General features: G+C 39.5%; 122 protein-coding genes, 1 pseudogene and 1 riboswitch (2 of these 124 cut by a window edge). Of the genes and pseudogenes, 81 read left to right on the top strand and 42 right to left on the bottom strand.

All coding sequences use genetic code 11. The features are described from left to right. Positions 1–59, bottom strand: the start of a protein-coding gene (locus HMPREF1210_RS09865; protein WP_016428522.1) for a fatty acid desaturase. 994 nt of this gene lie to the left of the window's left edge; only the first 59 of its 1,053 coding nucleotides appear in the window; its start codon is at positions 57–59; its stop codon lies beyond the left edge, outside the window. Between the two features lie 580 nt (positions 60–639). Between HMPREF1210_RS09865 and HMPREF1210_RS09860 the strand changes: the two genes are divergently transcribed. Together HMPREF1210_RS09860 and HMPREF1210_RS09855 are read left to right on the top strand one after the other, a co-directional pair. Then, positions 640–1,050, top strand: a complete 411-nt coding sequence (locus tag HMPREF1210_RS09860) for a hypothetical protein (protein WP_016428521.1) — start codon at positions 640–642, stop codon at positions 1,048–1,050. A gap of 50 nt (positions 1,051–1,100) precedes the next feature. Then, entirely contained in the window at positions 1,101–1,367 is a 267-nt protein-coding gene (locus HMPREF1210_RS09855) for a hypothetical protein (protein ID WP_016428520.1), read from the top strand. A gap of 51 nt (positions 1,368–1,418) precedes the next feature. Here the strand turns inward: HMPREF1210_RS09855 and HMPREF1210_RS09850 are convergent, their stop codons facing one another. The 4 genes from HMPREF1210_RS09850 to HMPREF1210_RS09835 all read right to left on the bottom strand — a co-directional run bounded on the left by HMPREF1210_RS09850 (position 1,419) and on the right by HMPREF1210_RS09835 (position 4,237). Continuing rightward, positions 1,419–2,798, bottom strand: a complete 1,380-nt coding sequence (locus tag HMPREF1210_RS09850) for a Glu/Leu/Phe/Val dehydrogenase (RefSeq protein ID WP_016428519.1) — start codon at positions 2,796–2,798, stop codon at positions 1,419–1,421. Positions 2,799–3,040: 242 nt separating this feature from the next. Continuing rightward, a complete protein-coding gene (locus HMPREF1210_RS09845; protein ID WP_016428518.1) occupies positions 3,041–3,301 on the bottom strand; it encodes a hypothetical protein in 261 nt (86 codons plus the stop codon). 144 nt (positions 3,302–3,445) lie between these two features. Then, positions 3,446–3,886, bottom strand: a complete 441-nt coding sequence (locus tag HMPREF1210_RS09840) for a DUF2269 family protein (RefSeq protein WP_036659520.1) — start codon at positions 3,884–3,886, stop codon at positions 3,446–3,448. Between the two features lie 3 nt (positions 3,887–3,889). Continuing rightward, the gene (locus HMPREF1210_RS09835) at positions 3,890–4,237 is read right to left on the bottom strand and encodes an ASCH domain-containing protein (protein ID WP_016428516.1); all 348 of its coding nucleotides are present in this window, start codon (positions 4,235–4,237) and stop codon (positions 3,890–3,892) included. Positions 4,238–4,371: 134 nt separating this feature from the next. On the opposite strand from HMPREF1210_RS09835, the gene HMPREF1210_RS09830 reads away from it, so the two are divergent. From HMPREF1210_RS09830 to HMPREF1210_RS09820, 3 genes are all read left to right on the top strand, one after another. After that, positions 4,372–4,641 (top strand): hypothetical protein, encoded by a 270-nt coding sequence (locus HMPREF1210_RS09830; protein WP_016428515.1) that lies wholly within the window; start codon positions 4,372–4,374, stop codon positions 4,639–4,641. Between the two features lie 396 nt (positions 4,642–5,037). Further along, on the top strand, positions 5,038–5,580 hold the full coding sequence (locus HMPREF1210_RS09825; RefSeq protein ID WP_016428514.1) for a flavodoxin family protein: 543 nt from the start codon (positions 5,038–5,040) through the stop codon (positions 5,578–5,580). A gap of 244 nt (positions 5,581–5,824) precedes the next feature. Next, positions 5,825–6,655: a squalene/phytoene synthase family protein gene (locus tag HMPREF1210_RS09820; protein WP_016428513.1), complete on the top strand. Its 831-nt coding sequence runs from the start codon at positions 5,825–5,827 to the stop codon at positions 6,653–6,655. A 175-nt stretch (positions 6,656–6,830) separates the two neighbouring features. On the opposite strand, the gene HMPREF1210_RS09815 is transcribed toward HMPREF1210_RS09820, so the two are convergent. Further along, the gene (locus tag HMPREF1210_RS09815; protein WP_016428512.1) at positions 6,831–8,003 is read right to left on the bottom strand and encodes a M20 family metallopeptidase; all 1,173 of its coding nucleotides are present in this window, start codon (positions 8,001–8,003) and stop codon (positions 6,831–6,833) included. A 276-nt stretch (positions 8,004–8,279) separates the two neighbouring features. Between HMPREF1210_RS09815 and HMPREF1210_RS09810 the strand changes: the two genes are divergently transcribed. Together HMPREF1210_RS09810 and cax are read left to right on the top strand one after the other, a co-directional pair. Beyond that, on the top strand, positions 8,280–8,999 hold the full coding sequence (locus HMPREF1210_RS09810; RefSeq protein ID WP_016428511.1) for a 3-ketoacyl-ACP reductase: 720 nt from the start codon (positions 8,280–8,282) through the stop codon (positions 8,997–8,999). 324 nt (positions 9,000–9,323) lie between these two features. Next, positions 9,324–10,382: a calcium/proton exchanger gene (gene cax / locus HMPREF1210_RS09805; RefSeq protein ID WP_016428510.1), complete on the top strand. Its 1,059-nt coding sequence runs from the start codon at positions 9,324–9,326 to the stop codon at positions 10,380–10,382. A 34-nt stretch (positions 10,383–10,416) separates the two neighbouring features. On the opposite strand, the gene HMPREF1210_RS09800 is transcribed toward cax, so the two are convergent. Continuing rightward, positions 10,417–10,692: a hypothetical protein gene (locus HMPREF1210_RS09800; protein ID WP_016428509.1), complete on the bottom strand. Its 276-nt coding sequence runs from the start codon at positions 10,690–10,692 to the stop codon at positions 10,417–10,419. A 69-nt stretch (positions 10,693–10,761) separates the two neighbouring features. Here HMPREF1210_RS09800 and HMPREF1210_RS09795 point away from each other — a divergent pair, with 69 nt between their 5' ends. The 6 genes from HMPREF1210_RS09795 (at position 10,762) to HMPREF1210_RS09765 (ending at position 18,614) form a co-directional block, all read left to right on the top strand. Beyond that, complete coding sequence (locus tag HMPREF1210_RS09795) at positions 10,762–11,991, top strand: alanine--tRNA ligase-related protein (protein ID WP_147640305.1); 1,230 nt, start codon at positions 10,762–10,764, stop codon at positions 11,989–11,991. A 493-nt stretch (positions 11,992–12,484) separates the two neighbouring features. Next, a complete protein-coding gene (gene topB / locus HMPREF1210_RS09790; protein ID WP_016428507.1) occupies positions 12,485–14,602 on the top strand; it encodes a type IA DNA topoisomerase in 2,118 nt (705 codons plus the stop codon). 12 nt (positions 14,603–14,614) lie between these two features. Further along, on the top strand, positions 14,615–15,037 hold the full coding sequence (locus HMPREF1210_RS09785) for a dual specificity protein phosphatase family protein (RefSeq protein WP_016428506.1): 423 nt from the start codon (positions 14,615–14,617) through the stop codon (positions 15,035–15,037). Positions 15,038–15,801: 764 nt separating this feature from the next. Continuing rightward, a complete protein-coding gene (locus tag HMPREF1210_RS09775) occupies positions 15,802–16,227 on the top strand; it encodes a hypothetical protein (RefSeq protein ID WP_016428505.1) in 426 nt (141 codons plus the stop codon). A gap of 154 nt (positions 16,228–16,381) precedes the next feature. Beyond that, positions 16,382–17,170 carry an alpha/beta fold hydrolase gene (locus HMPREF1210_RS09770; protein WP_016428504.1) on the top strand — a complete coding sequence of 263 codons (789 nt, stop codon included), beginning with the start codon at positions 16,382–16,384 and terminating at the stop codon, positions 17,168–17,170. 142 nt (positions 17,171–17,312) lie between these two features. Next, a complete protein-coding gene (locus HMPREF1210_RS09765; protein WP_016428503.1) occupies positions 17,313–18,614 on the top strand; it encodes a M48 family metallopeptidase in 1,302 nt (433 codons plus the stop codon). A 166-nt stretch (positions 18,615–18,780) separates the two neighbouring features. Here HMPREF1210_RS09765 and HMPREF1210_RS09760 read toward each other — a convergent pair whose 3' ends face one another. Continuing rightward, complete coding sequence (locus HMPREF1210_RS09760; RefSeq protein ID WP_016428502.1) at positions 18,781–19,221, bottom strand: hypothetical protein; 441 nt, start codon at positions 19,219–19,221, stop codon at positions 18,781–18,783. A gap of 147 nt (positions 19,222–19,368) precedes the next feature. Then, a complete protein-coding gene (locus HMPREF1210_RS09755; protein ID WP_016428501.1) occupies positions 19,369–20,016 on the bottom strand; it encodes a hemolysin III family protein in 648 nt (215 codons plus the stop codon). A gap of 142 nt (positions 20,017–20,158) precedes the next feature. Between HMPREF1210_RS09755 and HMPREF1210_RS09750 the strand changes: the two genes are divergently transcribed. Both HMPREF1210_RS09750 and recQ read left to right on the top strand, forming a co-directional pair. Continuing rightward, positions 20,159–20,764, top strand: a complete 606-nt coding sequence (locus HMPREF1210_RS09750) for a DUF1836 domain-containing protein (protein ID WP_016428500.1) — start codon at positions 20,159–20,161, stop codon at positions 20,762–20,764. 52 nt (positions 20,765–20,816) lie between these two features. Beyond that, positions 20,817–22,571 carry a DNA helicase RecQ gene (recQ, locus tag HMPREF1210_RS09745; protein ID WP_016428499.1) on the top strand — a complete coding sequence of 585 codons (1,755 nt, stop codon included), beginning with the start codon at positions 20,817–20,819 and terminating at the stop codon, positions 22,569–22,571. Positions 22,572–22,956: 385 nt separating this feature from the next. On the opposite strand, the gene HMPREF1210_RS09740 is transcribed toward recQ, so the two are convergent. Further along, positions 22,957–24,456, bottom strand: a complete 1,500-nt coding sequence (locus tag HMPREF1210_RS09740; RefSeq protein ID WP_016428498.1) for an MDR family MFS transporter — start codon at positions 24,454–24,456, stop codon at positions 22,957–22,959. A gap of 105 nt (positions 24,457–24,561) precedes the next feature. Between HMPREF1210_RS09740 and HMPREF1210_RS17685 the strand changes: the two are divergent. Next, a pseudogene (locus tag HMPREF1210_RS17685) lies at positions 24,562–24,930 on the top strand (class I tRNA ligase family protein); the annotation flags it as partial. A gap of 153 nt (positions 24,931–25,083) precedes the next feature. Here HMPREF1210_RS17685 and HMPREF1210_RS17680 read toward each other — a convergent pair. After that, complete coding sequence (locus HMPREF1210_RS17680) at positions 25,084–25,296, bottom strand: hypothetical protein (RefSeq protein WP_147640303.1); 213 nt, start codon at positions 25,294–25,296, stop codon at positions 25,084–25,086. A gap of 265 nt (positions 25,297–25,561) precedes the next feature. Next, positions 25,562–26,416, bottom strand: coding sequence for a VOC family protein (locus tag HMPREF1210_RS09730; protein ID WP_016428496.1), 855 nt, complete (start codon positions 26,414–26,416; stop codon positions 25,562–25,564). Positions 26,417–26,584: 168 nt separating this feature from the next. Between HMPREF1210_RS09730 and HMPREF1210_RS09725 the strand changes: the two genes are divergently transcribed. The 11 genes from HMPREF1210_RS09725 (at position 26,585) to HMPREF1210_RS09675 (ending at position 36,703) form a co-directional block, all read left to right on the top strand. Continuing rightward, positions 26,585–28,102, top strand: coding sequence for a spore germination protein (locus tag HMPREF1210_RS09725; RefSeq protein WP_016428495.1), 1,518 nt, complete (start codon positions 26,585–26,587; stop codon positions 28,100–28,102). Between the two features lie 14 nt (positions 28,103–28,116). Next, positions 28,117–29,202 (top strand): GerAB/ArcD/ProY family transporter, encoded by a 1,086-nt coding sequence (locus tag HMPREF1210_RS09720; protein WP_016428494.1) that lies wholly within the window; start codon positions 28,117–28,119, stop codon positions 29,200–29,202. Then, positions 29,199–30,302 carry a Ger(x)C family spore germination protein gene (locus HMPREF1210_RS09715; protein WP_016428493.1) on the top strand — a complete coding sequence of 368 codons (1,104 nt, stop codon included), beginning with the start codon at positions 29,199–29,201 and terminating at the stop codon, positions 30,300–30,302. Before HMPREF1210_RS09720 ends, HMPREF1210_RS09715 begins: the two co-directional genes overlap by 4 nt. A 120-nt stretch (positions 30,303–30,422) precedes the next feature. Then, complete coding sequence (locus tag HMPREF1210_RS09710; protein ID WP_016428492.1) at positions 30,423–30,833, top strand: MarR family winged helix-turn-helix transcriptional regulator; 411 nt, start codon at positions 30,423–30,425, stop codon at positions 30,831–30,833. Then, on the top strand, positions 30,826–31,992 hold the full coding sequence (locus tag HMPREF1210_RS09705; protein ID WP_016428491.1) for an MFS transporter: 1,167 nt from the start codon (positions 30,826–30,828) through the stop codon (positions 31,990–31,992). The genes HMPREF1210_RS09710 and HMPREF1210_RS09705 overlap by 8 nt, the downstream gene beginning before the upstream one ends. Before the next feature lie 216 nt (positions 31,993–32,208). Further along, complete coding sequence (locus HMPREF1210_RS09700) at positions 32,209–32,823, top strand: PH domain-containing protein (RefSeq protein ID WP_016428490.1); 615 nt, start codon at positions 32,209–32,211, stop codon at positions 32,821–32,823. Between the two features lie 121 nt (positions 32,824–32,944). Beyond that, positions 32,945–33,619, top strand: a complete 675-nt coding sequence (locus HMPREF1210_RS09695) for an SOS response-associated peptidase (RefSeq protein ID WP_016428489.1) — start codon at positions 32,945–32,947, stop codon at positions 33,617–33,619. A 19-nt stretch (positions 33,620–33,638) separates the two neighbouring features. Next, a complete protein-coding gene (locus tag HMPREF1210_RS09690; protein ID WP_016428488.1) occupies positions 33,639–34,379 on the top strand; it encodes an ABC transporter ATP-binding protein in 741 nt (246 codons plus the stop codon). Further along, positions 34,357–35,379 (top strand): ABC transporter permease, encoded by a 1,023-nt coding sequence (locus tag HMPREF1210_RS09685; protein WP_016428487.1) that lies wholly within the window; start codon positions 34,357–34,359, stop codon positions 35,377–35,379. Before HMPREF1210_RS09690 ends, HMPREF1210_RS09685 begins: the two co-directional genes overlap by 23 nt. Positions 35,380–35,390: 11 nt before the next feature. Next, entirely contained in the window at positions 35,391–35,903 is a 513-nt protein-coding gene (locus HMPREF1210_RS09680) for a GNAT family N-acetyltransferase (protein WP_016428486.1), read from the top strand. Positions 35,904–36,169: 266 nt separating this feature from the next. Further along, positions 36,170–36,703: a GNAT family N-acetyltransferase gene (locus HMPREF1210_RS09675; protein WP_016428485.1), complete on the top strand. Its 534-nt coding sequence runs from the start codon at positions 36,170–36,172 to the stop codon at positions 36,701–36,703. Here the strand turns inward: HMPREF1210_RS09675 and HMPREF1210_RS09670 are convergent. Next, entirely contained in the window at positions 36,696–37,334 is a 639-nt protein-coding gene (locus tag HMPREF1210_RS09670) for a phosphatase PAP2 family protein (protein WP_016428484.1), read from the bottom strand. The genes HMPREF1210_RS09675 and HMPREF1210_RS09670 overlap by 8 nt on opposite strands. A 104-nt stretch (positions 37,335–37,438) precedes the next feature. Between HMPREF1210_RS09670 and HMPREF1210_RS09665 the strand changes: the two genes are divergently transcribed. After that, positions 37,439–37,945, top strand: coding sequence for a hypothetical protein (locus HMPREF1210_RS09665; protein WP_016428483.1), 507 nt, complete (start codon positions 37,439–37,441; stop codon positions 37,943–37,945). 55 nt (positions 37,946–38,000) lie between these two features. On the opposite strand, the gene HMPREF1210_RS09660 is transcribed toward HMPREF1210_RS09665, so the two are convergent. Beyond that, positions 38,001–39,029: a potassium channel family protein gene (locus tag HMPREF1210_RS09660; RefSeq protein WP_016428482.1), complete on the bottom strand. Its 1,029-nt coding sequence runs from the start codon at positions 39,027–39,029 to the stop codon at positions 38,001–38,003. A gap of 152 nt (positions 39,030–39,181) precedes the next feature. On the opposite strand from HMPREF1210_RS09660, the gene HMPREF1210_RS09655 reads away from it, so the two are divergent. The 8 genes from HMPREF1210_RS09655 to HMPREF1210_RS09625 all read left to right on the top strand — a co-directional run bounded on the left by HMPREF1210_RS09655 (position 39,182) and on the right by HMPREF1210_RS09625 (position 47,218). Then, positions 39,182–39,631, top strand: a complete 450-nt coding sequence (locus tag HMPREF1210_RS09655; protein WP_016428481.1) for a YaiI/YqxD family protein — start codon at positions 39,182–39,184, stop codon at positions 39,629–39,631. A gap of 85 nt (positions 39,632–39,716) precedes the next feature. Then, positions 39,717–39,872, top strand: coding sequence for a YpzG family protein (locus tag HMPREF1210_RS17675; protein ID WP_016428480.1), 156 nt, complete (start codon positions 39,717–39,719; stop codon positions 39,870–39,872). Between the two features lie 249 nt (positions 39,873–40,121). Next, entirely contained in the window at positions 40,122–40,928 is an 807-nt protein-coding gene (locus tag HMPREF1210_RS09650) for an ABC transporter permease (protein WP_016428479.1), read from the top strand. A gap of 4 nt (positions 40,929–40,932) precedes the next feature. After that, positions 40,933–41,712, top strand: a complete 780-nt coding sequence (locus HMPREF1210_RS09645) for an ABC transporter ATP-binding protein (RefSeq protein WP_016428478.1) — start codon at positions 40,933–40,935, stop codon at positions 41,710–41,712. Positions 41,713–41,727: 15 nt separating this feature from the next. Continuing rightward, a complete protein-coding gene (locus tag HMPREF1210_RS09640) occupies positions 41,728–42,798 on the top strand; it encodes an ABC transporter substrate-binding protein (RefSeq protein WP_016428477.1) in 1,071 nt (356 codons plus the stop codon). 114 nt (positions 42,799–42,912) lie between these two features. After that, on the top strand, positions 42,913–43,608 hold the full coding sequence (locus tag HMPREF1210_RS09635; RefSeq protein WP_016428476.1) for a TerC family protein: 696 nt from the start codon (positions 42,913–42,915) through the stop codon (positions 43,606–43,608). 284 nt (positions 43,609–43,892) lie between these two features. Beyond that, the gene (locus HMPREF1210_RS09630) at positions 43,893–45,338 is read left to right on the top strand and encodes a circularly permuted type 2 ATP-grasp protein (protein ID WP_016428475.1); all 1,446 of its coding nucleotides are present in this window, start codon (positions 43,893–43,895) and stop codon (positions 45,336–45,338) included. Next, positions 45,338–47,218, top strand: coding sequence for an alpha-E domain-containing protein (locus HMPREF1210_RS09625; RefSeq protein WP_016428474.1), 1,881 nt, complete (start codon positions 45,338–45,340; stop codon positions 47,216–47,218). The genes HMPREF1210_RS09630 and HMPREF1210_RS09625 overlap by 1 nt, the downstream gene beginning before the upstream one ends. A gap of 370 nt (positions 47,219–47,588) precedes the next feature. On the opposite strand, the gene HMPREF1210_RS17360 is transcribed toward HMPREF1210_RS09625, so the two are convergent. Next, the gene (locus tag HMPREF1210_RS17360; RefSeq protein WP_016428473.1) at positions 47,589–48,026 is read right to left on the bottom strand and encodes a YusW family protein; all 438 of its coding nucleotides are present in this window, start codon (positions 48,024–48,026) and stop codon (positions 47,589–47,591) included. Between the two features lie 162 nt (positions 48,027–48,188). Here HMPREF1210_RS17360 and ytxJ point away from each other — a divergent pair, with 162 nt between their 5' ends. The 6 genes from ytxJ (at position 48,189) to HMPREF1210_RS09590 (ending at position 52,524) form a co-directional block, all read left to right on the top strand. Then, positions 48,189–48,527 carry a bacillithiol system redox-active protein YtxJ gene (ytxJ, locus tag HMPREF1210_RS09615; protein ID WP_016428472.1) on the top strand — a complete coding sequence of 113 codons (339 nt, stop codon included), beginning with the start codon at positions 48,189–48,191 and terminating at the stop codon, positions 48,525–48,527. A 146-nt stretch (positions 48,528–48,673) separates the two neighbouring features. Next, positions 48,674–49,489: an STAS domain-containing protein gene (locus tag HMPREF1210_RS09610; protein ID WP_016428471.1), complete on the top strand. Its 816-nt coding sequence runs from the start codon at positions 48,674–48,676 to the stop codon at positions 49,487–49,489. Between the two features lie 19 nt (positions 49,490–49,508). Continuing rightward, positions 49,509–50,021: a GNAT family N-acetyltransferase gene (locus tag HMPREF1210_RS09605; protein WP_016428470.1), complete on the top strand. Its 513-nt coding sequence runs from the start codon at positions 49,509–49,511 to the stop codon at positions 50,019–50,021. A 94-nt stretch (positions 50,022–50,115) separates the two neighbouring features. After that, positions 50,116–50,490, top strand: coding sequence for a nucleotide excision repair endonuclease (locus HMPREF1210_RS09600; protein WP_016428469.1), 375 nt, complete (start codon positions 50,116–50,118; stop codon positions 50,488–50,490). A gap of 283 nt (positions 50,491–50,773) precedes the next feature. Beyond that, positions 50,774–51,814, top strand: coding sequence for a hypothetical protein (locus tag HMPREF1210_RS09595; protein WP_016428468.1), 1,041 nt, complete (start codon positions 50,774–50,776; stop codon positions 51,812–51,814). A 260-nt stretch (positions 51,815–52,074) separates the two neighbouring features. Then, the gene (locus HMPREF1210_RS09590) at positions 52,075–52,524 is read left to right on the top strand and encodes a GNAT family N-acetyltransferase (RefSeq protein ID WP_016428467.1); all 450 of its coding nucleotides are present in this window, start codon (positions 52,075–52,077) and stop codon (positions 52,522–52,524) included. A gap of 78 nt (positions 52,525–52,602) precedes the next feature. On the opposite strand, the gene HMPREF1210_RS09585 is transcribed toward HMPREF1210_RS09590, so the two are convergent. Beyond that, a complete protein-coding gene (locus HMPREF1210_RS09585) occupies positions 52,603–53,211 on the bottom strand; it encodes a hypothetical protein (protein ID WP_016428466.1) in 609 nt (202 codons plus the stop codon). 270 nt (positions 53,212–53,481) lie between these two features. Between HMPREF1210_RS09585 and HMPREF1210_RS09580 the strand changes: the two genes are divergently transcribed. Continuing rightward, entirely contained in the window at positions 53,482–53,892 is a 411-nt protein-coding gene (locus HMPREF1210_RS09580; RefSeq protein ID WP_016428465.1) for a VOC family protein, read from the top strand. 116 nt (positions 53,893–54,008) lie between these two features. Here HMPREF1210_RS09580 and HMPREF1210_RS09575 read toward each other — a convergent pair whose 3' ends face one another. The 8 genes from HMPREF1210_RS09575 to HMPREF1210_RS09540 form a co-directional block, all read right to left on the bottom strand. Further along, a complete protein-coding gene (locus HMPREF1210_RS09575) occupies positions 54,009–54,308 on the bottom strand; it encodes a hypothetical protein (RefSeq protein ID WP_016428464.1) in 300 nt (99 codons plus the stop codon). Positions 54,309–54,430: 122 nt separating this feature from the next. Beyond that, positions 54,431–55,756 carry an aspartate aminotransferase family protein gene (locus HMPREF1210_RS09570; RefSeq protein WP_016428463.1) on the bottom strand — a complete coding sequence of 442 codons (1,326 nt, stop codon included), beginning with the start codon at positions 55,754–55,756 and terminating at the stop codon, positions 54,431–54,433. A gap of 54 nt (positions 55,757–55,810) precedes the next feature. Continuing rightward, positions 55,811–56,665: an ABC transporter ATP-binding protein gene (locus HMPREF1210_RS09565; RefSeq protein WP_016428462.1), complete on the bottom strand. Its 855-nt coding sequence runs from the start codon at positions 56,663–56,665 to the stop codon at positions 55,811–55,813. A 1-nt stretch (position 56,666) separates the two neighbouring features. Next, a complete protein-coding gene (locus tag HMPREF1210_RS09560) occupies positions 56,667–57,464 on the bottom strand; it encodes an ABC transporter permease (RefSeq protein ID WP_016428461.1) in 798 nt (265 codons plus the stop codon). 163 nt (positions 57,465–57,627) lie between these two features. Beyond that, positions 57,628–58,620 carry an ABC transporter substrate-binding protein gene (locus HMPREF1210_RS09555; RefSeq protein ID WP_016428460.1) on the bottom strand — a complete coding sequence of 331 codons (993 nt, stop codon included), beginning with the start codon at positions 58,618–58,620 and terminating at the stop codon, positions 57,628–57,630. A gap of 171 nt (positions 58,621–58,791) precedes the next feature. Continuing rightward, positions 58,792–60,141, bottom strand: a complete 1,350-nt coding sequence (locus tag HMPREF1210_RS09550; protein ID WP_016428459.1) for a sigma 54-interacting transcriptional regulator — start codon at positions 60,139–60,141, stop codon at positions 58,792–58,794. 124 nt (positions 60,142–60,265) lie between these two features. Further along, positions 60,266–61,138, bottom strand: coding sequence for a phosphotransferase family protein (locus HMPREF1210_RS09545; RefSeq protein WP_016428458.1), 873 nt, complete (start codon positions 61,136–61,138; stop codon positions 60,266–60,268). 31 nt (positions 61,139–61,169) lie between these two features. After that, positions 61,170–62,153: an aldo/keto reductase gene (locus HMPREF1210_RS09540; protein ID WP_016428457.1), complete on the bottom strand. Its 984-nt coding sequence runs from the start codon at positions 62,151–62,153 to the stop codon at positions 61,170–61,172. 201 nt (positions 62,154–62,354) lie between these two features. Here HMPREF1210_RS09540 and HMPREF1210_RS09535 point away from each other — a divergent pair, with 201 nt between their 5' ends. Beyond that, the gene (locus tag HMPREF1210_RS09535; protein ID WP_016428456.1) at positions 62,355–63,050 is read left to right on the top strand and encodes a class I SAM-dependent methyltransferase; all 696 of its coding nucleotides are present in this window, start codon (positions 62,355–62,357) and stop codon (positions 63,048–63,050) included. Positions 63,051–63,210: 160 nt separating this feature from the next. Here the strand turns inward: HMPREF1210_RS09535 and HMPREF1210_RS09530 are convergent, their stop codons facing one another. Continuing rightward, on the bottom strand, positions 63,211–63,738 hold the full coding sequence (locus HMPREF1210_RS09530; RefSeq protein ID WP_016428455.1) for a hypothetical protein: 528 nt from the start codon (positions 63,736–63,738) through the stop codon (positions 63,211–63,213). A 202-nt stretch (positions 63,739–63,940) separates the two neighbouring features. Here HMPREF1210_RS09530 and HMPREF1210_RS09525 point away from each other — a divergent pair, with 202 nt between their 5' ends. Then, positions 63,941–64,783: a DUF1206 domain-containing protein gene (locus HMPREF1210_RS09525; protein WP_016428454.1), complete on the top strand. Its 843-nt coding sequence runs from the start codon at positions 63,941–63,943 to the stop codon at positions 64,781–64,783. Positions 64,784–64,797: 14 nt separating this feature from the next. Here the strand turns inward: HMPREF1210_RS09525 and HMPREF1210_RS09520 are convergent, their stop codons facing one another. Continuing rightward, a complete protein-coding gene (locus HMPREF1210_RS09520) occupies positions 64,798–65,253 on the bottom strand; it encodes a methylated-DNA--[protein]-cysteine S-methyltransferase (RefSeq protein ID WP_016428453.1) in 456 nt (151 codons plus the stop codon). A gap of 201 nt (positions 65,254–65,454) precedes the next feature. On the opposite strand from HMPREF1210_RS09520, the gene HMPREF1210_RS09515 reads away from it, so the two are divergent. The 4 genes from HMPREF1210_RS09515 (at position 65,455) to HMPREF1210_RS09500 (ending at position 69,491) form a co-directional block, all read left to right on the top strand. Then, entirely contained in the window at positions 65,455–65,997 is a 543-nt protein-coding gene (locus HMPREF1210_RS09515; RefSeq protein ID WP_016428452.1) for a bifunctional transcriptional activator/DNA repair enzyme AdaA, read from the top strand. A 17-nt stretch (positions 65,998–66,014) separates the two neighbouring features. Further along, complete coding sequence (locus tag HMPREF1210_RS09510) at positions 66,015–66,899, top strand: DMT family transporter (protein WP_016428451.1); 885 nt, start codon at positions 66,015–66,017, stop codon at positions 66,897–66,899. A gap of 198 nt (positions 66,900–67,097) precedes the next feature. Then, entirely contained in the window at positions 67,098–68,588 is a 1,491-nt protein-coding gene (gene dacB / locus HMPREF1210_RS09505; protein ID WP_016428450.1) for a D-alanyl-D-alanine carboxypeptidase/D-alanyl-D-alanine-endopeptidase, read from the top strand. 72 nt (positions 68,589–68,660) lie between these two features. Then, on the top strand, positions 68,661–69,491 hold the full coding sequence (locus HMPREF1210_RS09500; RefSeq protein WP_016428449.1) for a GNAT family N-acetyltransferase: 831 nt from the start codon (positions 68,661–68,663) through the stop codon (positions 69,489–69,491). 63 nt (positions 69,492–69,554) lie between these two features. On the opposite strand, the gene HMPREF1210_RS09495 is transcribed toward HMPREF1210_RS09500, so the two are convergent. Continuing rightward, complete coding sequence (locus HMPREF1210_RS09495) at positions 69,555–70,127, bottom strand: N-acetyltransferase (RefSeq protein ID WP_016428448.1); 573 nt, start codon at positions 70,125–70,127, stop codon at positions 69,555–69,557. A gap of 398 nt (positions 70,128–70,525) precedes the next feature. On the opposite strand from HMPREF1210_RS09495, the gene HMPREF1210_RS09490 reads away from it, so the two are divergent. Beyond that, complete coding sequence (locus tag HMPREF1210_RS09490) at positions 70,526–71,614, top strand: AI-2E family transporter (protein WP_016428446.1); 1,089 nt, start codon at positions 70,526–70,528, stop codon at positions 71,612–71,614. Between the two features lie 51 nt (positions 71,615–71,665). On the opposite strand, the gene HMPREF1210_RS09485 is transcribed toward HMPREF1210_RS09490, so the two are convergent. The 3 genes from HMPREF1210_RS09485 to HMPREF1210_RS09475 all read right to left on the bottom strand — a co-directional run bounded on the left by HMPREF1210_RS09485 (position 71,666) and on the right by HMPREF1210_RS09475 (position 73,077). Beyond that, entirely contained in the window at positions 71,666–71,893 is a 228-nt protein-coding gene (locus tag HMPREF1210_RS09485) for a hypothetical protein (protein ID WP_016428445.1), read from the bottom strand. Positions 71,894–71,916: 23 nt separating this feature from the next. After that, positions 71,917–72,222: a DUF3243 domain-containing protein gene (locus tag HMPREF1210_RS09480; RefSeq protein ID WP_016428444.1), complete on the bottom strand. Its 306-nt coding sequence runs from the start codon at positions 72,220–72,222 to the stop codon at positions 71,917–71,919. A 93-nt stretch (positions 72,223–72,315) separates the two neighbouring features. Continuing rightward, positions 72,316–73,077, bottom strand: a complete 762-nt coding sequence (locus HMPREF1210_RS09475) for a hypothetical protein (protein ID WP_016428443.1) — start codon at positions 73,075–73,077, stop codon at positions 72,316–72,318. Positions 73,078–73,634: 557 nt separating this feature from the next. On the opposite strand from HMPREF1210_RS09475, the gene HMPREF1210_RS09470 reads away from it, so the two are divergent. After that, positions 73,635–74,861 carry an ATP-binding protein gene (locus tag HMPREF1210_RS09470; RefSeq protein ID WP_016428442.1) on the top strand — a complete coding sequence of 409 codons (1,227 nt, stop codon included), beginning with the start codon at positions 73,635–73,637 and terminating at the stop codon, positions 74,859–74,861. A gap of 310 nt (positions 74,862–75,171) precedes the next feature. Further along, entirely contained in the window at positions 75,172–76,728 is a 1,557-nt protein-coding gene (locus HMPREF1210_RS09465) for a sensor domain-containing diguanylate cyclase (RefSeq protein WP_016428441.1), read from the top strand. 130 nt (positions 76,729–76,858) lie between these two features. Here HMPREF1210_RS09465 and HMPREF1210_RS09460 read toward each other — a convergent pair whose 3' ends face one another. From HMPREF1210_RS09460 to HMPREF1210_RS09440, 5 genes are all read right to left on the bottom strand, one after another. After that, positions 76,859–77,446 (bottom strand): hypothetical protein, encoded by a 588-nt coding sequence (locus tag HMPREF1210_RS09460; RefSeq protein ID WP_016428440.1) that lies wholly within the window; start codon positions 77,444–77,446, stop codon positions 76,859–76,861. A 124-nt stretch (positions 77,447–77,570) separates the two neighbouring features. Further along, positions 77,571–78,239, bottom strand: coding sequence for an IucA/IucC family C-terminal-domain containing protein (locus HMPREF1210_RS09455; protein ID WP_016428439.1), 669 nt, complete (start codon positions 78,237–78,239; stop codon positions 77,571–77,573). Positions 78,240–78,241: 2 nt separating this feature from the next. Further along, the gene (locus HMPREF1210_RS09450) at positions 78,242–79,066 is read right to left on the bottom strand and encodes an ABC transporter ATP-binding protein (protein WP_016428438.1); all 825 of its coding nucleotides are present in this window, start codon (positions 79,064–79,066) and stop codon (positions 78,242–78,244) included. A gap of 300 nt (positions 79,067–79,366) precedes the next feature. Continuing rightward, positions 79,367–80,593: a peptidase T gene (gene pepT / locus HMPREF1210_RS09445; protein ID WP_016428437.1), complete on the bottom strand. Its 1,227-nt coding sequence runs from the start codon at positions 80,591–80,593 to the stop codon at positions 79,367–79,369. Between the two features lie 188 nt (positions 80,594–80,781). Then, the gene (locus HMPREF1210_RS09440; RefSeq protein WP_016428436.1) at positions 80,782–81,432 is read right to left on the bottom strand and encodes a glycerol-3-phosphate acyltransferase; all 651 of its coding nucleotides are present in this window, start codon (positions 81,430–81,432) and stop codon (positions 80,782–80,784) included. Positions 81,433–81,571: 139 nt separating this feature from the next. Next, a riboswitch (SAM riboswitch) is annotated at positions 81,572–81,689 on the top strand. 117 nt (positions 81,690–81,806) lie between these two features. Between HMPREF1210_RS09440 and HMPREF1210_RS09435 the strand changes: the two genes are divergently transcribed. The 20 genes from HMPREF1210_RS09435 (at position 81,807) to HMPREF1210_RS09340 (ending at position 98,981) form a co-directional block, all read left to right on the top strand. Continuing rightward, positions 81,807–83,096: an O-acetylhomoserine aminocarboxypropyltransferase/cysteine synthase family protein gene (locus tag HMPREF1210_RS09435; protein ID WP_016428435.1), complete on the top strand. Its 1,290-nt coding sequence runs from the start codon at positions 81,807–81,809 to the stop codon at positions 83,094–83,096. A gap of 16 nt (positions 83,097–83,112) precedes the next feature. Beyond that, positions 83,113–84,168, top strand: coding sequence for a homoserine O-acetyltransferase (locus tag HMPREF1210_RS09430; RefSeq protein ID WP_016428434.1), 1,056 nt, complete (start codon positions 83,113–83,115; stop codon positions 84,166–84,168). Beyond that, a complete protein-coding gene (locus HMPREF1210_RS09425; protein ID WP_016428433.1) occupies positions 84,141–85,127 on the top strand; it encodes a homoserine dehydrogenase in 987 nt (328 codons plus the stop codon). The genes HMPREF1210_RS09430 and HMPREF1210_RS09425 overlap by 28 nt, the downstream gene beginning before the upstream one ends. A 461-nt stretch (positions 85,128–85,588) precedes the next feature. Further along, positions 85,589–86,389 carry an SAF domain-containing protein gene (locus HMPREF1210_RS09420; RefSeq protein ID WP_016428432.1) on the top strand — a complete coding sequence of 267 codons (801 nt, stop codon included), beginning with the start codon at positions 85,589–85,591 and terminating at the stop codon, positions 86,387–86,389. A 21-nt stretch (positions 86,390–86,410) separates the two neighbouring features. Beyond that, positions 86,411–87,568, top strand: coding sequence for an AAA family ATPase (locus tag HMPREF1210_RS09415; protein ID WP_016428431.1), 1,158 nt, complete (start codon positions 86,411–86,413; stop codon positions 87,566–87,568). Positions 87,569–87,581: 13 nt separating this feature from the next. Continuing rightward, positions 87,582–88,928, top strand: a complete 1,347-nt coding sequence (locus HMPREF1210_RS09410) for a CpaF family protein (protein WP_016428430.1) — start codon at positions 87,582–87,584, stop codon at positions 88,926–88,928. Next, complete coding sequence (locus HMPREF1210_RS09405) at positions 88,925–89,851, top strand: type II secretion system F family protein (protein WP_016428429.1); 927 nt, start codon at positions 88,925–88,927, stop codon at positions 89,849–89,851. Before HMPREF1210_RS09410 ends, HMPREF1210_RS09405 begins: the two co-directional genes overlap by 4 nt. A gap of 4 nt (positions 89,852–89,855) precedes the next feature. Further along, the gene (locus HMPREF1210_RS09400; RefSeq protein WP_016428428.1) at positions 89,856–90,788 is read left to right on the top strand and encodes a type II secretion system F family protein; all 933 of its coding nucleotides are present in this window, start codon (positions 89,856–89,858) and stop codon (positions 90,786–90,788) included. Between the two features lie 29 nt (positions 90,789–90,817). Next, positions 90,818–91,024: a hypothetical protein gene (locus tag HMPREF1210_RS09395; RefSeq protein WP_016428427.1), complete on the top strand. Its 207-nt coding sequence runs from the start codon at positions 90,818–90,820 to the stop codon at positions 91,022–91,024. Positions 91,025–91,066: 42 nt separating this feature from the next. Then, complete coding sequence (locus HMPREF1210_RS09390) at positions 91,067–92,467, top strand: VWA domain-containing protein (RefSeq protein ID WP_016428426.1); 1,401 nt, start codon at positions 91,067–91,069, stop codon at positions 92,465–92,467. A gap of 15 nt (positions 92,468–92,482) precedes the next feature. Further along, positions 92,483–93,973: a hypothetical protein gene (locus HMPREF1210_RS09385; protein ID WP_016428425.1), complete on the top strand. Its 1,491-nt coding sequence runs from the start codon at positions 92,483–92,485 to the stop codon at positions 93,971–93,973. Between the two features lie 74 nt (positions 93,974–94,047). Beyond that, entirely contained in the window at positions 94,048–94,422 is a 375-nt protein-coding gene (locus HMPREF1210_RS09380; RefSeq protein WP_147640302.1) for a hypothetical protein, read from the top strand. Continuing rightward, positions 94,344–95,075 (top strand): hypothetical protein, encoded by a 732-nt coding sequence (locus HMPREF1210_RS09375; protein ID WP_196930506.1) that lies wholly within the window; start codon positions 94,344–94,346, stop codon positions 95,073–95,075. Before HMPREF1210_RS09380 ends, HMPREF1210_RS09375 begins: the two co-directional genes overlap by 79 nt. 24 nt (positions 95,076–95,099) lie before the next feature. Continuing rightward, positions 95,100–95,534: a DUF4234 domain-containing protein gene (locus HMPREF1210_RS09370; RefSeq protein ID WP_016428422.1), complete on the top strand. Its 435-nt coding sequence runs from the start codon at positions 95,100–95,102 to the stop codon at positions 95,532–95,534. Between the two features lie 28 nt (positions 95,535–95,562). Next, complete coding sequence (locus HMPREF1210_RS09365; RefSeq protein ID WP_016428421.1) at positions 95,563–96,174, top strand: hypothetical protein; 612 nt, start codon at positions 95,563–95,565, stop codon at positions 96,172–96,174. 89 nt (positions 96,175–96,263) lie between these two features. Further along, positions 96,264–96,467 (top strand): hypothetical protein, encoded by a 204-nt coding sequence (locus HMPREF1210_RS09360; protein WP_016428420.1) that lies wholly within the window; start codon positions 96,264–96,266, stop codon positions 96,465–96,467. An 83-nt stretch (positions 96,468–96,550) separates the two neighbouring features. Next, positions 96,551–97,183 (top strand): hypothetical protein, encoded by a 633-nt coding sequence (locus HMPREF1210_RS09355; protein ID WP_016428419.1) that lies wholly within the window; start codon positions 96,551–96,553, stop codon positions 97,181–97,183. Positions 97,184–97,260: 77 nt separating this feature from the next. Further along, positions 97,261–97,875, top strand: a complete 615-nt coding sequence (locus HMPREF1210_RS09350) for a hypothetical protein (protein WP_016428418.1) — start codon at positions 97,261–97,263, stop codon at positions 97,873–97,875. Positions 97,876–97,947: 72 nt separating this feature from the next. Beyond that, positions 97,948–98,340, top strand: coding sequence for a hypothetical protein (locus HMPREF1210_RS09345; RefSeq protein ID WP_016428417.1), 393 nt, complete (start codon positions 97,948–97,950; stop codon positions 98,338–98,340). Continuing rightward, on the top strand, positions 98,337–98,981 hold the full coding sequence (locus HMPREF1210_RS09340) for a hypothetical protein (protein ID WP_016428416.1): 645 nt from the start codon (positions 98,337–98,339) through the stop codon (positions 98,979–98,981). The genes HMPREF1210_RS09345 and HMPREF1210_RS09340 overlap by 4 nt, the downstream gene beginning before the upstream one ends. A 211-nt stretch (positions 98,982–99,192) precedes the next feature. On the opposite strand, the gene HMPREF1210_RS09335 is transcribed toward HMPREF1210_RS09340, so the two are convergent. Further along, complete coding sequence (locus tag HMPREF1210_RS09335) at positions 99,193–99,423, bottom strand: excisionase family DNA-binding protein (RefSeq protein ID WP_016428415.1); 231 nt, start codon at positions 99,421–99,423, stop codon at positions 99,193–99,195. 101 nt (positions 99,424–99,524) lie between these two features. On the opposite strand from HMPREF1210_RS09335, the gene HMPREF1210_RS09330 reads away from it, so the two are divergent. The 3 genes from HMPREF1210_RS09330 to HMPREF1210_RS09320 all read left to right on the top strand — a co-directional run bounded on the left by HMPREF1210_RS09330 (position 99,525) and on the right by HMPREF1210_RS09320 (position 103,743). Next, on the top strand, positions 99,525–100,403 hold the full coding sequence (locus HMPREF1210_RS09330; protein WP_016428414.1) for an EamA family transporter: 879 nt from the start codon (positions 99,525–99,527) through the stop codon (positions 100,401–100,403). Between the two features lie 297 nt (positions 100,404–100,700). Then, a complete protein-coding gene (locus HMPREF1210_RS09325; RefSeq protein WP_016428413.1) occupies positions 100,701–101,393 on the top strand; it encodes a response regulator transcription factor in 693 nt (230 codons plus the stop codon). Positions 101,394–101,547: 154 nt separating this feature from the next. Next, the gene (locus tag HMPREF1210_RS09320; RefSeq protein ID WP_016428412.1) at positions 101,548–103,743 is read left to right on the top strand and encodes an ATP-binding protein; all 2,196 of its coding nucleotides are present in this window, start codon (positions 101,548–101,550) and stop codon (positions 103,741–103,743) included. Between the two features lie 62 nt (positions 103,744–103,805). Here HMPREF1210_RS09320 and HMPREF1210_RS09315 read toward each other — a convergent pair whose 3' ends face one another. Further along, positions 103,806–104,456: a CPBP family intramembrane glutamic endopeptidase gene (locus HMPREF1210_RS09315; protein ID WP_016428411.1), complete on the bottom strand. Its 651-nt coding sequence runs from the start codon at positions 104,454–104,456 to the stop codon at positions 103,806–103,808. A 96-nt stretch (positions 104,457–104,552) separates the two neighbouring features. Between HMPREF1210_RS09315 and HMPREF1210_RS09310 the strand changes: the two genes are divergently transcribed. The 4 genes from HMPREF1210_RS09310 to HMPREF1210_RS09295 all read left to right on the top strand — a co-directional run bounded on the left by HMPREF1210_RS09310 (position 104,553) and on the right by HMPREF1210_RS09295 (position 108,277). Beyond that, positions 104,553–105,575, top strand: a complete 1,023-nt coding sequence (locus HMPREF1210_RS09310) for a TrkA family potassium uptake protein (protein WP_016428410.1) — start codon at positions 104,553–104,555, stop codon at positions 105,573–105,575. A gap of 54 nt (positions 105,576–105,629) precedes the next feature. Further along, positions 105,630–107,402 carry a mechanosensitive ion channel gene (locus HMPREF1210_RS09305; protein WP_147640299.1) on the top strand — a complete coding sequence of 591 codons (1,773 nt, stop codon included), beginning with the start codon at positions 105,630–105,632 and terminating at the stop codon, positions 107,400–107,402. A 92-nt stretch (positions 107,403–107,494) separates the two neighbouring features. After that, entirely contained in the window at positions 107,495–107,722 is a 228-nt protein-coding gene (locus HMPREF1210_RS09300; protein WP_016428408.1) for a hypothetical protein, read from the top strand. Between the two features lie 84 nt (positions 107,723–107,806). Next, positions 107,807–108,277, top strand: coding sequence for a DinB family protein (locus tag HMPREF1210_RS09295; RefSeq protein WP_016428407.1), 471 nt, complete (start codon positions 107,807–107,809; stop codon positions 108,275–108,277). A gap of 474 nt (positions 108,278–108,751) precedes the next feature. Here HMPREF1210_RS09295 and HMPREF1210_RS09290 read toward each other — a convergent pair whose 3' ends face one another. From HMPREF1210_RS09290 to HMPREF1210_RS09270, 5 genes are all read right to left on the bottom strand, one after another. After that, a complete protein-coding gene (locus tag HMPREF1210_RS09290) occupies positions 108,752–109,390 on the bottom strand; it encodes a response regulator transcription factor (protein WP_016428406.1) in 639 nt (212 codons plus the stop codon). Beyond that, positions 109,365–110,414, bottom strand: a complete 1,050-nt coding sequence (locus HMPREF1210_RS09285) for a sensor histidine kinase (RefSeq protein WP_016428405.1) — start codon at positions 110,412–110,414, stop codon at positions 109,365–109,367. The genes HMPREF1210_RS09290 and HMPREF1210_RS09285 overlap by 26 nt, the downstream gene beginning before the upstream one ends. Beyond that, positions 110,411–111,112: a cell wall-active antibiotics response protein LiaF gene (gene liaF / locus HMPREF1210_RS09280; protein WP_016428404.1), complete on the bottom strand. Its 702-nt coding sequence runs from the start codon at positions 111,110–111,112 to the stop codon at positions 110,411–110,413. The genes HMPREF1210_RS09285 and liaF overlap by 4 nt, the downstream gene beginning before the upstream one ends. A gap of 113 nt (positions 111,113–111,225) precedes the next feature. Further along, positions 111,226–111,873 (bottom strand): PspA/IM30 family protein, encoded by a 648-nt coding sequence (locus tag HMPREF1210_RS09275; RefSeq protein ID WP_016428403.1) that lies wholly within the window; start codon positions 111,871–111,873, stop codon positions 111,226–111,228. A gap of 12 nt (positions 111,874–111,885) precedes the next feature. Further along, on the bottom strand, positions 111,886–112,242 hold the full coding sequence (locus tag HMPREF1210_RS09270) for a hypothetical protein (RefSeq protein WP_016428402.1): 357 nt from the start codon (positions 112,240–112,242) through the stop codon (positions 111,886–111,888). Between the two features lie 193 nt (positions 112,243–112,435). Between HMPREF1210_RS09270 and HMPREF1210_RS09265 the strand changes: the two genes are divergently transcribed. Continuing rightward, complete coding sequence (locus tag HMPREF1210_RS09265) at positions 112,436–113,605, top strand: thiolase family protein (RefSeq protein WP_016428401.1); 1,170 nt, start codon at positions 112,436–112,438, stop codon at positions 113,603–113,605. Next, a protein-coding gene (locus HMPREF1210_RS09260; protein ID WP_016428400.1) for a 3-hydroxyacyl-CoA dehydrogenase crosses the window boundary here: on the top strand, positions 113,602–114,104 show its 5' portion. The gene runs 268 nt beyond the window's last position; 503 of the gene's 771 nt are visible here — the first part of the coding sequence; its start codon is at positions 113,602–113,604; the stop codon falls past the right edge of the window. Before HMPREF1210_RS09265 ends, HMPREF1210_RS09260 begins: the two co-directional genes overlap by 4 nt.

The following is a 114,104-nucleotide window of genomic DNA, read 5'->3' as shown; positions in this document are numbered from 1 at the left end:
TTAGATTTTTCAAATGGCGCCACTTGCTTACGCAACTGCATTGTTTTTTCCTTACTCATAGCGTCCTCCTGGAAAAAATGTATTTTAATTTTTCGTTAAAAACTTGTTACCTTAAGAATAGGGATTAGGAGCAGATAATAAAAGACATAAACGTCAAGTGGAAGGCATGACATCTATCATATAGGTCAGGATGATTAGAAGAGTTGTTTTTATTACTTACTATTTTTCTCAGACTAGAAGAAAAAATGGATTAAATTATAACTCTTGTATGAAAATCTAGCCTTTAAAGATACTTATTTTAGGCTGCCTAGCACTCTTCATAAAAGCAGCGAAAGTATTTTGTGCAAACGGGAATGATCTAAAAGCGTCAGGAAACATAGAGAGCATTTTGGAATTACACTTCCGTGAGCTCAATGTGCCTGGCGTTTTTTGATATTCTCGTTAGGTGGAGTGTCAATTTAATGGTTTAAACTCTAGAAAAATAATTGAAAACGGTGGTTGTTATGTGACATAAGAAGCAGGTTTCCTGAAATTTTTGTCGAAATCTATAATCAATGTAATTCAAAAGATGTGAAAACTACTTTTCGCTAATGTTAAAATATCTTTGTCGCAAATCATACAAATGGGAGATTTATCTTTATGAAAAATCAGCTCACACTTATTGTTGCTGCGAAATGGCAGCAATATTGGAATGAACGTAATATTGATGGATTGCTAAAGTTAACTGATGAACACGTTGAAGTTGTGGATGATAAAGAGTCGAATTTTGGGTTGCAATCTTTGGTGAAAAGGATTATACGAACGGGAATGACATTAAAAACCTTGAATAGTTATGTAAAAGAAGAAAAATTGGTTTTAAAACATCGAGGTATTTGGAAAAGTGATGATGGGTTGGTTATAAAAGAAGCGATGATTTATTCGTATATCATTATGAAGAACGGTAAGGTTGCTTACCTGAAGCAATTTGAGTGTCCTGAAGATGCAGAAGCTGAAAGTGGAATTTCTATTCCAATTGAAACCAAGTCTACCTTAAGCTCGTATAACACATAAAGCAAATGACTATATTAGAAATACACTACTTATAAAATTGAGGTGATTTCATGGAGAATTTAATAGGATTGATTGCAGTCGTCATGGTATTTTCAATTCCGCTCACAGCTATTATTTTGGGACATCTGCGAGGAAATCAGAAGTTGAGAGCTAAAATGCTAAAAGATGAGTTGGAACTTGAAAAGTTGAAGGGTGAAAATTTTATCGCGGAAACGGAAAAAATGCGCCTTGAATTAGAAAAGCTGAAATTGGATTTTACGAAAACAGAAGATCCGGTGCTATTAGAGCTTCAAAAAGAAAAAGTTACTATTATTTAATTAAATCAAAAAGTCGCATGGTAGAAGACTCTACCCGCGACTTTTTGGTTTTTAATATAGTTTCCCTTGTTTGTATAAGACAGTCGATAATCGCGTTACCGAGTGAATATAACAATTTTGACGAAGAGGGAAGGGATCGCCAAAATATTGCGGAAGAATAATATCCAACGTGTTCTTCATTTTTTCGAGTAACTGTGAGTGGACTTGCTCTTCTGTATAGAACTGGGTTTCGCGACCTTGAAGCCATTCCAGGTAAGAAACAATTACACCACCTGCATTTGCTAAAATGTCAGGAATGATAACGACTCCTTTTGCGCTTAAATAATCATCTGCTTCTTTAGTGGTGGGAGCGTTTGCGCCTTCGACAATAATACGGGCTTTAATTTCTGTCATATTTTGATCTGTCAACTGATTTTCCAAAGCTGCCAGGAACAACACATCAACGTTCATGGTTAAAATATCTTCGCGTGATTGAATTTCAGCACTTACATTTATTTCTTTCAACTGTTCTGGAGTTGTTGGTAAATCCCCGTGATTGTTTGCGGAAAAGTTCACGAGTGCAGGTATATCCAGCCCATCTGCATTGAATAGAGTTACATTCCGATCGCTTACCGCAACGACTTGGTTCTGGATATGCTCACATCCGAAGGCTTCCAATGCGGATACCGATCCTACGTTTCCGAATCCTTGAACAGCTACCCTTAAAGGTCGATCCACATACTCCACTGCTGTCTTGGCAAAGGGATTTGAAGATGTAGTTAATGTTTCTTGGTTTGTTTTTACGTAGTCGTTCAGTAAGTAACGGAAAGTGAAGTAGACGCCTTTACCGGTTGCTTCACGTCGACCTAAAGACCCTCCGTTGATTACACTTTTCCCTGTGAAACTGCCGAGGTAAGGTTGACCAGGATTGATTTTTTTGTATTCAGCCATCATCCAGTCCATTTCACGTTCGCCTGAGCCTACATCCGGTGCCGGAATGTCTTTGTCTGGACCTAAGACGTTATTGAAATAGCGTACATACTTAATGCAAATGCGTTGCAATTCCTGTTCAGAAAATGCTTTGGGATCAATAATGATTCCGCCTTTTCCTCCTCCAAAAGGAACATTATGTAGGGAGTTTTTTAATGTCATTAAAAACGCTAGATTCACGACTTCCTCTTCATTGACGGACTCATGAAAACGAATCCCACCCTTATATGGTCCCAGTGCATCATTATGATGGACACGATAGGAAGGAATGCGGATTACTTCCCCTGCTTCCAGGGGAATACGTAAAAATGATTTATGTATCTGGTTCGGTGTTGAAAGGATTGCGCTGAGAGAAGTGAACGCCGTTTTGCGCATGTCTCCTTTTAATTCAGGCAGAAATGATTCATTTTCCAATAATGCATTCAATGATTGCTGAACAATCGTTCTTGTTTGTTCTTCCATTTGTGAAGCACCTCCGAATTTATTCGTCTACTTCTATTGATACCCTTATGAAGTTTGTATAAAACGGTGAAGACCCATCAGCGAACTGATGGGTCTCTTTAATTGATTAAAGCATGAGCATCCAATTTGCGGGCATACTTAAATTGAAAATTTGGTTTGTTGTTTATCTTATATTTACGCTAACCGCAAAGACACTCTGACAGCATTCATAAATAGATAAAAATAAAGAATTTCTCTTTCGCCTAGTGAAGTCGATTCAATTTTTCTTTTTGTGCGCTTAACTGATCCTGAAGTAAACTAACCGGATCTGTTTGCCCTTGGTTTTTCAGTGCATTTTCGACCGCTCGATCAGCACGCTCAATCATTTCGTGGGCTTGGTGGATAAATTGCTCAGAGGGGTTCGTTAAAGCTTGTCCGACCGCCATCGTAGCATTGTCTACGGAATTGTGTAATTGCCCAATGATTGTATCTTCTTTCCAGCTCATTTGTGTATGGTCTTCCATAGAAAATCCTCCTTATATTTAACCAATAAATATATCCATCCGTCTTACTATGGCAATAATTGCCCAAATTATTCATTAAAAAGGAAGCATATCAAAGAACAAAAAAACGATGCAGGATGAAAGTTCATCCTGCATCGTTTCAATTCACCACAATGTTGGCTTTATAACCATTAAAGCAAGCATAAGTACCAATAATATAATATAAATCCATGTTGCTTTCCGAAGTTTGGAAATTAAAGAAAAACGATCAGCTTCAACGTCATCAAATTTCTTGAGAATGCTTGAAAATGCACGGGCAAGAAAGAAAATGGAAACCACCATAAGTGCAATTGTCATTACAATCCATGACGTATACCATGGCCAAGGTCCAATGATAATGAGTAAAACTCCTGAGCCGACGAGGACATGCCCGGCATGCTTTATGAGTCGAACAACTGAACGGAAAATGGAGATGTGTGATTGATCAAGCTGGCGATCACTTTCTTGCATTTTCCGCAGAACAACAAACAACACAAACAAGGGACCTACTGACAAAACTGCACTTAAAACATGGATGAAGACGATGTAGATGGAAAAATCATTCATAGCTTAAGCTTTTACCGGGGAAAATTCATGAACCCATACAGTCATTGTAGGCAACCAAGGCATGCCAGGGTGGTATGACAAAATCGATTGTTTGTAGTCTTCGACCGATTGAAAACCTTCTTGACGCGCGTGTTCTTCGTTTAAGTCACCAAGTGCTTGGATGTACACATTGTTGATGATGAATGACTGTCCGTTTAATTCCATAATCTCACCAATATCGGCATAACGACCGTTACGACGTGTTGCAGTTTTTACACCTTGCAGTACTTTTTCAATATCAGATTCCATCGTAATTAGACGTTCGATTGAACATGTTTTAGGTGGTAAATTCGTTTGCTCAGGATTTGTCATTTTAGATTCCGCCTTTTTTCATAATTTAGTTTAAATTCTTTATGGGGTATCTTGTCCAGTAAGTAACCCTTTTCTCAGTGTACACGTTAAACGGAGTTTGGACTACGAGTTACAGTAAATAAGGAGGTTTCGATATGATTGAAAACACATATGAAACAGTGTTGGCCATACGCACGGTGAATCAATTGCCTGAAGTAGACATTCATAGTTTAGTGAGTGTTGAGCGGTCTAGAATTGATGCAGGAGTATTGTGCGTCCATTCAAAAGCGAAAGAAGGCTATGATTCCTTAATTTTTGATTCGACCGTTTTACCCACAGGCATCGAATGTTCTGGGGATGAAATCCTGCCATTCCGCAAAGATGCCTATTCAGTTTCCTATGAAAAACGTAAAAAAGGCGAGTGAGGGAAAAGTTATGCACGGTTAAAAGGGTAGCTGTCCACACTTTGTGTATAGATTGGGATAATGAAGGGTTATCCACAAGTGGATAAAGAAGAACTTATCTGTTTCTGTTTCGGCATCGCTGCGCTAGCTTCGAAACTTGAAAGAGCTTTGCAACGCTGAGCTGCTTCGTCGGAATGAGGCAGATTCCTTCTTTTTGTAAAGGCTATGTCAAAACAGCGGAGACTCCAGCGGAAAGCGCAGCTGTTTTGCAAATATAACCAGCAAGATTTAATATAGCTTTTGTGAAAAATCAACAGTAACAGTTAACAGAGCTTGTTTCGTTATTTTTACAAGGATTGTGGCATACACTATTAATTGCCTTCATAATTTAATCAACATAAAGGAGAATAGACCGTTATGAGCATTGTTGTGATATACGGTAGTACCCGACAGAATGGAAATACAGAGTATTTAACCAAGTTTGCAATCGACGGACTTGAAGTTGAACAAATTTATTTGCGTGATTATAAAATTGAACCAATTGACGACCGCCGCCATTCTGAAAGTGGCTTTTCGGATGTGAATGATGATTACAACGGGTTAGTGGAGCGGATGATGAAACATGAGACCTTCATATTTGCGACACCGATTTATTGGTACAGTATGACTGGGACCATGAAAAACTTTATTGATAGATGGTCTCATACTATGCGGGATGAGAAGTTCCCTGGATTCAAAGACCAGTTAGGAGCGAAAAAAGCTTATGTCATTGCTGTAGGTGGCGACACCCCTCATGTAAAAGGCCTTCCTCTAATTCAACAATTCAATTATATATTTCAGTTTATGGGAATGTCTTTCGAAGGGTATGTTCTCGGAAAAGCAAGTCGTCCCGGTGATATTTCAGAAGATTTTCGTGCAATCTCCGCGGCCACAGAGCTCAATCGGAAATTAAAAAAATAATACGGAATGTATACAAAGAGAGAGTGCTGTGTATCAATGGATTACTGGGATTTTAAATGTCCTATTAAGCCAAAAGATATATGGCACTTTTTAGGTTGGCCATCGGTCTTTATTACTAGTTTCTTGAATTTTCTATCTTCGTTGCGTACGAAACCTAATTTTTATTGTATGATAAGAGGATTAAAACCTTTTGAAATGGTCATAACATAGAAATACATAAGGATCGGAACGGGAGGAATCGAGTATGAGTGAGGCAGTCTTACTGCAACGGGAAGCGATGGATGTGTTAAAACAAACAAGTCGTACATTTTTCATTCCCATTAACTTTTTGGAACCTACGTTAAGAAAAACGGTGGCGTCTGCGTATTTATGTATGCGAGCGATTGATGAAATCGAAGATCATCCATCCATGAAGGCCGAAACCAAACGTCAATTACTAACGTCGATCAGCGAAATTATGAAAACAACATTTGACCCTGAAAAATACCGAGCACTTATACGTCCTTATCAAAACTTGCTTCCTATTGTGACGCAACGCCTCGGTGACTGGATTTTATTGTGTCCGCCAGATGTGGTGGAAAAGGTAAAAGAGTCGACTGCTGTTATGGCGGAAGGTATGGCTAAATGGGTGGACAAGGACTGGCGTATCAAAACCAAAGAAGATCTTGATGATTACACGTATTATGTAGCAGGACTTGTGGGATGCATGCTGTCCGATTTGTGGAAATGGCATGATAATACAGAAACCGACCGGGAAAAAGCAATTGCTTTTGGACGAGGGTTGCAAGCTGTAAACATTCTGCGTAATCAAGATGAAGACTGGGAACGTGGAGTACGTTTCTTACCTGATGGGTGGGAGCGTGAGGATTTATTTTTATATGCAAAGCAAAACTTGGCAATGGGAAGCGATTATGTGAAAGATATTAACAATCGTGGCATTACGATGTTTTGTAAAGTGCCGCTGGCTTTGGCGAACAGTACGTTAAAAGCGATGAAAATCGGCCGAGAAAAAATTTCTCGAAAAGAAGTCGAATCGATTGTTACTGAACTGGAAAGCCAACATTACATCAAGTAAGAAGTGCCAGAAACCAATGGTGGGAAGATTTTAATGTCCCTTGTACCTATTGGAATCTGGCACTTTGTTTAGTTATCTCGCTTGTGCTGATTTACCGAGCTGAGTAAGACAAAGTTGTTTAGAATAGAAAAACGAGCGGTGCCTGGCCAAGGAGTTGGCTAGATACCGCTCGTATTTATTGTTGTGCTTTTAAATAGATGGCGGCGAATAGCTTGGCAGTCATCAACATGGCTTTTTCGTCAAAATCAAACTGTTCATGGTGGTGGGGAAATACGCACGATTCGTCTTGTAATTTTGCACCCACGAAGAAATAGGCTCCCGGCACAACTTGTGTGTAGTAACTGAAATCTTCTACAGGCATGACTGGCATTGTTTCAATGACTGCATCTGCTCCGTAAAGTTCATAACCTGCCTGTCGGACTGTATCCATCGCTTCGGCATGGTTCCATAATGCGTCGTAGCCATTTTCAATGGTGACAATTGCTTTTGCGCCAAGGCCCATTGCCACATTTTCAGCGATTTCGCGCACTCGACGGCTGGCCAATTTGCGCAACTCCGGATCGAATACCCGAATGGTCCCTTCGAGCACCGCTTCACTTGGAATGACATTGTCGGCATCGCCGGCATGAAATTTCCCTATCGAAACGACTAGTTCCTTTAAAGGATCTGTATTTCGACTGACGATGGTTTGCAAGGCCACCATGATATGGCTCGCTGCCAATATGGGATCGACGCCGTTATGCGGTTCAGCTCCATGTGTACCAAATCCACGCACCACTATTTTAATCGTATCTTCAGAGGCTTGAAGAAAACCATTCCGTACATATACAAAACCGCTTTCCATTTTGCTTTGCAAGTGGGCACCGTAAACGAGGTCAACCCCTTCAAGACAACCATCTTCAATCATGGCTCGCGCTCCGCCCGGGGATAATTCTTCTCCGAATTGGTGGATGAGCACGATATTGCCTGGCATATCCTCTTTCACTTCCATCATGGCCTTCGCAAATCCAAGCAAAGCTGAAGTATGTCCATCATGTCCACATGCATGCATCACTCCGGGAACGGTCGATTTATAAGGAACTTCTTTCATATCTTGAATGGGCAATGCATCAAAGTCCGCTCGGAAGGCAATGGTCTTTCCTGGCTTACCGCCTCTGATTGTACCGACGACACCTCGTCCGCCTACCCCGCGTTTCACTTCTACTCCCATTGATTCTAACTGAGCAGCGATGAATGCTGGAGTCTCCACTTCCTGGTGGGACAGTTCGGGATGCATATGTAAATGTCGACGAACAGCGACCATTTCATCAAAGGATTGTTCCAATTTATGTAGCAATAGTTTTTCCATTGTCATTCCTCCAAGCGTGTAATCTAGATTATAAATTATTGTAACAAATCGCCAGTTAATTTTGAATGTTTTATGCAATCAAGTGAAAAGGTGATCTACGGACGAGACAGTTTGCTTTTAACTCACGAATCGATTGGTTAAAATAATTTAGTGCGTTGAAAGTCAGGACAGTAGCTTTCGCGATTCCACCACACGTACATTTCTTGTCTAGAAGACAAATTACTTCTCATATGGGAAGTGGATTTTTATACACACGATGAATAGGAGGAAATCATATTGGCTACATCTCTACAAGGTAAGAACGCCATAATTACAGGTGCAGGACGCGGAATTGGCCGTGCCATTGCGGTAGCTTTAGCTAAAGAGGGAGTGAATGTTGGACTCCTTGCTAGATCTGAAGAACATTTGCTACAAGTTGTAAAAGAAGTGGAAGGAACAGGTGTGAAAGCAGTTTTCGCAACCGCTGACGTTTCTTCAAATGACGAAGTGACACGTTCAATTGAGTCGTTGACGAATCAACTGGGTACAGTCGATATATTGATTAATAATGCAGGCATTGCGAAATTCGGTAAATTTATGGACCTTGAAATTACTGAATGGGAAAAGATCATTCAAGTAAATTTGATGGGCGTTTATTATGTGACTCGTGCTGTTTTGCCGGGAATGATTGAACAACAAGCGGGAGACATTATCAATATTTCCTCTTCTGCAGGGCAAAAAGGCGCACCGATTACAAGTGCATATAGCGCTTCGAAGTTTGGGGTTCTTGGGATCACTGAATCACTCGCAATGGAAGTACGTAAGCACAATATCCGTGTCACCGCGTTGACGCCAAGTACAGTAGCTACAGATTTAGCAATCGACAATGATTTGACTGATGGCAATCCGGATAAAGTGATGCAACCAGAAGATATTGCAGAATTTATCGTTGCCCAATTAAAATTAAACAAGCGAATCTTTATAAAAGAAGCGGGACTGTGGTCAACCAATCCATAGAATCTCTAAAATGATGTCAAGGGATGGGCGAATTTCGCCATCCGCTCGGCATTTTTTATTGCAATTAACGTTTATAGCTCTTTTTACAAAAAGAGACCTCAATTTGATAATGATATTTGCTTAATTGGAAAAGTGAAAAATGGGTATCCTTTTATTACAGAATCTGAGAAATCATTTTTGATTCAGATTTAATCTATGAAATCACTTTAGCCCAAAGTTGCCCGCCCATTAAATTTTTTCAAAACGTGTAGAATCTCCTGTTGATTGGGTATGGATAAAGGAATATCATATAATTTAGAATTTCTTTTATTGGAGAGTGAATGTATGAATCGGATTTTTACTATTCTTGTACTGGTCGGGGTACCATTAACATTTGTGGCATCATTATTGCATTGGTCGAGTATTGCCATGTTTATTATTTGTTCGGTGACTGTTATCGCGATATCTAGCTTTATGGGACGAGCGACTGAAAGTTTGGCAGTGGTCAGTGGTCCTCGAATTGGTGGGTTACTGAATGCCACGTTTGGGAATGCGGTAGAGTTGATTATTTCTATCTTTGCCCTACAAGCTGGTTTAATTGGCGTCGTATTGGCTTCTTTGACTGGTTCGGTACTCGGGAACTTATTGTTAGTTGGAGGACTTTCCTTCTTCATGGGTGGACTGAAATTTAAACGCCAGAAATTTAGCATCCATGATGCCCGTCATAATTCTGGATTACTCGTTTTCGCAGTTATTGTGGCGTTCGTTATTCCGGAAATTTTTTCTATGTCCATGAATGAATCGAAAACGTTGCAGTTAAGCGTCGGGATTTCAATTATCATGATTGTTCTGTATTTAGCGGGACTGGTTTTCAAATTGGTCACACATCGAGGTGTATATGCACACACTGAGGGTGATGGAACAACTGAAGAACATGAAGAACCTGAATGGTCGAAGAAAAAAGCTTTGACCATCTTGCTGCTATCGACACTGGCTGTTGCTTATGTGTCTGAAAATCTAGTTCATACTTTTGAAGCGGTAGGAGAGCAATTTGGATGGTCCGAACTATTCATTGGGGTAATCATCGTTGCGATTGTTGGGAATGCAGCTGAGCACTCGTCTGCTATCTTAATGGCCCTGAAAAACAAAATGGACGTTGCCGTGGAAATTGCCATTGGTTCTACGTTGCAAATTGCTATGTTCGTAGCTCCTGTGCTCGTCATTATTTCTTTATTTATGCCTACAGCAATGCCGCTAGTTTTTACCATGCCGGAGCTCGTTGCCATGGCTACGGCAGTTCTCTTAACGATCAGCGTTTCCAACGACGGGGAGTCCAATTGGTTTGAAGGACTCACATTGCTTGCCGCTTATCTTATTATGGGCATTGGTTTTTATTTATTGTAATATCCAAATAACCGAACGAAAAAAGCTTTTGACTTTAATCAGTCAAAAGCTTTTTTTGCACCATCATTTCCACAGGGGTATTAATTTCACAAATCGATTTGAATTGCTGAACCGTATTGCGGGTAATGGATTGAAGAATATCCACTTCCAAATAGGATGTTCGTTTTGCATTTTTCCCCATCCACATTGTAGAATCAAAAAAACTAGCTACAATAATCCCTTGATACCTATTTAAACTATTCGCATGAGATAAAGGAAGTGGAAAATCAGTTTTATGTCCAGGTTCAGATTGGTATATATCTGTTTTCATTCCATGGCTCCTCTATGCTAATTGATGGTACATTATTTTATATACCCATTTTTCAAGGTGATAAGTCATATGAATCAAAATCTGCAACATAAAAGGAGAATATTAAAATTGAAACATAAATTATTTTACCAAGATGCTTACTGCCAAAAAGGAAAATCAATTGTAGTGAGTCAGATGAAAGACGAATCCGATAGATGGTACGTCAAGTTAGAAGAAACACTCTTTTATCCAACTGGTGGAGGACAGCCCCACGACACAGGTGCCATAAATGAAGTTGAAGTCATTGATGTGGAGGAAGTTGACGGTGAAATCCGACATTACATATCAGAACCATTGCTCGAAGTGGGGGACGCGGTTGAATTTGAAATTGATTGGAACCGTCGATTTGATTTCATGCAACAGCATACGGGACAACATATATTGACAGCTGCCTTTGTTGAATTGTTTGGCATACAAACGACCAGTTTTCATTTAGGGAAAGAACTGGTTACGATTGATTTGGATGTGAAGAATGTATCAGACGAGCAATTGCTGGAAGTGGAGAAACGCGCAAATCAAATCATATTAGATAACCGGCCAATCGAAACGAAGTGGGTCACAAAAGACGAATTGTCAGATTACCCACTTCGAAAGCAAGTAACAGTTGAAGAAGACATTCGTTTGGTGATTATTGCAGATTTCGATTACAACGGTTGCGGAGGAACACATCCATCATCCACTGCTCAAATCGGTTCGCTAAAGATTCTTGATACTGAAATGCAAAAAGGAAAAGTACGAGTGCATTTTGTTTGTGGAGGACGAGTGCTGAATCAACTTCACCGTAAGCAAAAGACTTTGCAAGAAGTGACACACCTGTTGAGCGCATCTGAAGAAGGGTTGTCACAGACAGTAAAAGTACTGCTCGAGAATGGGAAGAGGAATGAGAAACTGATCGATGAATCTCGTGAGCAATTACTGAGCTATGAAGTGAAGGAGTTACTTGCGGATAATGTCAGCAACGATTCCATTGAACGTATTTTTAAACAACGCCCGATTCAGGATTTGCAAAAACTGGCTCGTCTTCTTGTAGTTGAAGCACCTGCCTTTCGGGTCATCTTTATTGCGGAAAATGAAGGTTTGCTACAGGTCGTTCTTGCCCGCGGACTTGAGAACGATACAAATATGAAGCAATTGTCTGCACAGATTTTGCCGATTATCAACGGTAAGGGTGGCGGCTCAGAAAGCTTTGCTCAAGGTGGAGGGACGACCGAGCTTACTGGACAAGAATACTTGTCGCAAATTCATCAATACCTCATATAAGTGTTGCTCAAAAACCGGATCTAATAGGAGTGACACCACTTGAAACAGCTGCTGCTCACTTAAAAGGTGAAGAAGTTGAAGAATCCATTCCAGTTGAATTGAAACTGGTAAACAAATAAGCTTGCTGGCTAGTGCCAGGTGCCGACATGTGGAGAGGGACAGTGAATTTCCCGCGACATTAAGGTACCTGGCTTCTTTTGTTTGTGTTTCTCCAAGTTGACTTGCTGATGAGACGTGTTTGATTGATAAATGTGTTAGTTTGAGCGATAAAACTCGATTTTAAGCGATAAATCTCCAGTTTGATCGATAAATGGTCCAATCTGAGCGATAAATCTTTTCAACGATGTAACTACCATCTCAGTGTCGAGTTAACTTGTTTAATGAGACGATTAATGCAAGGCAAACAATGAGACTACTCATTGAAAAGTAGAATGTGCGTTCGGTAGATGCTATACTTTTTTTACATAAGGCTAAAAAGAAAGGTGGGGGTTTTGTGAAACCGGTTATTGTTGCAGAAAAGCCGAGTCAGGCGAAGGCATATGCAGATGCTTTCAAAGTGAAGAAGCAGGAAGGCTTTTTTGATGTACAACCATGCGAGGCTTTCCCGCAAGGCGCCTATATTACATGGGGAATCGGGCATCTGGTCGAACTGCGCGATCCAAAGTCCCATAATCCTAAATGGACGAAGTGGTCTCTTCAGACATTACCTATTTTGCCTGATGAATTTCAATTTCAAATTGCTAAAGGCAAGTCAAAACAGTTTGGAATCATTAAGAAATTGATTTATGAGACTGATACGGTAATCAATGCATGTGATGTTGATCGTGAGGGGTCCAATATTTTTTATAGTATCTTTGATTACACGCGTGCCCGCAACAAGACAATTAAACGCTTATGGATTAATTCTCTGGAAGTGGATGAAGTACGTAAAGGATTTATGCAGTTGCAGGACAACCGCAAGGATTTGCTTATGTATGAAGAAGCGAAGGCGCGTCAAATGAGTGATTGGCTTGTTGGGATGAATGGTTCTCGTCTTTACACGTTGCTCATTCAACAAAAAGGAATTCGTGAAGTGTTTTCTATAGGGCGAGTCCAATCACCTACAGTTTACCTGATTTACCAACGCGCCCTTGAAATTGAACGATTTGTTCCAGAATCCTTTTTTGAATTAGAAGGAACGTTCAAAGCGGAACATGGTTCATATAAAGGGAAAGCGAAAGGCAAAATGAAGCGCCTTGAAGAAGCTCAACAATTATTAAACAAACATCAAATAGACGGCTTGCTTCCAGGCACTGTGAAGCAACTGAAAACGGAAGATAAAAAGATTCTTCCCCCTAAACTTCATGCATTGTCCACCATTCAGGCAACAGCCAATCGCAAATGGAAATATAGTCCTGCAAGAGTGCTATCGACGATGCAGAGTCTGTACGAAAAGAAACTTGTCAGCTATCCGAGAACAGATACTCAGCACATTACACCAAATGAATTTTCGTATCTTGTTAATCAAGTTGAAGCTTACCAACAGCTTATTCAGCATCCTTTCCAAGTTGCTTCAAGGAATCCAAGTAAACGGTATGTCGACAGTTCAAAAGTGCAGGAACACTATGCAATCGTTCCAACGAAAAAAATTCCGAGCGACAAACAATTGGCTGGTTTGTCTCGTGAGGAACGAAATTTGTATGAAGAAGTGTTAAGTACCACACTCGCGATGTTCCATTCAGATTACTTATACAAAGAAACAACGGTGACAACGGATGTAAATGGCCTGGACTTTTTCTCGAGCGGCAAAACGGAAATCGATAAAGGTTGGAAAGCATTGTTTTCGAATGAAAAAGAACCGTCTTCAGCAAAAGAGCCCAATTTACCGAGGCTGTCACTGCACGAACAAGTGAAAAGTAAAGTGGCAATTAAAGAAGGTCAAACTACACCACCAAAGCCATACACGGAAGGCCAGCTCATTGCTATGATGAAAACCTGTGGGAAGTTTGTGGAAGATGCTGTGGATACTGAAATTCTTAAAGAAGTGGAAGGGCTCGGAACGGAAGCAACGCGGAGCGGAATAATTGAAACGATTAAACGACATGGGTATATTGAAGTTAAGCGAAATATCGTTTCCATTACTGAAAAAGGACGTGTCCTTTGCGAAGCGATTGAAGGAAATTTACTTGCAAGTCCCGTCATGACCGCAAAATGGGAAGCCTATTTAAAGAAAATCGGAACGGGTAATGGCTCATCCGAATTGTTTTTAGGCAGTATAGCTAAATACTTGAATCAATTGATTCATGATGTGCCGACGCAGCTGAGCGATAAGACTTTTCACATGACGACGGAAACGTTTGTCAGTAGAAAAGAAGTTGCGACTTGCCCGACCTGTAAAAAAGGAACCATTATTTCAAGGAAGAATTTTTATGGTTGCTCTGGCTATAAAGAGGGCTGTAAACAAACGTTTCCGGCCATGTTCCTAAAGAAACGGTTGTCCGTCAAACACATTGAAGATTTATGTGTGAAAGGGAAAACAGACCTAATTAAAGGGTTTGTTTCAAAAACGGGCAAAAACTTCAATGCCAAGCTGACATTCACTAATGGTCAATTAAAACTGGATTTTAACTAGGAGGATGACACAATGAACGAAAAAAATTATCAAGCGTTAATCGACGATCGTATATTTATTGGTGGGGTTAACGACGTACCACACGCGATTGAAGACGAAAAAATCGACGTGGTATACGATTTGCGTGCGGAAGTTGCGGCTTCATCAAGTGAAATCAGCAAACATCAGCCAATTGTGGATGATGGGGAATTCCAAGATGAATCGATTCGGACTGGTGTCAAACAAATTGTTCAGGATTACCAGGATGGCAAGAAAATCTTCTTCCATTGCAATACCGGTCGCGGTAGAGCAGGAACTATGGCTGTGGCTACGTTGATGGAACTCCGTTTAGCTGATTCAATTGAAGAAGCTGAAGCGAAAGTGAAAATGATTCGTTCTGAAGTGAACGTAAAACCTCAATTCAAAGAGGCTTTAACCCGTATTTATGGAAAATAAATAAAATTGTCATTCCAAAGCAACCTTGAGGAGGATCAAGGTTGCTTTTTTTATTTATATGAAGAAGGCAGTGGATACTGAAGAACAAACGAAAGGGTACAAGGAAATTGGTTTTCGTCCACTCATTGTGAGTAATTGTCCATTTAACTTTGGTTTTCTTCCATTCATTATGAGTTTTCGTCCGTTCAACTATGCTTTTTGTCCACTCACCTACCGTATTTGTTCATTCGCCTGGAGAAAGACACAATTCCTCTGGAGTAAGACATCAGATCCAATTAAAGAAAGCTGTTGATAATGAAAAAAACGAAAGGTTACATTTGCTCCTAGCATATCGCAGGAAAGAATAGGGTCAAAGGTAGTTTGACCCTATTCTTCGCGACGAGTAACCGCAGGAGCAACACTTTCGAAGCTTGAGACCTACAAGTATGTAGTTTTCATACTTGTTGGCTCATTCAGATAACGCTAATGACACGATAAGCAACAACTTCTTTTTTTGATGTAATGAAGAAAATTAATTGGAATAGTATGAGCCACTTTTAAGCAAACTAAGCAGGAGAAATCAAATAATCTCATTTGAAAACAGTTAAATCTAAAATTATTATTATTTGTCCAAGTAGTGGAGAAATATCATGAACAGCAACGATTAATGGGTGAGAAATGTTGTCGTGACATGCATTCTGTAGTGGTTTAAAGCCATGAAGAGGTGAAATTTCATCCATAAAGGTGTATACTTATAATAAGAGAACTTTTAGAAGAGGTGAAGAATGGATAATAATCAAATTCCAAGTGCTGTTAACAAGGACTTTTTGACTAATGAATTAGGGTTAGTACAACATTTAAATACAACCATTTTTAAGAAACGTGACTTTTTTGTATTGTCACCGTCTGTTCAAAATAAGTCTAATGGATTTGATTTAAGAGAAGTTAGTCTAAACAAATACAACCGTGTTGCCCATAATGGGTATTTGTTAATTCGCTACAAAGAACGTTTCTTGATTGCAAAGCTTGCCAATTTCAGAAAGAAAATGATGCGTGAAGAACTGAAAGCTACGAGTACTTCAAAAACGGCTCATTGGAAATTTATTGTAAAGGAAACGCCGACATTGCATGTGGTCTGCCAGACTGACAGTGATGAGACATTTCCTTTACAAGAACCGTCAAGCAACCAATTGATTAAATTCTTCCAATAAATAATCGAAAGCATGCGTACACTCAGTGCGCATGCTTTTTTTGTGTTTAAAATGTATCTTTTATCTTATTTTTGTATTTTAACCGATTTCCTCGCTTAAAAGTTTAAATAATGGGTATAAGTGTATGACAAACATGAAAACGGGAGTTGTTAAGATGGGGCATCATCAAATTGAATTATCAAATCTGACATTGGCATACCAAGACAGTGGTGAAGGGAAAGCAATTGTCCTCCTGCATGGTTTCTGTGGAAGTCATGAATACTGGGACAAAGTGATTCCGGCATTATCCGAAACGAATCGAGTGATTGTGCCCGATTTACCGGGTCATGGAGACTCCACTTTTCCTAAAGGGAACTACGGAATGGAATACATGGCGGATACGTTAGTAGAACTACTGGATCAATTGGAGTTGGAGAAAGTAACATTGTTTGGTCATTCTTTGGGTGGTTACATAACATTGGCATTCGCAGAAAAATATGAAGAACGACTGAATGGTTTCTCGTTGATTCATTCTACTGCGCATCCAGATTCTGAGGAAGCGAAAGAAGGTCGCGATGCATCCATTGAGAAAGTGAAATCGGAAGGAATCCCTGCTTTAATTGAGGGGTTAATTCCTAAATTATTTGCGCCTGAAAACTTGGAGACGCATGCAGAAGATGTAGAAAAAGCAAAAGAAATTGGGAAGGAAACAACTGAAGAAGGCGCAATCGGAATGTTAACAGCAATGAAAAATCGACCAGACCGAAATCATGTCATCAAAAACAGCAAGTTGCCTGCGCTACTGATTGCTGGGGAGAGGGATCAAGTCATCCCTCCCGAAAAAACTTTCTCTGTTCATCAAGAAACCATTTCCCAAGCTTTGATTAAAGGTGCCGGACACATGAGCATGATGGAAAAACCGGATTTATTACTATCCGAAATTCAAGATTTCTTAAAATCTTAAGTACCCAAAAACGCAATTGACCATCGGTTTGGTCTTTTGCGTTTTTTGTTTTTATTTTCTAAAAATTATTATATTGACCACTTCTGTATTATCCGTTAAATTCAGTACTGTATGTAAATTTTATACAAGAGGGGACAGCAAAATGAGAACACCAAATGTAACATCAGAGAGAGAAACGATATACTTCGTATTGAGTATTATATTCAGTATATTTATTTATATCATTGCGGCCATTTCAATTATCGGAATCGGCATAGCGCTGGGCTTATTAGCCATCGTAATTTATGCAAATATGATTATGCTTGGATCAATCCGAGGGAATGGAATTCGTATTAACCAAAACCAATTCCCGGATGTTTACGAACGGGTAGTGGTTTTATCGCAAGAAATGGGCCTGAAACGTGTACCCGATGTATTTATTGTTCAGTCTGAAGGGGCATTAAACGCATTTGCAACACGCTTTTTAGGTCGTGATATGGTAGTTGTTTATTCAGAAGTTTTCGAACTTGCAAGACAGGGTGGAGCAGCTGAACTTGATTTCATCATTGCCCATGAACTTGCTCATATTAAACGACGCCATGTTTGGAAGAACCTGCTACTGCTTCCTGCAACTTTCATCCCTTTCTTATCACAAGCTTACAGTCGTTCATGTGAATATACATGTGACCGCGAAGCGGCTTTCTATACTCAAAATGGAATTGCTGCAAAACGGGCATTAACGATTCTTGGAGCTGGCAAGGATTTGTATCAAGAAGTAAACGAATCAGCCTATTTAGAGCAAATCAAGAGTGAGTCCAATGTTGCTGTGTGGTTAAGTGAAGTCTTATCTAGTCATCCTCGCTTACCAAAACGCATCCAATCTGTCGGACAGTTTATGCGTGTAGAGGGAACACCCTCATATGAACCGAAACAAGGGAAAATAGTGTTGGGTGCCAGTTTATTATTTGGTGGGATGTTTGGAGTCTATCTGCTGATTGTGTTCTTTTTCTCAGCAGGGGGATTGGTCTATTCAAGCTTCATTCCATCTCTTCTTTCAGAGGATACATTCGATTTGTCAGAGGAAGACTATTATCCTACCGAAGGAGAAACTCCTCTTATGACTGCGGCATACGATGGGGATATTGAAGAAGTAAATGCCTTAATTGATGAAGGTGCCGACCTGGAAGAAACAGATGCTGAGGGATATACTGCTCTCGCATACGCAGGTTTTTTACAGAATAACGATGTCGCACAAGTTCTCTTGGAGGCTGGAGCAGATCCGAATGCTCTAAATGACTATTCGACTGTTTTGATGGATGCTTTATACAACGAGAATTATGAACTTGCATTAATGCTCTATGAGTACGGAGCAGATCCCGAACTTGAAGATCCTTCAGGGGAATCAGCCTTTTCATATCTTGAAGTCGATAATGAAGAAGATTTTTATAGAGTAATTACACAATAGATTTTAAATTAAAGGCTTTGGTAAACTATCCTGTTGTTTTTCGTCACTAGCCGCATTTACGCATGAGCCAACATTCTTTAATATAGCTAAATAAAAAAAGAGGACGCGACAAAGTCAAGGTTAATGACTTTATCGCGTCCTCTTCATTTTTGTACAGAAAAAAGTTCTAGAAACACTGGAAAGATGAGATTCTGTCTAAATCTGTTCCGTAATAAGTCCATCTACGGCCATTCCAACGCCAACCTGCAACGGATTGTCTGCCAACGAATGTTGGGAAAAACCAGAAAGAACGACCATTTCGTAGCCATATAAACGTAAACCGGAACAAACAGCCCCTAATCGCACCGGGATCTACTGCAAAAGCCGAAACTCCACCTCGAGCACCGGCAGCTTGCTGAGGAACGAAAGATGGTGGTGGACCAGACGGCGGGCCGCCTGAAGGTTGTTGGCCACCTCCTTGACCAGGGAATCCAGGACCTTGCCCGGGGAAACCACCTTGACCTGGAAATCCTCCTTGTCCAGGGAATCCTGGTGGAAATCCAGGACCACGTCCAGGGAAGTTTGGCGAGCCATCACCAGGTGGAAATGGGGGAAATTGATTAACCAAAATGAGTACCTCCTTTAAACTGTATTCGAGTTAGTATATGGCTTTGTCGAAGAAGGGTTTGGGTTCCATTCATACGCCAGTTGCAACAATACAAAAGTGCCAGGCAAAGGTTCTGAGAAAACCGGTGCCTGGCACTTCGTTACTTTTCTATAATACGTACATATATACACACAAAAAGTGACAAAGAGTTCCAAGTAAAATGAAGATGTGGAAAATTTCATGAAAACCGAGGTATTTGGATTTCATGAAACTGGGCTTGGCACCGTAAATGACACCTCCTATTGTGTACATGATTCCACCAACAACGAGCAACCAAAGTCCCTTCGCACTTAAAGTTGCCGTAAGTGGTGAGGCAAGAAAAACAATAATCCAACCCATTCCAATATAAAGAGCAGTGGAAAGCCATCGCGGACAGTTGAACCACACCATTTTAAACAGAATACCTGCGATCGCTAAACCAGTAACGACAGAAAATAAAACAAATCCATTCTTGCCGTTTAGAGCAATTAAGCAGAAAGGAGCGTACGATCCTGCAATCAACAAAAAAATCATGGAGTGATCAAGTCTTCTGAAAAAAGCAATGACATTGTCCTTCGCAATTACCATATGATAAGTGGCGGATGCTGTATACAATAAAACCATGCTGATGCCAAATATGATAACGGCGACAATATGAAGAACAGGCACATCACTTATAGATGCTTTGACAGTCATAGCAATTAACGCAATGACAGATAATACCGCACCGACTAAATGAGATAAACTATTAAAAGGTTCTCGAATATAAGCGTGCATTTAAATGCCCCCAATTCAATATGTAGTTATTAATACTATGTTTAACGATATAACTATATCACCATCTAGTCAATATTTACGCTTGGTCTTTTTTAAGTTACACTGAAACTACTAAATGCCAATGAAAACCGAGGGATACAAGATGGAAAACACACAAGAATTGTTGAGGAAACTTTCTTTAGAGAAGAACATTTCACTTCAGGAAATGCCCGATATCGATTTATATATGGATCAAGTCATTCAATTATTTGATCACACTTTTAAAAGTACAAAGCGCAATGAAGAAGAAAAAGTTTTGACCAAAACTATGATCAACAACTATGCGAAAGCGAAGCTGTTCATTCCTATAAAAAATAAAAAATATTCGAAGAAGCATCTCATCTTGATCAGTTTGGTCTATCAATTAAAAGGTGCTCTATCAATCAATGACATTAAGTCAACGCTGGACGGTCTTAATTCCAAACTGACAAATGAAGACTTTGAGTTAGAAAAATTCTATAATAGCTATCTTGCTATTCAGAGTGGGAATGCCTCGGATTTCGAGTCGGAATTCCAAAAAAGAGCAATAGATGTCCACAAAGAAGTGGCCCAAATGAAAGACAGCGAAGCGGAAAAATTGGAGAAAATTCTTCTGATCACCTCACTGGTTAACATCAGTAACTCGTACCGTAGAGCAGCGGAGCTGTTAATTGATGAATTAAAAGAGGAATCACAAAGGGTCACGGGCGATGTACTACCAAAAAAATGAAGAACTTGAATATCATTAACTTTCAATCTGTAACAGATAAGGAGTGACACATGTGTTAGAACAAGCAACAAAATACTTACAAACCTTTTTTGGATATGAGTCATTCCGAACCGGACAGGAACAAGTAATTACACAAGTACTAAATGGCGACAATTCAATATGCGTGATGCCGACTGGTGGCGGGAAATCTATCTGCTATCAAATACCGGCACTAGTTTTAGAAGGTACTACGATTGTTGTTTCTCCATTGATTTCATTAATGAAAGACCAGGTGGATACCTTACTGGAAGCGGGCATTCATGCGGCATATATCAATAGTTCATTGAGTCATGAAGAAGTGCGTGAAGTACTGTATGATGTGCAACGCGGAGCTGTCAAACTTTTATATATTGCCCCAGAAAGATTGGACTCCCAGTCCTTTTTGAATGAACTTCGGGATATTCCAGTACCATTGATAGCTGTTGACGAAGCACATTGTATTTCTCAATGGGGACATGATTTCCGTCCAAGTTACCGATTAATCAGTCGAATGACCGAGCTTTTCCCGAATAAACCGACAGTCCTTGCATTAACTGCCACTGCCACACCACAAGTGCGCGAAGACATTTGCCGAATTCTGAATATCACGGAAGAAAACACTGTAATGACCGGTTTTGAACGATCAAATTTAACATTCTCTGTTATTCGTGGACAAGACCGTGAAAAATTTGTCAAAGATTATTTAATGAAAAATGAAAACGAATCAGGCATTATTTATGCAGCTACTCGAAAAACAGTCAATCATATTCACGACATGCTGCAAAAACGAGGAATTAGCGTGGCAAAATATCACGGCGGTATGTACGATGAGGACCGCACCTATGAGCAGGAACGTTTCCTTAAAGATGAAGTTCAGGTGATGGTGGCGACAAATGCCTTTGGAATGGGTATCGACAAATCAAATATTCGCTATGTTATCCATTATCAACTGCCGAAAAATATGGAGAGTTATTACCAGGAGGCAGGACGTGCAGGTCGTGATGGATTGCCGAGTGCGTGTGTTGTACTCTATGCCTCACAGGATGTTCAGACCCAACGATTCCTGATTGATCAAGCACAAGACCCAAGTCGTATACCCGGCGAACTTATCAAGTTGCAGGGAATGGTTGACTACTGTCATACAGAAAATTGTCTGCAGCAATTCATCATTCACTATTTTGGTGACGCCGATGCAGACGTTTGCGGCCAATGTAGCAATTGCACCGACCAACGGGAAAGTCAGGACGTTACACAAGATGTCCAAATGGTCCTTTCATGCGTCATTCGAATGGGACAGAAATTCGGAAAAATGCTGACAGCCCAAGTACTGACGGGATCCAGAAATAAAAAGGTAATTGAATTTGGATTTGACAGACTGACAACGTACGGTATATTAAAGCATTACAGTGCGAAAGATGTAGCGAACTTGATGGAGTTCATGATTTCACAGGACTTACTCGCAGTCGAACATGGATCATTTCCAACAATATATGTTACCGAGAAAAGTAAAGAAGTACTGAAAGGAAATCAAAAAGTCCTTCGCAAAGGGGCGATTGTTACCCAACAAGTTACTGACAATGATCCGTTATTTGAAGAACTGCGCATCGTGAGAAAGCGATTGGCTGACGAATCAAATGTTCCGCCATTTGTCATCTTCTCGGATAAAACATTGAAAGACATGTGTGCCAAACGTCCGAAAACCGAGGAAGAGTTTCTTGAAGTCAGTGGTGTAGGTGCCAATAAACTTGAGAAATATGGAGTGGCATTTTTGAATGCCATCAATCAATGAGACCTAGGATTTTAGATCATTTCAGATTTTTCGTCTACTCTTTTTCATAACTGCACTAGCTTTTATGGGAATCCTCTTTGCTGATATGGATAATCTTCAGCGATATGTTCATTTCGATGACATGAAGATGGAAAGCGCCATCATTCGTACCATCATTAGTTGGATGCATTTGTGGTTTGCTTTCCGGTTATTTAACAGGTTCAAGGACACTCCCACGTGGTTGAAAATAGTACTGGCAGTACCGTCTTTTTTACTGGCAATATTTTGTGCTGGATTTCTCCTCAGTCTATTTGTCGATGTTGAGGGGTAATACACAAAAACAGGGCTTTTTCCGTCGTCATCATTCATGACGGAGGAAAAGCCCTTTAATTATTGTCGTCTTCAGTTACTTTTCTTTTGAAACTTCCAGCTTCTCATTCCCCATGAAATATACAGCAACGATTGCAATGGCAATCGGGATGAGTGACCAAAGGAAAGTAGCCGAGATGGAATTCGACATGGCATTGATAATGACATCCAAAATGTTTGATGGAATCATCTGTCGTTGTTCGGGTTGGAATACGGTCTGTAAATTGTCAATTGTCTGCGATGCATCTTGACCAGAACCCCCAAGCTTGTCTTGTATTTCATTAGTCATCAATTTCGTCTGCAATGACCCGAATATGGTAATACCCAGCGCCAAACCCAATGACCGGAAAAATGAATTTGTCGAGTTGGCAGAACCGCGATGGCGATAATCCATCTTATGCATACTCGCCGAAGGCAGTAATGAAAATGAAAACCCTACGCCCATCCCAACCAATACCATATACAAAGTAAGTAAAATACGGCTTGTTTCAGGAGAAATTGTCGACATGAATGCCATTCCAATTGCGTAGAAAACTACGGATATAGCCATTATTTTCTGATAGGAAATTTTGGTTTGTGCAATCCCTGCGAATGCACTTCCGGCAACAGATCCAAGTAACATCGGCATCAGAATAATACCGGCATTCGTCGCGGAACCCCCATACACGGCTTGAACAAAAATAGGTATGAAAATCGTCAATCCGACAAATGTCGCACCAAAAATAAATGCGAGTACTTGTGAAGAAGCGAACAGACGGTTTTTGAACATCCAAAACGAAATGATTGGTTCGGATGCTTTCGTTTCTGCCCATAAGAAGACAATCAAAAACACAATGAAAATCCCGAATAATGTGTAGCTTTGCCATGAACTCCAGGCAAATTCTTTGCCGGCGAGCTCTAGTCCAAACATTAGGCTAACAACAGCTGTTATCAAGGTGATCGCGCCAAGCCAATCAATCTTAAGTTTCGCATTTTGCTTCGTTTCTTTGTAGAATTTCAGAATTAGAAATAGAGATACAATTCCGATTGGCACATTCACATAAAACACCCAGTGCCAGCTGATTGTGTCGGTAATAAAGGCTCCAAGTAACGGACCGAGTACACTGGAAGCACCGAATACACCTCCCAATAATCCGGTCATTTTCCCACGTTTTTCAGGAGGGAAGATATCAAAGACAATCGTAAAAGCAATCGGCATCAATGCGCCTCCGCCGATTCCTTGAATAGCTCTGTATACAGCCAATTGAGGGACAGATTGTGCGATTCCACATAAAGCAGAACCAATCAGGAAAATTGCCAGTCCAAAGACGAAGAACCGTTTGCGTCCATACATATCGGATAATTTCCCGAAAATCGGCATCCCTGCCAAGACGGCTACAGCATATGCTGATGTAATCCACACGTAACTCTCGACTCCACCTAAGTCTGCCAATATCGACCCAAGTGCAGTGGCAACAATCGTATTGTCCATCGCAGCCATCAAAATCGCTAAAAGCAAGCCTGATACGACCAGGCGTAAATTTCTTTGTTCTATCATGTTAATTGCTCCTCTTATGTAAAAAATATGAAAAATCTGTGATGGGAAAAGTATAACAATAGTGTCACTAAAAAAGAAACTTTCACTAATAAAACGAAATACAATGAAGTCGAGCTACTCATTGAAAACGGACATTTTAAACAAGCGATTGAAGTCATCTTTGAAACAATCCGCTTTGGAAACAAATACTTTGACGCCCAGCAACCGTGGAAAACCATTCATGAAAAACGGGAAGCTTGTCGAAACGTACTGCTTACATGTGTGCATATCATTTCTAACTGCACCCAACTGTTAGCGCCATTTCTGCCGTTTTCCAGTGAAAAAGTTAATGAAATGTTACAATTGGCTCCATTTTCATGGCAGCCAATTGAAAAAGTAGCTTATCAAGTTTTCCAAGTAAGTCCTTTATTTGAACGAATTGATGTAAATCTGATCGAAGAAGAGTTAGAGAAGCTTAGATTAAACGCGAAATGAGTAAAAGAGATGGTGAATTCCACAATGGAATCACCATCTCTTTTAAATTGTACAATAATCCCACTGTAAATCATTCAATTACCTATTTGAGTACATACTTTGTGACATAGAGAGTAGAATTCTTCCAAAGTATCAAGTGTATTTCATGAACATTTAATAATTGTTAATAACCGTACCCTGGATATCCATATCCCGGGTAATAAGGATAATAAGGATAATACGGATAATACGGATAAAACGGATAAAACGGATAAAACGGAAACCTTGGGAATATTCGGGGTCTTGGGAAACTTGGGAAACGTTGTCGCGAACGTGATCTTTCATCAAATCTTCCGAATGGCATAACCATTTAACTACACTCCTCATTATAAAATCTTTCTAATTTATGCAAGTTTGAAATGAATGTTTAGGTAATGGAACTCTCAAATTTGATTGTTCAAGTAATTCATTGACTTTTAATATGGAATTAATTGTCTCATCCATATGAGACAATTGTGTGTATGATGATTTTTATGGATTTTGTGATATTAATTTGATCATAGACAAAAAGCCAAACATATTCGGAAGTTTTCCGTTTAGGTTTGGCTTTTTGTTGTATCTTATCGACTTGTTTCTCTATTTGGGACTTTAATTATGCGATAAACAATTTAACTTCAATACCGGATGGATCTATCGCACTTACATAATCACTTTGTACTGAAACGGTTGCACCAATTTCTTTTAATTGTGCAATAACTTTTTGTCTTGATTCTTCACTTGGATAAACGATTGAAAAACTTTTCATTCCAAGTGTTTGTTCCGTGCGTTTAATCGAACTAGGGTGTCCCCATGTATTAAGAGCAATATGATGATGGTAGCCGTTTGAAGATATGAACAATGCTTGTGTTCCATAACGATTCACGACATCGAATCCTAATCCTTTTACATAAAACGTTTCTGCTTCATCGAGATCTGCGACACGGAGGTGAACGTGACCCATAAGGGTTCCTTCAGGCATGCCATTGAATGGTGTCTGCTCTGCACTTGCCACAAGACTCTGAATATCAAGTGGATCGATGGTCATTTCAACCATGTCACGTTGCCATTTCCACACATCTGGGCTACGGTCGTAATAGAGCTCAATGCCGTTTCCATCTATATCATTCAAGTAAAGCGCTTCGCTCACCATGTGATCGGACGCTCCGCTAAACGGATAACCGGTGCTGCGAATATGATTGAAAACGATTCCTAGGTCTTTCTTGGAAGGCAGTAGCAAGGCCATATGGTACAGTCCTACAGCGTTTGCGGGGTGGTTGCTGACTTCTATAGGTTGTTCAATTGTTAAGATAGCATCTTGTCCGTTAGTGGTAAAACTGACAATTGATTTTGTTTGATCCAAAATACGAAGTCCCAATATGTTTTCATAAAAAATGATAGAGCGAGATAAGTCCGCTACTTGTAAATGGACATGCTTGGTATAAGTGGTTGGATGTTGATGGAATGTCATATTCATTCTCCTTTTTGGTTACATTTAAAAAGTTGGTTACTTTATGTAAGTTAGTTTAAGGGAGTTAGCGGCATATGTCAACACTTACATATTTTCGAATAAACTTTCCTTCAGTAGTCAAGACTTAAATCAAATAGAAATGCCTCCAATATTAAGGGAAGTGATCGGATGAAAATATGGAAACGTGCACGGCAAGTGGTTGTAGAGAGCAAAAACAAGTTATCATCTCAACCTCAATCACAATCACAATCACAATCACAATCACCAACACCGACACAACCTGAATTGAAACCTGTTTCCCTAGCATCTATTAAAGACGAGCTCAAAGATATTGATGATGCAGTTTTCAAAGATTATCAAACAAAAGAAGGTCTTGTTACAGTTGTCTATTTGAGCACGCTGATTGATCCGTTGATTTTACATAAAGCCATCATCCTGCCGCTAGTTAATGATCAGGGAGAAGTCTTGAAGTCTTTTGATGCAATGGAAGGTTGGAATAAGCAAAAGATACTTATGTCCATTGTCAATGGCAATACGGTTATCTATCATCATGACAAACTACAATATTTAAAAGCTCAAACATTCAGTCCTCCAGTACGAGCCATTTCCAGCTCGGAAATGGAGTCCAGCGTAATTGGACCACAAGATGCATTTACAGAATCCTTGAACACAAACTTATCTTTAATAAAAAGAAGAATTCAGCAAACGGGATTGAAAAGTAAAGAATATACAATCGGGACGGAAACGAATACAAAAATATCGGTTATGTATATTGAACATCTTGTGAATGATGAAAACCTTCAGCGAATTCAGGACCGCATCGAAAAGCTGGATTACACGGGTTTTCTGGATATCACCATGCTTAAACAATTGGTAGAAGACAATCCCTTTTCCCCATTTCCCCAATATGGTGCAACGTCCAGACCGGATGTTGCTGTCGGCTCACTACTTGATGGGCGAATTGTTATTGCAATGGAAAATAGTCAAACTGTAATGGTTTGTCCTTCATCATTTATCGAAATGTTCAATTCATCTGAAGACTTTTATAACCGGTGGACCACAGCTACTCTTTTGCGTATATTACGATTCACAGGATTCTTTATTACCATTATGCTTACACCTATGTATATCTCGGCTCTTTCCTATCATCCAGGCATTCTTCCATTTGAACTATTAATCATGATCCAGGAATCTAGAAGCAGAGTGCCATTTCCTCCTGTGATTGAAGTGTTGTTCATTGAATTGGTAATTGAGATTCTGAGAGAAGCCGGATCGCGGATGCCTACAAAAATTGGTCAAACAATTGGTATTGTAGGCGGTATCGTTATAGGGACGGCAGCAGTTGAAGCAGGACTTGTCAGTAATACACTCATTGTGCTTGTAGCGGTTTCCGCTTTATTGTCATTCCTGATGCCAAATTTCCTCATGAGCAATGCCAGTCGATTTGTTCGATACATTTTCATTTTGGCAGCAGGATTATTTGGTTTGCTTGGTCAAATGCTGGCTCTTGCCTGGTTATTCAACCACTTACTGAATTTAACATCACTCGGCACACCATATATGACGCCAGTGATACCGCGCTCATGGTCTGACCTGAGAGACAGCATTGTTCGTTTTCCATTGGCGTTTCTCCAAAAGAGAACAGGCATGTCTAGAGCTAAGAAAGTGAATAAGCCTACAAAATAGAAGGGTGATTGAATGTGGATGTAACTAAAAAGAAGGTGTTGAATGGGTACCACGTAGTTTTCCTAGTGCAAAATATCATGGTAGGCATGGGTTTGTTGTCCCTGAATAACTCTTTGAGTCCCGTTGGCTATGGTCAATGGTGGTTGCCTGTTCTTTTTGGACTAGTTGCAAATGCAACACTCATCCCCATAATTTGGTTGGCCTTGCAGTACAAAGATGATGACTTGTTTGACATTCATGAAAAATTGTTCGGAAAATGGATTGGGAAGACATTAAATAGTTTGTTGATTTTGTATGCCACTGTGCTTTTTGCTGCGGTCATTCAAAATTACCTGGATCTCATCCAAAGCACTGCTTTGCCCGGGCGGTTGATGACAGGACATTTGATTTTGTTCATCTTGTTGACAGTGTTCATCATTAAAGGGGGCATCAAGTCACTTGCCAGGTTTTGTATACTGACGTTCTTTTTAACGGGATGGATGATCTATTTTTTGCGATGGGGCATTGCAGAGGGAGAAATCCGTCATCTATTGCCTCTTTTTAATTTCACGGCATCGGAATTCTGGGATGCAACCAAAAAAGGCTACAACACATTGGTAGGGTATGAATTGATCATGTTTTATTTTCCTTATATACGTAAACCAGAAAAAGCTTTCAAACATGCTTCCATTGGCATTTGGCTGACGACCTCTTTTTATTTGGCGGTCACCATTGTAGGCGTTATGTATTTTTCGGAATGGCAGCTTGAACATGTGCTCTTTCCTGTACTTAAACTGTTCCAGGCTGTGGACTTAGCGTTTGTCGAGCGAATCGATACGTTTGGTATTACCATTTGGGTATTTTTAATCTTAACGACGGCTGGCGCTTATTTATGGACAGCAAAGAAAGGGATGGACTCTGTCCGCAATAAAAACAGTCAATATCATATTTATGTCATGGCTGTGATGACGTATATCATAATCAATCTCCCGATTTCACAGCTGATGAGGAAAGCATTATATGAAAAAATATTCTATGTGAGTTACGGCCTGATATTATGGCCCATCCTGTTATGCCTGTTGCATTTGGTCAGAAGGAAGAAGAAAGAGGCGAAGAAATGAAAAATTACCTGATGCTATTTGTGGTTTCTCTCCTTCTCTTGCTGAGTGGCTGTTCTACTGAGCAAGGTTCTCAACCCTCCCTGGAGAGATTGGGGATGATCAGTGTCATAGCTTTCGATTATATTGATGAGGATAAAATGAAAATAACCGTTATCATGCCCCAGCCTGCCACAGAAGCCATGAAGCATACACAAGCAATTACAGTAGAAACAGACATGCTCCATAAAGGGCTGGTTGAAATCGCATCCAAAGCAGATAAAGCCGTTACTTTGGAACAACTTCGTGTCGCCTTATTCAGTGAAGAATTTGCTGAAAAAGGTCAAATGAAAGAAATGGTAGAGTTTTTATATAAGGATACGGAAGTGCGATCGAACACTTTTGTGGCTGTAGTTAAAGATTCGGCCGAAGAATTATTGAGGAAAGATTATCCCGATAAACAGAATACAAGTGTCTATCTCAACAATTTATTCCAACCAAGACAATATACGTACTTTAGTCCGTTCACAACGATTCATGACTTTGTCTATGACGAAACGAATCCACTGCTGGATTCAATTGCCCCTTACGTCGAATATAAAGAAGGCATCATCCATATTAAAGGAATTGCTGTATTTGCTGATGGAGAGATGGTAACCATGTTTACACAACAAGAAGGGAAGGCCATACAAATACTGCGTGGACAGAAGAAGCTCTCTGTACTTACCACCACTCTCGATAATGATGAAAAAGAGAAAGTTGCTTTGGAATTTATTAAATCGAAAGCTAAAATTAAGACCAATCAAAACTTTAATTCACCGAAGGTCTTTATTACCATGGAATTTGAAGGGAATTTAAGTGAATACGAAGGCGGGAAAAATCTGGCGAACGATCATGAATTGGCAAATCTCGAAAAAGAGGTAAGTAAAAGTATTGAGAAAGATGTGCGAATTCTGTTGGAAAAATGTCGGCAATTATCGATTGAGCCTACTGGGTTGTTTGAGACTATGCGTATGCGTTATAAGGGAGATTGGCCCAGTGATTTGACCCAACAATTAATGGCCAAAGCTGAATTTGAAATTAAAGCCGAAACAACAATTCTGAGTGCTGGTGCATTGAAATAAATGAAGCCATTAAAGCTGAAACCTGCGAACTGCAGGTTTTTTCTTTACTCTTTTTATTTAAAATTATATACTAGAATAGTAAAATATTTACCTAGGTAAATAATCAGAAAAGAGATGACGATGAAGAATTTAGTGTTTCACGAAATGCATCAGAAAGCACGATTGTCAAATAAGGAAGTAAACGAAGCGTTAAAAGATTTTGGATTATATAGCGCACAGTGGTCCATTCTGTTTTGCCTGAAGCGATTCGGTATCATGACACAGACCGAAATTTGGCAGTATTTAAATGTCGAAGCTCCAACTGTAACGAGAACTTTGGTGAAGTTGGAACAACGGAACTTCATCATCCGTAAGGAAGGCAAAGACAAAAGGGAGAGAATTGTCGAGTTGACAGAAGAAGCGATGTATTTGATTCCAAAAATTGAAGGGAAAATTGCGGAAGTTGAAGGTAGATTGTTGCAGTCATTGTCAGACAATGAAGTAAATGAACTGACCCGACTGTTAAAGAAATTAGGTAAGGATTATGAATAAGCAATCAAATAAATCATCCATTTGGACAAAAAGTTTCATCAACATTGCCGTCAGTAATTTTTTCATATTTGTGGTGTTTTATGCATTGTTAACGTTAATGCCCATGTATGCTCTCGGTCTGCCAGGAGGAACCGTTTCCCAAGCGGGGCTTGTCACGACCATCTTCCTGTTGTCTGTCATTCTCGTCCGGCCTTTTTCTGGACTGATTCTCGAGAAGTTCGGTAGAAAACGCATGTTGGGATTAAGTATGCTTGCATTTGCAGTTTCTACCTTTTCCTATATATTGACGGAAGACATCAGTTTACTACTTATTTTACGATTTATACATGGCGTTTCATTCAGCATAGCCACAACAGTGACGTTGTCGATTGCAGCGGATATTGTTCCTCCTGAGCGAAGAGGAGAAGGACTGGGCTACTTTGGCATGTCGATGAACTTGGCAGTGGTCGTTGGCCCGTTTATTGCCTTGACCCTTCAACCGCTTATTTCGTATCATTCCATATTTTTGATATTTGGTGTGATTATGATTATTGGTTGGCTTTGTGGGGTTTTTGTTAAAGATACAGTTCAAGAAGTTCAGCCTAGTGCTAAGCGTAAACTGAGTTGGACTGATCTATTTGAACGCAAGGCACTTGCAATTTCGTCTGTAGGGATATTCGTTTCGTTTGCATATGCGAGTATCATGTCATTCATCTCGTTATATGCACAGTCAATCGGGTTAATTGAAACAGCCAGTTACTTCTTTCTAGTCTTTGCAGCAGCAATGCTCATTTCACGACCTATCACAGGAAGACTGTTTGATACAATGGGACCGAATATCATCATCATTCCCTCGATCCTGATTTTTGCAGCAGGCTTGTTTGTCCTCAGTTTGGCTTCGTCTGCCTGGATGTTACTACTGGCAGGCGCGTTGATCGGTTTGGGTTACGGTACGTTATTGCCGAGTTTCCAAACGCTTGCCATTCAGGCATCGCCGAACCGAAGAAGTGCTTATGCAACTGCCACATTCTTTACACTTTTTGATACAGGCATTGCAGTAGGGTCCTTTGTGCTTGGCATTGCCGTAGCGTATATGGGATATGCAAACTTGTATATGGCACTTGGTGGTTTCGTCGTACTGATTGTCTTTTACTATAAGTGGATTATGAAAGAAAAGTAATCCAACACCATTTTCGAATATCCACGAAGTTATCCACATTTTCTTTGGTTCACTCTGTTAAATAATGTTGTTGGTGGGAAACTACGAAGGACCTTTGCTCCTGCGGTTACTCGTCGCAAAGATAAGGACCAAATTACCTTTGGTCCTTATCTTTGAAACCTTCAGCGAATTATTTCGTATGTATAAGAGAAGTCTAGATTGTCGGGAGGAATACACTTGTTTAAAAAATTAGCAGCAGATGCACTTGGTTTATCTGATATTGGAATTGTCGTACCGAAAGCGGATTTTGATAAAACGGAGTCTGATGATTTTCTTATGCATGAATCGGGTGAAGAAATCTTCTTCCTGATTAAGACAAAAGCAGACGAGTATTGTTTTACAAACAAAGCGCTGATTCATGTGGATGGAGCAAATGCTATCAGCAAGAAACGCACACTCAAACGTTATGACTATGCGTACCATCCGATTACAAATGTTACCTTGGAAACAGCCGGAACAATTGATTTGGACGTGGAAATTAAATTTACCATCGGTAGCATCCCTATGACAGTGGATATCCATAAACGCTTTTTGGCGGAAATTAAAGATTTGTATAAAGTGTTGTTTGCGATTTCCATTGAAGTAAAAGAAAACGAGAAAAAGTACGCCATTGCAGAAAACAGTTTATCTTATGCATCCCAGTCGATGGGGCGTATTGGAAATGATGAAGTAACGCCTGCTCAATCGTTTGAAGAAATCACTCGTTTCTCACATGACTGGATGCAGGAAAATCGCTCCAAATACGCAAAAAAAGACTTTACAGATACATTTGAGCTGTATATCAATCAATAAATCTTTATCAATACAAACCGTCCATCTCTCGGCTGAGAAAGGGCGGTTTTTGTTTGTGTGAATAAAGGAAATCAATTAATTGTAGCGAATTGATTCTAAAAGAAAGGGCGTGGAAGTAAATATGTGTGGACGTTACAGTTTGTTTGCGGAATTTCGAATCATTGAAGAACGTTTTGGTGAAGCCACTTTTGATGAAGAAGATTATGAAGAAAGCTACAATATTGCACCCTCCCAAATGGTTCTTTCTGTGATAAATGATGGTAAGAAAAACCACTTGGGCTTTTTAAAGTGGGGGCTCGTTCCGCCATGGGCAAATGACCCGAAAATCGGTTTCAAAATGATTAATGCCAGAGCGGAAACTGTACATGAAAAACCGAGTTTTCGTGAAGCTTTCAAGAAGAGAAGATGCCTAATTGTCGCAGACTCATTTTATGAATGGAAACGTACGGAAGAACGCAAAATTCCGATACGCATTAAAATGAAAAACGATGATCTCTTTGCGATGGCAGGATTATGGGAGTCGTGGAAAGACGCGAAAGGCAACCTTGTTCACACATGCACCATTCTTACAACCGAAGCGAATGAATTAATGTCATCCTTTCATGATCGGATGCCAGTCATTCTTAAACAAGAAGATGAACAAAAGTGGTTAAATCCAAATTTGAATCATGTGGATGAGTTGAGACCGTTTTTAATTCCATTGGAAAATGGCTTGCTCGAAGCATATGAAGTGTCTGACAAAGTGAACTCTCCCAAAAATAATGCACCAGAGTTGATTGAAAAAGTAACGGGTTAAAAAGGAGATGTGGTAAAGGATGCCGATTTTACATGTTGCCAATGTAAGCAAGTCTTACGGAAAGCATCAAATCCTGTCGAACGTGAATTTTTCTGCGGATACGGGTCAAATCCTTGGCCTTATTGGTCCTTCAGGTTCTGGCAAAACAACATTAATAAAACTCATCATGGGAATGGAGGTACCATCAACTGGCACCGTAGAAGTGCTTTCAAAAAAAGTTCCGAATTTGGAACTGCTACAGAAAATTGGATACATGGCACAATCGGATGCGCTTTATCAAGATTTGACTGGCTTAGAAAATTTGTCATTTTTTGCGTCCATGTTTTTGATGAATAAGAACGAACAAAAAGACCGGATTGCTTATGTGACACACATTGTTCAACTCGAAAATGCCATTCAAAAGAAAGTTTTAACTTATTCTGGTGGCATGAAACGTCGACTCTCCCTAGCAATCGCACTTATTCAAAACCCTGAGATTTTGATACTTGATGAGCCTACAGTAGGTATTGATCCAGAGTTAAGAAAATCCATTTGGCAGGAACTTGACCGGTTGAAGAATGATGAACAAAAGACGATTGTTGTAACGACTCATGTCATGGATGAAGCAGAGAAGTGTGACGAGCTCACCATGATAAGAGAAGGGAAAGTCATTACAACAGGATCACCTCAAGCATTAAAAGAGGCTTATCAAGTCAGTAATTTGGAAGATGTCTTTTTAAAAGCGGGAGGGGTATCAGATGCGCATCAGGGCCCTCGTTAACCGAATTGTATTACAGCTAGCTCGTGATAAACGGACACTGGCTCTCCTGTTTATGGCACCATTACTAATTTTAACGCTTATGCATTTTTTGTTTACTAGCAATGATGTACCTTCCAGGCTAGGTGTAGAAGGTGTATCCAGCGAAATGATAGAGCAATGGAAGAGTAATGAGATAGAGTTGATCTCTTTTCCAAAGACAAATGATATAAAGAAAACAATCATAGATAATGAATTGGATGGGTACCTTGTTGTTAATGGGGATACAATGACATTGACAGTTGAAAATACAGATCCTTCCCGTTCGAAAATGTTGAGAGCAAAAATTCAACAAGTTTTGTTAGGCAATTTAGCTGGAACGTCAGAAATAGAAACGAAATATGTATATGGAAGTGAAAACACTTCTTTCTTTGACGTATTAAGCCCTATTTTAGTTGGGTTTTTTGTGTTTTTCTTCGTATTTTTAATTTCGGGAATAGGTCTGCTACGCGAAAGAATGACAGGAACACTCGAACGGTTATTATCTACCCCGATTCAAAGGTGGGAAATTGTCTTTGGCTATTTGATAGGGTATGGATTATTTGCCATCATACAAACGATTATCGTCGTTACGTATGCCGTAAATGTTTTGGACATGGTTTTGGTCGGTTCAATTTGGCATGTACTTGTGATAAATGGATTAATTGCGCTCGTTGCACTAAGTTTGGGGATTCTACTTTCATCATTTGCATCTTCTGAATTCCAAATGATTCAATTTATCCCTCTAGTGATTGTGCCTCAAGTGTTTTTTACGGGAATTATTCCGGTCGATGAAATGCCTGAATGGCTACAAGGTTTATCTAAAGTGATGCCGATTTCGTATGGTGCAGACGCGTTAAAGAGTATAATGTATAAAGGGTATGGTTTAAGTGACGTGAAATTGGACGTATTGGTACTTCTTGGTTTTGCAATTGTATTTATACTGCTTAATATTGTGGCTCTTAAAAAGTACCGTAAAAATTAGAGGTGAATTGCGTGAAAATAGTAGAAACAGAAAGACTCATACTTCGTCATTTAAATGAAGATGATGCGGAGTTTATAGTAGAACTCATGAATGAACCAGACTGGATAAAATATATCGGTGATAGAGGTATTCGCACGGCAGAAGGGGCGAAGGAATACATCGTGGAGGGACCGATGACCATGTATAAAGAGCATGGAATCGGTTTGTACTTAATTGAAATGAAAGAAAATGCAATACCAATCGGGATTTGTGGACTCCTTCATCGTGACTTCTTGAGAGATGTGGATCTTGGATTTGCGGTACTCTCAAAATATTGGGGTAAAGGCTATGCATACGAAGCGGCAGAAGCTACCTTAACTTATGGTGCAGAAGATTTAGGGTATCGCCGAATTGTTGGATTTACATCACTCGATAATGAAAAATCTGCGAACCTTCTACAAAAGCTGGGAATGAAAGATGAAGGCACGATAAAATACGCATCTACTTCAGAAGATGTCCGGTTATTTGCAAAAGAATATCAATAATAATGATGGCTTTAATAAACGGTATGGTTGGTTATCATTCATTTGCGCTTGCCACACTTTCCGAGTGAGCCAACAGGCGCAGATTACTTCTTTTAAATAAAATCATCCGTGAAACTTAACACAAAAAAGCTTGAAACGAGCCATCACAGCCCGTTTCAAGCTTTTTTAGTTATACTCTTGGAAACAAGATGTTTGAGAAAAAGGGATTGTGGTGTTAGAGGTAGAAGTTAGTACTGAGTGAAGTTTAAAGAAAATAGGTGAATAGAATGCAAATTCGAACTGAAACGAAAAATGACTATAAACATGTATTCAATCTGAATTACACGGCTTTTGGAAATAGAGACGATGAAGCAAAACTTGTGGAACGCATTCGTTTTTCAGATGGCTTCATTCCGGAATTATCGATAGTGGCAGATGATCAAGGTGAAATAGTTGGTCATCTACTATTAAGTAAGGCGAAAATTATCAATGAAAATGGCGAAAAAGAGGTAGTCGTCCTAGCACCTGTTGCTGTTTTGCCAGAATTTCAGAAAAAAGGCATTGGCATCAAATTGATTGAAGAAGGTTTGAAAAGAGCGAAAGACTTGGGCTATGGACTGGTCTTACTCATTGGACACCCAACCTATTATCCGAAGTTTGGTTTTCAACCGGCTAGAGCTCATGGATTGGAATTGACACAATATCAAGTGCCTGATGACGTTTTCATGGTTTGCGAACTGAAAGATAGAGAACTTGAAAACACCGTTGGAGAATTACATTATCCAAAAGCGTTTTTTGGAGCGACATCTCAAATTAATTAAGCTTAACGAGCGCAACATGATAACTCCATATGGCAATTGTTAGCCAACAGCCACCTGCAAAATAGCCAGCTAGAACATCACTTGGATAATGGACGCCTAAATAGATTCGGCTTATCCCAATCATAAGAATCATGAAAGTACTGAAAGATAACAGAAGAAATCGACCGATACGAGATGGAATATGACACCACAAAATAAACGTTAGAATTCCATATATACATATTGCATTTGTTGCATGTCCGCTTGGAAAACTGTACCCACCAATTTCAATAAGGCGATGTAAATCTGGTCGTTCTCTTTTGAAAAGTAGTTTTATTACGCGAAAAAGATAGTGGGAACCGAGCAGGACGACAATGAATAGAAGGAGTTCTGCCCGAAATTTTAAAAAGAAATAAAAGATAATGAAAATGATAAAAGCAATAATGTTAATGGAAGTTCCTGATCCAATATTTGTGAAAAAAAGCATCATATTCGTCGAGAAAGGAGTTTCGAAACTTTGAATGAAAGTGGCAATGGGGCTGTCAAATTGTTCAATTTGTTTTTGTTCGACCATGAATGCAATTAGGATAAAACCAAGCGCAGTGAAGCAACTTAACAATAAAAATAGCTTATTATTAGGCTTTTTAACCAATGTTTCAACAACTCCATGCTTGTAGTTATATATGGTAATAATTTATTTACATTACCTCCAAAATTTAGCAGAAACTTGTATACTTTAAAGTAGGGGGAATAAATATGAAAAAATTCTTATTGGCAGGCAGCTTACTAATGTTAGCTGGATGCTCGAATAGCTTAGATACATCACAATTAACTGAATCAAAAGAAAGTGAAGACGGATTCATCAAGTTTTACAGCGCACCTTCAGTGGACGTGGCCATTGATGCTTTACCCTATGAAGTCAACTTGCCCGAGAAATTGCCATTCAAAACTGTGGGATTCAAATCTTTAGGAATTACGGATATCGGTGGAAAGGGTCAAAATCCGGATGCACAATTTATGGCTTTAGATAAGAAAGATAATAACCTACTGCTTTCTACTACAACGGGTAACATAGATTATTCAGATAGCAATCCGGAAGAAATCACTTTGAATAATGGCTATCAAGCTCAATATACCTTACCCAATCAACTTGACGTAATTGTCAAAGATGTTACGTATTCATATACTTTAAATATGTCAGAGCTGAATGAGAATGAGTTGAAGGATGAGTTGTTGAAATTAGCGGAACAACTAGCTGAATAAGCAAAATAGAAAAAGCCATTCTGCGATAGAATGGCTTTACTTGTTTATTTAATTCTCACTGCCCACTTTTCGAAATAATAGATTGATAGGTTGATTCATCACAAATGACCGTAAGAACTGCATCAGATGGAATGTGTTCCTGTAAACGACGATTAATGTCCATTTTCTGACGGTCGGCAATCAATGTTGCGCCATGTACTAATAATGCATGAAATGCGTCCCCATATGTCTTCCATTCAGAGCGTGTCGGGACTTCAAACAAATCCTCGCCCACAGTGCGACTAATCAGTTGTGTCACGATATTGCCAACATTTTGATGTAAAGCAGAGCGAACGGCTAGTAGAGAAATGGTTTCCTGGGACAAAATAAACTCATCCACTTTGACATGTGAGAAGTTGGCGAGTTGTTTCTCCGTCATCACTTCAACTGTCGTATGCACATTTGAAGCTAGACGTTCACAAGTAATAGCAATCGTCAATGTCTTGGCATCTCGCAAAGACGCGACTTGGATGTTTTCATCAGCAAAAATGATGACAGACTTGGCTTTCGTGATATTCGCCTGAACAAATGGTCCTTCTTCAGATGGATCACCTTGTACATAATGGACACGATTCATGGTGACATCTGTAGGAGATGTAGGAAGAGTATCAATTATGACAATTTCCACCGAAGGATCAGATGAAAGAATTTCCTTAAGGGCCATTTCAGTTTTCTTTCCCCACCCGACAATGATGATGTGATGTTCATGTGTATAAGACAACTTACCTTCCTCCTTGCGTCTTCTGAATATGGAAAACGCATCTACTATTTTCCCGATAACAACACCGAGTAATCCAATTCCCAATAAGTACATAATGACTGTAAATAATTTACCTACTCCCGTAACTGGTGAATAATCACCGTAGCCTACAGTAGCAAAGGTGGTCATTACAAAGTAAAATGATGTTAACAATCCTTCAAACGTATCAGGTTCCAACAAGTAAATCGTCACCGTACAAAATACAATAAAGAGTAGTGCTGCAAATAATAAAGTTAAGTTCTTCATGCGGACTAGACTTAGTCCAACTTTCAAAAAAAAATGCATGTAACTATCTCCAATCGCCAGAATCTGTAAGCTTAAGTTTACACGTTTTTATTTGCATGTGCTAGATAACGAACATGATTCGGTTGATTAATGGAAAGCTGAGCAAAGGACATTGACGGAAATTTGTTTTGAAGTGGAGGGAAATGTGAAAAATGATCAACATATTAGTTGATGCAGATGGATGTCCAGTAGTAGATAGCACGATTCAAATCGCTAAACGTTATGAAATGCCTGTCACTTTATTCTGCGATACAGCACACAATATGCAACGTGAAGGTGCCAAAACAGTGATGGTATCAAAAGGCATGGATGCTGTGGATTTTGTGCTTGTCAATCGCGTTAAACCTGGAGATATTGTTATTACACAGGATTACGGTTTGGCTGCAATGGTATTAGCCAAACGAGGATTAGTGATGGATCAAAATGGTCGCGAGTATACGAATGAAAATATAGATCAACTATTGGATAGTCGTCATATTGCCAAGAAAATTCGCCAGGCAGGTGGTCGAATGAAAGGGCCAAAAAAGAGAAGGAAAGAAGATAATGAGAGTTTTGAACGTAGGTTTAATGAATTAATTCTTCAGCAATTAAATAGAAATTAATTTTTCGCAACTCATAGATTAACGAGTATTACGCATACTGAACAAGATTTCTTCTTTTCATTCTTAAAAAAAGAGGTGAAAGGCAATGAGTAAAAAACAACCACTGGATTCAAAATCAGCGGAATTACATCATAACTGGACAAGGCCAAAGAGGACCAAATCACAAGTCAACGGTAACACAGAAGAATCACAATCGACTGAGAGATTAAAAACCAGCGCCAAAATTTACCGAAACGGATAAGTTGAATAAGAAGAAATTGGGACCCGGAAATTTTTCGGGTCTTTTTTGTTTGGAGAAGAGTTTTTGGAATGCAGTTGGCTCAGTCCGTCTTTTTAAGAATGAAGTCTGAAAAATAGTTTGTGACGTGTGAATAAAATGACACCACGTCTGAAATTACATAATCGACGTCTGAAAACGATATGGGACGCTATTTAGTGAGAACACATTTCCTCTTATCTTCATATTATTTGGATGAAGAGGTGGTGGAAAATGAGGGATATAAAAAATCCAATAGAAACGGAACAACAAGAATGGCGAAAGCAGCAAAGACAGAATCGACTGAAGACGTGGCTAACCATTTTTTCTCCAGTATGTCTCTTGCTCATCTGGCAATTTCTATCTCAAACCGGACTGATTGATGCGAGGTTTTTCCCTCCGCCAACTGCAATTGTTACCACGTTTTTCGAATTGCTCACGACTGGTGAATTGTTTCATCACATTAACATATCACTATTCCGAATAGGGTTTGGTTTCTTACTAGGTGTTATTCCTGGAATTATCATCGGTTTGTGTATGGGGTTATATGCGCCAATCCGCCATTTTATTTCTCCAATTATTATGGCATTGATGCCTATTCCCACACTTGCATTATTACCGATTATTTTAATCATTTTTGGTATTGGTGAAGTATCGAAAGTTGTTACCATTGCGGGTAGTGTCTTCTTTCCAGTTGTGATCAATACCGTAGCTGGTGTTATTTCGATAGACTCCATTTATTTGGATGTGGCGAAGAATTATGGAGCAAGCAGTAAGGATTTCTTTTTGAAAATCGCTTTACCTGGTTCGCTTCCCGTCATGCTGGAAGGCATTCAAATGGGGCAGGCAATTGCGTTGCTTACCATTGTTGCAGCAGAAATGATGGGCGCAACTTCAGGAATTGGTTATTTGATTTGGACGTCCTACAGTGCGTTTTTATTAAAAGAGATGTTTGTCGGATTAATCCTGATTTCGTTCTTTGGATATATCTTTTCATTGTTATTACGTGGCTTACAACGAAAATTAGTTCCGTGGAGGTGACGACGTGAGCTCAAAATCCAAAATATCAATCCATGAATTAACGAAAGTATTTTACAAGAAAGAAAATAGTGTCACTGCACTTGAAAATATCTCGCTCGATATTGAAGACGGGGAATTTGTGTGTCTCGTTGGTCCGAGCGGCTGTGGAAAAACAACGTTACTTCGCATTCTGGCGGGTCTTGAAAATCAAAGTTCAGGAGATTTTACCATTGAACCCGGAGATGAAGATCGACCGAGTCAATCGATGGTGTTTCAGGAACGTGGCATACTCCCTTGGCTGACTGTTGAGGAAAATGTAGCGTTCGGACTGACGATGCGGCACTTGCCAAAATCGATTGTAAAAGAACGAACAACGTATTTTTTGAACAAAGTGGGTCTTGGGAAATTCGCCAAAATGTATCCGAAAGAGCTTTCAGGCGGCATGAAACAACGTGTCAGCATCGCTCGGGCGTTTGCTAATGACCCAGAAATCTTATTGATGGATGAACCATTTGGAGCTTTAGACGAACAGAATAAATACATTTTACAAGAAGAATTATTGTCGATTTGGTCGGAAACAAAGAAAACGGTGTTATTCATCACACATAGCATCGACGAAGCATTGTATTTAAGTGATCGTGTATTACTCATGAGTGCGCAGCCAGGCAAAATCGTGGCAGAAATGAAAATAGATCTGCCTCGTCCAAGGAAATTAGAAGACTTTCGCTCGAATCCGGAAATGGCTTCGAAATTTCTGGAAATCTGGCGTCACTTGCAAATAGAAGTACAAGGATCAAGATTGTAATCGAGGAGTGAATAGATGAAAAAGTGGCTAGGCATGTTGGGCGTTTTGATTTTACTTGTTGGGGGTTGCTCTGATAAGGAAGCAGTGAAAGTGAATGACGATGTAAGTAAAGATAATCCTTCTGGTGATTTAGCACCTTTAAGTAAGAAAACGAAAGTAGTCATTGCAGAAGACGGTTCTGCTTCTGGGGCAGGCTTTTATATTGCTAATGAAAAAGGTTATTTTGCTGAATATAATATCGAAGTGGAATTTGCAACATTCGCGAATAGTGACGACATGTTGCCAGCATTGGCATCAGGGGATGTGGATATTGCAGGAGGTATTTCCTCAGCTGCCTTCTTTAATGCGATTGCACAAGGAATCGATGTGAAAATTGTTGCCGATAAAGGCCATAATGAAATAGGGAAGTCCTACTTCACATTTGTAATAGGTGCTGATAAACAGGATGAAATCAAAACATACAGTGATTTAAAAGGAAAACGCATTGCAGTTTCAGGGGAGCATGGAGTTGACGATTATATATACCATCTAATGCTTGACCACGCAGGTCTGTCGAAGGATGACGTCGAGTTTGTTCTTATGCCGGATTTCGGAAACATGATGGCAGCCATCGAAAACGGCTCCATTGATGCAGCTTTGAATATTGAACCTCTAATCACGCAAGGCGTTGCCGAAGGTATTCATGTTCGATTAGGTGATGCAACCGACTTTGCACCGAAAGCTCAAATTGCCATGGTACTAGGTTCACCGAAGTTCATGAATGACGAGCAGGACGTGTCCTTACGTTTCATGGCAGCTTACTTGAAAGGTGTAAGAGATTACAATGATGCCTTCAAAAAAGGCGAAGGCACAGATGAAATCATCGACATCATGACAGAATACACAGCTTTAAAAGATGCAGCTGTCTGGAAAGATGTATTTGTCACTGGACTTGATCCAAATGGCAAAATGTTCACAGATGATATTCGTGATCAGTACGAACTGTATAAGAAGAATGGTGCAATTAGAGGCGAGTTTGATTTTGATGAAGCCATTGATACAGACATTACGGAAAAAGCAGTTAAAATCATTGGCAAATATGAATGATAAATTTCAGTCCATGACGGGTTGCCATACGGCAGCTTTCATGGGCTTTTTATTGGAAAGAAACTTGAAAGATTTTGTTTGAGGAGTATGATGTAATAAGAGTTACAGAACAAAATGAAAGAAGATGAAAAAATGGATGCACATTTCTTTGGCATACTACTTGAAATTATTTTGATTAATATCGTATTAAGTGGCGATAATGCCGTCGTCATTGCGCTAGCAAGCAGAAAATTATCCGAAGACAAACGCAAGAAAGCCATTTTCATTGGAACAGTTGGTGCACTTGGATTGCGTGTAGTGCTAACATTTGCGGCTGTCTATCTTTTGGAAATCCCGTTTGTAGAAATTATTGGTGGATTATTGTTGTTATATATTGCATTTGATTTAATTAAATCTGCTAATGAAGATCCAGATTTGCACTCCTCAGCGTCGCTGTTTGGCGCTATTCGTACGATTATTTTTGCTGACTTAGTCATGAGTCTGGATAATGTACTGGCTATTGCAGGAGCTGCAGAAGGAAATATCGTCTTGATTGTCATTGGACTGGCTATTAGTGTGCCACTGATTATTTTTGGTAGTCAGCTCATTATGAATCTAATGGATAAATACCCGCTCCTTGTGTGGGCAGGTTCGGGCATCATTGCCTATACTGCTGGGAAAATGATGGTTGATGATAAATATGGCCATTTATTTGTAGAACGTACTTGGCCAATTCTTGAATATATCATCCCGATTGCTTTTGTGTTATTAATTGTTGGGTTAGGTACTGTAGTCAAAAAAAGACAGCAAAAAGAAGTTCTTACTAAATAAAAATGAGCTGCTCCTTCGTGATTGAAAAATCACGGGTAGCAGCTCATTTTTTTATTTATATGGAGAGCAGTTATTTTGAAATATATCCTTTTTTAAAAACACATTTAGATGTGTGCATTTTTGACTCCTATATTCACATATTCTTAGTGATGCCAGTGTGTATTTTATTTCTATTTGAAGGCTTCAAAACTTAGGAGTATGGGTAATGAAAAGAGGAACTTTATGATAAACTTAACGTACTATTTTCTTAATTTTCCAACTTCGTATATAGAGAGGGTGTTTTCATGTTTACTACGTACAAAGTTAAGCCGTTTTTTGACGAAATGTTGAAGGCAAGCGGAAAACCGAAGGACCATTATCAAAAATTTTATGAAATGCTCCATAATTTTTCTGCTGATGAATTGAAAGAAAAACATGAAACAGCCCAATTATCGTTTTTGAGACAAGGCATTACTTTTACTGTCTATCATAATAATGTTGGAGCTGAACGCACAATGCCTTTTGATTTTGTGCCTATCATCATCCCTCCAGAAGATTGGGAAACAATTGAAAAAGGAATGGTACAACGTACAAATGCACTCAATTGCTTTTTGCACGATGTATACAATGAACAGCAAATCATTAAAGACGGGATTATCCCTAAGGAACTGGTTGTGGACAACCCTCATTATTACGTTAAACAAGTACAGGGAATAAAAATTCCATTGAATAATCATATATTTCTTGCCGGAATCGATTTAATCCGGGATGAAAATGGCAAATACTTAGTACTGGAAGACAATTTACGTAACCCTTCAGGCATTTCGTATGTTTACCAAAACCGCTATGTAATGCGTCAGGTATACCCTGAATTTTTTGCAAAACATTCCGTTCAGACTTTGGAGCATCAAGTGACTTTTTTGCACGAAGCGATTATGGACCATGCTCCTGAAGGGGTAGACAATCCTCGAGCAGTTCTACTTACTCCAGGTATTTATAATTCGGCTTACTATGATCATGTGTTTCTGGCACAACAAATGGGTCTACATCTGGTTGAAGGCCGTGACTTATTCGTCTCCGGCAACATTGTTTATATGAAAACGATCCGTGGTCTTGAAAAAGTGGATATCATTTATCGTCGAATTGATGACGACTTCCTGGACCCTCTGGCGTTCAGGGAAGATTCAACATTAGGCGTTGAAGGTTTGCTTGAGGCTTATCGTCAAGGAAATGTGGCAATTTTGAATGGAATTGGCAATGGAGTGGCGGATGATAAAGCGATGTATGTCTACGTGCCAGATATGATTCGTTACTACTTGAAAGAAGACCCAATTATTGATAATGTCATGACTTACCGTCTTGATCATGCCGAACAGCGAAACTGGGTACTGGAACGATTACACGAATTGGTAGTTAAAAACGTAGGGGCATCAGGAGGCTATGACATGCTGGTAGGGCCTCATGCAACCTCAGTGGAAATCGAGGAATTCCGTGAAAAAATTCTTGAAAACCCTCATCAATATATTGCACAACCGACGATAAAATTATCGAGAGCTCCTTCCTACCAAGGGGAAGAATTCTATCCTTGTCACGTGGATTTACGAGTGTTTGTCATGAGAGGAAAAGAAACACATGTATTCCCAGGGGGGCTTTCCCGAGTAGCATTGAAAAAAGGATCCCTTGTCGTGAATTCATCGCAAGGTGGTGGTGGTAAAGATACATGGGTTATGAAGTCTGGAGGGATGAGCTAATGTTAAGTCGTGTAGCAGATTCACTCTATTGGATGGCACGGAATATTGAACGTACAGAAACAAACGCGCGAATTTTGGACGTTCATTTAACACAGATGGTTGAGACTTCGAGTGAAGATTTGTTAGACGGTAAACACTGGCAAATAGTGTTTGAAGCGTGTTCAACTAAAGACGAACTAGATAAGCTAAAAAGTAGTGAAGATGTTCAAGATGAAGATTATATTCGTTATATAGCCTTCCATATAGATAATTTTAATTCAATATACAGTTGTGTTCGCGTAGCCCGGGAAAATGCACGAATCAGTAGGGATCACTTGCCGAATGAACTATTTGAAGTTCTAAATGATCTGTATCTGTTTACCATTCAAGCAGAACAGGAAAGTTTTTCGATTCATCACTTACGCACGTTTTTGCGTAAAGTGAAATTGACGTGCCTGACTGCCCAAGGGATTATTGAATCTGGTATGTCCCGCAGTGTCGCATATCGCATGATGAAAATCGGGAAGTGGTTGGAACGTGCAGAAAAAACGGCACGTATTTTAAACGTGGTATGTGAACAGACACGGGAAACCCAGTTGTTTTACAAAGGCGACGATTACTATGCATGGTTATCGGCACTTCGCATGTTGAATGGCTATGAAGCCTATTTGAAAGTAAATCGTCCCAAGATGGATCCGAAGACCATCTTAACTTTTTTAATTACTGATGAGTCGTTCCCACAGTCGATTCATTACAATATCAATCATGTAAGGGCAGCCATTGATATTTTGGAGAATGCAAAAGTTGCACATTATTCTTCCGAATTATATTACGCCCTTGAGAATGTGAAAAATGAATTTGATGAAATGTCCATTCAAGAGTTAAATTCTGATGATATGCTGGCCTTTTTAAACACGTTCCAAAACAAATGTAATGAAATTGGACAAATTTTCTCGAAGACTTATTATTTAATTGAACCAATTGGTACGCAACGACAAGTTCAATTTTTAGATTTTCCTCAACAACCGATTACAGAAAAAGCTTCCTCCATGAAATACAAAATTGAACATACCAACATTTTTGATTACGATTCATGGGTGGATCAAAGCATGAACTCAATCCGATTAAAGCCCCGTACGGATGAGTGTCAACGATTGCTGTCATATCGAACGGATATTAATCCGGTTGCTCTAACGAAAGAACATGTGGATATTTGGGGGAACAGTGTCGAATCATTTTTTATAGCGGATCATCATAAGCATCTGGAAGTTAAGGCAACTTCCATTGTTAGCATTCAAAAGAGTCCTTGGATTCACCGCATTGATTATTCACCGGAAATGTATGCGATTTTCCATTCCGATTTATTCAGCAGTCACTATTTAGCTTATTTAAGTAATACGGCATACACCTATTTAACTCCAGAACAAATGGAACAAGTCGATAAGGATACCGGACAGATGGCCAATCCTGTTCAATATGCAATTGATGTTATGGGTTATTTGTTCAATCGTTTTACGTATGACGGTTCCTCGACAAATGTTTCAACAAAAGCGTTGGAATCCTTTGATTTGAAGAAAGGTGTTTGCCAGGATATTTCTCATATCATGCTTGGTATACTTCGCGCTAAGCACATTCCGGCAAGGTACGTCAGCGGATATTTGTATGTCGGAGAAAATTCGGCATTAGTTGGGGACGCAGCAAGCCATGCATGGGTTGAAGTCATGGTACCCGGTATAGGCTGGGTAGGACTAGATCCAACAAATAATGTGGAAGCACTCGAAAACCATATTCGGGTTGGCGTGGGTCGTGATTACGGGGATGTCAGTCCGGTGCAAGGGGTTTACCGAGGTGGCAGCCACGAGCTTGATGTGAAAGTATCCGTCAGTTTAATCGATCAATAAAAAGAAGCCTTGACGACAAAATGTGCGTTAAGGCTTTTTTGTATTTTTTTCAGCCTCTGGAACCGTGATTTAGGTGAGCGATGGCTTTGTTGGAAAAATGGGGCTCTTAGTTGGAATATAAATTAAGGAATTTGTATTAACCCCACCGTGACTTTTCATTTTAGAGACAATATCGAAACTCGCCTGGCCGCCATGCATGGCGATTTCTACTTATTGAAAATATCTGGGGTGAGTTTGCTTGAAAAGAAAAAAAGCGAAAAAAATGGTTATGCCGCATAATAGCCAAAAGTAGTGTGTTTGTGCCGATGCCTCCAAAGAACTTCCATAATAAAAGCCAAGTAGCGAATCATGAATGCTACTTGGCTTTTGGCTATTTGTTATCTTTAAATTCTTGGTCGTCCCCGTCGGAAAATTCAACTTCCAAATCGAATTCCTTGTACTCTTCCACGCCAAAGGCCTTTGCCACTTTTTCAATGACTTCTTCTTTACTCATGTCTTTCGTAAGTGCAAGCTCTTTAAAGAGTGGTTCAAGCTTTTTATAAGCATTATCTCCCGACAAATTTAACGATTCCAGCTTATTCAAGTACTCCGCTTCGGTCTCGGATACATCCACGTCAAACGAAACATCAATTGCGTCTTTCTGATCTGCCGTATCTATATTTAAATCAAAAGAACGGAATCCAAATTCACTTTCGGCTTGTTCCCCGGTAGGTCCATTTTTCACTTCCTCCTTTTCTCCGCATGCGCTTAACAGCAACGCAGTCGTTAATAGGAAGGGTCCATAAAAAGCATATTTTTTAGTCTTCATGATTTGTTCTCCTTTCAAATTGTTGTGTTGGTTTAGTTTAGTACATTATGAGTATCCCTAAAGGATGAAAATTTTAAACTGTTTGTACGTAGGCAAGTTATGTGCAAATCGGTTTGAAATTCGAGATAATAGGAAATCTAACTATTGAAAGGATGATGATTGATGGCAACCTATACAGAAATTACAACAATTCCAGAGTGGGAAAATGTTCTTCAACAATCAAAAGAAAAGCCTGTCTTACTGTTCAAGCATAGTACTACGTGTCCTGTGAGTGCTGCTGCTTACCGCGAATTCACTTCATTTGAAACGGGTGTTGACGCTTACTTAGTGAAAGTCATTGAAAGTCGTCCAGTATCGAATGAAATCGAAAGTAATTTAGGTGTTCAGCATAAATCACCACAAATTTTCATCGTGTCGAATGAAGAGCCAGTCTGGCACGCTTCTCACTGGAACATTACCGAATCAAAAATTGGTCAGGCTATTCAAAGTACCCAAGGATAAGATAAAAAACGAAACCCACTTACTCGAGTGGGTTTTTACTCTTTAATTACTAAATTACTGAGTATTCATGCTTTCCACTTATGTTTATAGTAATATTCTCTTACAGAGCAATAGTTAACAATAATAAACTGAGGATGTGCACAATTGTGGATGATATTTTAAAAGTAGGTAAATATTTGGTGGATCATGCAGAAGAAATTGTTACAGAAATGATAGATTCTGCACTTGAAAACGTGGAATTTGAAGTAACAGATGAAATGATTCAGCAATCAATCAAAATCAATGTCGAATTTTTGACGTTATTGGTTGATTCATTTGAAGATAGCAATGAAGTAGCTGCTGCGGAATTGGTCAAATGGAGTAAAAAGAACGGAGAACAACAAGCTGCTATGCTTTCTCAATTATCGACAATGATCAAACCTTATGCAAAAAATCGTTTGATGTACTTGGAAAACATTAATAGAATATCGATGGAGCATGATTTATCGACGGAAGATGTTTTGAAAATCAACAATCGTATAAGCTATCTACTGGATGTCAGCATGATTGAAACGATTTTTGCATATGAGGCTTACCGTGATGACCAATTGAAAGATCGCCAAAAAGAAATCAACGAATTGTCTGCACCAATCGTACCAATCCAACATGGTATTGCTGTTTTACCTTTAATCGGTGTTATTGACTATTCACGAGTCCAGCATTTATTGAACAATGTTCTACCGACTATACCAACTCTAGACATCGATCATTTAATTATCGATTTTTCCGGTATCTTAACGATTGATTCAGAAGTCGCTCAACATATTTTCACGATTCATAATGTGTTGCAATTATTGGGCATTCACATCATGTTTACTGGAATTCGGCCGAACTTATCAATGGCAGTTGTTCAAGCAGGAATTGACTTTACTTCATTCAATACATATGGCAGTGTGAAGCAGGCAATTGAAAGCTTAAGATAAAGGTAGTGAGGTGAAATACATGGTGAAATTGGTAAAACCAAGTGTGGACTTGAAGCTGGCTTATATGTCTCACTATGAGGAATGGAAAGAAAGCGAAGAAGAAATGATTCCTTGGGTAATCGGTAAAGACCCCACAGATTTTGAAGGGATGGTTTCGTCTTTACTGGAAGCTGAAAAAGGGATTGGCTTACCCGAAGGATGGGTGCCTGATTCGACCTACTGGTTAATTGATGAGGAATACCGCATTCTAGGAGTGGTCAATATTCGACATTCGTTAACTAATCACTTGATGAACGCCGGAGGACATATTGGCTATGGTATTCGTCCATCTGAACGCCAAAAAGGATATGCAACAGAAATTCTGAGATTGGCTCTTGAAAAAACAAGAGAGCTTGGTATCAAGCGTGTATTAGTCGTATGTGACGCAATTAATATCGGCTCTGAAAAAACCATCTGTAAGAATGGTGGCGTCGAAGACAACGACTTTGTTGAAGATGATGGAAATGTGATTAAACGTTATTGGATTGGCTAAAACTTTCTCTATAGGTGAACTGTGTATAACTGATAGATTTTTAACGCTATTTGTGATAGCATTACACTCTAAAGAAGTGAGGACGTGACTGAATATGATTAAGATTGAAATGCCAAAACCAGACTTAACGATTGTTCAACGTGAACAAGACCGATCAAACGACGAGCCAGAAATTCCATCAATTTATGGTTTCATCGACTTCCATCAAATTGCACGAGACAAAGGCGGCATCATCATGTTTTACAATAAAGCAGATGAGCTTTTGTTCGTTGGGAAAGCACGTAAAGTAAGACAGCGTGTAAAAAAACATTTTGAAGATAATGTTTCACCACTTAAAGAGCACCGTGATGAAGTAGCGAAAATTAAGATTTTCTATGTTGATGATGCAATGGAACGTGAAATTTATGAGACGTATGCCATCAATAAATTTGTTGCGAAATACAATGTCGATAAAAAGTTTACACATTAATTATTGAAAGCTGTCCTGTAAAGGACGGCTTTTTTTATTGTTTAAAATTTGATTTCGCATGCGGTTGTGAGACGTTTATTGTTAAATGCCTCATTTTAACTAATTAATTGATCCAATTTGATTGATAAATTTCTCCTCATACATGATTTTCTATTTGCAAAGTTTACCACTAGAGCAATTGATAGTTACTTTTAAAGTAATTATTTTTACTGTAAAAAGAAAAAACTATTGCATTGTAAAGTAATTTAAATTACCATTAAAAGTAACGAAGGGGGATTGAATAATGGATAATATTCGTTTAAATGTCGCTTTACTCAGAAGAAAAGTTCCAAATTTAACAATCGCAGCGAAATCAATTGGCATTCGGCCAGCAACCGTGTCTAATTTATGCACGGGAAAAATTGATTTGGGAAAAGCGGAGGTTCGCACTTTGGTTGGTCTTGCATCACTTGCTAATTGTTCAATAGACGAATTAATCATTCGAGGGGAGAAATTGAATATGATTGAAACGCAAATTAAGACTTTGGATTTCTTTGCACCGCTTGTAAAAGGCGGTACGACAGGTATAGTGGCTCGTCCAGGCATGGGGCAAGTGGTGATCCTGGCTGAATTGATGCATCGCTTTAAAGATAGCGACCTCACTACAGTCTTTTTACTGCCGAAAGGGAGTCATCCTGAACTTGAAGGGACAACTGAATTGGCTGATATCGTCACAACTACGATCAATGAAACATACTCGACTTTAACTTCACAAAATGGAGAAGTGATATTCATTACAGACAAGAGTTATATCGTGTCTGGTGAACTGTTGGACTTACAGGAAAAACTAGTTGCAGAACGCGTGCAAAATGTAACAACCATTCTTGTAGATTTATCTGGGGAAGTGGTGGATGAAGACATGCCATATGGTCCACTTGAAACGTTGTGGCAACTGGATGCGGATTTGGCAAGCCGTCACCAATACCCAGCTGTCCACCCGATTTATTCAACTTCCTCGATTTTGGAAGGGATTGATTTGGACCAACGTCATTTTAATTTGAGACAGCGTGCACAAAAATTGTTGCGTCGCTACCGTGAATTGCGATCAGTAGTAGCTGTGCATGGCAAGGAGAAAATTCCTGCAGCCGAGGTGGAAACATATCAACGGGGAGAACGGTTGGAAGCATATTTCACGCAACCATTTTTTGTAGCAGAATCTGTTACGGGCCAAAAAGGAAAGACTGTGGCATTGTCACAAACATTGCAAGACGTTGAAGCCATTTTAGATGGCAAGGCGGATCAACTTTCAATAGATGAGCTGAAATACAGTGGAAGTTTAACGTAATGAAAAAGAGTGGGAATTTCCCACTCTTTTTTGTGTACATCTCAAGTGATTAAAGAATTGCTAGATATGGTCAAAGGTAGTTTGACCATATTCTTTGCTCAAGCGGAACATGCATTCAGCCGAAATGTACGATAAATAATCCTCTTTATTAAAAATCAAAAGAAGTTAAAAGTGCCAAAAATAAAGGGAATGAGTCCGTGTTTAGCGAAATAGTATATAGTTAGAATAATTAAACTATTAACTAAAGGGGAGAAACTCAGATGACGTTCAAAGTTCAACGAATAGAAGATTTGAAGAAAGTAGACGTATCGCAGCTGGTAACAGAAAGTGAAGAAGAAGGTTACCGTTTCTTGACTCGTTTAGTACATGATTATGAAGATGGATCAAATACGTTCAACAAAGACGGGGAAGCGCTTTTCGGAGTGTGGGAAGGTCCCGATAAATTGGTGGCAATCGGCGGCATCAATCAAAATCCGTATACGGAAAACAAAGATGAAGCTCGCTTAAGGAGATTTTATACACTCGGAGTTGCCAGACGACAAGGGGTAGGCTCTCAATTACTCACCGAACTTGTGAACCATGCCAAAGGCAATTTTTCAAAAATCACATGTCGTACTGAATCTGCAAAAGCAGATGCTTTTTACCGGGCGAACGGATTTGAAGAAACTCATGATACGCCTGATACGACACACGTGATGAAACTCGGTTAACCATCACGTAAACCAGTATTTATTTTTGGAAAACAAAAACCTTTAAGAGGAACGGGATTGGCCGGCTCCTCTTAAAGGTTATTCAACGATTTCAAAGGTTTTTAGCATATGATGAAATCTTGCTCCATGTCCTTCAGCAGCTTCGAGGAAATAGTACTGCGTGATGACAAAACTTCCATCTTTCCCGTTACTGATGACGTAAGCATGAACGATTTTGCTGTTTGCTTCATTGCCTGCTGCACCATGTAACTCATATCCTTTTACAGGTTCCGTTACTTCTACAACATCCCGTAGCTCGGGAAAGTCTTTTTTCAGCTCGGCTCCAAATTTAACAACAAGTTCTTCTGGTTTCTCATCGGGAACTTGCATGATGTCCATCGTCACTTCCGGATAATTTTCAGGCACTGGGTAAACAGGAGTAATGATATCTGATTCCTCACCGTGGGTCAGCTTGTAGCGTGTTTCATCTACATAAATCACATATTCCGAATGTTTCCCTTTATTTAACTGGACTTCAGTTTCTTCATCCTCTCCCTCGATGCTTTGAATCACTTCTTTCTCAGGGAGAAACATATCTTTAATTTCTTTCATAAACGCCGTTCCTTTATCCGTTTGCAAACTGAGTGCAATCAACAATGCGACAGTAAAAGTGATGAACAGTGGAATTGCCTTATTCCTCTTTTTCACTTTGCTCATTCTTCCTTTCATATTTTTAATACTACATTTGACTTTATTTTGGCAAAAAAGTTTTAATCTATAGAAAATATTTTTTTAAAAGGGGCTATGCTATAGAAAGCTGTTAAAATTGAATAAAAACCGAGGGAGTGCATTTGACCTTGCTTGCCGCAAGAACGTGAAGTTTGATGCCAACAAGTATGTGGTTTTCATACTTTTTGGCTCATGTGACTAGCGCAAGTGTGCGATTAACAATACCTATAAAAAATTGGAGTGATATTAATGGCAGGTGTAACAGGAATTGGTGGAGTGTTCTTTAAAAGCGAGGACCCAATAGCCTTGCGAAACTGGTATAAAGAAAAATTAGGAATAGATTCGGATGAATACGGCAAAGTGTTTCTTTGGAATTCTGTAAAGCAACCAGGTATAGGGAGGACGATTTGGGCGCCGTTTAAAGAAGAGACGACTTATTTTGAACCATCACAGAAGCAGTTCATGATTAACTTCCGCGTAGATGATTTGGTTGAATTGGCTGAAGAACTTCAATTGAAAGGTGTCGAAATCCTAGCACCTATTTTGGAAGAAAGTTACGGGAAATTTGCACACATTTTAGATTTGGAAGGAAACAAAATCGAATTGTGGGAACCTATTGGTGAAAATATTTTAGATTTGGCGAATGAAGAGACAAGTTGAAAAATTAATCCTCGGCTATGCGATCTTTGGTGAATTTTCTTGTTATTGGTCACATTTGAGCGAAATGTATGCAGAACAAAAGAAAACTAGAATCATACGACAATAAGTCGCGTGTTCTAGTTTTTTTGTTGTTTTATGTTGAGATATATTCGAATGAGGGCGAAGAGTACCAACAGTCCTGAGCAAATCCATACAAAAAGCATAGAGAGACCCAAACCGATATTTGCATCGATAGCAGGATGAGATTGTTCATCAAACAGGGAATAAATGAATGGCCCGCTAATTCCTACAAATAAAGTGATGGCGACAAGCCATCTTTTTGGAGACATCAGAGTGCTGGAAAAGAGAATGGTACCCAGTATAAGGGGAATCAGAGTTTGTAATAATTGAATCATTGTTTGAATGGGATCGGTCATTACGAAGCTCTCCTTTCTTTAATGCATTATATGTTTGATATATAAATCTATGAAGGCGTTATTCAAAATAATAGAGAAAGAGGCTTACTCAATAGTGAGTCAGCCTCTAGTCATTTCATTCTCTATATACCCTCTAAACTCATTAATGTTTCTTCGTATTCCATTATAGCTTCATCGAGTAATTGAAGTCCTACATCAATTTGTTCTTTTGTGACGATTAACGGTGGGATTATTCGGATTACTTCACCGTGATTTCCGCATAGATAGAATAACACGCCTTTTTTAAGAGCCGCATCCAGAATTTTTAATAAGCCCGAACCATTGGGTTGACCCGTTTGTGGATTAATGATTTCAATTCCTATCATTAATCCTACAGCACGGATACTACCGATGACACGATGTCTTTTCTTCATTTCTTCAAGCTGTTGAACGGCATATGAACCCATCTGTTTTGTGTTTTCAAGGAGATTTTCTTCTTTTATTATGCTCAATGTCGTCAAAGCGACTGAACAAGCGATTGGATTTCCTCCAAATGTCGTCCCATGACTGCCGAGTGGCCATTGCTTCATTAATTCATTGGACGCAACGGTGGCACTAAGAGGTAAGCCAGATGCAATTCCTTTAGCAATCGCCATGATATCTGGGGTGACATCGAAAGTTTGTGCCGCAAACCATTCGCCTGTTCGACCAAATCCAGTTTGTACTTCATCAAAAATAAGCAATATCTGATGACGATCGCAAATTTCACGAACTTTTTTCAACCAGCCTTTTGGAGGGACAACATAACCACCTTCGCCGAGGACTGGCTCTAAAATAACGCAAGCTACTTCCTCAGGCGTTACTTGATGACTAAACAAAGTAGCAAAATCTCTTTCCAATTTCTCAATGACATAAGCTTCTGGATCTAAACCGGCCGGACATTCTTTCACGTTTGCGTAAGGTACTTGATATGTAAGTCCTGATGGCTGCATAAACTTACGGTATTTGCTTTTCGAGGTAGTAACACCTAACGCACCTAATGAACGCCCGTGGAAACCACCTGTGAATGAAACAACATACGGTCGTTTAGTCACATATTTTGCAAGTTTAAGTGCGCCTTCTACCGCTTCGGTACCGCTATTGGCGAAGAAAAAGCAATCCAGGTTACCAGGCATAATGTCGGCAAGTTCATCTGCCAGTCTTAAAATAGATTCATACATAATTACACCTGATGGGCCATGCATTAAACCATCTGCTGCGTCTTTGATAGATTGAACCACTTTAGGATGTCTGTGACCGACATTTGTTACAGCAATACCGGACGTGAAATCAAGATATTGCTTTCCGTCTACTCCGAAGTAATAACAACCTTCTTCTTTGATGACAGGAAGATTCGGATGATCTTTGGCCATGCTCGGAGCTAACCGATTTGGCATGTTTTTGACCAGATGGTCCCATTTATTTTCCATACAATTGACCTCCAAGATCATAGTGAGCATTATTTCAATTTAAGAAAACGGTTCTTACTTAATTGATTTCAGGCTTTCTTCCCGAATGAGAGACAATAGTTCTTCTTTGTAATGTCCGAATTCTGCCGTGTTTTTCATACTGAATTCCCGTGGTCTATCCAGCGTGATTGGAATTTTCTTTTTTAAACGTCCTGGCCTTGCGGTCATCACATATACAGAGTCAGCTAAAAAGATAGATTCATCGACATCATGTGTAATAAATAAAATCGTCTTTTTGGACTCATCCCATGCTTTTAGCAAAACTTCTTGCATGATGGTTCTTGTTTGTGCATCCAGTGCTCCAAATGGTTCGTCCATCAATAATATTTTTGGATCATTAGCCAAAGCTCGTGCAATGGCTACGCGTTGTTTCATACCTCCAGATAATTGAATAGGGTAATGCTTTTCAAAACCTTCCAGCCCAATTAACTGAAGGTAATGTCCAGCAAGATCATCCCGCTCTCTTTGGGAAACGCCTTTTAACTTTAAACCGAATGTGATGTTATCTTTGACATTTAACCACGGATAGAGAGTGTATGATTGGAAGACCATGCCACGATCCGGACCAGGACCGTTAATTTCTTGTCCATCAAGCAGGACCTGACCCGAAGTAGACTCTTCCAAGCCTGCTACGATACGTAGTATGGTTGATTTCCCGCATCCTGAAGGTCCTAATATGGTGACGAATTCACCGTCTTCCACAGTAAAAGATGTCTTTTCAAGCGCTGTGGTTTCTCCAGATTTCGTTTTAAATATTTTACCTACATCTTTGATTTCCAATTTTGGTGTGATAATTCGTGGAGCTGTTTTCCCTTCACTTAATATATTGGGTGTTCCTATTGCGTTCACTTCTAGTTTTGGTGCGACCATCTTAATAACCGTCCTTTCTCATCCAGGAAAACGAAGCGCGGTAAATGGATTTGAACATGATATCTGTAATGAGTCCTAGCAAACCGATAATTAAAATACCGACGATAATTTTTTCTGGTTGGAGGAAGCGGGAGGCTTGCATAATCATGTAGCCTAAGCCACTGGATGCTCCAACAATTTCTGCTACCACTAAATACGTCCAAGCCCAACCAAACGTAATACGAAGCGTATCTACGATTCCCGGTAATGAAGCGGGTAAAATTACTTTAGTGAAAATTTGAGCATTCTTGGCACCAAGTGTATAAGAAACATCGATTAAATCGTTTTGCACGTTTTTGGTAACATCCATAACCATGAGTGTAAGTTGGAAGAACGTTCCTAAGAAAATAACGGCCATTTTTTCGGATTCGCCAAGACCAATCCATAAAATTAATAAAGGAATAAATGCGGATGCAGGCATGTATCGAATAAACCCAATAATAGGTTCAAAAGCACCTTCCATAATTCTTAAGGATCCCATGAGTATTCCTAGAGGAATGCCAATTAATGCGGCGATAAGAAATCCTGTAAATACCCTCGAAAAACTGATGCCGATATCAGAGAAAATCTCTCCGCTCATAAACATTTCTGTTGCTGTAGCTAAGACTGCGGTTGGAGTGGGTAAGAACAAGGGATTTACGAACCCGCTATAACTTAGTAGCGACCAGATCCCTAGAACAAAAATAAATGTAATAAGACCAGCAGAAGTATAAATCTTTTTAGGTATCTCTTTATTTGGTGTAAACCATTTGGTTCCCATTTAGTACCCTCCATCTATGTATGTATTTTGGATTTGAGCCTAACTTGAATAGGCAAAAACCAACGCCTATCAAGTTAAACCCTGAATATCAATCACCAAGATGGTACGTGACAATTCATACATCCTATTGAAAGCCGTTTAGCTCATTTGAATTAGTAATTAGTTACTCTTGAAGAAAACTTCCATTCACAACATCATCTGCTTTTAAGTCTTTCTCAAGCATGTCTTGATCTTTATAAAACTGAATAGCATTTTCTGCTGATTGATAAATCGAACCTTTTTCGCTTTCAGTACCAAATAATTTCGCGTTATCTTCTTTTGTAAAGAATTTCAATCCAGTGACTGTTGCTTCAAATTCTTTTACGTCGATATTAAGACCTTTTGCCATAATTTCATTTGCTTCTTTTTCATTTTCTTTCCAATAATCCATTGCTTCACCCATTGCTTTTACAAAGGCTTTTATATCCTCTGGGCGGTCTTTTATCACGTCTTCTTTAAAAGCAACTGTATCTAGGATGATGCCTGGTAAATCCTTTGTTGTTAATAAAACTTTCCCGTTAGCCTCCGCACCTTTAGTCAACCAAGGTTCCCATGTAACAGCGGCATCTACTTTACCAGCTGCAAAGGCTGCACCAGCGTCACCAGCTGACATTTGAACAACAGTAATATCATCTTCCGTTAATCCACCTTGCTCTAATGCTGTTAAGGCAAGCATTTGGCTAGTTGAACCAACTTCAAAAGCAACTTGTTTGCCTTTCAAGTCTTTCACATCATTAATATCACTTTTCACGAGAATTCCATCACCGCCGTATGAATCATCCAATAACCATACAACTTGGACAGGAATATCAGCTCCTGCTAATGTGACTTGTACATCTAAAGCAGTCGCCATTCCGTCAATTTTGCCACCTGCTAATGCAGCTTTACGTTCTCCCAAACCTTCAATAATTGAAAGCTCCACATCCAGACCATTTTTCTCGAAAAAGCCTTTTTCCTTCGCTAAGAACAGTGGTCCATAACCTGTCCATGTAGGAAGAGTTACTTTTAACGGTTCTCCTGATTTACCAGAAGCAGTGGATTCACCTTCTTTACCACATGCGCCCAACGTGACTAGCAACATAAGCGAACATAAAACTAACAACCATTTTTTCAACATAATTTCCCCCTATTACTAAAGTATGTGACTATCTAAAATATCAAGTCCCTGGCCAGTAGGGGCTTAATCGTGTTACCGGATGATTTCGAGATTCTGAAAATTAATAATGGGTAGGTGAGTTAGGAAAGTATACTCTTAAAGGTTAACCAACAAGTATTGCTCTTTTAATGTTTAAGTGATTTTATCCATGTCATCTTCCATAGGGGAGCTGGTATATTTTTTTAACTTTCTAACGACTGAAGGTTGGCTGATTCCAAGGACGTGGGCCATTTCTGTTGTCGTTTTATACCTTTTTTGTGTATTCAGCAGTACTTTCTTCTCTACAAACTCCAAAATATGTGGCAAAGTTTGTCCATCAAAGTCAATCCCTATTTGTTCTCCTTCAGAAGGTTGATAGTGTAATGGTAAATCTTTAAGCGTTATTTTATTCGAATCACTTGTGATGAAAATCCGTTCCAAAACATTTCTCAGTTCACGGAAGTTGCCTTTCCATTCAAGTTGGAGAAGGTGAATATATAGATCATCTGCTATTTTCTTTTCATCGTTATACTGATCGATAAAGCCCTTTACATATAAGGAAATCGCTTTTTCAAGATCCTCGGGTCTTTCTCTTAGAGGTTTCAAATGAATGGGGGCGATATGAAGAAGATAGAATAAGTCTTCCCGCAGTTTTCCTTCTTTGGCTAATTCATCGAATGGGGTTTCACTCAACGCTATAATTCTGGTTGTAGTGTTTTTGTTCAAAAGGTAGAATAATTTTGCTTGTGAAGCTAGCGATAGTTGATCCAGTTCTTTTAATACAAGTGAACCGCCAGAAGCTAGGGATAAATAGCCTTGTGATTGGGACTCTTGATTACCAATGAAAGCGATTTCAAATACAGCTTCAGGAATTGTACTGCAGTTAACTTCAATAAATGGACCATCACTTCGATTACTTTGACTGTGAATAAATTTTGCCAAGGTAGTCTTGCCGACACCACGTTCACCATGAATGACAATCGGAGCATCGATGCGTGCCATTTTCAGGGCTGTTTTAACTGCACGCGCAGAAGATTGACTCTCCATAATGGATCCGTCAATTTGAATATGCTGATCTCTTAGATGGGCAAGTTCTTCTTTGACCTTAGACATTTCAGTCTCTAAATCTTGCAAGTATTCTTTCATAACAATGAGCTCTGACAGTTCGTAAGAATAACTGATGACGAACTCGACTTCACGTTGTTCATTGAAAAGGGGAATGCCGGTAATTAATACTTTTCGTCCAGAGGGTGTAGTTTGAACGGTCACGATTTTCTTCTTTTTTTCCACAACTTCAGGAGTAATTGCTGGAGAAAAAATTCCTTGCGCTTCCAAATCTAAAACAGACTTTCCTAAAAGTTCCGCAGGGGTCAGGCCATAATGTTCGCCGCTGATTTGCGTGACTTTAATGATTTTTCCTTCCCGAGTTGTGATGATAATGTCTTCGTCGTGTGTGTCCATTATTTCTTCATCGGTATTTGGCAGTAATAACATTGTATTCATTCCTAACTCCTTTATTCAGTATTGTATAAGACTATACAATACTGAATAATCTAATTACAAGCGTAATTTAAAATATTCTAAAAATTTATTTGTTTTGAAATAAAAGTCAACAAAAAAACGCCTTTCAAAAGGCGTCCAATTTGGCTATTAAATTTTGAATATATTCGTCGGAACGATGCTTCAAGACTTTTTGGTTCAGGTCATTGATGCCGGAATCGGTCCAACCTTCATAGACATCTAAATGCTCATCCACAAAATCCAGGAAAGCGAGAATATCCCAATAGGGAGTATAGTTTTCATTGGATAATTGCATGTACGCTTCCAGAAAATAATCGGCAATTTTAATACCATATAGCATCACTAAGTTTATTCGGCAATGTGCAACATCTACCAAAGACGGACCTTTGCAAGCATTGATCCAATCAACGACACCATTCAATTCATTTCCTTCCCACAAAATGTTGGTCGGATGGTAATCACGGTGAATTAAAACAGGTTGAAACTCGGGAGAATTTGAACTAACAAACTCAATGGCAAATAACCACGCCTGTTGTTGAGCAGTCCATGTAGGTATCGACACATTTGTAATATCCACATAGGAAGAGTAAGTCCATTTAAAGGTATCGGGAATTGTAGTTTGATGGATAGCATGAAGTGTACCAGCTAATTGATTTAAGCTGGTTGGTAGATTGCATATATCCAATCTAACTTTTCCGGGTATTTCAGTCATCAACAAAGCTTCAAATCTAGGAGTTGCTTCCGAAATGAAGTGTGGAGTTGGTACGGACATGGACTCCATGAGCAATAAACTTTGCTTTTCATGTTCAATTAAATCTGGCTCGTCAGAAAGCCATTCACGATTCGTGATAAGCCTCGAGACGACAGAGTGTCCTGTTAAAAGCTCATGCTTAGTCATCTCGGATGAAACGCCACCTTTTAATGTGGCACTTCTCCTAACACGATGTCCGGTCGCTTCTTCAATCCATTTTTCTAACATGAACTCACTCCTCGAAATATAATTACTCCTGTTATTTTTGAAGAAATTTCCAGGAAGCGCGTGAAATTTCTTCGAGTTCTCCCGCATCGAGTTTAAACGTTAATGCACCGACATTATCTTGTGCGTGATGAACTTTAGTGGCACCGGGAATCGCAAAAACCGTTTCTCCATGATAATGGATAGTCCAGTTCAAAGCTACTTGGCTGGCACTGACATTGTATTTTTCGCCAATGGCATCCAGTAAAGTTATGAGTGGTTTAGATTCTGCCAATCCTATTTCCTTGAATTTGCGTTGAAATCTACGAGGTCCTTTGGCATCGTGAATCAATGCAGGATTATCATGAAATTTCCCAGTTAGTATTCCTTGCTCAAGTGGCGAGTAAGCAATGATGGAAATGCCTAATTCCTTCGCGCGATCCAGAACTCCGTTTTCCTCCATACGTCGGTCCAGTAAACTGTATTTCACTTGATTCGAAGCCAGTGTCAGTCCGTTTTCACTAAGAATCCGGTGGGAATTGACCATTGCAGAAGCGTTGAAATTACTAACGCCGATATGGTTAATATGACCAGCTTTTACTAGCTCAATCATGGCCTGCATTTGCTTTTCAACAGATGAGAGTGAATAGGGTTGATGAATTTGGTACAAGTCGATCCTGCGATTTTGAAGAGCCTCTTTACGATTATTAATCGTTTTCGGAATGGAACCTGCTGTTCGAAGCATAGGCCACCATTTAGTCGCAATTCGAGCTTCTTCAGGGCTTGCACCTATATTTTCAAGCGCTTTCGCTAAAATTCTTTCGGACTCACCGCCACCATATACTTCAGCAGTGTCAAACCAATTGATGCCGCCATCCAATGACGTTTTAATGATGTTTTCCGTAAGTTCATCATCCAGTGCTCCCCAAAATCTGCCAACGACACCTGATCCTTTACTGAATTGCCAAGTCCCTAGTCCAAGGGGGGACAGGTGTAAATCTGTTTGGCCCAGAGTCCGCTTTATCATAGTATTTTCCATATATATCAGCCTCCAAAAGGGCATATGATTTATTAGTTCCAGCTCCAAGCACCAGTGTCTGGCTAGAAAGAAGCTTTTCGCTTTTATTGTAAAAGTGTACCATTTAGTCTCTTAAGATAGCGAATATGTAGCGGTTTGAAAGTTTCAATGAACTGTCCCATAATAGAAGGTAATAAATGATTAATTAATGGGGGAAACACTATGAAAGATGATTTGGAATTTGATCTGGAAATGGCAAGAGAATACGATAAAGGCATTCGCCGTGCTCTACCAACTTACGATGCATTGTTCCGGATGGTTCAGTCATTCCTTCGTGCGAATGTAAACGACTCCGCAAAAGTGTTGGTCATTGGAGCTGGCGGAGGAAATGAAATCGTGACCTTTGGAACAGCAAATCCTACGTGGACTTTCGCCGGAGTAGACCCTTCAGAAGCTATGCTTGAAGTCGCTATGCAAAAAGCGAAAAACGCAGGAATCGAAGATCGAGTGTCCATACATACAGGGATAGTTGAACAAATCGAATTTAATGAAACATTTGATGCTGCCACATGTTTGCTTGTCCTCCATTTCGTTGAAACAGTTGAAGAAAAACTGAGTTTATTGAAAACAGTAAGAGAAAGATTGCAACCGGGAGCTCCATTTGTACTCGTATCGATGTTTGGTGATCAATCGAATCCAGAATTCGATGAGCGGATGAATTTATGGAAATCGATTTGGCTCGATTTAACTGATTTAACACAAGAAGATGTGGAGGCGATGGAAGAGTCGGTTCGTGAACTGTCATTCATACCTGCAACTCAGATTGAAGAACTCTTACAACAAGCTGGTTTCGAGCGGGTAACACAATTCTTTTCGACCACTCTATTTGGTGGCTGGATTGCGCATGCAGCAAAATAAAAGACAGGGCAGAGGCCCTGTCTTTTGCTATTCAATCATGTAATTCAATTCTATCAGGAGGAAATTAATGGGCGAAACCGAATAAAACTTTGCTCATGCCGATTAAACTGAAGTTGATGCCGAATAAATCTTTATCCATGCCAAATAAACCGTAACGCAATTATTCAATCAGAGCTTCAAAATAGAAATTTGCTTTTTTGGAGAGTTTTAAAGGATCCAATTCGTTGAAATTAATATTCTTTAAGTTCTTTCTCTCGAACACCATATTGAAAATAGTCATGTTATCAATCGGATTACCTTCTAAATTCTTCATCTGATTTCCATCTTCATCTAAAGCCGGGACAGCAACGATAAAGTCAACTTCTGTCACTTCCGATTGTCTCTTTATATCCTGTAGTACACTAGCACAACTTGAGAGGATTTCGGCTTTAAAGTCTGCATAGATGTCATCTTCATAAATATAGGTCAATGCGATGACTTTCATTTTGCCAGTTGTCTCATCGAACTCCAGAACTTCTACAGCGTCTTCAGGAAATTCATGGCGATGACCGAAATTTTCTATGAGAGAATTTGCGATGCTTTTTTCCAATTCACTCCTTGGATGAGTTGATTCTTTTTTATTCACATCATCTGAACAACCAGAAATCAAAAAAGTTAACATACATACAACAGTTAATAATTTCTTCAAATGTTACGTCTCCTTATAATCGATTCCAGAAAAGTATAATAGATTGCACCAAATATTAGTATATACTTCTAAAATTCTTATAGTTTCCCTTTATGCCCAGTAATCACTTCTAATTTAATTAAAACGCCTCTGTTGTAAGGTTTCCAATCTCACTCAAAAGGGAACTTCAGTTGTAAGAGTAAATGTAGAGGAAGTGATCGTGATGAACACATCAACAGCACATGCGAAAGATAAAATGAGAGAAGTAAAACCTTGGGTACGGAGATTCGGGCGATTCGGCTATATGACAAAAGGTGTTGTTTACGGGATGATTGGAATCCTGGCGGCACTTGCTGCTTTCGGACCTGGAGGAGATACAACCGGAACTTCGGGTGCATTGCAATCCATTGCAGAAATGCAATTTGGAGATTTTGTTTTATGGGTCATTGGCATCGGCTTAATTGGTTATATCATGTGGGATTTCATAAAAGCTTTTAAAGATCCTGAAAACGAAGGAAATGATGCAAAAGGGCTGATTAAGCGGACCGGCTATTTTATCAGTGGGATTATTTATGCGAATTTAGCTTTTGGAGCAATTAAACTGGCAAGTCACACTGGAAACGCTGAAGGTGGAGGCGAAAAGACGATTTCAGCCAAATTGATGGAGCAGCCCTTTGGGGAATGGATAGTCGGTTTAGTGGGAGTTATCATCATTGGTTATGGACTTTATGAGCTCTATAGTGGAGTCAAAGAAAAGTTTATGGATAAATTCAAAACATATGAAATGAATGAAAAAGAACGTAAAATAGCACGACTTTCAGGAAAAATCGGATTGAACGCACGTGGAGTGGTACTGAGTATGGTAGGTTTCTTCTTTATCCGTACTGCCTATACGAATAACCCAGAAGAATCCAAAGGTTTGGGTGGGGCATTAGCGGAACTTGCCAGACAACCATTTGGCCAGTTGATTCTTGCTATGGTTGCTGTAGGTCTGATTTTATACGGTATTTATCAAATCATACGTGGACGCTATCAGCATATGAACTTTGGCTATCACGGTAAATAAGAGATAAGAACCGTTCACTTTTGTGAATGGTTCTTTTCATGTTCAAGTAACCATTCTTTTCGCCATGTTTCCCACGCAAATCCAGACAGAGATCCATTTTTTCCGACCACTCGATGACAAGGCACGATGAGGGCTAATTTATTTTTCCCGATAGCCGACCCAACTGCCCGAACTGCTTTTTGTCTATTAATTTGGTGAGCAATCTCGGAGTAGCTGCTTCGTTTACCATATGGGATGTGGATGAGCTCATTCCATACTTCACTTTGAAAAATGGTGCCGTTCAACGATGGAATCGTAAAGTGTGTAAGATGACCTTTGAAATAAGAGTCAATCTCATGAAGGAAATGTTTGACGATTTCATTTTCATGGGAATGCTTTTGTTCTTCTACGAACAATACAGATATAAGATCTTCCTGTGTTGCTATTACTTCAATGAGTCCAATTGGTGAATTCAAATAGCCTCTATACATATGAACACCCCCCTAGTCCTATTATAAATAACTTCAGTTCTGTATGCTTTTCAATTGTTGGCATTCAATTTTCAGGCAGAAGTATTGTGTTACTATAAAGAAAAAAGTTTTGATAAACGATTCTGTTGTTTATCGTACAGTTTGGTGCATGTTCAGCATGAGCCGACAAGTATGAAAGCCACATAAAAGGGGGCATTGGCCATGAAAGAATTTGAATGGATAGCCATCAGAAACAATGATAATCGCTTTGATGGTCAGTTCTTTTATGGGGTTTCGACAACACTTATTTTTTGTCGGCCATCATGCCCTTCCAAGTTGCCACTTCGTCAGCACGTCTCCATTTTTTTATCACAGTGTGCAGCCTTGGAGGCTGGGTATCGTCCATGTAAACGATGTTGTCCAGATGATGTGGCATTTGTTCAGCCGCGTTCACAAATTGTCAATCAAACCATCGAAATAATTGAAACACAATTAGCAGAACCTCTTACATTGAAAAAATTGGCTGAGCAACTGTTTGTTTCTCCAACCTATTTACAGAAAGTATTTTCGAAAGAAATGAACGTATCACCAACACGTTATTTAATGAAAGCAAGAATGGATCTAGCAAAACAGCAACTCCTAACGACTGATTTGCAAGTAAGCGATATTGCTCAATCTGTCGGTTATCTGAATGCCGCCCATTTCTCAACAGCTTTCCATAAATACACCAATCAGTCACCAACACATTATCGAACGAAAGTTTAGTAAAGGAAGTACTTCTTATGCGCGTATACATAGCATTAATTGCCCTAAGTCTGATTTGGGGTTTATCATTCGTATTCATTTCAATTCTTAGCGAGCCTGCAGGCGTATGGGGTACGGTTTTTCTTCGTTGTACAGCTGGTGCATTGCTATTGCTTCCATTACTTTGGTTGAAACGAAAAGAAATTATTAAGCCTGTTCCTTGGAAAGCATTAGTAGTGGTCGGAGTAGTAAACGCAGGTTTGCCTTGGGGATTAATTGCACTCAGTCAAACTCAAATCAACAGTAGCTTGGCTGCGGTACTCAATGCATTCACACCCATATTTACTGGATTAATCGGCTTATTGTTTTTCGGTTCTATTTTACTTAAACAGCAATGGATTGGCATTGCACTTGGATTTGTAGGGATTTTAATTATTATGGACTTTGACGTTTCACTATTGTTTGGAGAAAGTTTTGTCGGGATAGGTACGATGATTCTGGCAACCATGTGCTATGGATTTTCTTCTCATTATGTTCGTAAGCATTTAAAAGACGCCGGTATCATTTTCATCACGACCTGCACGTTGATAGTGGGAGCGGTTGTAGGCGGATTGATGATGTTGTTTACTAACGCCAATCAATTACAAACACTCTCACTACATCTAAACGGTGAAATCGTATTTGCCGTCATTGGGCTTGGATTTTTCGGTTCAGGCATTGCCCATTTATTGTTCTTTTACATCATGAAAGAACGGAGCGCGGAATTTGCAACGTCGGTTACGTATTTAATTCCGATTTCCGCTATTTTTTGGGGCTATTTTTTATTACAGGATCCGATTTCTGTTCATATGATAGTTGGATTGGTTGTCATACTGTGTGGAGTGTACTTAACCACACGTCCAAAACTCACTTTTCTGAAGTGAGTTTTTTTAGTATGACGAAAGAAGTGAAAATCTCCAGTTTGTTTACATAACTTTCATTCAGTCCACATATATAGAAATAGACATTCGACAGAGCTCATGTGAGAAAAGAACGTTTTTTACACTCACCCTAAAAATTACATAATATTCAAATTATTTTATGATATGCTCTCTCCAATACTATTTTTAGGAGGAACGAAGTTGAAAGTGAAAAAGTATATTCTAACTCTTTTTATAGTGATGCTCGCTTTTTATCCATTTACGGATGGAACCAAACAACAAACGGCTATTGCAACAGATGAATATGCCCAATTAGGAATCAGCATTAATAAAATTCTTCAGGACGAACGTCTCGACGGTGCCACGACAGGTGTGAGTATTAGGAAAGCCAACTCAGGAGAACTTATTTATGCCCATTTTGGTGAAACGAGGTTGCATCCGGCATCGAATATGAAACTTCTCACAGGAGCAGCTGCTCTCGAAACACTCGGAGAAAATTATAGGTTCTCTACGGAAGTGTTGAGTGATGGCACTGTAAAAGCGGGAATGTTGTCGGGAGATTTGTACTTGAAAGGTAAAGGAGATCCTACGTTGTTAAAGCAGGACTTCGACATATTTGCCAAGGATCTTGCAGCTCGTGGTATTAAGAAGATAAATGGAAACTTGATTGGTGACGATACCTGGTATGACGATGTCCGTTTGTCGCAGGATATTACTTGGACGGATGAATCCTATTATTACGCTGCACAAGTATCAGCACTAACGGCATCTCCGAATGCAGATTATGATGCAGGTACAGTAATTGTGGAAGCACATCCAAATTCAATTGTCGGTGAACCAGCAAAGATTAAAGTATTGCCTGAAACTGATCTGGTAAACATCATCAATCGTTCTAAAACGGTTCCTGCCGGAGAAGTGAAAGACATAACAATTGAACGGCAACATGGATCGAACAATATCATTATTGAGGGAACAGTCCCAGCGGGCGGCACTGTCACCCGTGAATGGATTGCGATTTGGGAGCCTTCCTATTATGCGTTGGACTTGTTCAAGACATCTTTGGAGGAACAAGGTATTAAATTTGTCGGAAAGCACAAAATCACGTTAGGCAAAACGCCTAGTGATGCTCAACTGCTGACTTTTAAAAACTCAATGGCACTGAAAGAACTATTCATTCCTTTCATGAAACTTAGCAATAACGGACACGCTGAAGTATTGGCAAAGGAAATGGGCAAAGTGGTTTACGGGGAAGGAAGCTGGGAGAAGGGACTTCAGGTGATAGAAGAGAATTCAGAGGAAATGGGTTTGAATATGGAAACAATCATGATCCGCGATGCTTCGGGCATGTCTCACGTTAATTTGATTCCTTCCAATGAAGTAACAAATCTTCTTGTGGCTGTACAAAATGAGCCATGGTACAACACATTCTTATCTTCATTGCCAGTTGCAGGGATAAGTGACCGTTTTACCGGAGGAACTTTACGCAATCGAATGAAAACTGAACCTACTGTCGGAAATGTGAAAGCAAAAACAGGTACATTGACCGCCGTATCTGCCTTATCTGGATATGCCACCACAAAAGATGGTGAGTTGCTGACATTCTCCGTTCTTATTAATAATGATTTGGCAGCTGTGACGCCAATTGAAGACCAAATTGCCACAGCGATTGCAAGCTATACAAAACCTAAATAATCAGTAGCTTCCCGCTCTAAAATGTGGGAAGCTATTTTTATGTGGAAATAATCAGAATAGAAGGAGAAAAATATGTTAACGACAAAACAATTGCAAGACATTGAGACTCTTCAAAAAGAATGTGAAGCTCATGATGGGATACAACTGAAATTGAACTGGGAAATGCTAAGGACCCGTGATTTGGAGGAACGTGACTTTCTTTATTATGAAGAAAATGAACTAGTTGCATTTTTAGGGATTTACGCTTTTGGTTCAACTGCGGAAGTATGCGGTATGGTAAAGCCAAGCGAACGCCGGAAAGGTCATTTTAATCGTTTGTTTCTGATGGCAATGGAAAAAGCAAAACAACAGAAATTCAAGAAAATTTTGCTCAACGCACCAGCTGGATCTCAGGAAGCGAAGGCCTTTTTGAATAAACATGACGCCGTTCCTGCATTTTCCGAACACCAAATGGAGTGGCAGGAAAGACCTCTTAATGAAGTAGAGGGTGTGACTTTACGAGAGGCAAAGCATGAAGATCTGGACATGAGAATTCGTTTGGACGTCGAGGCGTTCGGTGTACTAGAGGAAGATGCTAAAGCGATGGAAAGCAGAATAGAAAGCGATGAAGATACCGATATGTTAATGATCGAAGTGGACACTCAAACAATCGGAAAGATTCGTATTAAGCGTGAAGACGGGCAAGCATGGATATATGGTTTTTCCATTCTTCCTGATTTCCAGGGGAAAGGTACAGGTCGAAAAGTGCTCCAAAAAGTCGTCAAAAAACAAAGTATGCAAGGCCATTCCGTGTATCTGGAAGTGGAAACAAAAAATGCTCATGCCTTGAATTTATATGAATCCGTGGGTTTTAAAGTAGTGCATGCCCAAGATTACTATCTATACAAAAATGAAAACGACTAAGTCAGCCGTTTCCGCAAAAAAGACGAAAGGACCGGAATGAACGGCTCTTTCGTCTGTACTGTATTAATAAGATTCAAGCATATTTGGTTTTTTGTCTGTCTTAAAGACGAGTACCTCGCTGGAAGGGTCGTATGAATCACCATAAAACTGCTCATCTTTAAAGGTATGGATATTTTCATAAGTCCACTTCATTGCGTTATAAATTTCTTCTTCATCCTGATCGGTAGGTGACCAATAGAGTATTTCAAGAACGGTATTTTCGCCGGTGGCTAAAGATCGACGAGTATAACCAATGCGGGATGCATGTTTGAAGTCTTCCCGGGCGTAAAATTTAAGGCGTTTTTCGGTATCCGTATCTTCATAATTTACAGGTTCGACTTCAAGGAGAATTGCTTTGTTCTTTTCTTTTAATTTGTTCAGAAGTTTGCGACCTAATCCTTCACCGCGGGCTTCTTTCGACACAAAAAGATAATCCACAAATACAAAGTTTTCAAACTCAACGTACATGAGCACGTGTTTTGGACCTTCATCTTTTATATAAACATTACCTTTTTCAGTCAGTAATGTCTCCATATGTTCTTTTGATTTCATTTCTTCGACTGGAAAATATTGATTTAACTTTTCATACCAATTCATCTAAACTTTCTCCTCCCAAAATTATCTTTTGCCTGGAGTTTTTGTTTTGTTGCGCGAAAATAAGAGGAACAAAGTAGGCGAGAAAATCCTCGGTATTATGTTTACCCAAACCTCACAACTCTAAACATGTTTAATGAATAAAAGCCTAAACTAAGTGTTTCATCTTCACATATTTGAAAGTTCTCCGGTGAAGTTCTTTGATTGATAAACGACAGTAACAAAATAAAACTCATCGCCATTATCGGATCCCGGTAGGAGAAGGGGACCCATATGATGTCGAAGTTCCTCGTAATATTCCATTAGAAACGTCCTCACTTAACCATTTTCAAGTATGTATACCCGTTATTACCAAAAATAACTTATAATAAGAAAAACAAACATTATAGGACGTGAATGTATTGACGAAAAAGCTTTGGTTTCAAGTTGGGGTCGGGATTTTGCTGGCTTTACTTATTATACGAATGTTTATTGAAGTTAAAGGGATATTTTCGCCGCTTGTCATTATAGGGCAAACCATATTTTTACCTTTATTGCTTGGAGGGGTTTTATTCTATTTAACGAGACCTCTGCTAAATTTTTTAGAGTCAAAAGGCTGGCCGAGATGGACAAGCATTCTAGCTATCTTTATCGCGATTGGATTTTTCCTTTGGTTGTTCTCATTCATGATTGGTCCGGCAGTTACAAAGCAAGTGAATTCATTAGTTGAAGATGCACCAAAAATTACTAAAGATGTTCAAACCATGGTTGATTATGCACTTGATCAAAAAAATCGTTTACCTGATTCGATAAAAGAATCAATTGATAATCAGTCTTCAAAATTGAATGACTTTGCACAAAGATTCGGTGTTGGGCTAATCACATTTATTCAAAGCATGTTCCAAGGGTTATTTTTATTGGTATTGATACCGTTTTTCCTTGTTTATTTATTGAAAGATCACGAGAAGTTCGCACCATTTGTTGCCAATTTCTTTAGTGGGGAACGGAAAACATGGATTCGTAAAACATTGGTCGATATTGATATCACACTGAAATCCTATATTCAGGGACAACTATTTGTAAGTTTTGCAGTTGGTATGATGTTGTTGATTGGATACTTAATCATTGGACTAGATTATGCACTCATTCTCGCTATTTTCGGGATGTTTATGAATGTCATTCCTTTCCTAGGTCCTTATATTTCTGTCATTCCTGCTCTTATTATAGGTTTCATTCAAGAACCACAAATGGCTATTTATGTAGCGATTATTATGCTGATTGCACAACAGATTGAAAGTAATTTAATTTCACCGAATGTCATGGGAAGAGCTCTAGATATTCACCCTTTGACCGTTATTACAGTCATTTTGGCTGCAGGAAATATTGCCGGGTTATGGGGGATTATTCTTGCGATTCCAACTTATGCAGTGATTAAGACGATTTTGAAAAATGCTTATGCAAGACGCGCGGAAATCAAAGAAGCTGCAACATCAACAGTCGAAGAAGAATGATGATAGAAATGTGAAAAGCCGGATTCTCCAAAAGGAGAGTCCGGCTTTCGCTTATTCTGGATAACGTTCTTCACTTGAAGAAGTATCTTTTGAATGTCGTTTATTTTCTTCATCTTTTACTTTTTCATTTAATTCTTCAACAGGTACAGCATCCACGGTTTGCATGTCTTCATGCATATCGAAGAGGCTTTCCTTGTCAGTTTCTACTACATCTGGATTGTCTAATTTACGAACTTTTTGATTTTTACGTTCTTTATCGTCAAAAGGTTTGTTCGTCATACGAATCCACACCTTTCAAATGCTTATTTTCTCACCATATTAACTAACATGTGAGCCAAAGCATGTTGCTGATCTTTATCGCCAGACTTCCATAATTCTTGTAACAAATTTTCTTCGCTGTTACGAGGCTCTTCATTATTTGCTAAATAGCCTGCTACTTTTTCAGCAGTCTTTGCTAATTGCTCTTCGCCAAGACCTAATTTTTCACCCATTGCTACTTTATCGCCTAAATAAGATTTAAAGGTTGAAAAATTCGCTAAGATTTCTTCTTTTTTTTCTGAACTTACATTATTTAATTCCTCTTGAACTTTACCTTGAATGTTTTCCATGTCATTGACACGCTCCTTTTCATCTTCTTAATGTTAGGTTTATCCTATTTAGTCATTGCTAAAACATCCCAATGTTCAAATGGGTATTTTTAACTATTGAAGAGGACAGAAACCGCATTTTTGCAATCCCGGAACATCTTTGGAGAAACAACATGTAGTTCGTACAGGAGAATTCAAAAGCTGTGCTGGCTCAAGGTCTTTTAAGTAGGCTTTAAATAATGAATGATTTGCGATTCCTTCCCAAACGTTTGATGATTTTAAGATCTCCAAATCAATGCGAGCTTGCTTTTCAGTCGCAGCATTTCCAAGAAGAACAGAGTAGTGCCATAGTAAAAATCCAAAAACGTTTTCCCACAATGTCAAAGGAGAGACAGAAGAGTGCTTTCGAATTTCTAGGATCAATGAATAAGTTTGTTCCTTCAATATTTTCTGTATGAGAGCTTCACGAGGAAGGTTCTCTACATCCATAAAGTCTTTCTTATCGATATACATACTGATACCCTTATTTCCATATTCAACATTAGCAGCAAACATCAAATCTTCATGTTGTCCCAACCATAATTCATCGTAAGTAGCCAGCATGACAAATTGTGTCGATATAAACATCCCATAGCGACGCATAAGGTAAGAAGCAGCAACCGTTTTGTTGCTAATACCCGTGATTGTTTGTACTACTGCCAGGAAATCAATGTCTTCCATTTGTTTACGTGTAAACAGTGGGTGAGCAGGAGGAATGATGTAAGTGCTATACATATTTAATTGTCGGATTTGATCGTTCGTTAAAGTAGTCATAAATGTAGTATACAAAAAATTAACCGGTAAAGTGTTGACATATTGAGTGATAATGATTATCATTATCGTATACCAAAGACAATCTTTCTGAAAATTAGGGAAGAAGCCATGTCAGCGACTTTTCTCCAAATCGATGCTGATCATAAAAACACATTCTTAACCCCCCTCATCGTTAAGTTGTGTTAGTCAAGACTATGAATCCATGCACTTGTGCATGGATTTTTTTTTAGCGTAGAATCCAAGCGATAATATTATTAAGTGGAGGCTTTTGTTCTTCAACTAACTGACCAGTGACAATAGTAGTCTTTCTTTAATATTACTGGGGTAGTTATATTAAATATGAAAATACGTGTTAGTTGAAAAAGGATATTTTTTGAAGTTGCTTATCTACATAGCACAGAATAAATAATGAAATAAATACCTGCATTTCACATATTGTATATGCAATTTTCAAAGGAAAAGAGGAGTTTTAATGTTAAAATGTCGAATTAAATAGTAGTAGCTTTTAGTAAGAGTGGAATATCGTGGAAAAAGATATAGATAAAGAAATATATCGTCAAATCGTTGAATAAATAATTTACAATAATTGTTTGCAAATATACTTATTTAAGAGGGATAAAATGAATAATTCGGGTCAAATTATTTTGGTGTTAATTTCAATAACATTTACTACCTTTCAAAAGATTGTGAATTATGAGGGTTTTTTTACGATAGACTTTTTTATATTTACTTTTATTGCTTGGCTTGTTGGAAGGCAATATGATAAAGCTCGTTACTATGAAAAACAGGCACGGTCTAGTGGGGAAAGCTATAAAAGGTTGATTGATTCATTGCCTGAATCAGTTATTATCCATCAGGATAATAGGATTGTTTATGTAAATAAAGCCACTGTTTGCATGTTTGGAGCTTCCAATATGGGAGACATAATCGGAAAATCCATACATGACTTTTTTGAGCCCGAGTACACAGAGCGTATTCACGAACGAGTAAAACAGGCAATGAAACAGAAACTTCCGTTAAACAGTATAGAACACAGAATGAAACGTTTTGATGGATCGATGTTCTTTTTTGAAGTTTCTTCATTGTATATCGTTTTTGGTGAAAAAGAGGCAATCCTTTCAATTGGAAAGGATATCACTATAAGAAAAGCACAGAACGAACAGCAACTCCAAAAGTCAGAAAAACTGGCTATGTTGGGTCAAATGGCAGCAGGTATAGCCCATGAAGTCCGTAATCCCCTAACATCCATCAAAGGATTTATATATCTATTGAAGTCCAATGAGCTCAAAGATGAATATTTTGATATTGTAGAATCAGAGCTTGAACGGATAAATTCAATCGTAGGTGAATTCATGGTTCTCGCCAAACCAAGCGTAGCAACTTTTCTAGAACAAGACATTACGATATTGATAAAAGAAATAGTAACCTTAATTAATACCCAGTCAATATTGAACAATGTTCAAATTTTTGTTGAGTTTGAAAGTGATTTGCCAATGGTGAGTTGCGATAAAAATCAGTTAAAGCAGGTTTTTCTAAACCTTCTTAAAAATTCAATCGAAGCCATGCCTCAGGGGGGAAGTATTGAGGTTAAGGTTAAGAAAAAAGAAGAAGATAAAATTTCTATTCAAATTATTGATGAAGGTATCGGAATTCCAACAGAACGATTGCCAACACTGGGAGAGCCATTTTATACAACAAAGGAAAAGGGTACTGGTCTTGGACTAATGACCTGTTATAAGATAATCGAAAGTCATAACGGTAAATTAACAATTGAAAGTAAATTAAATGAGGGAACAACGATAGAAATAATGTTACCTACTATCACCCAATCGTTATTGAAAGCATAACTAGCTAATACGAATTGTGACATAAGAAACTTTATAAAACAGCACAGTTAATTAACTGTGCTGTTTTGTTTTGCAGTAATCATAAAACATTACGTAACTCATTTATTATCTTTCAGAATGTCCAATAATGAGGTGATAATTAATAGACTATTCACATTGACCCTTAATGGATATAAAAGGAACGAAAGAGTTCCGAATTACCTGTCGAAGTTTTCTGATAATATACATTTTTATGGTTTATAACCAATCAATTCCTAAATAGTGTAATATATGAATGAATTAATGGACTAAATCAATTGGAGAAAAAAATATGAAACCAAAAATGCTGAGTGTTAAATTTCTAATTTTAACACTGTTGGGCTTTGCCATGATTGGTACTTTAGCAGGAAGTATTATTTCAGGAGTAGTAGTAAGTAAAAATAACCTTGAGAAGAATTACTTAATAGAAAATCAATTTTATGCAGAAAAGTTAGCTGATACAACGAATTCACTTTTTAGTACTATGTTAAAAAGTCTAACATTGGAATCTCAAGATAGTGAATATTTACATACAGATTCTACCGCAATAAATAAAGAATTAACGCATTTTTTAGATTCTACTACTTTTTTTAATTCTACGTTATTTGTTGATTCAAAAGGAAAGGTCGTTGCCTCAGCACCAGAAGTAAACTTGAAGGGTATACAATTGAACACGCCGGGTGCAAAAGAAGCTTTAATACAAAAAGTACCCTTAATATCACAGCCTTACATAAGTGTGACAGGAAGAATGATATTGCTTATTTCAGTGCCCGTCTTTGACGATAATGGTTCATACTTAGGGTTTCTTGCTGGAACCATATATTTACATGAGGACAATAGCCTGAAAAAAGTACTTGGTCAACATCCAAAACATCAAAATGATTCGTATGTATATGTAGTTGATTCTCATGGCGATATTATCTATCACCCCGATCCTATTAGAATTGGAGAAAATGCAATAGAGAACAAAATCATTCAGAAAGTGTTAAAAGGAGAAAATGGAGCTCAAGAGATTCTCGATACTAAAGGGATACCTATGTTAGCGGCATATGCAAGCTCTGCAAACAATTGGGGAATTATATCGCAAACACCTAAAAAAGCAATTTTAGAACCAACAATAGAAATGGCTAAGCAAGTGTGTTTAATCGCTATTCCATTTATGATTTTTGTTTTTCTAATGTCTCTTGTCATGTTGAAGAAAATTGTGGACCCGATAAGAAATTTATCCTTCTATGCCCAACAGATTACAGTAGATTCTTCGGTACCGAAACCTCTCATTCCAGACTGGTATTTTGAATTAAAAGAATTGGAACGTGCTATTTTAATAGCTGTTGAATTTTATGAAAAAAAAATCATCAATGTTGAGAGTGAATCTAACCTGGACCCATTGACAGGTTACTATAATCGTCGTTCGTTAGAAGAGAAAGTTAATTCGTTAGAAATGTATTCGATTATCCTCCTTGATATTGACCTTTTTAAAACCGTGAACGATCAATACGGACATCAAGTGGGAGATGAAGTATTAAAATATCTTTCCACGTTAGTAAAAAATGAGACAAGGGAAAGCGATATGTGTTTCCGCATGGGTGGAGAGGAATTTTTGATTGTTCTTCCAGAAACCGATATTGGGACGGCTAATATGATTGCAGAACGAATTAGAAAAAAAACTGAAAACACCATAAGCCCATCTGGAAAACCAATCACTGTTTCAATGGGGATAGGAAATTCCTCAGAGACCGCAAATCATTTTTCCCAGTTACTTCACGCTACAGATAAAGCATTATATCAAGCAAAACAACAAGGGAGAAATAGAACAGTCATTGCAAATCCAATTAAAATAGAGAATTGATAGTTTACTCAAGGGAAGATTGGCTAAAAGCGAGTGCTAATCATATTCAAAGCTGATATAAGGCATATTAAAAGAGCCCAATTCGGATGCGAATTGGGCTCGATTTGTATGCTTAATTTAGTTATTTGTACTATTCTTTACCATTTTTTGCTTTTGCAGCTTTTTCAGATGCATCAGCCTTTTTCTCTTCAGCTTTAGCTAGAGCGGCAGTCTTTTTCTCTTCAGCTTTAGCTAGAGCAGCTGTAGCTTTTTCATTTAATTCCTTCTCTTCATCAACTTCAGTATCAGGAGCTTCAACTACAGGAACATCACTTTCAGGAGCGTCAGTTGCAGGAACTTCAGCTTCTGGAGTTTCAGGAAGTTCCGCTTCTGGAGCTTCTGGAGTTTCAGGAAGTTCTACTTCAGGAACTTCAGGTGTTTCAGCATTTTTCTCAGCCCATTTAGCTAATGCTTTATCAATGTTTTTTTGCAATGCAGCTTTTGCTGTTGGATTACTAATTTTCTCAATGTTTTTAGATAGTGCAAAAATATTGTTGGCAGTATAACCAGTTGGAACTAATGAAGCAATTTCTAAATCTTCAGCTGTAACAGTAGTGTCTTGAGAAACTTCTAAACTAGAATCTACTTTTTCAGTTTCGTTGGCCCAAACTTGCCCAGCAGAAGTTGTAATAAGTCCTGCAGCTAATATAGCAGCGCTTGCTTTTTTCCAATTTTTCATTTTCTTCACCTCTTAATAAATTTGCATCCCTTAGACGCTAATACATTTTTCGAAATATATTAATAACTTAAGGGGGTCGGACAATAAATTTATTCGGAAAGAAGAAGTAATTAAAAAAACACGCTTAGTCAGCGTGTGGGCAATAAGAGCATCTATTGGTATTAGGCATTTCTTTTAATAAACAACATGTAACTCGTTTATAGTCTTTCATTGCATCAAGGGCTGATTGGTTTTGCAAAAATTGCTTAAAAGGTGAACGTCTCATTTGCGGTTTCCAGGTGCTTTCTAGCAACAAAAATTCCAGATTCGTTGAGGCGGCCGTAATATCATCCTGAATAAGTTGACTGTAAACCCATATGACGTACCCCCATATATTTTCCCATAAAATCAACTTAGGGATCTTCGCATGTTGACTAAAGAATTCAACTAGAGGATGACCATAGGTGTCCAGAATGAATCGTAAAGCTTGTTCTTCATCTTGCACTTTGATATAGCCTTCACTTGGTACTGTGAACTTAATTGTATAGTCGTCCTGAATAATACCAATGTGGTTTAAAGGTCCGGCAAAAACTTGCTTGTGTACCGCAATCGTATTGAATTGAGCTGCTAACAAGAAACCGATTCGGCGAAAAAAAACAGATGCAGCAACGGCATCCGTTGGTGCATCCGTTATGTCTCGAACAGTTTGAAGTATTCTGTTTATGCCATGTGCAGTATGAGCCTCACCGAGTGTCATAACGGTCTGACGGTCATCATCGACAAACACAGAAAGTTGTTTAAGACTATCCTTCATACTTACGCACCTGTAGAAACTCGTAATTCTGGTACTACACAGCGTCCCCGACCATAAGGGATGCAATGAGGTGTGCCGAACATTGGATCTTTTGAAACTTGGCATTCCATACCAAATACTGATCTAACTAAATCACAAGTAATGATATCTTCCGGTTTACCTTGAGCATGGACATCGCCATTTTTAATGGCAATGATATTGTGGGCGTATCGGGATGCTAAGTTCAAATCATGTAATACCATCACGATGGTACGATCTTTTTTCTCATTTAATTCAAACAGCAAATCCAAAATTTCAATTTGGTGCGTCATGTCCAAATAAGTCGTAGGTTCATCAAGCAAGATGAGATCGGTATCTTGAGCGAGTGTCATTGCAATCCAAGCACGTTGTCGTTGGCCACCGGATAATGTATCAACGGCGCGGTCACGAAGATCGCTAATTCGCGTTGCTTCCATTGCGGCTTCCACTTTTTCTGTATCTTCTTCAGTCCAGCGCTTCAACCATGACTGGTGGGGATAACGGCCTTGCTTCACCAAATCATGAACCGTCAGACCTTCTGGTGAAACGGGTGATTGAGGCAGTATACCCATTTTTTTAGCCACTTCTTTGGAAGACATGCGGTGAACATCTTTTCCTTCCAATAGGACAGAACCGGTTGTCGGTTTCAATAAACGTGCAATAGAACGAAGCAACGTTGACTTTCCGCAACCATTGCTACCAACAAAAACAGATATTTCCCCACGGGGTATATGTAAATTCAAATTCTCAAATAGTAAATGATCAGTATATCCAATTGAAAGGGATTCAGCTTTAACAGCAGTATGCATCATTGTAACCTCCATCTAACTGATAGGTGTTCTCACTTAAAACATCATACCATAAAACAAAGAATTAATGAGAATGATTTTCATTATTTACTGGAAAAGTCTTTACAAAATTGTGAAGTTGTCGGTGCAGGATAAGTAATCATGACCTGCTTATGATGTTTTCTACGATTCCCATAAAATATATGCCAGATGACGCAAAATTAGGTGACGTTTTTTGGGAATTTCAATGTCATGGGAAATTCCATAAAAAAACAAGCACAGTCTGTCAGGAGGACAGTCAATGCTTGTGTTATGGCAATATTAAGCTTTTCTTTCAAACAGTTGAATCATTTCAATCATGACTTTGGTTGCTTTTTCCATGTTATCGACTGAAATGTATTCATATTTCCCATGATAGTTTTCGCCACCTGTAAAGATATTAGGTGTTGGCATGCCCATATATGATAATTGTGAACCGTCAGTACCTCCACGAATTGGGATGACTAATGGATTAATTGATAGGTTCGTCATCGCTTCATGTGCAATGTCGACAATTTCTTTTACAGGCGCAATTTTTTCACCCATGTTGTAATATTGATCATGCAGTTCATACGAAATTGCATTTGATCCGTATTCTTCTTTGATCTTTGAAGTAGCTTCTTCAAATAATGCTTTCTTCGCTTCGAATTTTTCACGGTCGAAGTCACGTACGATATAAGACAATTTGGCTTCTTCTACATGCCCGTTGAAATTCATCAAGTGGATGAATCCTTCATGTCCTTCAGTCTTCTCAGGCACTTCATCTGCAGGCATATAAGATTGGAACTTCATGGCGATGGTCAAAGCATTGACCATTTTGTTTTTAGCTGAACCTGGATGAACGCTTGTCCCACGTGTGATAACTTTAGCACCAGCTGCATTGAAACTTTCAAATTGAAGTTCTCCAAGAGGTCCGCCATCCATTGTATAAGCATACTTGGCATCAAATTTTTCAACATCAAATTTATGTGGCCCACGCCCAATTTCTTCGTCTGGAGTAAAGGCAACACGAAGTTTGCCGTGTTTAATGTCTGGATTATTAACTAGAAACTCCATAGCTGTCATAATTTCAGCAATTCCTGCTTTGTTGTCGGCACCTAGTAAAGTCGTGCCATCTGTTGTTATTAAAGTGTGCCCGATATAATTATTAAGCTCCGGGAAATCGTCAGGAGACATAACGGTTTCTTCGTTTAATCGGATGTCGCCACCTTCATAGCAATCGATACGCTGAGGGTTTACATTTTTACCTGTATAATCAGTTGCTGTGTCGACGTGAGCTAAAAAGCCGATTGTTGGCAATTCACGTTCTGAATTTGCAGGCAAAGTGGCAAATAAATAACCATTGTCATCAAGTGAAATGTCTTCCATTCCGATTGATGCCAATTCTTTTTCTAGTTCGTGCAATAAGTCCCACTGACCTGGTGTGGATGGACAAGTGGTGCTTTCAGCATCTGATTGTGTATCAATTTTGGCATAACGTACAAGGCGTTCGATTAATGTTTCTTGCATGGTTTCATCTCCCTTAGAAAAGTTGGTTCGGAGTTGGGCAGATATTGACCGACATGATGCGGGCCAGTAGTCTTTACCCCTTACCTCAGTTTAGCACTTTCATTCGGTTCACGGAATAATGATTGTTCTGGCCGAATGAAATTTTAACGACTTTTTAGTAAATTCGGAATAAAAAATGGATTCCCCAATTAATTGGAGTGAGTCACTTTTTTCTTTTTGAAAACCGAAGAAACTCGTGGTTCCATCCCGGATCTCAAACGGTGTATATTCTCGCGATGCTTCCATAATGCGAGTAAGAAGAGTGCGGTGGTTATGACAATTGGTATTGTACTTTCTGTAATCAAAAAGGCTAAAATGATATATGTAATATATAAGAACAGTACACCGATTAATAAGTAATCTGTCACCAATGAAACGACAACCAGCAAGATAAGTCCAACCAATCCGATTCTCCAATCCAGTACTAACATCACTCCAATAACAGATGCCGTTCCTTTACCACCATCAAAATGCATCTGAAATGGATAATTGTGACCTATTACGACAGATGCCCCCACAAGAAATAATAGGACCCATTGATACTCCAAGGAAACATCAGTAGATTCGAATATAAGACGCAAAAGGACGATTGCAAGTATTCCTTTACCAATATCAACAAATGCAACGAGTGCCCCGTATTTCCAGCCTAATACAATAGTGGCATTGGATGCCCCCGCATTCTTTACTCCCTGTTCCTTTACATTCACCCCAGAAAGCCGTTGCGCCACATTTGAACCGTGGAGACAGCCAATTAAATAACCTGATAGTAAGGTGATTAGCACCCATAATGCAAGATTCATATTCCCAACCCCTTTTTTTCACTAACTCTTTAAACGTTTGAGTGTTGGCAGAAGTTTCAAAAAATTATATAAATAATTCTTGACTATTTATGGATATTAAACATATACTGATTCTCAAGATGGAAAACTAAATCAAATACTCTTATCTAGAGTGGCGGAGGGACTAGGCCCTGCGATGCCCGGCAACCGGCAAGTGATTAACTTGCAAAGGTGCTAATTCCTACAGATTTCTTTAGTGGAGATCTGAAAGATAAGAGGAGGATCACGCACTTGTGAGCCCCTCTTCTTAAGCGAAGACGGGGCTTTTTTCTGTTCATAAAACTCCTCTTTCGCCTCCACACTTCCATCTAAAACACAATCCAGGAGGGAAAACAATGACAAATCTTCAACCGGAAACTCTACTTTTACACGGAGGTCAGCAGCCGGACCCAATTACGGGTTCCCGTGCAGTGCCAATCCACAAAACAACTTCTTTTGTTTTCAGAGATACGGAACATGCCCAAAACTTATTCGCCTTGCAGGAAGTTGGACACATTTATTCACGCATCGGCAACCCTACTGTGGACGTATTTGAACAGCGAATCGCGTTATTGGAAGGTGGCACAGCAGCGGTAGCCCTATCGAGTGGCATGGCTGCGATAGCCTTCTCCATTCTGAATGTAGCAGGAGCAGGTGATGAAATCGTCGCTGCTGGCAATTTGTATGGTGGGACTTACAATCTATTTGCCAATACACTTCCACGGTATGGGATCACGGTGAAGTTTGTAGATTCCACCGATCCTGAGAATTTCCGCGGGGCCATTACCGATAAAACAAAAGCCATTTTCGGGGAAATCATCGGAAACCCAAGCCTTCATGTTTTGGACGTAGAAGCTGTAGCTGACATTGCACACGAGAACGGAATTCCGTTGATTATCGATAATACGTTTGCAACGCCATACGGAAGCAACCCTATCGAATTCGGTGCGGATGTAGTCGTTCATTCAGCTACGAAATGGATTGGGGGACACGGTACGTCAATCGGCGGTGTCGTTGTGGATGCAGGTAAGTTTGATTGGAACAGCGAGAAGTTTCCTGGCTTTACGGAACCGGATACGAGCTACCATGGCCTTCGTTACGGGATTGATGTCCCACAAGTGGCTTTCGCGATTAAACTGCGGGTCCAGCTACTGCGTGACTTCGGTCCATGCCTAAGCCCGGATAATGCATTCGCTTTTTTGCAAGGTCTTGAAACATTGCATCTCCGCGTACCGAAACATAATGAAAATGCAATTGCAGTCGCACAATACTTAGCAAATCATCCGGCAGTAGAATGGGTAAGCTTCAATGGTTTCGAATCTCATCCATCTCATCAATTGGCAAACAAGTACTTAAAGAATGGATACGGCTCGATTGTGAATTTTGGCATTAAAGGGGGTCGGGAAGCAGGACGAAAACTTATCGACCATGTCCAAATCTGGTCGCATGTGGCTAATGTAGGGGATGCAAAATCGCTCATTATCCATCCTGCTTCAACAACCCATCAACAGTTAAGTAGCGAAGAGTTGAAGCAATCGGGTGTAACGGAAGAGTTGATTCGTCTATCAGTAGGATTGGAATCTGTGAAAGACCTGGTAGCCGATTTGGGGAAAGCAATAGAACATGCCACCGTCGTAACGGCTTAATGTGGAGGTGAATTTAATGGCAACAGGAAGTGTGACAATCGGTAATTTTCAACTAGAGTCTGGGGAATGGCTTGAGCATGTTGAACTTTCATATGAAACTCTTGGTCCTCCAGAAGCACCAGTTGTTTTGGTTTGTCATGCGTTAACTGGCAATCAATATGCCATTGGATCAAAGGAAACACCAGGCTGGTGGAGCGGATTAATTGGACCGGGAAAGAATATTGATACCGACTCTTTTCGAGTTATTACACTGAATGTCCTTGGAGGATGCTCGGGTACGACGGGGCCGTTGACCATCAATCCCTCTACAGGCAATCCATATCGATCATCCTTTCCGACAATTACAATTCGCGATATGGTTCATGCGGAAAAAAAGGCATTACAGGCTTTGGGTATTAATCGGCTTCATGCGGTAGTTGGTGGGTCACTTGGTGGCATGCGTGTTCTGGAGTGGGGATTACTTTATCCAAAAGATATGGATATTCTTATTCCTTTAGCAGTTACCCCTTATCTAAGTGACACAGGTATTGCTTTTAACTACATTGGAATCCATGCAATTGAGACGGATGCGAATTATCTCAATGGAAACTATACCTGTTCCTCGGATATCAAGGGGTTTGAAACGGCTCGAATGGCGGGGCTGGTTACTTATCGTAGTGAACAATTACATAAGAACCGTTTTGCCAGAAAGACCAGAAGCGATGGATTGTTCGAAATCGAATCCTATATGAAATATCAAGGGGTAAAACTGGCTAACCGTTTTGATGCGAATAGCTACCTTACCTTGTTAAGAGCAATGAATACCCATGATATCGGAAGGGATAGAGGGGGTATAGAAATTGCGGCAAAGCAATTTGAAGCAAAAGTGATTACCATAGCATTCACATATGATTTACTATATCCACCTGAGGACATTTGCTCTTTTGCGCATCTCGTTCCTGATCATCATTTCTGTATGGTCAACACACGATTCGGTCATGATGGCTTTCTGACTGAATTTGAGACATGGGGAGATATATTATCTGTTCACTTGGGGGTAAAGTCATGGCGACGATTCAAGCAGCAATCTTAGGTTTTGGCACAGTTGGTCAAGGTATTTACCAAATACTTAATGAGAAAAAGGATCAATTAAAAGAATCACTTGGATTAGATATAGACATCAAAGCAATTCTGATAAGAGATAAGACAAAAAGCCGCATGGCAGCTCCAGATGTATTGTTCACTGACAACTTTGATGAAATTGAAGCTATCCCAGATCTTCAAATTGTTTTTGAAGCCATTGTGGGAGAAGACCCTGCTTACGATTATTTATGTAAGGCCATTCAAAAAGGTTGTCATGTCATTACGGCTAATAAAGTCATGTTCTCAAAGCATGGCTTGGAGTTACAGGAACTTGCAAATAGGCAAGGTGTCCATGTAGGATATGAAGCAACTACAGCTGGCGGTGTTCCCATAATTTCAACTTTGAAAAATATTCTTCTAGTAAATCAGGTACAAAGAATTCAAGGGATATTAAATGGAACATCAAATTACATCTTAACTCAAATGAGGGTGCAAGAAAGCAGTTTTCAGGATGCTTTGGAGGAAGCAAAGTTACTGGGGTACGCAGAGGCAGATCCTTTCAATGACATTTCAGGTCAAGACGCATTTCGAAAGCTTATGATATTGAGTAATTTAGCATTCGGTAAACAACCAAAGTGGGATGATGTATCGATTGAAGGAATAGCAGATATCACTCTTGAACAAGTACTGGGGGCTGCAAGGGAGGGTTTGCGTTTCAGACATGTGGCAGAAATTGTCGAAAAGGTAGATGGGTCCTTACATGCAAGTGTTGGTCCAAGATTGGTAGGTCCAGAGCATCCTTTGTATGCAATTGAGGGAGTAAATAACGCAATTGCGCTTGAAACGGATTACATGGGAACTTTAACATTAGTGGGCCCGGGAGCAGGTAAATTACCGACTGCAAGTGCCATGGTGAAAGATTATGCAGAAATTATCGGCAAACGGACTCAAATTTTAGTCACTATATAAGAAAATCGAACCGCTACATTCTCTCCAAATGGAGAAATGAAGCGGTTTTTCTATTGGGGAAAATAACGCACTTATTATATAGAAGGAATACATTCAAAACACTTGATTTTAAGTATCTTGAAGTCGAGGTTATTGGTATTACATGGAAAAAATAAAGAATCATTATACCCTCTAATTGTAAAAAAAAGGTTTATTAAAGGTAGAATAGTTGTGATTTAAAAGTGTATCAAATTTAACGAATCGCATTATATCAACGTTTTGGTGATTAGGTAAAAATAAATATCTTTAAATAGGTTTATTTACACGGTACAAGGGAACTACGAAAATTAGTTGTAAATATTATCCAACTTTGACATTATGGGAAAGGAAGTGGTAAATAATATATGACCTTAGAGGTATTCATTGAAGGATTATACCTAAATAAGTAAAAAAGAAACCATTTTGAAAAGAGGGATTAATGAATGTTAGAGGCAAAAAGGCGTGCGGCTGTATTCTTTATTTTGGCCTTTATTTTAGCGGCCGCCACTGGGTATATGGTCCTTCAGAAAGTTAAAGACTTAAATTCCGAATTAGGAGCAATGACAAAAATTTATGTGGCTAATGGAGAGATTCTTTCTCGAGAAGTAATTCAGGAAGACCAAGTAACCGTTATGGAAATTCCAAATAAGTTTGTAGTTAAAGATTCTCATATCACATCGTTCGAAGAACTGCAGTACCAAGTTTCCGTCCTGCCTCTCAAGGACGGGGATATCATCACCAAAAGCATGATCAAACCAGCTACAACACTACAAAATGAAAATAATCGGTTGGTCAGCTTAAATAGCTCAGAAAAAATTCAATTTGACCAAGTAATCGAAACTCTAGATCGAGTGGATATTGTTGTATCGACTGATAATAATGGCGACCGCAAAACGACCATGTTCATGAAAGATGTGGTAGTAAGATGGGCGTTAGGTAATAAAGATGGCATGAGAGGGATTGCAGTCGAAGTGACAGCTGAACAAGCACCTAAACTAATACATATGCAAAATTATGCTGATCATATTCGAATATTAAAAGCTAATGTTGGTCAAAATAGCCTGCCTCTAGAAGAAACTGAAGAACAAGCAACGCAGGAGGATGCAGCCGCACAGCCAAAGTCGGAAGCTAAACCAGCAACTCCACCAGCAACGAAGCCTGCACCTACACCTGTACAACCAAAAGATAATACAAAAAAAGAAACACCGAAAGCAGCAGGAACGACTTCAGGCAGCGGACAGTAATAAAGAAGAGAGGCTGACAAGATGGAATCACATATAAATATTTTGATTGTTAGTGAAGGGGAGCAAAGCACGGCGCAACTAAAAATAATTGCTGAAAGTTTTTCAAAAAGCGTAACTACGGTTAATTATCCAGAAGCCATTCGTGAAATGAATCGGGAAACACGAGATATTGTGATTGTTTCTCAATTTGAAACAGAAGCTTCTGTGGAATTGGTTCAATCGATTCGAATGGTTAACCCGGCATGTCTGCTATTGTTTGTTGCCAATGAATCTGACTTTTCATTGCTCCGTTCAATCATTCGTTCAGGAGCGGATGAGTTCTTCGTATTCCCTGATGAAGCCAGTTTATTTGCCAGCCGATTCCCAACTATCGTAAAAAACTATGAAATTAAGAAGAATTCGATGGAAGAAGCAGCTGTAACCTATGGGAGGAATCGGGGGAAGATTTTTTCTTTCTATAGTGGAAAAGGTGGAAGTGGCCGTACATTAATTGCTTCTTCAGTTGCTCAAACTTTAAAGCTTGAGTCAACGGCGGAAGTGATTTTGATCGATTTGAACACTCAGTACGGTGGAATCGAAAACGTCTTTTCTATTGAATCTAACCGTTCGCTGGCCGACTTAATGCCAGTAGTTGAGGAATTAAATGAAAGTCATATCCGGAATGTATCGGAAACGCAGGAAGATTCCAAGCTAGAAATTCTCATTAGCCCTTGTGACGCGGAAATTGCGGAATCAATCGATGAAGAGTTTATTGCCAAATTGATTCGTACATGCCGACGTTCATTTGATTACGTGTTAATTGATTTGCCAAGTCATATGAATACACAGGTTGTTACAGCATTAGAAGAGTCAGACAAAGTATTTTACATATTAGCTCCTGAAACTTCAGCACTCAAAACGTTGAAGCAGTTCGAGACACTGAGCACAAGGCTCGGCATTTCATTGGCAAATCGCATGGAAATCGTGCTGAATGAACTGGCCAAAGAAAACGAAGTCCAGCAAAGTGATTTGAAAAATGTACTGCGTTTTCCGGTTGCTGCTTCCATTCGCAGGGACATTAAGGGGTTACAACCCTATATCAATAAAGGCATGCCCGTCAGAAAAGTGCAGAAAGAGCGTAAATTAATCCCATTTGCCAAAGATATTCGAAAGTTTGCACGAGATGTATTAAAGCAATAGGAGGTGAAGAGGGATGAGCTCACTGTTTGAAAAGAGAAAAGAGAAGCTTGTGCAGAAAAAGCCAACCTCTTACGAATATGAAAACCACCTCGTCGATGAATTAGTCGAACATTATAAGGCACGTTTATTGCGCGACACAAACTTAGAAGCCTTAACGCAGTTGTCTTCAGGAGAAATGCGTTTACGCATCGAACAATATGTTTCTACTTTCATGTCCGAAGAGAAAGTGATTATTTCAAGGCATGATAAAGAACTGTTAATTACTAGAATTCTAGACGAATCAGTAGGTTTTGGACCGCTCGAACCTCTCATAAATGATCCCGATATTACGGAGATTCTGATCAATGGATATCAGGAAGTTTATGTGGAAAGAAAAGGAAAGCTTCAGGAAGTACAAATTGCCTTCAGGAATGATGAGCACGTTCGGCACATTGTGGACCGAATTGTTGCACCACTCGGCAGACGAATCGATGAAAGCTCACCAATGGTAGATGCCAGATTGCCAGATGGCAGCCGTGTAAATGCAGTTATTTCACCAATCAGTTTATCAGGCACACTGGTTTCCATCCGGAAATTCCGAGCAGAACCATTTAAAGTGGAGGATTTACTGCAGTTTAATTCCATGAGCAAAGATATGGCAACGTTTCTAGACGGGATTGTCAGAGCCAAAATGAACACTCTTATCAGTGGCGGTACAGGATCTGGTAAAACAACCTTGTTGAATGTAATCGCAACATCCATTCCTCACGGAGAACGGGTCATTACGATAGAAGATTCGGCAGAGCTTCGACTCGACCGACCTAACGTTGTTGGAATGGAAGCCAGACCAGCGAACGTTGAAGGAAAAGGCGAAGTCAGCATCCGAAACTTGGTGCGAAACGCGCTACGTATGAGGCCAGACCGTATCATTGTCGGGGAAGTTCGAAGTGGCGAAGCATTTGATATGCTCCAAGCGATGAACACCGGGCACGAAGGGTCAATCACAACTGTCCATGCCAATAATGCGGACGATGCATTGCGCCGAGTGGAAGCGATGGTCATCATGGCAGGAATGGATTTACCTTCTACTATTATTCGAGAATACATTGTCGGAGCTTTAGACATCATTATTCAGGCAACACGACTGACAGATGGAACTCGGAAAATCGTTTCGATTTCTGAAGTGCAAAAAAATGATGGCAAACATCGGATTGTTGAAATCTTTAAGTTTCAAAGGACCGGTTTAACGAAGGATGGAGAGGTCGAAGGACATTTTATTCCGACTGGTGAAATCCCCCAGTGTTTAAATCGAATCCGTGTCTTTGGAATTGACATGGACGAATCGTTATTCGAGCCAGTGAAACGAGGTGTAGTCGTATGACCGAAGGCTTACTGGCGATGCTGACCATTCTCGTGTTCATCGTAGGTTTTTATTTCTATCTTGGCTATCGAAAAGAAAAACGAGAGTGGCGTAAACAAGTCCAACAGTTTTATCGAGATGGAGAACGTCGTAAAAGTGTGTTGGTTGTCATTGGAGCTAAGTACGATCAAACCGAGTCGGCAAAAGCGCTGGAACAAAAGCTGGTAGATGCAAATATTGGCTTCACGCCATCAGAATTTTTGGGAGCGTTAATAGTTTCATATATGGGATTGATTGTTGGTCTGCAAAACTTTTTCAATCTGAACATGCTTGCTAGTTTGTTCGTTGCCCTGTTACTCGTAGAGGGAGGGCGCCGTGTATTGTTCATGGTGCGTAAAAATAAGAAGAAGCAATTGTTGGTCGAACAGCTTCCAGAAATTTGCCGTATCCTAGCTAATGCTACACGATCTGGTATGACGCTAAATCAAGGAATTCAACTTGTAGCGCAAGAAATAGCAGAACCGGCAAAATCAGAGTTTAAAAGATTGGCGCATGAATTATCTCTTGGAATAGACTTCGGTGCAGCGATACGCAGCATGGAAAAACGAGTGGATGATAAAGAATTTCAATTGTTCACAGCTACTATGCTTATCCAGAAGAAAGCCGGCGGTAATTTGTACGCTGTACTGGATGAAATGAGTCAGACACTGGATGAACGTAAGTTATTGAAACAGGAAATCAAAACGATGACTGCAGAACAACGTTATATTTCCTACATTGTTCCGGTCATTCCGATATTCCTAGTACTGATGATGAACAACATTATCGATGGTTTTTTGGATCCCTTATTTACCGGACTGGGATTCATCCTATTTGCTTTCTTCTTGACCGGTACAATTCTAACATTCGTGATTGTCCGTAAAATCACTAATATAAGGGTGTGATGAAATGGATGGAATTATTGCTTTATCTGTACTGTTGTCAATAATTTTTGTTGGAATTGCCCTTCACTCATTATTTGTGTACTGGCGTGAACGAAAAGCATTGAAAGAACAAGTAGAGGAATCACTTTTTATTTACGATACCTTCCATCGGAAAATCACACGTAAAGAGAAACTGGTTGCCAAGATGTTCAAATTTGCTGATGATTTCGCAGATTTGGGCCAACGCATTAATTTTTTCAGTGAAAATGAGGAAGTTAAAAAGTGGTTGATACAGGCCGGATATCCTTATGAACTGACAGTTGAACGCTTTCAAGGATTGAAAATCTTTTTAATGATTGTTGGATTCTTTGCAGGCGGAATATCTCTCATTCTACTACTGCCCTTTTCACAATTTATGATTATCCTGTTGCCGATTTTTGGCTATATGAGTGCGATTATGTGGATTCGCTCCAAAGCGAAAAATCGCCAGGAGGAAATTTCGTATCAGTTACCGGATTTTCTGGATACGATGAGCGTTACTTTGCAGGCTGGGGTCGCGATGGATCAAGCAATTCGTGACATTGTTCCGTATTTTGAAGGACCAGTGAAAGAGGAATTCGGACGATTCATTCAGGAAATTAACGTTGGTGTACCGCGAGCGGAAGCCTATCGGACGTTACTTGTCCGTAATGATTCAAAAGAGTTTCAAATATTGATAAAGTCCTTGATTCAAGGCGAGCGATTGGGTGTACCAATTGCAGATACTTTCAAACAACAAGCCGAAGAAATGCGAAAGTTGAAGAAAGAGATGATTAAAGAGAAGGCGGCGAAAGCTTCACCAAAAGTAACACTCGTTACGACATTTTTGGTTCTGCCATCTTCGCTCGTATTAATCGGAGGCTTGATGATGATAAATATGTTCAACCAAAACAAAGGCATTTTTGATTTATTCCAATAAAAAAACAAGCTCAGAGGAGAGAAAACAAAATGAAAAACTTATTAATGAACGCATGGATGAATATCGTAGTACCGGTGAAAAACGAAAAAGGTGCACAATCACTTGAATGGTTAGGGCTGGCAGCATTATTGATTTTAGTATTAGGGATTATCTCGACAGCAGTAAGTGGACAATCTGGGGCAATCGGAGATTTGATCGGTAAAATCGTTTCCAAGATCGGCGGAATGGTCGGCTAATTCCTTATACATGGACAAATACCTTAGAGAGGCGGTATCAGAATGAGTAAGAAACAACTCATCTTGACTGGTTTACTCATAATGGCTTTGTATGGCTGTAATGAGGAAACAAAGAAGACAGGGATTGTTCCAGGAGAAGAAATATCGAATAAAAACGATACTTCTAGTAAATTTGAGCCTTCAAATGATTCTGAGCCCGAAAAGGATTCAGAAACTAACAATAAAATGATCGTTGAACCTTTACCTGAAAATTTGAATGAATTGGCGGCATTAACACCAGGATATACCGGCTACTTGGCTGTCATTGAGGAAAATGATCAAAAGAAAATTGATGAATTGACGAAAGACTTGCCTGACATTTCGAGCAAACCGTCAAACGAAGAACTGGACCATTACTACAATGCAATTCTCAGCGTGTTTCAACAGGATTATGAAGGTCCTGAAGATTTGATGCAGGAACTTAAATTCCAATCAATTGGGAGTCCCGATATCGATGATCCACGTATGCAGTTTAAAGAAAACTTGAACGTAATGGTCATTTTGGATGCTTCAGGAAGCATGGGCAAAGACATGAATGGTCAAACCCAGATGGAAGCGGCAAAATCAGCCATTACGAATTTTGTAAAAGGACTTCCGGAAAATGCAAACGTAGGTCTACGCATCTATGGCCAAGAAGGTAGCGGCAGCAAAGCTGATAAAGAACTTTCCTGTAAAAGTAGCGAGCTTATTTACCCAATCGGCAACTATGAAGCGAATGGGTTTGAACAAGCTTTAGCGAAAGCAAAACCTGCAGGATGGACGCCAATTCAATTAGCTCTGAACGAAGCCCAAAAAGATTTGGCGTCTTTCAAAGGCGATAAGAATACAAATATCGTCTATCTTGTCAGTGATGGCATTTCTACTTGTGACGACGACCCTGTCACTGCAGCAAAAACATTGTATGAATCAGATATTACACCGATTATGAATGTCATTGGCTTTAATGTTGATAGTGAGGGACAAAAGCAATTACGTGCGGTAGCAGAGGCTACGAAAGGTAGTTATCAAGACGTTCAGGATGCACAAGGATTGCAAAATGAATTGGATCAAGCAAAAAAGGTAGCGGAAAAGTGGGGATTCTGGAAAACCTCAACAGAAGGCAATGTAGGATATGAGCGTACTAATAATGATTTAGACATTTTTGGCTATCATTCGAAAGAATTTAAAAAATGGGTGGACGAAAGACAGCAAGTTGGATTTACCTTAACTTACTTGCTTCAAGAACATGAAATGATGTCGCAGGAAAGCCACGATTATTTACAACAGAAAAATAAAGACTATCACACTTGGGTAGAACAGGAATATGACAAACTACGTGATGAATTGAAAGTATTGAATGAAATGAATTACAAAGAAGCCATGAAGCTATTAGAAGATACGTATAAGCAAAACAGTACTCCATAACAAGGAGGTGCACGAGTGGAGAGAAGTGGATTAAGAAGGTTTTTTGCCATAAGCATGATTGCATTCATTTTGTTTTGGACTGCCGGGCCGTCGATTATGTTGGCTTCGTTCATTTCGCCAGGAACACCAATAACTCCAGGTTCTCCTATAACAGGCGGAAGCCCAATTACAGGTGGTCAGTTCATTGCGCCTGGTGAAGTTAATGGACCCGGTGAGGCAATTGCGCCTGGACAAGCAGTTCAAGGTGGTAATTCATCCGTATCTGGACAACCAATTATCTCGGGTCAACCAAGTTCGAATGGTTCCTTCATTACGCCAAATTTCATACCGAATCCATATAATGGCTGGCTGCAAACGGGAACTCCGATTACTGGGGGACAAGGACCTAATGGAGGACAAGGTCCTTCAGGTGGTGATGCGAACGGTGGAGGGACTGGCCCAGATGGTTCATCTACAGGCGGAGGCCAAGGTGGCACCGGACCTGGTGGAACATTGCCAGGAGGAGGCCAAGGTGGCACCGGACCTGGTGGAACATTGCCAGGCGGAGGCCAAGGTGGCACTGGTGGAACCGGACCGGGCGGAACATCGCCAGGCGGAGGCCAAGGTGGCACTTCAGGAACTGGTGGAGGCTCTGAAGGCACAGCTTCAAATGGCGGGCCTGACCGCGGAGTATTTGGTGCCATCGCAAGTACAACAGAAAACGTGAAAAAATATGTGTTAGAGTTTGGTGATACGGTTCTTCAAGGGGCTACTGCACAATATGCCGGATACACTATTAATGAATTAGCATCTGGAAATTATAAAGTTACGGGTCAATCCAGTATTAACAACAAATTCTTTAACCATTTTTATGATAAGTTCAAGAAATATACGATGGATGGTAGAAATGCTTATTTGCCGACCAATGGAGCAAATCCGAGACCACATCGAGTAAATACTTTTTTAGATGGCAAAAAAATTGCAGATCTCACTTCACCTAAAACGTTTATAAACTCGGCTTGGAATAGTGTTAAGAACAGCTTGAATACCGATTTCAATGTATTTTCGAAAAGCTTCTATGGCAAATCGAATTTGATGAAATTGAATGGACCCGTTAATTTGGCGCTAAGTTCATTCAATAGCATCTACGATTATTCAGGAGGCGAAAAATCGGCAATAGGTCTGTTGTCGACTGACTTTGCAGCTGATCTGACAACGGATGTAGCAATTGGAGTCGGAACCACTGCGTTATCCACTATAGGGGCCAGTATAGCAGCGGGCGCAGTAGGTGGCTCGGTAGTTCCAGGGTTGGGTACCGTTGTTGGGGCAGCAGCCGGTTTGTTAGTAGGTTTGACTGTCACATTACTGTTGGAGACGGGTCCTGGTAAAGCAGTGAAAAAAGCTGTCAGGGATGGCGTTAAATTTGTTTATGATGGCGCAGTAAGTGGCGTCAAAGCTGCAGGAAAAGGGATAGCAGATGGAGCGAAAGGTCTGTTTGACGGTGCTAAGAGTCTATTTGGCTTTTAACTGAAGAGAGGGTTGAATGTAGGGTGGCAACCCTCTCTTATCTTTCACCAAAATTAATTGAGAGAGGTGATTACATGTTCAGTATGAGGAAATTAATGCAGGCAATTGGAGCCAGTATTCTGATCACGGTCTTATTTTCTTTCATAATCGGGTTTTTTAATATTCCATCTTTTAATGGCTATATCGTTTTCCAAATGATTTTGACATACGTCTCACTTGGATACTTTTCAGTGAAGTGGAACCCTAAAACCCCTTATACCGCAGCATTCCTGGGGGCAACAATTGTTTCGATCCTCAGCATCCTCACCTCTTATTTTTTACTGAATGTCTTGGTGTTGTGGGATCCAGCTGGAATTGGGCGGAGCATGACTTGGGCAGTCCTTCTGACATTGTTGGTAGCAATCATTACGGTGTATATGAAGCAACGGAAGGCAGGGACATTAGTATGATTGGTGAAGCGTTCAAAATCTACAGTCGTAACTGGTTTCCTATTCTAATGTGGTGTTTCATCATCATAGCACCCATTACTGTTTTCAGTTATTTGGGGATTGTCTATGTATATAGCAATGACATTTTGCATAATGAGTCTTTTCTCGCAGGGTGGCTGCTAATGCTGAATTTCATTTTATGCATCCCTCCTTTTTTGAAAATGGTCAAAAAAGATGGAATGGATGAAACGATAAAAGTTACGGAAGGTTTGTTTTTCTTTGCCAAACGATTCGGTGTGATTTTACTTGTCGCAACAATTGTTTATTCTTTGGGATTGATGGGCATGTATTTATTATTCATACCAACCGTGGTTGCCATTTTATTTCTGATCATTTTTCCGTTTTTTGTGGAATCGCTGAGTGTCAGGGAGACTATTAAACGGACTTTCAGAAAAATGAGAGACGAGAACCTATCGATTATTGGTGATGTCTTAGTGATTGCTGGTTTGAACATTGTTTTGTGGACCAGTTTGATGATGTTTCTGGAAAGTTATGAAACGAATGTTTTGGCATTTTTAATCATACGTGTCACTCTTAATGTGTTGATTCTTCCTATTTTGTACATATATTTGTCTTTGAGGTATAGAAGCGATGAATTCGCTTTGGATATTTAGTTAGTTGAGGAAGGAGTTACATAGATGGTCAGCAAAGTTGGGAAAAAAGCGCCTGAAAAGAAAATCAAAAAGATAAATGTGTATTTAATGGTGATTTTGTCTTTCATCACAATGGGAACATATATTGGCTATTGGTTTGTAAAAAGAAGCAAGGACATAGAAAGGTTAGAACTTAATCACCACGTGTCATTTGGAACTTGGAAATTATTCACTGGCCTCTCTTTAGTCTTGTTACTTATTCAATTATTTGGTGGCATGATTTTAAGCGAAGTCGGATTACTGACTATCGATTCTTTAAATATGATGTTTTCATTTCTATTTGTTGGTATCTTGTATTATTCCATCTTTAGAATTAAAGAAGTAATCGAAGAAAACTCAGAAATTGAATTCAACAAATATGCTCTGTTTTTTATGCACATCTACTATGTACAATACAAACTAAATCGATCATCCCTGTAAACCAGGTGTTCAAGAAGAGGTGTTAATATTGAAAGTCGAAAAAACGAGTACAAAAGAGAGCGTTTTATTCACAAAAAACCGCATTTTCCTTACTTTTACACTGTTTCTTCTGCTGGGCTTGCCAGCAAGTTTTATTCCTGAAGAAACATACCTTAAATGGTTATTGATCAATTTCATCATTGCTGTGCTTTTGACAGTAGTGAATTACATGATTTGGACGAAACAGAAGCATGACAGCAAAAGGTATTTCTCACTTCACTCTTTTGTAATGATGCTCGGTTTGGCATTTTACGCGACATCTCCAATATTAAGATTGATCTTTCCTTCCATGTATTTTTGGATTCTTTTAGGTGGATTGATTCTGTACACTGTTTTCTTAGTATCAAAGTACGACGCAATTGCTGGAGGGCTTTTAAATCCTCGAAAAAAAGGGTTCAAATTATTGGTTTTCTCCTTTTTTGCCATCGTTTTTGTAGCGGGAAGTAGCATATGGGGTTATATGCTAGCGTCAGATGCCGCACCGGTCAATGAAGTGGCGATTATCATGTTTTTCTTGGGACTCTTCCTATTGATGGTAGCTCCGTCAATGCTTGTCACACCAGAGCGTGCCGAAGAATTGAAAGCACCACAACATAATTGAGGTAGATTGAAACGTTGTTAAACTTAGTATGCGCCTAATCGGAAGCAATTGCAGAAGGTCTATTAAATCCAAGATTAAAGGGTTTCAAGATGTTGGTTTTTACATATTTTGCAATTTTCTTTTTCTCTGGAAGCGTATTATTGGCCTATATGTTGGCAACAGAAGCAGTACCATGGGTTGGATTGGCAATTATTACTTTCTTCATTGGTCTATTTTTTATAATGGTATCTCCTGCCATGTTGATTACACCTGAAAGAGCGATTGAGTTAAGAGATAGAGAAATTAAATCCTGACGGCAATTCATTCCAACGAAGAATTCAAGACCACCTCTTATGATTGAAGAATACAGTTAACAAGTGATTGGAGAGATTGCATTTTGCCGAATCCATCGATTTTTGTGTTTTTAGCTTTGCCATTGATATCTGCACTGATCTCACTGGGGATTCCCATTTATAAGTCCGAGTATATGATATTAACAGCCATCATTTACTTGGGGTATGCATTGTTACTCTTCATCGTTAAAGCAATGTCCTCATCTAATGGAAAGATGGATTTTCCTAAATTTGCAGGATATGCCATGTTTACTGCTTTCGCATTTTTCTTTATTATGCCTTTAATTAAAATATTTGATGGCGAAATTGGCATTCAATTGCTCTTGATCGTGATTTGGCTCGTGCTCCATATAATCTTTTTTGTCAAAGTCGAGACGTTCTACAAGATTGTTTTACCGACGGCGGGTGAACAAAAATCAAAATGGACGATTGTCTACTATCTAGTTTTCCTTGTACTTGCTCTAATTTCAGGTGGAGGAAACTTCATGGTAACGCGAATTATGACAGAAAGTTATGGACAGGAACCAATCATGAATTATTTTTCATATGTCCTATATATCATCGGTTGTTGGCTTGGAACACTTGCAGCCGTTATGAGCATTGGAATGCAAGGGAAGTTGCCGAAAGGTCGAATTGAACGAATAGTACAAAAGGGAAAGTTAGTACGTAATAAATAATCATTGAATTGATGAAGACATAGTAAATTTGAATAGCCATTTTTCGGTCAATGTCTTATACAAAGGGGAAGTACGTCATGAGTAAACAAAAAAAGCTTGAAAAACTTGCAGTTCCGTTTGTTAAAAATCGTATTTTCATTACGTTTACTCTCTTTCTTATGTTGGGTTTACCGGCCAGTTTAATACCTGAGGAAACATACCTTCAGTGGGTAGTTATCAATTCACTCGTAGCAATACTATTAACATTTGTGAATCACATTATTTGGACGAAACAGAAGCATGATAGCAAAAGGTATTTCTCACTTCACTCTTTAGTGATGATGCTGGGTCTGGCATTTTACATGACATCTCCAGTATTAAGATTGATTTATCCTTCCATGTATTTTTGGATTCTTTTAGCTGGATTGATTCTGTACAGTGTTTTCCTATTTTCAAAGTATGATGCAATCGCTGGAGGCCTTTTAAATCCACGTAAAACTGGGTTCAAATTAGTGGTTTTCTCATTCTTTTCCATCGTTTTTGTAGCGGGAAGCAGCTTATGGGGCTATATGTTGGCGACAGATGCTGCACCAGTCAATGGAGTGGCCATTATCTTGTTTTTCTTGGGACTCTTCACATTGATGGTAGCTCCGTCAATGCTTGTCACACCAGAGCGTGCCGAAGAATTGAAAGCACCACAACATAATCATTGAATTGATGAAGACATAGTAATGTTGACCTCATAAAAAATGAATTGTGCAATATTTGAAGATAGAGGTGATCCCATGATGGGCTTACGAACATTAAAAAATGAAAAAGGTGCATTGAGTATCGAATTTCTAGGAATTCTTCCTTTCTATTTCATTTTTTTCTTATTGCTTTGGCAAGTGGTAGCTTCCGGTTATGCAGTCATGAGTTTGAAGTCTGCCGCAAATGATGGAGCGTCGGTTTACGCTATGACCGGAGACGCGGTAGAAGCTCAAAGTGCTGTCATGCAATCCATTGGCGGTAGTGCACTTTTGGCCAGTCCCAATGTATCCATTAATCCACAAGGAAATGGTGCTTTCACTTTAACAATCAGCGCCCAGCACCCTCTTGTCTTTATTCCAGCTGAATGGAAGAAAGAGACCGCGGTCTCATTGAACTCGAAAGCAGCTGGCAAGGTGTTTGTCCCATGAAGTATTTAAGCAATGAAAGAGGCAACTCTGCCTTTTATATTATCTGGCTCTTAGGTATTTCCGCTGTCATTTTTGTCATTGTCATCAATATTGCGAAAGTATATGTGGTCAAACAACAAGCTTCAACTGCCACACAACAAGCAGCATTTGCGGGAACCATCGTTTTTTTGGAAGTTACCCAAAAAGGGATAGAGAATTTTGACAGTGACCTGACCAAATCCACCGCACAAAAAAAGGAAGATGGGGAATCTATTCAAGATCAAATTGATCACAAAGTGGATGAATTGGTCTCTCAAGATGTAGATTTACAGCAAGCGTACATCAAAGCATACAATGAAGTACTTCCTGAAAAATTAAGAAAACATCCTCAATTTGAAATAGAAATGAAAGAGACGTTTAGAGATTCTGGGCTTCGCGGGAAATTGCTTAGTGCAGTTCAATCAACCATCACGGCCAACGAAGCGAATGCAGATGACTTCGAAGTGCTGCTGTCCGATACAAAATGGCGTGTGGAAGTAACAGCAGATGCTACATATAAGACGATAACGGACGGAACCTATCTCCAGCCATTTACTTCGGATATTAAACAAAAAGGAGTCGGCCCGTCACTTAAATATTTGGAATATATACCTTTCGAATGAATCAGTCCTGAAACAATCCTTTAGGACTGATTTTTGTTTATTAACATCTCTCTGTTTCAGCACCTGAAAGTTGAGGCTTTCTAGACTGAGGTAGACCCTACATGAATCCTTCGGTATGAAATAAAAATCCAAGCACTCTATAAAACAGAATGCTTGGATTTTCTTTATGATTTACAGATTTTCATATTTTTCGCCTGTTAAAATTACGAGGTTAGTCTTCATCTTTAACATCAATATCTTCAGGAATGGGAGTGTTTCGCCATTCGTCTATTTGCCGTTTAACGTCTTCCACTTGTTCTAGGTGTCGATCAAATTGTGTTTTATTTATTAAATACTGCTCTCCATCATGAACAGATTTAATGCGTCCTTCCAATACGTACCGGCGTACTTGCAGTTCAGGCATGCTCAAAAATTCAGCTGTTTCTTCTATTGTTAAATACATAGAGCAACACTCCTTTTTCTACAGTATAGTTGACGATATGCTGTATCTCAATATGTATAAAATATGGTAAGGTACAGTCAACAACTACTTGAGGTGACGATATGAAAACAGTGATCCCTTACCTACTTGTGCTATTAGCTGCTGTGTTATGGGGCACAACTGGAACAGCTCAAACCTATTTGCCACAAAATGCCCAGCCTTTGACGATTGGTGCGTCACGGTTAGCAATTGGTGGATTTTCATTATTACTAATAATGATTGTGATGAAAAAAATTAATTTCAAAACCTGGCCATGGCTGATCACTTTAATATGTGCATTGTGCATGGCATTGTTCCAACCTTTATTTTTTACCTCCGTACGAGTGACAGGTATTGCTATCGGGACTGTTGTCGCTATTGGAAGTGCACCTATTTTTTCTGGTTTGATAGAATGGTTGTTTCTTAAAATGAAGCCATCTCGCGCTTGGGTATTGGCCACAACGCTTTCAGTCATTGGATGCAGTCTTTTGTTTCTGAACAAAGACGCACTTACTGTTAATCCACTGGGTGTAACTTTGTCTCTAATTGCTGGTTTTGTTTTTGCCATTTATACAATCGTCAGTAAAGAATTACTTTCTAAAGTGGAAGCCATTCCGGCAGTCGCCATGACATTTTCCTTGAGCGCATTGATGTTGATGCCATTCTTGTTCATTTTCGACAGTTCATGGGTGTCGGAACCATCGAATATTTGGACAATTTTATACTTAGGATTTATGACAACCAGTGTTGCGTACATACTGTATTTATTGGGTCTCCAAAAAGTCCCTTCGTCTTCAGCGGTAACGTTATCTTTAGGGGAACCGTTGACTGCAGCAGTTTTGAGTGTTTTTATCGTGGGGGAAGTATTAAGCCCTGTTTCATGGGTAGGCGTTTTACTAATGCTCGGAGGGATTATTGTTCTTACGTTCAGTGGAAGAAAACGAGCAAAGTATATTAGGTAAATGAAAGTGTCTCTTTAACCAGAGGCACTTTTTTAGTGTTTTTATTGGATATATATGGGCTAATCGGAATAAAAGGTTGTTGATGTCGATTAAGTCTAGATTAATGCCCATTAATATGCAATTGAAGCGGATTAAATCTCAGTTGATGCCGACTAAATAGCATATGCAGTCAAATAAAATCAAACGAAAGATAGTCCACGATGTTTTCTTAAGAAATTCTTCATTTTTATCCTCATAGTTTGTTAAGAATTGGCAGATATAATTGGTATCATAAGAAGTAGAAATGAGGTGCAACGGATGACACAATTTACGGTTCTTGTAACGGATGATGACCAGGATATTCGGGATGGAATTGAGATTTACCTGAAAAATGAAGGGTACCGCGTATTGAAAGCAGCAGATGGGGTGGAAGCATTGACGCTGCTTGAAACGAATGAAATTCATTTAATCATTCTCGATATTATGATGCCAAATATGGACGGCATACAAGCAACATTCAAAATTCGCTCAGAGCGCAACATTCCAATCATTATGCTGAGTGCCAAAGCGGAAGACTCAGATAAAATTCACGGATTATCTGTGGGGGCAGACGACTATGTAACGAAGCCATTTCATCCGATGGAACTAATGGCTCGTGTGAAGTCACAGTTGCGTCGATACGTCCATCTCGGTACGTTCAAGGAACAGAATGCCACAGTGGCAATCGGTGGACTTGCACTGGATATGGAAGCTAAATTAGTGACGCTCGATGGGGAAACCGTCAAATTGACTCCAATCGAATACAAAATTACCGAATTGCTGATGACCAATGCCGGTCGAGTGTTTTCTATCGGGGAAATTTATGAGCGTGTCTGGAACGAACCCGCGTACAATGCCGAAAATATCGTCGCTGTACACATTAGAAAAATTCGGGAAAAGATTGAAACGGATCCGAAAAATCCGCGATATGTAAAGGTGGTGTGGGGTATTGGCTACAAGATCGAAAAGTAAGGTATCCCACTGGTTTTCCATTGTAGCACTTGCATTAGCCATGCTCAGTCTCATGTATTGTTATTCCTTTGTTGCTCAACTAATAGATGACAACTTTTCCTCGAATAGGATGTTTGTGCAATTGACCCGCATGTTAAAAGGAGGCGTCTAAGTGATGAAAAGAACAACATGGCTTTTTTATGGACTTGTCAGCCTAACAATATTGGCGATTATTACATTTACTTCACACGGTCAACAATACTTGGGTAAAGATTTTAAAGAATCCGATCATTTTCACATGATTGTTGAGTCCCAAATGAATGAAGTCTATCCAACATTAATCAACAGGTTTGACGTGAAAAAAGAAATTAAGAATCTTGAAGTGACTGAAAATGAAATTGAAGAATACCGTACGTATTACGGTTCCCAAATGGATCAAATCCGTGACGTTCGTTATCAATACGAAGGTTTAATTGAGGAAGCGACATCATTGTCGGAAGATGAAATTCTGGCTGAACTGGTGATTGAGCGTGATGCGAAAATTGCAGAAATACGCAAAAACTTTGCCGATGATGAAGTGGTGCGAACTAAAATCATGGAAGCGAAAAAGCAGGCATTGGAAGAATATGATCGAAAGATCTCCAACTCACTCCCGCTTATGAAGGCACTGCAACGGCAAATGGCTTATGAACTGACCAATGAGGAAACAGGTGAACATTACTCTTTTGGAGATGTTGAAGTCAAGGATGGAATTAAAAAAGAGTACAATTCAAAAAACGGTCTTCTTTATCTTTCAAAAGTGAAACAAGACTATATGAATGTGGAAGATGGAGAATTGAAACCTCTATACATCCTTAATATGAACGATTTAGTAGAAAACCAGTCTAGCCAGTTTTCTGGTATAGTCGCGATGCCGAAAACGACTCTAGCATCTGAACATATGCAGGGTCTGACCAACTTCAATCAAAACAAAGCCTACTTTTACTCTCTTTGGATGTTGGGGCTGATCGCACTTGGAGGAGCCATATGGTTATTTAGCAAAAGGAAGGCCGAAGTACTTTCTTCCCCCACACTTCTTTTCATTCGGGAACGAAAATTGGAGATTCGCTTATTGTTAATCTTCATTCCGTTGGTTTTAGCCTTTGCTTTCTCAACGATAGTTTCGGATCAATTGAGCTATTACGAGTATTATTATTCCAATCTTAGATTTGCTGCATATGCAGGCATGATGGTGTTGTTATTCGTTGTCTTCCTGACGTTGACACTCATTCAGGCAGTGTGGTTGTTTAAAGATAGCAGGAAAAATGGAATTAGAACGATGTGGGAAAAAAGCATCCTTAAAAAATGGGTTTTGATAATCCAGGACTTGTTCCTTAACCGTCGACTGGGTACTCAGATTCTTTTGATTCTGTTGGTGGTCTTCTTGGCGGGATTAGGTCTTGCGGGTACCTTTGTTGTTCCAGAGTTGCTGATTATATATGTACCACTATTTATGTTTGTTTTGATGCCTTCGTTGTATTTATTGTTGAAGCGAGTCGCTGCTTACAATAAACTCGCATTAGCGACTGAACAAATGGCAAAAGGACATCAAATTGCAGATGTACACATTGGTGGGAAATCAGTTTTGGCCAAACATGCCAAACATTTGAACATGCTTCGTGAAGGTGTGAGGATGTCGCAATCAGAGCAAGCGAAAAGTGAAAGGTTAAAAACTGAACTGATCACAAACGTCAGCCATGATTTGCGAACACCGTTAACATCGATTATTACCTATACGGATTTACTGAAAAAAGTGGATTTAACAGTTGAAGAACGTCTATCATACGTCGCGATTTTAGATCGTAAATCTCAGAGATTGAAAACATTGATAGAGGACTTGTTCGAAGTTTCCAAAATGGCTAGTGGCAATATGGAGCTTCATAAGCAACGAGTAGATTTGGCCCAGCTGATGCAACAAGCTCTTGCAGAACACGAAGAAGACATTCAAGCGGCAGGCCTTGATTTCCGCGTAACTGCGCCAGAAAATCCTTTACACGCTTTTGTTGACGGACAGAAATGGTGGAGAGTGCTGGATAATTTGATTGTGAATGCCCTCAAATATACGTTGCCCGGCACACGCGTATATGTGACATTAAAACAAGTAGATGGCTATGCACAATTTGTTGTGAAAAACGTGACTAAATATGAGCTTGGTGAAAATGTGGATGAATTGTTTGAACGCTTCAAACGAGCCGATACTTCCCGTCACACGGAAGGATCCGGACTTGGATTGGCAATTGCGCAGTCAATTGTCGACTTACATGGAGGCTCAATGCGAATTGAAGTCGATGGGGATTTATTCAAGGTCACTGTATCTATAAAAACTGATTAACGAAACGTGAGGGATTTGATTCCCTCACGTTTTTTTATTGAAAAGTTCGCGGATAGCAGAGTCTAATTGAAATAAAACATATAAACACCGATAAGCAATACACCTATATCCGCAAATATATGAATGATCCAAGAAGGATAAATGGTCCCACTTTTTTCATTAATCCATTGGAATATAAGACCACCAATAAAGAGACCGGCTACTGCTAAGATTAAAATTGGCCAATCGAACCACGGCAGGAAAATCGCAATGTGGTAAATAGCGAAAAAGAGGCTCGGCAGGAACCACTTCAACTTGGAATCTCTTAATAAATCCACAAGTAGGCCGCGAAAGAAAAATTCCTCCAAAAAAGAATTGCCTAATAATATGTAAACTGCGACAAATGGGAATACTGAAGCAGTGACTCCAACCCGAGTTTCCAAGTCTATTTGCAACGCAACCAAGTCGATTGAATCATTTAACAACATGAATGCACTTAAGACAGTACCTGCAACCACTATTCCTAAACCGGATGCCAGATAAATACTCTTTTTTTGTGTTTTTCTTATTTGAAGAAATTCAAATTTATATCCTCTTAATAAAAGTGCAGGGAATATAACGAAAGCCATTACTTTGGCAAATGTTTTCCATACATAGGTTACTTCAAGTCCTTGTTCAATCCACAGTAGAAAGAAGATAGATATCAAGGAAAAGATAACAGTCCACTTTTTCATGTAATTTCCACCTCACTATATGGACGAAATTCGTGTTAAAAGGTTTGCGAGAGGGTAAAAGTATAGGAATAACAATAAAAATGAGCAGGTGAATTAATGAATACATCCAAATGGATGGACTTACGAATTCGTTTCCGACATATACTTTTTTCCATAATCGGCTTGATTGTATTAATCGCTGTGGCAACAGCCGGCTTCATGGCATTGGAAAACCTCAAATTATTCGATGCTTTTTATTTGACCATCATTTCTCTGATGACGGTAGGTTATGGAGACATTGTTCCCGAGACAAAAGCAGGGCAAAAGTTTGCTTTATTACTGATTCCCCTTGGTGTGGCTTTTGTCACTTACGCAATGGGGGCTGTCGCTTCTTATTTCATTGAACATCAACTTTCAGTAAAGGTGTGGAATAAACGAATGGAACATGCTATTAAAAATTTGGAAGATCATATCGTCGTATGCGGGTTGGGTCGAGTGGGAAGACAGGTTTACGAGCAGTTAAAAGAAGAGGATGTCCCAGTCGTCTATATCCATGACTCCGAAGAAGAAATGGTGGACTATTTGGCGGATGGAACACTTCGCATTGTTGGAAGTCCGTTGCAGGAAAATATCCTGAAAGAAGCTAATGTGGCAAAAGCACGAGGCTTGATTGCGACGTTACCGAGTGATTCAGACAATGTGTTTATCACCATCAAGGCTATAGCTTTAAATGAAAAGATTGAAGTAGTTGCTCGCGCAGAAAATGCAGGCTCCGAAGAAGTATTATTGCGTGCTGGTGCCAGTCGAGTAATAAACCCTTCTACTATTGGTGGCCGGGAATTGGTGAGTTCTGTATTGCGCCCAGAAAGTACAGATTTAGTGAATTTACTCATTCATACAAAAGAAAAGAAACAATCATTGGAAGAAGTGGCGCTTGAGGAAGCGTGTACTTACATTGGAAAATCCCTGAAAGATTCTGCGATTCGAAACGAGATGGGCGTGACGGTTTTGGCCATCCGCCGATGTGAAGAACTCATAAGCAACCCATCGGCTGATGAGGTATTGGAAAAACAGGATGTACTGATTATTTACGGGGAGAAAGATGCGAGTGAAGCGTTTAAAAAGAAATGCAAAGGGTAAATGAAGATTGTCATGCAAGACAAATAATTTTGAAATTTCAAAGGAGGACACGCTATGATGGATCGTTACTATTGGAGAGATACTCTCTCATTTTTACCAGAACTTTTGCTAGCTTTATTGGTATTATTAATCGGATTTTTCGTGGCAAAGTTCTTAGAAAATCTTACTTACAAAATGTTACGCAAAGCTCGTGTTAATGAGCGATTAGGAAATAAAAACGAAAAATGGACAGTCGAAAAGATTATCAGTAAAGTCGTCTTCGTCGTCATCTTGATTCTAGCTTTTGTTTTATTTTTTAATATATTGAACTTGAATGCTATGGCAATGCCGTTTGTTTCCATGTATTCAGGGTTAACTGGTGCTTTCCTTAACATTTTAAAAGCCGGTTTAATCTTATTATTTGCTTGGGTCTTAGCAACAGTTGTTAAGAAAGTCATTCAAATGGCTGGCAACAAGCTGAACCTGAACAAATATGTTGCGAAAACAGGTATGGAACCAAATCCTGCCGATCAAGCTAAATGGACTGATACAGCAGCTAACGTTGCTTATTATCTTATTTTCTTACTCTTCATTCCAGCGGTACTAAATGCTCTTGGAATTGATGGATTAAGTGGACCGTTTGAAGGAATGCTTGCTAGCTTCTTCAACTTTATTCCGAAGCTAGTATCTGCGGCAATTGTATTCTTTATTGGTTCGTTTGTTGCGAAACTAGTTCGTAATTTACTAGAGAAGTTTTTACAATCAGCTGGTGCAGACCGCTTGGCAGATCGCTTGAACATTTCTTCTTTCTTTGAAGGGACAAGTATTTCTAAGGTTGTAGGAATAATCGCGTTTATTCTTATCATGATTCCAGTATCCATCACTGCTCTTGAAATTTTAGATTTAGACGGAATTTCTGGTCCCGCAGTCGGTATGTTGAACGACATTTTGGCAATGTTGCCGAAAATCGCAATTGCTATCATTCTTTTATTGGTGGGAATTGTTGCTGCTAAATGGGTGAAAGACATTGTAGTTTCATTGCTAGAAAAATTGGGTGTCAATTCAATTTACGGTAAAATGGGCTTCAAATCATGTGCTGGTTCAGCTCCATCTTTCGCTTCTCTACTTGGTACAGTCGTACAAGTAATCATTATCTTATTGTTTGTTGTAGAAGCTTTACAACTACTTGAACTAGAATTTATGGTTACATTAGCAACTGGTATTTTTGCATACTTGCCATCAGTAATCGCTGCAATCATCATTTTGGCAGTTGGTTTCTGGTTAGCAAATATGGCAGAACAATTAGTTGGCAGTGTGATGAGTCATTCTACAGGGACTCCACACGTATTACGTTACGTTGCCAAATATGCGATTCTTGCATTCGCATTCTTTATGGCTCTAGATCAGTTGGGCATTGCAGCTTCGATTATTAACTCTGCATTTATCCTAATCTTAGGCGGCGTGGCATTAGCATTCGGTCTGGCATTTGGTTTAGGCGGACGCGAACATGCTGCTCGTTATTTAAGTAAGATGGAAAAGAGTTTGCAGGATGCTGAAGTGTCAAAAGAAAACTATAAAGCTGAAAAAGAAACAATTAAAGAATCATTGAAAGAATCTTTCCAACCCGAGAAAAATAAAGAGCAAAGTTTACGTGGGTTTACACCACATGTAGATGAAGTGAATCCTGCTAACCCGGTGAACCCAGTTGATGAAGGATATAACACGCCTTCACCGGATGAAGTTTATCCATACGATGAAACTCCTCCAAATGAAGGATCTTCATTCAACAAGGACGCTCATGATAGCTGGAACAGCACGAAACCAAAAGATGATCCATTTCGACCTTAAGTAGTGAAAAGCAGCAACTCTGAAATTTGGAGTTGCTTTTTTTATTCTATAAATAGAGAAACGAAGTTGGACCCAGGACCTCAAAAGGAGATATGGCTAGCTTTGTCTTCAATGAAGATGGAGAGTTCTCTGTTTACTGTGAACCGCATCCAGTGATGAAGATGAAAGTGAATGTGGAAGAGGACGCTTCAAATTCCGGGGAAGTGAAACTAGATATTGCTCATTACGCTTTTAGTGAAGAAAGCATGACCATCTCTCCTGGAACAGTCATTACGTGGGCAAATCAGGATTCCGCCCAACATAATGTGGCGTTTGAATAAAACATGGTATTGAATTTTTTTTGTTTCCTTTTGTAAGAGATTCAGCTACGCTTAATTGATACTGAATCTAAAAGGGGTAATGACATGGAGACATTAGGTCAATTAAACTTTGCACGAATTTATACGCAAGGGCATTTGCAATCAGTAAAGGATGAACAATGGGACATCCAACCTGAAGGGTTTCACAATACAATCCGTTGGCATGTCGGTCATATTTTTGTATCGATGGAAAATTTAGTTCATCGTGGATTGCCTGAATATGAGGTTGTTCATCCTGAATGGGCTAAGTTATTTGGATCTGGAACAAAGCCATCTGATTGGACAGATGCCCCACCAACGAACGAGCAATTGCTGAGTGCTTTGGCAGAACAACCTGCTAGAGTCAAAGAATTCCTGACTGGAAAACTAGATCAACAAATGCCAGATGTAATGTCCTTAGGAAAATTCCATGACATGGCAACGGTTGAGGCAGTTATTCAATTTGCTATCTGGCATGAAGGGGTTCACGCAGGCATCATTTTTGCATTGAATAAAGTGACGGCCGTATCGGAGTAATTAAAGCATAGAAGAGGTGACTTTGAAAGAAACAATGTCAAAGTCATTTTTTTTGCGCGTTCAAATTGTGTGGAAAAGATGAATTTTTGAAATGAGAGTACGAATTCTAGATAAAGTTTAGTGAAATGTAGATATCGCTTGTCGAAATGTAGATAAACCATCGTGAAATCTCGATAACGACTCGCGAAATCGAGATATCACCAAAAAAATGTGGCCGGTTGGGTACCAACTGCCACCATTACAAGCGCGTTCAAATTGTGTGGAAAAGATGAATTTTTGAAATGAGAGTACGAATTCTAGATAAAGTTTAGTGAAATGAAGATATCGCTTGCCGAAATGTAGATAAACCATCGTGAAATCTCGATAACGACTCGCGAAATGTAGATAAGTATTTACAAACTCTCTATAACAGCCCGCGAAATGGTGAAAACATCTCTCGTAAATAAAAAACAACCTTCCAACTGGAAGGTTGTTTTAATTTTTAGGAACTAGATCTTGCTGAAACGCATAGACGACTGCTTGGGTGCGATCTTGCACCTCGAGCTTGGAAAGAATATTGCTGACATGTGTTTTAACGGTTTTTAAGGCTATAAACAATTCATCTGCAATGTCTTGATTGCTGCGGCCTTTAGCCATTAATAACAGGATTTCGTGTTCGCGATCAGTCAACTCATCGTGTAGCGGACGACTTTGCCCTTGACGCATTCGTTTCATCATTTTGTTTGTGACTTCAGGCTCTAAAACCGCCTGACCAGACAATGTATCGCGAATGGCATCGGCGATTTGTTTCGCTTTGGATGTCTTCATTACATAACTGACAGCACCTGCTTCAAGAGCAGGGTACACTTTATCATCATCAAGGAAACTCGTGACAATCATGATTTTCGCTTGAGGCCATTGGGCAATTATTTCTTTCGTGGCTTCTGCGCCATTCATGATGGGCATGACCATATCCATCAGCACGATATCCGGACGCAGGGACAGTACCAGATCAACAGCTTCCTTACCATTGACAGCTTCGCCGATTACGTCCATATCTGATTGTGCCTGTAAGTATGCGGACACGCCTATTCGGACCATTTCATGATCATCCACGAGTACGATTCGTATCATCTGTTTCCAATCCTTTCTCAACCGGGACTTTTACTTCCACTATCGTTCCTTGTGATGGGATTGAAACAACCTTGCTTGTTCCACCCATTTCAACTGCCCGTTCTTGAATATGATGCAACCCGTAAGAACCTGTTTTGCCCTCATCATTCATAAATCCGATTCCGTTATCCTGTACACGGAATATAGCAAGGCCGTCTCTCTCCACAAAGAGAATGTCGACTTCAGTGGCGTTTGCATGGCGCAAGGTATTGGAAAGTGTTTCTTGTGCAATGCGGAATAAGTGGTCTTCCGCACCTTTGGAAAGGGAGATATCCTCAAGTCGGAAGCGGATGGTGAAGTGCACCTTTTGTTGCAATTCAAAAAGTAATTCTTCCAGGCCATGAGCCAATGATTTATTATGAAGCGCTGCAGGACGCAAATGGAGCAAAAGGGCACGCATTTCAAGCTGTGCTTGCTGGACCATTTTTTCAGCTTGTGCCAGTGGTTTGGGAACGTCGTTTTCCTGCTGTTCCGTAATTGACGATAATAGCATGGATGCAGCGAATAATTGTTGGGAAACAGAATCGTGAAGTTCCCGTGCTAACCGCTGGCGTTCCTGAATGATGCGTTCCTGAATTCGCTTGTCTTCGCCTTCTGCCCGTTCGTCTGACATTCGCTGCAAACTTCTTTTTTGCGTAGCAATCAGCGTTGTCACATCACTCAAAGTCTTAGTTAACTTGGGGGAAACTTTTGGAGCAGCCAATCCATCATTTTGTTGATCAGTATTCGTGACGACCTGTAAATAGTTGTCAATCGCTCGTTCTCTTTTTCTTGCCACCTGCGTGCTGGAGAAAGTGGTGCCTATGCTGATGCTGAACAGTAAAATTGCCATCCATATGGAAATAGGTAAATCCCCTTCTTCTACTGACCACAAAGGAAACCATGTTCCGTAAGAAGGCCATCCTAAAATATACGTTAATAACCCTACAACGAATGCGATAAGAATTAAAAATAAGAGTAAAGTGCGTCCGATGAATCCACTCATTTGCGAGTCACCTCTACATCTCCAAGCCAAGTCGATACAGCGATGACCAATTCAGACGTTGCGTTGCCTTGAGCTTCTGCATAGCCATCTTGAAGGACAATCGATTGATTCCATAAACGTCTTTTACTAGAACCAAAAAGTCGAGCATCTCCGAGTAGTGTTGTGTAATGGATTCGCACAGGGATTTCATAAGGAACGGCCACACTGATTTTTCCAATACCTTGTCGAACGGAAACTAGTGAAGTCCCTTTTGGCAACACAGTTTGGGTCGTATCAATTGTGATGTTTCCGTAAATACCTTGAATGTGAACATCCTGCCATTCATATGCCTGGAAAGGTGTAGATTGAACTGAAAAGAGTTTGTTCTGAATGATTGCGTTCGGTGTTTCTAAATCACTGAGGAATGGCTCAATGACTTGTTGAGTTTCATCACCCTTCCAAAGTCGCACTAAAACATACACCATGGTTGCGGCAATTAATAAGCGTAAACTCCACATGGAAAGCAAGGCGATTCCCAAAGAAGCGACACCACTCCAGAAAAATAAGCGGTTTCTTCTGCGTAAACTAATATAAATTAACCCGATACCAAAAAGAACGAATAACACACTTCCATTGTGGAAGAACATCGCCTCGATAAATATAAGAAGCAAGGCAGCCAATAGCCAAAATGTAATGCGTTCAGTTGAAAAACGTTGCAAAGCTATTCCTCCTTTTTCGTAACAGCTTAGCCTCTCCCACAAGTAAATCGAAGGAGGTATTATATGAATTAAAAGGAGAAGGACAGGCGCCTTCTCCAATTCTTTACTTTATTTTACACAATTTCAGATTGAGGTTGTTCTTTTTTTTCTAGCATTTCTAATCTGCGTTCCATGGATGATACATCATGCTGTTTTTCAATGCGTTGACCCAGTCGTTCGATGTACTGTTCCATTTCATCAAAGGCCAATAACCTTTTTTCACCGTTCTTTGCAGCTTCAGGTTGAAGGACGCGGTCCATTTGGTGATGGGCACGAGTGACATTTTCTTTACCCATTAACTGTAACTGGCGAACTTTCATATCTTTCAGTTTGTGTTTCATTTCTTCAAACTTTTGCTCAAGCCCAAATAATTCCTCAATTGTCCGAGAAATACTTGCTTGTAATACGTCTTTTCGGTTCGTATAGGCTGTAACTTCTGCTTTTGCAAAATCAATTAATTCACCTTCATTTGTTTGTTGGGCAAGCTCCAATTGGGAAGAGCGTTTTACCAGCATTTCTGTAGTCTCTTGTAGTTCTTTTTCAAGTTCTGCTTTTAATTGCGCTTGGCGTTCAATCCACCGACCCGTTTGTTCTGTTTGTTTTTCTGCTTCACGAATATATTGATTTAACATGGCGATGGGATTTTTCTGTTCCTTTTTGTCAAATACGTTGTGCAGATCTGCTTCGAATGCATACTTGAATCGTTTCCATAATGTTGTCATGTGTTTTTCCTCCTATTTGTTTAGTTCGTTCCATTGTTTTTCAAAGTTGATAAAAGGGTCTGAAGATGTTGCAGTCATTGGAGCTGAGAAGGTAATCGGTTGTTGTTTCCATGCACGAATGACATACCATAATCCAGCAATCGCAAGAATTCCGAAGAAACCGGGCACATTCGCAACGGCTGTCAATAGCCCAATAATTCCGACCGCTATCCATGAAATTTTAGCCAGCTTAGATCCTCCTTTTAAATAAAAATGCATCCCTGCAAATACAAGTAACGCAGATAATGCAAGACCTAAAAGTGGTCCTAAATTGACAAGCGCCACAATACCTGCGATTATCCCAACTACGATTAATCCAAATTTTTTCATGTGTTTGTCTCTCCTTTCAAATTGTAAGTTAATCGTACCAACTCGCCATGAATCACCAAACGGGCTTGGAATGCATTTTTTACTAAGACCTGAGACTTAGAAGATTCTAAGAAGAGAGTAGAAAATTTCACGACAGTTCTGTAAAATGATAGTGAGTGAATATTCATTCAATTCCGATAAAAGAGGTGTAACGATGAAAGAAGTCGTGATTATAGAAGGGATACGTACTGCAGTCGGTCGGAGAAAAGGGAAATTTGCACAAATGCGACCAGACGAATTGGCCGCAATTGTATTGGAAAAATTAATCGAACTGGCCGGAATTGAAAAAGGGGACGTAGAAGACATCATTTTAGGGTGTGTCTCTCAAGCAGGTGAACAAGGAGGCAACATTGCAAGAACAGCAGGATTGATAGCTGGCTTTCCAACCAAAGTTCCTGGGACGACGATCGACCGTCAATGTGGTTCCAGCCAGCAAGCGGTGCATTTTGCCGCACAGGCAATCGCATCCGGCGACATGGATATTGTGATTGCGGGTGGTGTTGAAAGCATGACACGGGTACCGATGTTTTCAAATATGGGAGATGCCAAACCAAGCAAGAAACTAACGGAGCAATACGAAATCATTAATCAAGGATTGTCTGCCGAACGAATTGCAGAAAAATGGGATTTATCCCGGGAACAATTGGATGCATTTTCTGTACAAAGTCATGAACGTGCCTTTCAGGCGATTGCCGAGGGTCGATTCGAAAGTGAAATAGTACCAATAGAAGTGACAAACGAAGATGGATCAACTGAGCTGTTTTCTGTTGATGAAGGTCCAAGAGCAGGAACTACTCTTGAAACACTGGGTGGTTTGAAAACGGTATTTGATGAAAAGGGACGAATTACCGCAGGCAATGCTAGTCAAATGAGTGACGGCGCTTCAGCGGTATTGTTGATGTCGCTTGAAAGAGCAAAGGAATTGGGACTAACACCTCGTGCGCGCATTCATACCCGTGTTGTTGTTGGATCAGATCCAACGCTTATGCTGACGGGTCCAATTGCAGCAACGCAAAAAGTATTGGCGAAAGCAAAGCTCAGCATCGAAGATATGGACGTATATGAAGTAAATGAAGCCTTTGCTCCAGTGCCGCTTGCCTGGTTAAAGGATACAGGTGCTGATCCGTCTAAGTTAAATCGCAATGGGGGTGCCATAGCACTCGGTCATCCATTGGGCGCATCAGGAACGAAACTGCTAGTCACTTTGTTGCATGAGCTGGAACGCACAAATGGACGATATGGACTTCTAGCGATTTGTGAGGGGATGGGTATGGCGAACGCCACCATTATTGAGAGATTGCCAGAATCGGAGGGACAGTCATGATAACAGCAGAAGTCATTGCCATCGTAACGGGTGGAGCATCAGGACTTGGAGAAGCCACTACGCGCCGATTGGTCGCTCAGGGTGGGAAAGTCGCCATTTTTGATTTGAATGAAAAACGTGGGCGAGCACTGGTTAAAGAATTAGGTGAAGAACAAGTAGTTTACTTTCAAACAAATGTCACGGATGCTCAGCAAGTTGAACAACATGTAGCAAAAGTAGTGGCACATTATGGGAAGGTCAATGCGTTGATTAGTTGTGCAGGCATCGCGACGCCCGGCAAAGTAGTATCACAGAAAGGTCCGCTTGCACTTGATCGCTTCGAACAAGTTATTCAAGTGAATCTAATCGGCACATTCAACGTATTGCGTGTTGCTGCTCATGCCATGCAACAAAACAATCCGAACGAAGAAGGGGAACGTGGTGTCATCATTAACACTGCTTCCGTCGCAGCTTTTGAAGGTCAAATTGGCCAAGTGGCATACAGTGCTTCTAAAGGCGG

Origin of the sequence: Paenisporosarcina sp. HGH0030 (genome assembly GCF_000411295.1) — a bacterium.
Lineage (GTDB): Bacteria > Bacillota > Bacilli > Bacillales_A > Planococcaceae > Paenisporosarcina.
This window is presented reverse-complemented; position numbering and strand designations above follow the sequence as displayed.

What these genes read in the sequence shown, in the direction of transcription:
- HMPREF1210_RS09860 (WP_016428521.1), top strand. Translation starts at nt 640, where the DNA reads ATGAAAAATCAGCTCACACTTATTGTTGCTGCGAAATGGCAGCAATAT.
- HMPREF1210_RS09855 (WP_016428520.1), top strand. Translation starts at nt 1,101, where the DNA reads ATGGAGAATTTAATAGGATTGATTGCAGTCGTCATGGTATTTTCAATT.
- HMPREF1210_RS09850 (WP_016428519.1), bottom strand. Translation starts at nt 2,798, where the DNA reads ATGGAAGAACAAACAAGAACGATTGTTCAGCAATCATTGAATGCATTA.
- HMPREF1210_RS09845 (WP_016428518.1), bottom strand. Translation starts at nt 3,301, where the DNA reads ATGGAAGACCATACACAAATGAGCTGGAAAGAAGATACAATCATTGGG.
- HMPREF1210_RS09840 (WP_036659520.1), bottom strand. Translation starts at nt 3,886, where the DNA reads ATGAATGATTTTTCCATCTACATCGTCTTCATCCATGTTTTAAGTGCA.
- HMPREF1210_RS09835 (WP_016428516.1), bottom strand. Translation starts at nt 4,237, where the DNA reads ATGACAAATCCTGAGCAAACGAATTTACCACCTAAAACATGTTCAATC.
- HMPREF1210_RS09830 (WP_016428515.1), top strand. Translation starts at nt 4,372, where the DNA reads ATGATTGAAAACACATATGAAACAGTGTTGGCCATACGCACGGTGAAT.
- HMPREF1210_RS09825 (WP_016428514.1), top strand. Translation starts at nt 5,038, where the DNA reads ATGAGCATTGTTGTGATATACGGTAGTACCCGACAGAATGGAAATACA.
- HMPREF1210_RS09820 (WP_016428513.1), top strand. Translation starts at nt 5,825, where the DNA reads ATGAGTGAGGCAGTCTTACTGCAACGGGAAGCGATGGATGTGTTAAAA.
- HMPREF1210_RS09815 (WP_016428512.1), bottom strand. Translation starts at nt 8,003, where the DNA reads ATGGAAAAACTATTGCTACATAAATTGGAACAATCCTTTGATGAAATG.
- cax (WP_016428510.1), top strand. Translation starts at nt 9,324, where the DNA reads ATGAATCGGATTTTTACTATTCTTGTACTGGTCGGGGTACCATTAACA.
- HMPREF1210_RS09800 (WP_016428509.1), bottom strand. Translation starts at nt 10,692, where the DNA reads ATGAAAACAGATATATACCAATCTGAACCTGGACATAAAACTGATTTT.
- HMPREF1210_RS09795 (WP_147640305.1), top strand. Translation starts at nt 10,762, where the DNA reads ATGAATCAAAATCTGCAACATAAAAGGAGAATATTAAAATTGAAACAT.
- HMPREF1210_RS09785 (WP_016428506.1), top strand. Translation starts at nt 14,615, where the DNA reads ATGAACGAAAAAAATTATCAAGCGTTAATCGACGATCGTATATTTATT.
- HMPREF1210_RS09775 (WP_016428505.1), top strand. Translation starts at nt 15,802, where the DNA reads ATGGATAATAATCAAATTCCAAGTGCTGTTAACAAGGACTTTTTGACT.
- HMPREF1210_RS09770 (WP_016428504.1), top strand. Translation starts at nt 16,382, where the DNA reads ATGGGGCATCATCAAATTGAATTATCAAATCTGACATTGGCATACCAA.
- HMPREF1210_RS09765 (WP_016428503.1), top strand. Translation starts at nt 17,313, where the DNA reads ATGAGAACACCAAATGTAACATCAGAGAGAGAAACGATATACTTCGTA.
- HMPREF1210_RS09755 (WP_016428501.1), bottom strand. Translation starts at nt 20,016, where the DNA reads ATGCACGCTTATATTCGAGAACCTTTTAATAGTTTATCTCATTTAGTC.
- HMPREF1210_RS09750 (WP_016428500.1), top strand. Translation starts at nt 20,159, where the DNA reads ATGGAAAACACACAAGAATTGTTGAGGAAACTTTCTTTAGAGAAGAAC.
- HMPREF1210_RS09740 (WP_016428498.1), bottom strand. Translation starts at nt 24,456, where the DNA reads ATGATAGAACAAAGAAATTTACGCCTGGTCGTATCAGGCTTGCTTTTA.
- HMPREF1210_RS17680 (WP_147640303.1), bottom strand. Translation starts at nt 25,296, where the DNA reads ATGAGGAGTGTAGTTAAATGGTTATGCCATTCGGAAGATTTGATGAAA.
- HMPREF1210_RS09730 (WP_016428496.1), bottom strand. Translation starts at nt 26,416, where the DNA reads ATGACATTCCATCAACATCCAACCACTTATACCAAGCATGTCCATTTA.
- HMPREF1210_RS09725 (WP_016428495.1), top strand. Translation starts at nt 26,585, where the DNA reads ATGAAAATATGGAAACGTGCACGGCAAGTGGTTGTAGAGAGCAAAAAC.
- HMPREF1210_RS09715 (WP_016428493.1), top strand. Translation starts at nt 29,199, where the DNA reads ATGAAAAATTACCTGATGCTATTTGTGGTTTCTCTCCTTCTCTTGCTG.
- HMPREF1210_RS09710 (WP_016428492.1), top strand. Translation starts at nt 30,423, where the DNA reads ATGAAGAATTTAGTGTTTCACGAAATGCATCAGAAAGCACGATTGTCA.
- HMPREF1210_RS09705 (WP_016428491.1), top strand. Translation starts at nt 30,826, where the DNA reads ATGAATAAGCAATCAAATAAATCATCCATTTGGACAAAAAGTTTCATC.
- HMPREF1210_RS09695 (WP_016428489.1), top strand. Translation starts at nt 32,945, where the DNA reads ATGTGTGGACGTTACAGTTTGTTTGCGGAATTTCGAATCATTGAAGAA.
- HMPREF1210_RS09690 (WP_016428488.1), top strand. Translation starts at nt 33,639, where the DNA reads ATGCCGATTTTACATGTTGCCAATGTAAGCAAGTCTTACGGAAAGCAT.
- HMPREF1210_RS09685 (WP_016428487.1), top strand. Translation starts at nt 34,357, where the DNA reads ATGCGCATCAGGGCCCTCGTTAACCGAATTGTATTACAGCTAGCTCGT.
- HMPREF1210_RS09675 (WP_016428485.1), top strand. Translation starts at nt 36,170, where the DNA reads ATGCAAATTCGAACTGAAACGAAAAATGACTATAAACATGTATTCAAT.
- HMPREF1210_RS09665 (WP_016428483.1), top strand. Translation starts at nt 37,439, where the DNA reads ATGAAAAAATTCTTATTGGCAGGCAGCTTACTAATGTTAGCTGGATGC.
- HMPREF1210_RS09660 (WP_016428482.1), bottom strand. Translation starts at nt 39,029, where the DNA reads ATGCATTTTTTTTTGAAAGTTGGACTAAGTCTAGTCCGCATGAAGAAC.
- HMPREF1210_RS09655 (WP_016428481.1), top strand. Translation starts at nt 39,182, where the DNA reads ATGATCAACATATTAGTTGATGCAGATGGATGTCCAGTAGTAGATAGC.
- HMPREF1210_RS17675 (WP_016428480.1), top strand. Translation starts at nt 39,717, where the DNA reads ATGAGTAAAAAACAACCACTGGATTCAAAATCAGCGGAATTACATCAT.
- HMPREF1210_RS09650 (WP_016428479.1), top strand. Translation starts at nt 40,122, where the DNA reads ATGAGGGATATAAAAAATCCAATAGAAACGGAACAACAAGAATGGCGA.
- HMPREF1210_RS09640 (WP_016428477.1), top strand. Translation starts at nt 41,728, where the DNA reads ATGAAAAAGTGGCTAGGCATGTTGGGCGTTTTGATTTTACTTGTTGGG.
- HMPREF1210_RS09635 (WP_016428476.1), top strand. Translation starts at nt 42,913, where the DNA reads ATGAAAGAAGATGAAAAAATGGATGCACATTTCTTTGGCATACTACTT.
- HMPREF1210_RS09630 (WP_016428475.1), top strand. Translation starts at nt 43,893, where the DNA reads ATGTTTACTACGTACAAAGTTAAGCCGTTTTTTGACGAAATGTTGAAG.
- HMPREF1210_RS09625 (WP_016428474.1), top strand. Translation starts at nt 45,338, where the DNA reads ATGTTAAGTCGTGTAGCAGATTCACTCTATTGGATGGCACGGAATATT.
- HMPREF1210_RS17360 (WP_016428473.1), bottom strand. Translation starts at nt 48,026, where the DNA reads ATGAAGACTAAAAAATATGCTTTTTATGGACCCTTCCTATTAACGACT.
- ytxJ (WP_016428472.1), top strand. Translation starts at nt 48,189, where the DNA reads ATGGCAACCTATACAGAAATTACAACAATTCCAGAGTGGGAAAATGTT.
- HMPREF1210_RS09605 (WP_016428470.1), top strand. Translation starts at nt 49,509, where the DNA reads ATGGTGAAATTGGTAAAACCAAGTGTGGACTTGAAGCTGGCTTATATG.
- HMPREF1210_RS09600 (WP_016428469.1), top strand. Translation starts at nt 50,116, where the DNA reads ATGATTAAGATTGAAATGCCAAAACCAGACTTAACGATTGTTCAACGT.
- HMPREF1210_RS09595 (WP_016428468.1), top strand. Translation starts at nt 50,774, where the DNA reads ATGGATAATATTCGTTTAAATGTCGCTTTACTCAGAAGAAAAGTTCCA.
- HMPREF1210_RS09590 (WP_016428467.1), top strand. Translation starts at nt 52,075, where the DNA reads ATGACGTTCAAAGTTCAACGAATAGAAGATTTGAAGAAAGTAGACGTA.
- HMPREF1210_RS09580 (WP_016428465.1), top strand. Translation starts at nt 53,482, where the DNA reads ATGGCAGGTGTAACAGGAATTGGTGGAGTGTTCTTTAAAAGCGAGGAC.
- HMPREF1210_RS09575 (WP_016428464.1), bottom strand. Translation starts at nt 54,308, where the DNA reads ATGACCGATCCCATTCAAACAATGATTCAATTATTACAAACTCTGATT.
- HMPREF1210_RS09570 (WP_016428463.1), bottom strand. Translation starts at nt 55,756, where the DNA reads ATGGAAAATAAATGGGACCATCTGGTCAAAAACATGCCAAATCGGTTA.
- HMPREF1210_RS09565 (WP_016428462.1), bottom strand. Translation starts at nt 56,665, where the DNA reads ATGGTCGCACCAAAACTAGAAGTGAACGCAATAGGAACACCCAATATA.
- HMPREF1210_RS09560 (WP_016428461.1), bottom strand. Translation starts at nt 57,464, where the DNA reads ATGGGAACCAAATGGTTTACACCAAATAAAGAGATACCTAAAAAGATT.
- HMPREF1210_RS09555 (WP_016428460.1), bottom strand. Translation starts at nt 58,620, where the DNA reads ATGTTGAAAAAATGGTTGTTAGTTTTATGTTCGCTTATGTTGCTAGTC.
- HMPREF1210_RS09550 (WP_016428459.1), bottom strand. Translation starts at nt 60,141, where the DNA reads ATGAATACAATGTTATTACTGCCAAATACCGATGAAGAAATAATGGAC.
- HMPREF1210_RS09545 (WP_016428458.1), bottom strand. Translation starts at nt 61,138, where the DNA reads ATGTTAGAAAAATGGATTGAAGAAGCGACCGGACATCGTGTTAGGAGA.
- HMPREF1210_RS09540 (WP_016428457.1), bottom strand. Translation starts at nt 62,153, where the DNA reads ATGGAAAATACTATGATAAAGCGGACTCTGGGCCAAACAGATTTACAC.
- HMPREF1210_RS09535 (WP_016428456.1), top strand. Translation starts at nt 62,355, where the DNA reads ATGAAAGATGATTTGGAATTTGATCTGGAAATGGCAAGAGAATACGAT.
- HMPREF1210_RS09525 (WP_016428454.1), top strand. Translation starts at nt 63,941, where the DNA reads ATGAACACATCAACAGCACATGCGAAAGATAAAATGAGAGAAGTAAAA.
- HMPREF1210_RS09520 (WP_016428453.1), bottom strand. Translation starts at nt 65,253, where the DNA reads ATGTATAGAGGCTATTTGAATTCACCAATTGGACTCATTGAAGTAATA.
- HMPREF1210_RS09515 (WP_016428452.1), top strand. Translation starts at nt 65,455, where the DNA reads ATGAAAGAATTTGAATGGATAGCCATCAGAAACAATGATAATCGCTTT.
- HMPREF1210_RS09510 (WP_016428451.1), top strand. Translation starts at nt 66,015, where the DNA reads ATGCGCGTATACATAGCATTAATTGCCCTAAGTCTGATTTGGGGTTTA.
- HMPREF1210_RS09500 (WP_016428449.1), top strand. Translation starts at nt 68,661, where the DNA reads ATGTTAACGACAAAACAATTGCAAGACATTGAGACTCTTCAAAAAGAA.
- HMPREF1210_RS09495 (WP_016428448.1), bottom strand. Translation starts at nt 70,127, where the DNA reads ATGAATTGGTATGAAAAGTTAAATCAATATTTTCCAGTCGAAGAAATG.
- HMPREF1210_RS09485 (WP_016428445.1), bottom strand. Translation starts at nt 71,893, where the DNA reads ATGACGAACAAACCTTTTGACGATAAAGAACGTAAAAATCAAAAAGTT.
- HMPREF1210_RS09480 (WP_016428444.1), bottom strand. Translation starts at nt 72,222, where the DNA reads ATGGAAAACATTCAAGGTAAAGTTCAAGAGGAATTAAATAATGTAAGT.
- HMPREF1210_RS09475 (WP_016428443.1), bottom strand. Translation starts at nt 73,077, where the DNA reads ATGATAATCATTATCACTCAATATGTCAACACTTTACCGGTTAATTTT.
- HMPREF1210_RS09470 (WP_016428442.1), top strand. Translation starts at nt 73,635, where the DNA reads ATGAATAATTCGGGTCAAATTATTTTGGTGTTAATTTCAATAACATTT.
- HMPREF1210_RS09465 (WP_016428441.1), top strand. Translation starts at nt 75,172, where the DNA reads ATGAAACCAAAAATGCTGAGTGTTAAATTTCTAATTTTAACACTGTTG.
- HMPREF1210_RS09460 (WP_016428440.1), bottom strand. Translation starts at nt 77,446, where the DNA reads ATGAAAAATTGGAAAAAAGCAAGCGCTGCTATATTAGCTGCAGGACTT.
- HMPREF1210_RS09455 (WP_016428439.1), bottom strand. Translation starts at nt 78,239, where the DNA reads ATGAAGGATAGTCTTAAACAACTTTCTGTGTTTGTCGATGATGACCGT.
- HMPREF1210_RS09450 (WP_016428438.1), bottom strand. Translation starts at nt 79,066, where the DNA reads ATGCATACTGCTGTTAAAGCTGAATCCCTTTCAATTGGATATACTGAT.
- pepT (WP_016428437.1), bottom strand. Translation starts at nt 80,593, where the DNA reads ATGCAAGAAACATTAATCGAACGCCTTGTACGTTATGCCAAAATTGAT.
- HMPREF1210_RS09440 (WP_016428436.1), bottom strand. Translation starts at nt 81,432, where the DNA reads ATGAATCTTGCATTATGGGTGCTAATCACCTTACTATCAGGTTATTTA.
- HMPREF1210_RS09435 (WP_016428435.1), top strand. Translation starts at nt 81,807, where the DNA reads ATGACAAATCTTCAACCGGAAACTCTACTTTTACACGGAGGTCAGCAG.
- HMPREF1210_RS09430 (WP_016428434.1), top strand. Translation starts at nt 83,113, where the DNA reads ATGGCAACAGGAAGTGTGACAATCGGTAATTTTCAACTAGAGTCTGGG.
- HMPREF1210_RS09425 (WP_016428433.1), top strand. Translation starts at nt 84,141, where the DNA reads ATGGCGACGATTCAAGCAGCAATCTTAGGTTTTGGCACAGTTGGTCAA.
- HMPREF1210_RS09420 (WP_016428432.1), top strand. Translation starts at nt 85,589, where the DNA reads ATGTTAGAGGCAAAAAGGCGTGCGGCTGTATTCTTTATTTTGGCCTTT.
- HMPREF1210_RS09415 (WP_016428431.1), top strand. Translation starts at nt 86,411, where the DNA reads ATGGAATCACATATAAATATTTTGATTGTTAGTGAAGGGGAGCAAAGC.
- HMPREF1210_RS09410 (WP_016428430.1), top strand. Translation starts at nt 87,582, where the DNA reads ATGAGCTCACTGTTTGAAAAGAGAAAAGAGAAGCTTGTGCAGAAAAAG.
- HMPREF1210_RS09405 (WP_016428429.1), top strand. Translation starts at nt 88,925, where the DNA reads ATGACCGAAGGCTTACTGGCGATGCTGACCATTCTCGTGTTCATCGTA.
- HMPREF1210_RS09400 (WP_016428428.1), top strand. Translation starts at nt 89,856, where the DNA reads ATGGATGGAATTATTGCTTTATCTGTACTGTTGTCAATAATTTTTGTT.
- HMPREF1210_RS09395 (WP_016428427.1), top strand. Translation starts at nt 90,818, where the DNA reads ATGAAAAACTTATTAATGAACGCATGGATGAATATCGTAGTACCGGTG.
- HMPREF1210_RS09390 (WP_016428426.1), top strand. Translation starts at nt 91,067, where the DNA reads ATGAGTAAGAAACAACTCATCTTGACTGGTTTACTCATAATGGCTTTG.
- HMPREF1210_RS09380 (WP_147640302.1), top strand. Translation starts at nt 94,048, where the DNA reads ATGTTCAGTATGAGGAAATTAATGCAGGCAATTGGAGCCAGTATTCTG.
- HMPREF1210_RS09370 (WP_016428422.1), top strand. Translation starts at nt 95,100, where the DNA reads ATGGTCAGCAAAGTTGGGAAAAAAGCGCCTGAAAAGAAAATCAAAAAG.
- HMPREF1210_RS09360 (WP_016428420.1), top strand. Translation starts at nt 96,264, where the DNA reads ATGTTGGTTTTTACATATTTTGCAATTTTCTTTTTCTCTGGAAGCGTA.
- HMPREF1210_RS09350 (WP_016428418.1), top strand. Translation starts at nt 97,261, where the DNA reads ATGAGTAAACAAAAAAAGCTTGAAAAACTTGCAGTTCCGTTTGTTAAA.
- HMPREF1210_RS09345 (WP_016428417.1), top strand. Translation starts at nt 97,948, where the DNA reads ATGATGGGCTTACGAACATTAAAAAATGAAAAAGGTGCATTGAGTATC.
- HMPREF1210_RS09340 (WP_016428416.1), top strand. Translation starts at nt 98,337, where the DNA reads ATGAAGTATTTAAGCAATGAAAGAGGCAACTCTGCCTTTTATATTATC.
- HMPREF1210_RS09335 (WP_016428415.1), bottom strand. Translation starts at nt 99,423, where the DNA reads ATGTATTTAACAATAGAAGAAACAGCTGAATTTTTGAGCATGCCTGAA.
- HMPREF1210_RS09330 (WP_016428414.1), top strand. Translation starts at nt 99,525, where the DNA reads ATGAAAACAGTGATCCCTTACCTACTTGTGCTATTAGCTGCTGTGTTA.
- HMPREF1210_RS09325 (WP_016428413.1), top strand. Translation starts at nt 100,701, where the DNA reads ATGACACAATTTACGGTTCTTGTAACGGATGATGACCAGGATATTCGG.
- HMPREF1210_RS09320 (WP_016428412.1), top strand. Translation starts at nt 101,548, where the DNA reads ATGAAAAGAACAACATGGCTTTTTTATGGACTTGTCAGCCTAACAATA.
- HMPREF1210_RS09315 (WP_016428411.1), bottom strand. Translation starts at nt 104,456, where the DNA reads ATGAAAAAGTGGACTGTTATCTTTTCCTTGATATCTATCTTCTTTCTA.
- HMPREF1210_RS09310 (WP_016428410.1), top strand. Translation starts at nt 104,553, where the DNA reads ATGAATACATCCAAATGGATGGACTTACGAATTCGTTTCCGACATATA.
- HMPREF1210_RS09305 (WP_147640299.1), top strand. Translation starts at nt 105,630, where the DNA reads ATGATGGATCGTTACTATTGGAGAGATACTCTCTCATTTTTACCAGAA.
- HMPREF1210_RS09300 (WP_016428408.1), top strand. Translation starts at nt 107,495, where the DNA reads ATGGCTAGCTTTGTCTTCAATGAAGATGGAGAGTTCTCTGTTTACTGT.
- HMPREF1210_RS09295 (WP_016428407.1), top strand. Translation starts at nt 107,807, where the DNA reads ATGGAGACATTAGGTCAATTAAACTTTGCACGAATTTATACGCAAGGG.
- HMPREF1210_RS09290 (WP_016428406.1), bottom strand. Translation starts at nt 109,390, where the DNA reads ATGATACGAATCGTACTCGTGGATGATCATGAAATGGTCCGAATAGGC.
- HMPREF1210_RS09285 (WP_016428405.1), bottom strand. Translation starts at nt 110,414, where the DNA reads ATGAGTGGATTCATCGGACGCACTTTACTCTTATTTTTAATTCTTATC.
- HMPREF1210_RS09275 (WP_016428403.1), bottom strand. Translation starts at nt 111,873, where the DNA reads ATGACAACATTATGGAAACGATTCAAGTATGCATTCGAAGCAGATCTG.
- HMPREF1210_RS09270 (WP_016428402.1), bottom strand. Translation starts at nt 112,242, where the DNA reads ATGAAAAAATTTGGATTAATCGTAGTTGGGATAATCGCAGGTATTGTG.
- HMPREF1210_RS09265 (WP_016428401.1), top strand. Translation starts at nt 112,436, where the DNA reads ATGAAAGAAGTCGTGATTATAGAAGGGATACGTACTGCAGTCGGTCGG.